General features: G+C 66.7%; 101 protein-coding genes and 1 pseudogene (2 of these 102 cut by a window edge). 66 read left to right on the plus strand and 36 right to left on the minus strand.

Annotated elements, in window-relative coordinates:
• A protein-coding gene (locus AC5RT8_RS00260) for a LysM peptidoglycan-binding domain-containing protein (protein ID WP_494093706.1) crosses the window boundary here: on the minus strand, window positions 1-568 show its 5' end (the start). 773 nt of this gene lie to the left of the window's left edge; 568 of the gene's 1341 nt are visible here — the first part of the coding sequence; the start codon lies at window positions 566-568; its stop codon lies off the left edge, out of view.
• A 255-nt stretch (window positions 569-823) separates the two neighbouring features.
• Between AC5RT8_RS00260 and AC5RT8_RS00265 the strand changes: the two genes are divergently transcribed.
• A complete protein-coding gene (locus tag AC5RT8_RS00265; RefSeq protein WP_494093707.1) occupies window positions 824-1177 on the plus strand; it encodes an Rv2175c family DNA-binding protein in 354 nt (117 codons plus the stop codon).
• A gap of 84 nt (window positions 1178-1261) precedes the next feature.
• Here the strand turns inward: AC5RT8_RS00265 and AC5RT8_RS00270 are convergent, their stop codons facing one another.
• Entirely contained in the window at window positions 1262-2362 is a 1101-nt protein-coding gene (locus AC5RT8_RS00270) for a polyprenyl synthetase family protein (RefSeq protein ID WP_494093708.1), read from the minus strand.
• A gap of 2 nt (window positions 2363-2364) precedes the next feature.
• Window positions 2365-2859: a hypothetical protein gene (locus tag AC5RT8_RS00275; protein ID WP_494093709.1), complete on the minus strand. Its 495-nt coding sequence runs from the start codon at window positions 2857-2859 to the stop codon at window positions 2365-2367.
• Window positions 2860-3004: 145 nt separating this feature from the next.
• On the opposite strand from AC5RT8_RS00275, the gene dinB reads away from it, so the two are divergent.
• The 23 genes from dinB to dnaE all read left to right on the plus strand — a co-directional run bounded on the left by dinB (window position 3005) and on the right by dnaE (window position 30237).
• Window positions 3005-4261 carry a DNA polymerase IV gene (gene dinB, locus AC5RT8_RS00280; protein ID WP_494093710.1) on the plus strand — a complete coding sequence of 419 codons (1257 nt, stop codon included), beginning with the start codon at window positions 3005-3007 and terminating at the stop codon, window positions 4259-4261.
• A 181-nt stretch (window positions 4262-4442) separates the two neighbouring features.
• Window positions 4443-4817 (plus strand): SCO2097 family morphological protein, encoded by a 375-nt coding sequence (locus AC5RT8_RS00285; RefSeq protein WP_494093711.1) that lies wholly within the window; start codon window positions 4443-4445, stop codon window positions 4815-4817.
• A gap of 347 nt (window positions 4818-5164) precedes the next feature.
• A complete protein-coding gene (gene mraZ / locus AC5RT8_RS00290; RefSeq protein WP_494093712.1) occupies window positions 5165-5596 on the plus strand; it encodes a division/cell wall cluster transcriptional repressor MraZ in 432 nt (143 codons plus the stop codon).
• Window positions 5597-5762: 166 nt separating this feature from the next.
• Window positions 5763-6761 (plus strand): 16S rRNA (cytosine(1402)-N(4))-methyltransferase RsmH, encoded by a 999-nt coding sequence (gene rsmH, locus AC5RT8_RS00295; protein WP_494093713.1) that lies wholly within the window; start codon window positions 5763-5765, stop codon window positions 6759-6761.
• Complete coding sequence (gene ftsL / locus AC5RT8_RS00300; protein WP_494093714.1) at window positions 6761-7474, plus strand: cell division protein FtsL; 714 nt, start codon at window positions 6761-6763, stop codon at window positions 7472-7474. Before rsmH ends, ftsL begins: the two co-directional genes overlap by 1 nt.
• A gap of 46 nt (window positions 7475-7520) precedes the next feature.
• Window positions 7521-9302: a peptidoglycan D,D-transpeptidase FtsI family protein gene (locus AC5RT8_RS00305; RefSeq protein WP_494093715.1), complete on the plus strand. Its 1782-nt coding sequence runs from the start codon at window positions 7521-7523 to the stop codon at window positions 9300-9302.
• A complete protein-coding gene (locus AC5RT8_RS00310) occupies window positions 9292-10950 on the plus strand; it encodes a UDP-N-acetylmuramoyl-L-alanyl-D-glutamate--2,6-diaminopimelate ligase (RefSeq protein ID WP_494093716.1) in 1659 nt (552 codons plus the stop codon). The genes AC5RT8_RS00305 and AC5RT8_RS00310 overlap by 11 nt, the downstream gene beginning before the upstream one ends.
• Before the next feature lie 6 nt (window positions 10951-10956).
• The gene (locus tag AC5RT8_RS00315) at window positions 10957-12462 is read left to right on the plus strand and encodes a UDP-N-acetylmuramoyl-tripeptide--D-alanyl-D-alanine ligase (protein WP_494093717.1); all 1506 of its coding nucleotides are present in this window, start codon (window positions 10957-10959) and stop codon (window positions 12460-12462) included.
• Window positions 12459-13562: a phospho-N-acetylmuramoyl-pentapeptide-transferase gene (mraY, locus tag AC5RT8_RS00320; protein WP_494093718.1), complete on the plus strand. Its 1104-nt coding sequence runs from the start codon at window positions 12459-12461 to the stop codon at window positions 13560-13562. The genes AC5RT8_RS00315 and mraY overlap by 4 nt, the downstream gene beginning before the upstream one ends.
• Window positions 13544-15109 (plus strand): UDP-N-acetylmuramoyl-L-alanine--D-glutamate ligase, encoded by a 1566-nt coding sequence (murD, locus tag AC5RT8_RS00325; RefSeq protein WP_494093719.1) that lies wholly within the window; start codon window positions 13544-13546, stop codon window positions 15107-15109. Before mraY ends, murD begins: the two co-directional genes overlap by 19 nt.
• A gap of 1 nt (window position 15110) precedes the next feature.
• The gene (locus AC5RT8_RS00330) at window positions 15111-16451 is read left to right on the plus strand and encodes an FtsW/RodA/SpoVE family cell cycle protein (RefSeq protein WP_494093720.1); all 1341 of its coding nucleotides are present in this window, start codon (window positions 15111-15113) and stop codon (window positions 16449-16451) included.
• Window positions 16448-17557 (plus strand): undecaprenyldiphospho-muramoylpentapeptide beta-N-acetylglucosaminyltransferase, encoded by a 1110-nt coding sequence (gene murG, locus AC5RT8_RS00335; protein ID WP_494093721.1) that lies wholly within the window; start codon window positions 16448-16450, stop codon window positions 17555-17557. Before AC5RT8_RS00330 ends, murG begins: the two co-directional genes overlap by 4 nt.
• Window positions 17554-18987 (plus strand): UDP-N-acetylmuramate--L-alanine ligase, encoded by a 1434-nt coding sequence (gene murC, locus AC5RT8_RS00340; protein WP_494093722.1) that lies wholly within the window; start codon window positions 17554-17556, stop codon window positions 18985-18987. The genes murG and murC overlap by 4 nt, the downstream gene beginning before the upstream one ends.
• Window positions 18977-19924: a cell division protein FtsQ/DivIB gene (locus AC5RT8_RS00345; RefSeq protein WP_494093723.1), complete on the plus strand. Its 948-nt coding sequence runs from the start codon at window positions 18977-18979 to the stop codon at window positions 19922-19924. Before murC ends, AC5RT8_RS00345 begins: the two co-directional genes overlap by 11 nt.
• 371 nt (window positions 19925-20295) lie before the next feature.
• Window positions 20296-21495 (plus strand): cell division protein FtsZ, encoded by a 1200-nt coding sequence (ftsZ, locus tag AC5RT8_RS00350; protein ID WP_494093724.1) that lies wholly within the window; start codon window positions 20296-20298, stop codon window positions 21493-21495.
• A 77-nt stretch (window positions 21496-21572) separates the two neighbouring features.
• On the plus strand, window positions 21573-22274 hold the full coding sequence (pgeF, locus tag AC5RT8_RS00355) for a peptidoglycan editing factor PgeF (RefSeq protein ID WP_494093725.1): 702 nt from the start codon (window positions 21573-21575) through the stop codon (window positions 22272-22274).
• A gap of 43 nt (window positions 22275-22317) precedes the next feature.
• Window positions 22318-23076 (plus strand): YggS family pyridoxal phosphate-dependent enzyme, encoded by a 759-nt coding sequence (locus AC5RT8_RS00360; protein ID WP_494093726.1) that lies wholly within the window; start codon window positions 22318-22320, stop codon window positions 23074-23076.
• Window positions 23077-23172: 96 nt separating this feature from the next.
• Window positions 23173-23703: a cell division protein SepF gene (locus AC5RT8_RS00365; RefSeq protein WP_494093727.1), complete on the plus strand. Its 531-nt coding sequence runs from the start codon at window positions 23173-23175 to the stop codon at window positions 23701-23703.
• A 63-nt stretch (window positions 23704-23766) separates the two neighbouring features.
• Complete coding sequence (locus AC5RT8_RS00370) at window positions 23767-24057, plus strand: YggT family protein (protein WP_494093728.1); 291 nt, start codon at window positions 23767-23769, stop codon at window positions 24055-24057.
• A 158-nt stretch (window positions 24058-24215) separates the two neighbouring features.
• Window positions 24216-24872: a DivIVA domain-containing protein gene (locus AC5RT8_RS00375; protein WP_494093729.1), complete on the plus strand. Its 657-nt coding sequence runs from the start codon at window positions 24216-24218 to the stop codon at window positions 24870-24872.
• Between the two features lie 228 nt (window positions 24873-25100).
• On the plus strand, window positions 25101-25694 hold the full coding sequence (lspA, locus tag AC5RT8_RS00380) for a signal peptidase II (RefSeq protein WP_494093730.1): 594 nt from the start codon (window positions 25101-25103) through the stop codon (window positions 25692-25694).
• Entirely contained in the window at window positions 25691-26626 is a 936-nt protein-coding gene (locus tag AC5RT8_RS00385) for an RluA family pseudouridine synthase (RefSeq protein ID WP_494093731.1), read from the plus strand. The genes lspA and AC5RT8_RS00385 overlap by 4 nt, the downstream gene beginning before the upstream one ends.
• A 71-nt stretch (window positions 26627-26697) precedes the next feature.
• Window positions 26698-30237: a DNA polymerase III subunit alpha gene (gene dnaE, locus AC5RT8_RS00390; protein WP_494093732.1), complete on the plus strand. Its 3540-nt coding sequence runs from the start codon at window positions 26698-26700 to the stop codon at window positions 30235-30237.
• 12 nt (window positions 30238-30249) lie between these two features.
• Here the strand turns inward: dnaE and AC5RT8_RS00395 are convergent, their stop codons facing one another.
• Window positions 30250-31755 carry a YhgE/Pip domain-containing protein gene (locus tag AC5RT8_RS00395; protein ID WP_494093733.1) on the minus strand — a complete coding sequence of 502 codons (1506 nt, stop codon included), beginning with the start codon at window positions 31753-31755 and terminating at the stop codon, window positions 30250-30252.
• 104 nt (window positions 31756-31859) lie between these two features.
• Between AC5RT8_RS00395 and AC5RT8_RS00400 the strand changes: the two genes are divergently transcribed.
• From AC5RT8_RS00400 to nrdR, 3 genes are all read left to right on the plus strand, one after another.
• The gene (locus AC5RT8_RS00400) at window positions 31860-32498 is read left to right on the plus strand and encodes a TetR/AcrR family transcriptional regulator (RefSeq protein WP_494093734.1); all 639 of its coding nucleotides are present in this window, start codon (window positions 31860-31862) and stop codon (window positions 32496-32498) included.
• Window positions 32499-32549: 51 nt separating this feature from the next.
• Window positions 32550-33899: a histidinol dehydrogenase gene (gene hisD, locus AC5RT8_RS00405; protein ID WP_494093735.1), complete on the plus strand. Its 1350-nt coding sequence runs from the start codon at window positions 32550-32552 to the stop codon at window positions 33897-33899.
• A gap of 134 nt (window positions 33900-34033) precedes the next feature.
• Window positions 34034-34534, plus strand: coding sequence for a transcriptional regulator NrdR (gene nrdR / locus AC5RT8_RS00410; RefSeq protein WP_494093736.1), 501 nt, complete (start codon window positions 34034-34036; stop codon window positions 34532-34534).
• A 93-nt stretch (window positions 34535-34627) separates the two neighbouring features.
• On the opposite strand, the gene ppgK is transcribed toward nrdR, so the two are convergent.
• Both ppgK and map read right to left on the minus strand, forming a co-directional pair.
• Window positions 34628-35431: a polyphosphate--glucose phosphotransferase gene (gene ppgK, locus AC5RT8_RS00415; RefSeq protein WP_494093737.1), complete on the minus strand. Its 804-nt coding sequence runs from the start codon at window positions 35429-35431 to the stop codon at window positions 34628-34630.
• Between the two features lie 37 nt (window positions 35432-35468).
• A complete protein-coding gene (map, locus tag AC5RT8_RS00420) occupies window positions 35469-36347 on the minus strand; it encodes a type I methionyl aminopeptidase (protein WP_494093738.1) in 879 nt (292 codons plus the stop codon).
• 87 nt (window positions 36348-36434) lie between these two features.
• Here map and AC5RT8_RS00425 point away from each other — a divergent pair, with 87 nt between their 5' ends.
• Window positions 36435-36599, plus strand: a complete 165-nt coding sequence (locus tag AC5RT8_RS00425) for an SPOR domain-containing protein (protein WP_494093739.1) — start codon at window positions 36435-36437, stop codon at window positions 36597-36599.
• 45 nt (window positions 36600-36644) lie between these two features.
• Here the strand turns inward: AC5RT8_RS00425 and panB are convergent, their stop codons facing one another.
• Entirely contained in the window at window positions 36645-37511 is an 867-nt protein-coding gene (gene panB / locus AC5RT8_RS00430) for a 3-methyl-2-oxobutanoate hydroxymethyltransferase (RefSeq protein WP_494093740.1), read from the minus strand.
• Window positions 37512-37646: 135 nt separating this feature from the next.
• Between panB and AC5RT8_RS00435 the strand changes: the two genes are divergently transcribed.
• The 5 genes from AC5RT8_RS00435 to AC5RT8_RS00455 all read left to right on the plus strand — a co-directional run bounded on the left by AC5RT8_RS00435 (window position 37647) and on the right by AC5RT8_RS00455 (window position 45037).
• Window positions 37647-38987, plus strand: coding sequence for a glutamine synthetase family protein (locus AC5RT8_RS00435; protein WP_494093741.1), 1341 nt, complete (start codon window positions 37647-37649; stop codon window positions 38985-38987).
• Window positions 38988-38997: 10 nt separating this feature from the next.
• Window positions 38998-42012 (plus strand): bifunctional [glutamine synthetase] adenylyltransferase/[glutamine synthetase]-adenylyl-L-tyrosine phosphorylase, encoded by a 3015-nt coding sequence (locus AC5RT8_RS00440; RefSeq protein ID WP_494093742.1) that lies wholly within the window; start codon window positions 38998-39000, stop codon window positions 42010-42012.
• A gap of 192 nt (window positions 42013-42204) precedes the next feature.
• Window positions 42205-43584: an amino acid ABC transporter substrate-binding protein/permease gene (locus AC5RT8_RS00445; RefSeq protein WP_494093743.1), complete on the plus strand. Its 1380-nt coding sequence runs from the start codon at window positions 42205-42207 to the stop codon at window positions 43582-43584.
• Entirely contained in the window at window positions 43581-44309 is a 729-nt protein-coding gene (locus AC5RT8_RS00450; protein WP_494093744.1) for an amino acid ABC transporter ATP-binding protein, read from the plus strand. Before AC5RT8_RS00445 ends, AC5RT8_RS00450 begins: the two co-directional genes overlap by 4 nt.
• 53 nt (window positions 44310-44362) lie before the next feature.
• Window positions 44363-45037: an NUDIX hydrolase gene (locus AC5RT8_RS00455; RefSeq protein ID WP_494093745.1), complete on the plus strand. Its 675-nt coding sequence runs from the start codon at window positions 44363-44365 to the stop codon at window positions 45035-45037.
• Between the two features lie 120 nt (window positions 45038-45157).
• On the opposite strand, the gene AC5RT8_RS00460 is transcribed toward AC5RT8_RS00455, so the two are convergent.
• A complete protein-coding gene (locus AC5RT8_RS00460; protein WP_494093746.1) occupies window positions 45158-45829 on the minus strand; it encodes an alpha/beta hydrolase family protein in 672 nt (223 codons plus the stop codon).
• 260 nt (window positions 45830-46089) lie between these two features.
• Between AC5RT8_RS00460 and AC5RT8_RS00465 the strand changes: the two genes are divergently transcribed.
• Both AC5RT8_RS00465 and AC5RT8_RS00470 read left to right on the plus strand, forming a co-directional pair.
• Window positions 46090-46266: a hypothetical protein gene (locus tag AC5RT8_RS00465; RefSeq protein ID WP_494093747.1), complete on the plus strand. Its 177-nt coding sequence runs from the start codon at window positions 46090-46092 to the stop codon at window positions 46264-46266.
• A gap of 119 nt (window positions 46267-46385) precedes the next feature.
• The gene (locus AC5RT8_RS00470; protein WP_494093748.1) at window positions 46386-47039 is read left to right on the plus strand and encodes a hypothetical protein; all 654 of its coding nucleotides are present in this window, start codon (window positions 46386-46388) and stop codon (window positions 47037-47039) included.
• A 24-nt stretch (window positions 47040-47063) separates the two neighbouring features.
• Here the strand turns inward: AC5RT8_RS00470 and AC5RT8_RS00475 are convergent, their stop codons facing one another.
• Together AC5RT8_RS00475 and glnA are read right to left on the minus strand one after the other, a co-directional pair.
• The gene (locus AC5RT8_RS00475; protein WP_494093749.1) at window positions 47064-48080 is read right to left on the minus strand and encodes a zinc-dependent alcohol dehydrogenase; all 1017 of its coding nucleotides are present in this window, start codon (window positions 48078-48080) and stop codon (window positions 47064-47066) included.
• 129 nt (window positions 48081-48209) lie between these two features.
• On the minus strand, window positions 48210-49634 hold the full coding sequence (gene glnA, locus AC5RT8_RS00480; RefSeq protein WP_494093750.1) for a type I glutamate--ammonia ligase: 1425 nt from the start codon (window positions 49632-49634) through the stop codon (window positions 48210-48212).
• A gap of 248 nt (window positions 49635-49882) precedes the next feature.
• On the opposite strand from glnA, the gene AC5RT8_RS00485 reads away from it, so the two are divergent.
• Together AC5RT8_RS00485 and AC5RT8_RS00490 are read left to right on the plus strand one after the other, a co-directional pair.
• A complete protein-coding gene (locus AC5RT8_RS00485) occupies window positions 49883-50323 on the plus strand; it encodes an RDD family protein (protein ID WP_494093751.1) in 441 nt (146 codons plus the stop codon).
• 38 nt (window positions 50324-50361) lie between these two features.
• Complete coding sequence (locus tag AC5RT8_RS00490) at window positions 50362-51432, plus strand: NAD-dependent epimerase/dehydratase family protein (protein ID WP_494093752.1); 1071 nt, start codon at window positions 50362-50364, stop codon at window positions 51430-51432.
• A 47-nt stretch (window positions 51433-51479) separates the two neighbouring features.
• Here the strand turns inward: AC5RT8_RS00490 and AC5RT8_RS00495 are convergent, their stop codons facing one another.
• The 3 genes from AC5RT8_RS00495 to lipB all read right to left on the minus strand — a co-directional run bounded on the left by AC5RT8_RS00495 (window position 51480) and on the right by lipB (window position 54069).
• On the minus strand, window positions 51480-52232 hold the full coding sequence (locus AC5RT8_RS00495; RefSeq protein WP_494093753.1) for a DUF4191 domain-containing protein: 753 nt from the start codon (window positions 52230-52232) through the stop codon (window positions 51480-51482).
• A gap of 107 nt (window positions 52233-52339) precedes the next feature.
• Window positions 52340-53344 carry a lipoyl synthase gene (lipA, locus tag AC5RT8_RS00500; RefSeq protein ID WP_494093754.1) on the minus strand — a complete coding sequence of 335 codons (1005 nt, stop codon included), beginning with the start codon at window positions 53342-53344 and terminating at the stop codon, window positions 52340-52342.
• Window positions 53341-54069, minus strand: a complete 729-nt coding sequence (gene lipB / locus AC5RT8_RS00505) for a lipoyl(octanoyl) transferase LipB (protein ID WP_494093755.1) — start codon at window positions 54067-54069, stop codon at window positions 53341-53343. Before lipB ends, lipA begins: the two co-directional genes overlap by 4 nt.
• Window positions 54070-54310: 241 nt before the next feature.
• Here lipB and AC5RT8_RS00510 point away from each other — a divergent pair, with 241 nt between their 5' ends.
• The 4 genes from AC5RT8_RS00510 to crcB all read left to right on the plus strand — a co-directional run bounded on the left by AC5RT8_RS00510 (window position 54311) and on the right by crcB (window position 60766).
• Window positions 54311-56041, plus strand: coding sequence for a serine/threonine-protein kinase (locus AC5RT8_RS00510; protein WP_494093756.1), 1731 nt, complete (start codon window positions 54311-54313; stop codon window positions 56039-56041).
• A gap of 48 nt (window positions 56042-56089) precedes the next feature.
• Complete coding sequence (locus AC5RT8_RS00515; protein ID WP_494093757.1) at window positions 56090-59644, plus strand: S41 family peptidase; 3555 nt, start codon at window positions 56090-56092, stop codon at window positions 59642-59644.
• Between the two features lie 304 nt (window positions 59645-59948).
• Window positions 59949-60392: a fluoride efflux transporter FluC gene (locus tag AC5RT8_RS00520; RefSeq protein ID WP_494093758.1), complete on the plus strand. Its 444-nt coding sequence runs from the start codon at window positions 59949-59951 to the stop codon at window positions 60390-60392.
• On the plus strand, window positions 60389-60766 hold the full coding sequence (gene crcB, locus AC5RT8_RS00525) for a fluoride efflux transporter CrcB (RefSeq protein ID WP_494093759.1): 378 nt from the start codon (window positions 60389-60391) through the stop codon (window positions 60764-60766). Before AC5RT8_RS00520 ends, crcB begins: the two co-directional genes overlap by 4 nt.
• Before the next feature lie 24 nt (window positions 60767-60790).
• On the opposite strand, the gene AC5RT8_RS00530 is transcribed toward crcB, so the two are convergent.
• The 14 genes from AC5RT8_RS00530 to AC5RT8_RS00595 form a co-directional block, all read right to left on the minus strand.
• Window positions 60791-61720: an urea transporter gene (locus AC5RT8_RS00530; protein WP_494093760.1), complete on the minus strand. Its 930-nt coding sequence runs from the start codon at window positions 61718-61720 to the stop codon at window positions 60791-60793.
• Window positions 61717-62904 (minus strand): HoxN/HupN/NixA family nickel/cobalt transporter, encoded by a 1188-nt coding sequence (locus tag AC5RT8_RS00535; protein WP_494093761.1) that lies wholly within the window; start codon window positions 62902-62904, stop codon window positions 61717-61719. Before AC5RT8_RS00535 ends, AC5RT8_RS00530 begins: the two co-directional genes overlap by 4 nt.
• Before the next feature lie 14 nt (window positions 62905-62918).
• Complete coding sequence (locus AC5RT8_RS00540; RefSeq protein WP_494093762.1) at window positions 62919-63920, minus strand: urease accessory protein UreD; 1002 nt, start codon at window positions 63918-63920, stop codon at window positions 62919-62921.
• Window positions 63921-63961: 41 nt separating this feature from the next.
• Window positions 63962-64597 (minus strand): urease accessory protein UreG, encoded by a 636-nt coding sequence (gene ureG, locus AC5RT8_RS00545; RefSeq protein ID WP_494093763.1) that lies wholly within the window; start codon window positions 64595-64597, stop codon window positions 63962-63964.
• A gap of 87 nt (window positions 64598-64684) precedes the next feature.
• A complete protein-coding gene (locus tag AC5RT8_RS00550) occupies window positions 64685-65374 on the minus strand; it encodes an urease accessory protein UreF (protein WP_494093764.1) in 690 nt (229 codons plus the stop codon).
• Window positions 65375-65386: 12 nt separating this feature from the next.
• Window positions 65387-67111: an urease subunit alpha gene (gene ureC / locus AC5RT8_RS00555; protein ID WP_494093765.1), complete on the minus strand. Its 1725-nt coding sequence runs from the start codon at window positions 67109-67111 to the stop codon at window positions 65387-65389.
• A complete protein-coding gene (locus AC5RT8_RS00560) occupies window positions 67111-67548 on the minus strand; it encodes an urease subunit beta (protein ID WP_494093766.1) in 438 nt (145 codons plus the stop codon). Before AC5RT8_RS00560 ends, ureC begins: the two co-directional genes overlap by 1 nt.
• Before the next feature lie 61 nt (window positions 67549-67609).
• Window positions 67610-68467 carry a sirohydrochlorin chelatase family protein gene (locus AC5RT8_RS00565; RefSeq protein WP_494093767.1) on the minus strand — a complete coding sequence of 286 codons (858 nt, stop codon included), beginning with the start codon at window positions 68465-68467 and terminating at the stop codon, window positions 67610-67612.
• A 31-nt stretch (window positions 68468-68498) separates the two neighbouring features.
• A complete protein-coding gene (locus AC5RT8_RS00570) occupies window positions 68499-68804 on the minus strand; it encodes an urease subunit gamma (protein ID WP_255798053.1) in 306 nt (101 codons plus the stop codon).
• Window positions 68805-69036: 232 nt separating this feature from the next.
• A complete protein-coding gene (locus AC5RT8_RS00575) occupies window positions 69037-69465 on the minus strand; it encodes an OsmC family protein (RefSeq protein WP_494093768.1) in 429 nt (142 codons plus the stop codon).
• 80 nt (window positions 69466-69545) lie between these two features.
• On the minus strand, window positions 69546-69893 hold the full coding sequence (locus AC5RT8_RS00580; RefSeq protein ID WP_494093769.1) for a hypothetical protein: 348 nt from the start codon (window positions 69891-69893) through the stop codon (window positions 69546-69548).
• 158 nt (window positions 69894-70051) lie between these two features.
• Window positions 70052-71830, minus strand: coding sequence for a 2-oxoglutarate dehydrogenase, E2 component, dihydrolipoamide succinyltransferase (gene sucB / locus AC5RT8_RS00585; protein WP_494093770.1), 1779 nt, complete (start codon window positions 71828-71830; stop codon window positions 70052-70054).
• A 124-nt stretch (window positions 71831-71954) separates the two neighbouring features.
• Window positions 71955-73337 (minus strand): dihydrolipoyl dehydrogenase, encoded by a 1383-nt coding sequence (gene lpdA / locus AC5RT8_RS00590; protein ID WP_494093771.1) that lies wholly within the window; start codon window positions 73335-73337, stop codon window positions 71955-71957.
• Between the two features lie 190 nt (window positions 73338-73527).
• Window positions 73528-75057 carry a leucyl aminopeptidase gene (locus AC5RT8_RS00595; RefSeq protein WP_494093772.1) on the minus strand — a complete coding sequence of 510 codons (1530 nt, stop codon included), beginning with the start codon at window positions 75055-75057 and terminating at the stop codon, window positions 73528-73530.
• A 257-nt stretch (window positions 75058-75314) separates the two neighbouring features.
• Between AC5RT8_RS00595 and AC5RT8_RS00600 the strand changes: the two are divergent.
• The 6 genes and pseudogenes from AC5RT8_RS00600 to AC5RT8_RS00625 all read left to right on the plus strand — a co-directional run.
• Window positions 75315-76208, plus strand: a pseudogene (locus tag AC5RT8_RS00600) (proteasome assembly chaperone family protein); the annotation flags it as partial.
• 202 nt (window positions 76209-76410) lie between these two features.
• Window positions 76411-77748, plus strand: coding sequence for an MFS transporter (locus AC5RT8_RS00605; RefSeq protein WP_494094506.1), 1338 nt, complete (start codon window positions 76411-76413; stop codon window positions 77746-77748).
• A 73-nt stretch (window positions 77749-77821) separates the two neighbouring features.
• Window positions 77822-78577: an ABC transporter ATP-binding protein gene (locus AC5RT8_RS00610; protein WP_494093773.1), complete on the plus strand. Its 756-nt coding sequence runs from the start codon at window positions 77822-77824 to the stop codon at window positions 78575-78577.
• A gap of 13 nt (window positions 78578-78590) precedes the next feature.
• Window positions 78591-79346, plus strand: coding sequence for an ABC transporter permease (locus tag AC5RT8_RS00615; RefSeq protein ID WP_494093774.1), 756 nt, complete (start codon window positions 78591-78593; stop codon window positions 79344-79346).
• Between the two features lie 154 nt (window positions 79347-79500).
• On the plus strand, window positions 79501-80859 hold the full coding sequence (locus tag AC5RT8_RS00620) for a DUF4192 domain-containing protein (RefSeq protein ID WP_494093775.1): 1359 nt from the start codon (window positions 79501-79503) through the stop codon (window positions 80857-80859).
• Window positions 80860-81128: 269 nt separating this feature from the next.
• Entirely contained in the window at window positions 81129-82436 is a 1308-nt protein-coding gene (locus AC5RT8_RS00625; RefSeq protein ID WP_494093776.1) for an RNA polymerase sigma factor, read from the plus strand.
• A gap of 232 nt (window positions 82437-82668) precedes the next feature.
• On the opposite strand, the gene AC5RT8_RS00630 is transcribed toward AC5RT8_RS00625, so the two are convergent.
• The gene (locus AC5RT8_RS00630) at window positions 82669-82890 is read right to left on the minus strand and encodes a DUF7455 domain-containing protein (RefSeq protein WP_146362357.1); all 222 of its coding nucleotides are present in this window, start codon (window positions 82888-82890) and stop codon (window positions 82669-82671) included.
• Between the two features lie 239 nt (window positions 82891-83129).
• On the opposite strand from AC5RT8_RS00630, the gene AC5RT8_RS00635 reads away from it, so the two are divergent.
• The gene (locus AC5RT8_RS00635; RefSeq protein WP_494093777.1) at window positions 83130-85241 is read left to right on the plus strand and encodes a DNA gyrase/topoisomerase IV subunit B; all 2112 of its coding nucleotides are present in this window, start codon (window positions 83130-83132) and stop codon (window positions 85239-85241) included.
• A 60-nt stretch (window positions 85242-85301) separates the two neighbouring features.
• Here AC5RT8_RS00635 and AC5RT8_RS00640 read toward each other — a convergent pair whose 3' ends face one another.
• Window positions 85302-86285, minus strand: a complete 984-nt coding sequence (locus tag AC5RT8_RS00640) for a M56 family metallopeptidase (protein WP_494093778.1) — start codon at window positions 86283-86285, stop codon at window positions 85302-85304.
• 8 nt (window positions 86286-86293) lie between these two features.
• Window positions 86294-86659 (minus strand): BlaI/MecI/CopY family transcriptional regulator, encoded by a 366-nt coding sequence (locus AC5RT8_RS00645; RefSeq protein ID WP_494093779.1) that lies wholly within the window; start codon window positions 86657-86659, stop codon window positions 86294-86296.
• A gap of 183 nt (window positions 86660-86842) precedes the next feature.
• On the opposite strand from AC5RT8_RS00645, the gene AC5RT8_RS00650 reads away from it, so the two are divergent.
• The 4 genes from AC5RT8_RS00650 to AC5RT8_RS00665 all read left to right on the plus strand — a co-directional run bounded on the left by AC5RT8_RS00650 (window position 86843) and on the right by AC5RT8_RS00665 (window position 94038).
• Complete coding sequence (locus tag AC5RT8_RS00650; protein WP_494093780.1) at window positions 86843-88444, plus strand: cytochrome ubiquinol oxidase subunit I; 1602 nt, start codon at window positions 86843-86845, stop codon at window positions 88442-88444.
• A 96-nt stretch (window positions 88445-88540) separates the two neighbouring features.
• Entirely contained in the window at window positions 88541-89557 is a 1017-nt protein-coding gene (cydB, locus tag AC5RT8_RS00655) for a cytochrome d ubiquinol oxidase subunit II (RefSeq protein ID WP_494093781.1), read from the plus strand.
• Window positions 89554-93036 carry a thiol reductant ABC exporter subunit CydD gene (gene cydD, locus AC5RT8_RS00660; protein ID WP_494093782.1) on the plus strand — a complete coding sequence of 1161 codons (3483 nt, stop codon included), beginning with the start codon at window positions 89554-89556 and terminating at the stop codon, window positions 93034-93036. Before cydB ends, cydD begins: the two co-directional genes overlap by 4 nt.
• Window positions 93037-93045: 9 nt before the next feature.
• Entirely contained in the window at window positions 93046-94038 is a 993-nt protein-coding gene (locus AC5RT8_RS00665; RefSeq protein ID WP_494093783.1) for a GNAT family N-acetyltransferase, read from the plus strand.
• A gap of 31 nt (window positions 94039-94069) precedes the next feature.
• Here AC5RT8_RS00665 and AC5RT8_RS00670 read toward each other — a convergent pair whose 3' ends face one another.
• A complete protein-coding gene (locus AC5RT8_RS00670) occupies window positions 94070-94750 on the minus strand; it encodes a metal-dependent transcriptional regulator (protein WP_494093784.1) in 681 nt (226 codons plus the stop codon).
• A gap of 114 nt (window positions 94751-94864) precedes the next feature.
• Here AC5RT8_RS00670 and AC5RT8_RS00675 point away from each other — a divergent pair, with 114 nt between their 5' ends.
• From AC5RT8_RS00675 to AC5RT8_RS00685, 3 genes are read left to right on the plus strand one after another with little or no spacing between them, the layout of a single operon-like run.
• On the plus strand, window positions 94865-95209 hold the full coding sequence (locus AC5RT8_RS00675; protein ID WP_494093785.1) for a metal-sensitive transcriptional regulator: 345 nt from the start codon (window positions 94865-94867) through the stop codon (window positions 95207-95209).
• A gap of 44 nt (window positions 95210-95253) precedes the next feature.
• Window positions 95254-95478, plus strand: a complete 225-nt coding sequence (locus AC5RT8_RS00680) for a heavy-metal-associated domain-containing protein (protein ID WP_494093786.1) — start codon at window positions 95254-95256, stop codon at window positions 95476-95478.
• Between the two features lie 52 nt (window positions 95479-95530).
• Window positions 95531-97861 (plus strand): heavy metal translocating P-type ATPase, encoded by a 2331-nt coding sequence (locus AC5RT8_RS00685; RefSeq protein WP_494093787.1) that lies wholly within the window; start codon window positions 95531-95533, stop codon window positions 97859-97861.
• An 83-nt stretch (window positions 97862-97944) separates the two neighbouring features.
• On the opposite strand, the gene AC5RT8_RS00690 is transcribed toward AC5RT8_RS00685, so the two are convergent.
• Window positions 97945-100443, minus strand: a complete 2499-nt coding sequence (locus AC5RT8_RS00690) for a DNA gyrase/topoisomerase IV subunit A (protein WP_494093788.1) — start codon at window positions 100441-100443, stop codon at window positions 97945-97947.
• Window positions 100444-100568: 125 nt separating this feature from the next.
• On the opposite strand from AC5RT8_RS00690, the gene AC5RT8_RS00695 reads away from it, so the two are divergent.
• From AC5RT8_RS00695 to AC5RT8_RS00710, 4 genes are all read left to right on the plus strand, one after another.
• Window positions 100569-103256, plus strand: a complete 2688-nt coding sequence (locus AC5RT8_RS00695) for a bifunctional acetate--CoA ligase family protein/GNAT family N-acetyltransferase (RefSeq protein ID WP_494093789.1) — start codon at window positions 100569-100571, stop codon at window positions 103254-103256.
• 61 nt (window positions 103257-103317) lie between these two features.
• On the plus strand, window positions 103318-103992 hold the full coding sequence (locus tag AC5RT8_RS00700) for a DUF5998 family protein (protein ID WP_494093790.1): 675 nt from the start codon (window positions 103318-103320) through the stop codon (window positions 103990-103992).
• Between the two features lie 4 nt (window positions 103993-103996).
• Window positions 103997-105205 (plus strand): alkaline phosphatase family protein, encoded by a 1209-nt coding sequence (locus AC5RT8_RS00705; RefSeq protein WP_494093791.1) that lies wholly within the window; start codon window positions 103997-103999, stop codon window positions 105203-105205.
• A gap of 2 nt (window positions 105206-105207) precedes the next feature.
• Complete coding sequence (locus AC5RT8_RS00710) at window positions 105208-106038, plus strand: thymidine kinase (protein ID WP_494093792.1); 831 nt, start codon at window positions 105208-105210, stop codon at window positions 106036-106038.
• 36 nt (window positions 106039-106074) lie between these two features.
• Here the strand turns inward: AC5RT8_RS00710 and sepH are convergent, their stop codons facing one another.
• Window positions 106075-107394 (minus strand): septation protein SepH, encoded by a 1320-nt coding sequence (gene sepH, locus AC5RT8_RS00715; protein WP_494093793.1) that lies wholly within the window; start codon window positions 107392-107394, stop codon window positions 106075-106077.
• Between the two features lie 310 nt (window positions 107395-107704).
• Between sepH and AC5RT8_RS00720 the strand changes: the two genes are divergently transcribed.
• The gene (locus tag AC5RT8_RS00720; protein ID WP_494093794.1) at window positions 107705-108004 is read left to right on the plus strand and encodes a DUF4193 domain-containing protein; all 300 of its coding nucleotides are present in this window, start codon (window positions 107705-107707) and stop codon (window positions 108002-108004) included.
• A 1-nt stretch (window position 108005) separates the two neighbouring features.
• Here AC5RT8_RS00720 and AC5RT8_RS00725 read toward each other — a convergent pair whose 3' ends face one another.
• Entirely contained in the window at window positions 108006-108476 is a 471-nt protein-coding gene (locus AC5RT8_RS00725; protein WP_494093795.1) for a DUF3093 domain-containing protein, read from the minus strand.
• Between the two features lie 202 nt (window positions 108477-108678).
• Between AC5RT8_RS00725 and dut the strand changes: the two genes are divergently transcribed.
• The 4 genes from dut to AC5RT8_RS00745 all read left to right on the plus strand — a co-directional run bounded on the left by dut (window position 108679) and on the right by AC5RT8_RS00745 (window position 111008).
• Window positions 108679-109149, plus strand: coding sequence for a dUTP diphosphatase (gene dut / locus AC5RT8_RS00730; RefSeq protein WP_494093796.1), 471 nt, complete (start codon window positions 108679-108681; stop codon window positions 109147-109149).
• Between the two features lie 90 nt (window positions 109150-109239).
• Complete coding sequence (locus AC5RT8_RS00735) at window positions 109240-109956, plus strand: DUF3710 domain-containing protein (protein ID WP_494093797.1); 717 nt, start codon at window positions 109240-109242, stop codon at window positions 109954-109956.
• Between the two features lie 33 nt (window positions 109957-109989).
• Window positions 109990-110301, plus strand: a complete 312-nt coding sequence (locus tag AC5RT8_RS00740; RefSeq protein ID WP_494093798.1) for a single stranded DNA-binding domain-containing protein — start codon at window positions 109990-109992, stop codon at window positions 110299-110301.
• The gene (locus tag AC5RT8_RS00745; RefSeq protein ID WP_494093799.1) at window positions 110298-111008 is read left to right on the plus strand and encodes a DUF3159 domain-containing protein; all 711 of its coding nucleotides are present in this window, start codon (window positions 110298-110300) and stop codon (window positions 111006-111008) included. The genes AC5RT8_RS00740 and AC5RT8_RS00745 overlap by 4 nt, the downstream gene beginning before the upstream one ends.
• On the opposite strand, the gene AC5RT8_RS00750 is transcribed toward AC5RT8_RS00745, so the two are convergent.
• On the minus strand, window positions 110924-111697 hold the full coding sequence (locus AC5RT8_RS00750; protein ID WP_494093800.1) for a potassium channel family protein: 774 nt from the start codon (window positions 111695-111697) through the stop codon (window positions 110924-110926). The genes AC5RT8_RS00745 and AC5RT8_RS00750 overlap by 85 nt on opposite strands.
• Window positions 111694-112368, minus strand: a complete 675-nt coding sequence (locus tag AC5RT8_RS00755) for a potassium channel family protein (RefSeq protein ID WP_494093801.1) — start codon at window positions 112366-112368, stop codon at window positions 111694-111696. The genes AC5RT8_RS00750 and AC5RT8_RS00755 overlap by 4 nt, the downstream gene beginning before the upstream one ends.
• Before the next feature lie 206 nt (window positions 112369-112574).
• Here AC5RT8_RS00755 and AC5RT8_RS00760 point away from each other — a divergent pair, with 206 nt between their 5' ends.
• Window positions 112575-113864 (plus strand): class I SAM-dependent RNA methyltransferase, encoded by a 1290-nt coding sequence (locus AC5RT8_RS00760; protein WP_494093802.1) that lies wholly within the window; start codon window positions 112575-112577, stop codon window positions 113862-113864.
• A gap of 308 nt (window positions 113865-114172) precedes the next feature.
• Window positions 114173-115343 carry the beginning of an aconitate hydratase gene (locus AC5RT8_RS00765; RefSeq protein WP_494093803.1) on the plus strand. It continues 1658 nt past the right edge of the window, so 1171 of the gene's 2829 nt are visible here — the first part of the coding sequence; its start codon is at window positions 114173-114175; its stop codon lies off the right edge, out of view.

Below are 115343 nucleotides of genomic sequence, written 5' to 3' on the forward strand. Positions count from 1 at the left end.
GCGTCAGGTTGTTGGCAGCGAGGATGCTGGAGAGGCTCACACCGTGTTTCGCGGCGATGGCACTCAATGTGTCGCCGGAGACCACTGTGTAGGTGCCGGTGGCGGCGGCTGAAGGTGCAGCGGGTGCGGCTGCCCCTCCGCCCAGGCGCAGGTCGTCACCGGCGAAGATCAGCGAGGTCGGCTGCAGGTTGTTCACGCGCAGGAGTTCGGTCACGGAAAGACCGTACTGGGCGGCGATGGAGCTGACCGTGTCACCGGAAACAATCCGGTGTGTTTCGGGAACCGACGACTCGGCCGGGAGGGTCGCGGGAATCTGCGTCGCCAGCTGTGCGGCGCTGACGCCGGTGGCCGCACCCGTGTTCAGGTTCTTGATGGCCTGCAGGGGAAGCTGGGGGAACAGGGTGTTCTGCGGAGTAACAGGGGCTGCGGCAGCCGGCTCAGCGAGGGCCAGGGCGGACATCATCACTGCGGGTATGGCGGCGGTCGTCACGGCAACACTCAGTTTGCGCGGCATTCCGGTGGCACCGGGACGCACTGCCTGCGATCCCGTCGTCGACTGAGTGTTCATATAGTGATGTTTCCTCATCTGTGTGGCCGGTCCCTTACTGCAAATCCCGGGATTTATAACAAGTAATGGAACGGGTATTACTACTGTTGTTGTAGTGACGGATGTTGTGTTAGTTACTCATGTGATTACAGGTACTCATGTGAATTTACACTAACCAAGGGCGGGCACAATACCCGGGACGGACTTTTGACGCTGCCGTTCCGCTCCAGCCGGGCGAAGTGGCCTGCCCTGCCCCGGACGTGGCACCCTTGAAGGGTGAATGAACTCGAGGAACTCGTTTCCGACTGGCTGACCCTGCCCGATGTGGCTGAACAACTTGATCTCCCTATAAACAAGGTGCATAGCCTGCTGGAGGAGCGCGCCCTTGTGGCCGTGCGCCTCGGCGAGCGGAAGATCCGCAGTATCCCCGCTGCCTTCATCTCCGACGGCTCCGTGCTGGACAGCCTGAAGGGCACCATTTCCGTGCTCCACGATGCAGGCTTCCAGGACGACGAGATGATCCGGTGGCTGTTTACCGCCGACGACACCCTGCCCGGGCGCCCCGTGGACGCCCTCCGCGAGGGACGCAAGACGGAAATCCGCCGCCGGGCCCAGGCGCTGGGCTGGTAATAACTGCCGTGACATCCGAATAAGGAGCTGTCCGTCAATGACGGACAGCTCCTTATTTTTATATGCACACTTATTAATGTGGAGTTAAGCGCTGCGCCTTACTGCCGAGTGTGCCAGGGCGTCGAGGGCAGCCCGGGAAACATCATCAAGGGGGAGCGCGGCAAGGGCGGAAAAAGCTGTTTCCGTGTGCCGGGAAATCAGTTCCTCCGTTGCCTCCAGTGCCCCCGTCTTCAGCAGGATTCCGCGCAGGCGGGCCACGCCGTCGTCGTCGAGGTCCGGATCGCCCAGCCGAGCCGTGATCTCCTTCCGGGCGCTCTCGCTGCCGCGGGAAAGGGCATAGGCAATCAGGACCGTGCGCTTGCCCTCGCGAAGATCATCCCCGGCCGGCTTGCCCGTGGTCTGCGGGTCGCCGAACACGCCGAGGACGTCGTCGCGAAGCTGGAAGGCCTCGCCCAGCGGCAGGGAGAAGCGCGAATACCCGGCCAGAAGGTCGGGTTCCGCGCCGGCCAGGGCGCCGCCAAGTGTCAGGGGATGTTCCGTGGTGTATTTCGCGGCCTTGTAACGGAGGATGTTCAGGGCCCGTACCACGGCATGCTCGGGATCGTGTCCGGGGCCGACGACCTCTTCCAGGATGTCGAGATACTGCCCCGCCATGACCTCGGTGCGCATCCGGTTGAAGATCCGCCGTGCTTCGGTTCCGTGCGAAGCGCGCGGGCCCACGGCGGAGAACATTTCCTCGCTGAGGGAAAGGCAGAGGTCGCCGGCAAGGATGCCGGCCGACGAACCGAAATGGGATCCGTCCAGATACCAGTCGGAGTCCGCGTGCGCCATGGAGAAGGTGCGGTGGACACTCGGCCCGCCCCGGCGGGTGTCGGACCGGTCAATGATGTCATCGTGGATCAGCGCGGCGCTCTGGAACAGTTCCAGTGCCACGCCGGCCCGGACGGCTTCCGGATGCAGGGCGGCCCCTCCGGCGCCGCGCCAGCCCCAGTAGGCCAGCAGGGCACGCAGCCGCTTTCCTCCGCGGGCAAGATTGTGCACGGCATCCAGCAGGGGCAGCGCCTCGGCCGAGATTTCGGCGAGGACGGCGTGCTGGAGCGCGAGGAATTCGTCGAGCTCGGTGCCAAGCCGGCTCCGGTACGCATTCTGTTCTTCCGCTGCGGACTCAGCGGGGGTAACAGGCATGGCTAGCCCGCCGTTTCTGCGAGCAGCGTCGCGCCGACAGTTACCGTTGCCGGTCCGTTGTCCTCGGCTGCGATAACGGTGATGTTGACGGTTTCGGGATCACCGTCACCGGTCCGGACATAGTCGCGTGAGGAGGGGGAGCCGGGCGCCGCCTCCGCGGCGGAGAATCCCCGCGCCGTGAGCTTGGCGTCGTAGAAGGCAAGGATTTCCGCGGCCGGGGCGTCCGAGGATTCCACCAGGACGGCGGTGAGGGTTCCGTTTGCCTGGTCCACCGTGTTGGAAAGGATTTCTGCGCCATCCATGACGGGGATAAGGGTGGACGGGAAGTCCTCCGCCAGGGCGACCGGCGAAGCGGACGGCGAAGCAGCGGTGGCCGAAGGCGAGGACGAAGCCGCAGGGGCGGAAGGGGAGGCGCCGCCCTCCCCGGAGCCGGTGGAGCAGCCCGCGGACGCCAGGGTCAGGGCCGCGGCGGCGAGCATCGTGAAAATCTTTTTCATGGGGTTCCGCTTCGGTGGGGGTCAGGGTCCTGCCACCCAGTCTAGGCGAACGGAAATCGGCAGCGGCGGGGTGGTTGGGGCGCCGAAGGAGGCGCCTTCGGCGGGCAGCTCCGAAAAAGGGGGCGGGGCTGGCTACGATGAGGAAGTGAGTAATGGTTCCGACGTCGCCGCCCAGAACCGCGACTGCACCATCATGCACGTGGATATGGATGCCTTTTATGTTTCGGTCGAGCTCCTTAAGCGGCCGGACCTGATCGGCAAGCCTGTCATCGTCGGTGGACTGGGTGGCCGGTCGGTAGTCCTGTCGGCGTCCTATGAGGCACGCCGTTACGGAGTCCGCTCCGCCATGCCCATGGCAGTTGCCCGCAGGCAGTGCCCGCAGGCGGTGGTCCTGGAGCCGCATCAGGACGTGTACCGGAGCTTCTCCGGACGATTGATGCAGATCTTCGAGTCCATCACCCCGCTCGTGGAGCAACTGAGCGTGGACGAGGCCTTCCTTGACATTGCCGGTTCCATGCGCAGGCTGGGACCCCCGCAGGCGATCGGCGAACTCATCCGTAAGCGCGTTGCCGCTGAGCTGGGCATGACCGCCAGCGTCGGCATTGCTGCCACCAAGTTCGTCGCCAAAATCGCCTCCACCCGTTGCAAGCCCAACGGGTTGCTCCTGGTGCCCAAGGAGCAGACGGTGGAATTCCTGCATACCCTCGATGTGTCCGCACTCTGGGGCGTCGGCGCCAAGACGCGTGAAGCGTTGGCCCGGGTCGGGATCTCCACGGTCGCCGATGTCGCCAATACTCCGCCGACCGTGCTTCGCCGGCTGCTCGGGACCGTGGGCGACCATGTGTACGAGCTGTCCTGGGGGCGTGACCGGCGGGCAGTAACCCCGGTGAGGAAGGAAAAAAGCATCGGCGCGGAGGAAACCTTCGCTTCCGATGTCAGCGACGACCAGGTCCTGCACACCGAGCTGCTCCGGCTCGCGCACCGCAGTGCCGTGCGGCTGCGGACCGCCGGACTCCAATGCCGCTCTGTCTCCTTGAAGCTGCGCTATGCCGACTTCACCACGCTGACGCGGACCCGCACGCTTCCCGAACCGGTGGACAGCGCCCAGATGATCTACGAGACGGCCAAAGCGCTGCTGGCGGCCCTCGGGCCCCGGCCGCAAAGCGTCCGGCTGATCGGACTGCGGGCGGAACAGCTCGAGTCCGCCGAAGGGGCTGCCATGCAGCTCACCCTGGACGGGCGGGAGGACAACTGGCGCTCAGCTGAGGACGCCCTGGATAAGATCAATCGGCGGTTCGGCGAGCTGGGCGTTGTTCCGGCCCGGCTGATCGCCCCGTCCCCGCGGAAGCCCGGGGCGGAACCGGACCGGTTCCCGGGCGGCACTTCCGGGGGCGGTCCGTAGGCTGTGAGGCGGTCAGCCTGCCCGGCCCGCCGAATACGTAGAACCGCCGCTTTCGTGCGGACCCGATGCCACCTATCCTTGGACTAAGTGCAAAGCAGCAGCGGGCCTGCGCGGGAACATCCGGCGCCACACGTTCGTTGGTTGGTTTACAGGGGCAGAACCGGACGGCAAGGAGGCAGTAATGGCACTGTCGGAACACGAGCAGCGCTTGCTGGATCAGCTGGAGCAGCAATTACACGCCGAAGATCCGAAATTCGCGAACTCAATGGCGACGTCCGCAGGCCGCGGGATCTCGACCAGGCGCATAGTGCTGGGTGCGTTGCTGGCTGTTGTCGGGCTGGGAGTACTGCTTCTGGGAATTACGGAAGCCGGCATTCCGGTCGGCGTCCTGGGATTCCTCATCATGGGTGCAGGCGTCTACTACGCAACCACCCGCGGACGGAAGGCTCCGCCCAGGCCGGCGGACGGGCGCAAGGAGCGTGAGTCCAGCAGTCAGCGCGGATTCATGAACAATCTGGAAAACAAGTGGGACGAACGCAAGCGCGACCAGCCGTAGGTTGCTTCGACCCTCCCGCAGGCCTATGGCCGGCGGTGCCTGACCGCTGATGCAGGCCGTCCGGCAGGCAATATGCAGGCTTCAAAAACGGATCCGTTTCGACGGGTCCTTTTTTGTGCCCGCTGTGAGCCGGCAACGCGCTGCCGCCTTCCCGGCGGACGCACTTTTCCCTCCACCATGCTCCACCAGCCTGTGACCGCCGAAATACGCGGAAGAGGCGTCCGACGCGCCGGGAAAACAACCCCGATGAACGTTGACTGTGGAGGGAAGTGGAGTAAAGTGGGGGACATAAGAGGGTAGGGGCGGTACTCGAGGGGTTTTACCCCGATCAGACAGGGCGGTGTGTGATGTTCCTAGGAACACATTCACCGCGTTTGGATGAGAAGGGCAGGCTGATCCTGCCGGCCAAATTCCGTGAGGAACTCGCCGGCGGACTGGTCCTGACCAGGGGCCAGGAGCGCTGCATCTACGTCTTCAGCCAGAAGGAATTCGAACGGGTCCACGACCAAATGCGGGAAGCTCCACTTTCCTCCCGCCAGGCGCGTGACTACATTCGGGTCTTTCTGTCCGGGGCCTCTGACGAAGTGCCGGACAAACAGGGCCGGGTCACCATCCCTCCGGCACTGAGGCTGTACGCAGGACTCGGACGCGAACTGGTCGTCATCGGCGCAGGAACGCGGGCCGAGATCTGGGACGCAGCCGCCTGGCAAACCTATCTGGCAGAACAGGAAACCGCGTTTTCGGAAACGGATGAAGACGCGATTCCCGGGATTTTCTAGCAGTACCGGCCGGGTCTGTCGTGAGATCTCCCGCCGCCCCACCGCAAGGCCACCTGGCTTCCCTTCCCCGGAGCCAGGCGGTGCACAGCGGTGAGGCGCGGATGGGGGTCTGACTGCAGAGCCGGCCGCACCGCACCATAACCACGCAACGCAAAGGAAGCCCTAGATGAGCGAAGAGCGCCCCACCGAGGAACGGCATGTTCCGGTGCTGCGCGACCGCTGCATCAATCTCCTGGCTCCTTCCATTGAGGCTGCCGTTGCCGAGCACGGCCGCGCGGTGGTTGTCGATGCCACCCTGGGCATGGGCGGACACACCGAAGCCATGCTGCGGCGCTTCCCCCAACTCCACGTGATCGGCATTGACCGGGACCGGCAGGCACTGGCACTGGCGGGGGAGCGGCTGGAGCCCTTCGCGGACCGCATCGACCTGGTCCATGCGGTGTATGACGAAATCGCCGATGTGGTGACGGACCTTGGATTCGACGGAATCGACGGTGCCCTGTTCGACCTGGGCGTTTCCTCACTGCAGCTCGATGAACGGGACCGCGGCTTCGCCTACTCCTACGACGCGCCCCTGGACATGCGGATGGACACCACCCGCGGACGCACGGCCGCCGACATCGTCAACACATACAGCGAAGCCGAACTCGTGGGCATCATCCGGAAGTGGGGCGAAGAAAAGTTCGCCGGACGGATTGCCTCGGCCATCGTCGCCGCGCGTGCAGCAAAACCCTTTACCACCACCGGTGAGCTGGTCGAGGCGATCCGCGGGGTTGTTCCCGCAGGCGCCGCACGGACGGGCGGCCACCCGGCCAAGCGGACCTTCCAGGCACTGCGGATCGAGGTCAACGAGGAACTGCACGTCCTGGAACGCGCCATTCCCGCGTCGTTGTCCGTGCTGAATACGGGTGGACGCGTCGTGGTGATGTCCTATCACTCCCTCGAGGACAAGATCGTCAAGGGCATCTTCGCGGCCGGTGCACGGTCTTCCGCCCCCAAGGGCTTCCCCGTTGAACTTGAACAGCACAAGGCGCAGCTCAAGAGACTCACGAAGGGCACCGAAGTGCCTACCGATGAGGAAATCGCAGAAAATCCCCGTGCAGCTTCCGCAAAGCTCCGCGCAGTAGAACGAATCCGCAAACCCATGGATGGGGCCTGGAAATAATGAGCGAACGTAGGCCATCGGCCCGATCCAACACAGCGGCGGCGAACGCCGTCGTAGGCAATACGGCCCGTGCCCTCGACTGGGACGCAGCGGTGCCCGCCCCTGCCGCCAAGCGGCGTACGCCGCTGTCCCTGGTGCCTGCCGCCTCCCGCCGCCGGCGAGCCCCCTTCGTGGTGTTCTGCTTCGCAGCACTCGTGCTCGGGCTGGCCTCCGTACTGCTGCTCAACATCTCGGTTTCCAGCGGACAGTATGAACTGGTCCAGCTGCAGGGCCAGAAAGCCGAACTGGAGCAGCGCAACGAAGCCCTGACCCAGAAAATCGAGAACCACCAGGCACCCCAGGTGCTGGCTGCCGCGGCCGCGGACCTCGGCATGGTCTCCTCGCCCAGCTTCGGCACCATCGATCTCCAGACGCTCTCCGTCACCGGAACCCCCGAGGCCGCCAAGGAAGGCGAGCCTGCGGAACTGCTGATCGGTGCGCCGAGCGTGCTCAACCAGCCGGTCACGCCGGTCCAGGCCGCGGCTCCCGAAGAACCGCGGGATACGGTGAGGGCACTGGAGGAAGAGGCAGCGGCAAGGGAAGCAGCCGAAGCAGCCGCCCAGGTTCCGGTGGAAGCACCGGTGGAAGTGCCGGCCGCATCCCCGGACGCCGTTCCTGACGCGGAACTGAACGGCGGAACCATCCCCGCACCCGTGCAGGTAAGCGGAAACTGATCCAGGCCAAGCAGCCATCAAGATTTAGGCAAAACGAGGACACGTTGTGGCACAAACATCCGCCCCGGACAACCACAGGGTGGCCATCGTTACCGGACGGCTGCGCACGGGACTGATCCTTGCGCTGGTGCTGCTGGTGGCCCTCGGCGTCCGGCTTTTCCACGTCCAGGCCCTTGACCCGGACGGCATGGCCCAGAGCGCGGTGGACAACCGCCTCGTGACCGTGACCGTCCCCGCGCTGCGCGGCAGCATCCTTGACGCCAACGGCAATTATCTGGCCCGCAGTGTGGAGCGCTTCGACATCGTGGTGGATCAGCGCCTCTCACAGGACATCGGGGAGGAATTCAAGCGCCGCGATGCCGACGGCAAGCTCCAGACCGTTACTTTCGAGCAGGCCTTCGGGGAACTTTCGGCCATCCTCGGGCAGGATCCGGAAACCCTGCGCTCTGCGCTGCTGGGGGAGAAGGGCTTCAACTTCGTTGCCAAGACCGTCACCCCCGAAATCAAGGAAAAGGTCCTCGCGGTCAAGTTCCCCGGAGTGTACGCGGACCGGACCACCCTGCGGACCTATCCCTCCGGTGCCGTGGCCGGTTCCATTGTCGGTTTCCTCGGCACCGAAGGTGCACAGGAAGGCCTGGAGCTGACTCAGGACGGGATCCTCGCCGGCGAGGCAGGGAGTAAGACCTATGAGATCGGCGGAGACGGCATCCGCATCCCGTATGCAACCAACGAGGATGTTCCCGTCCATGACGGGCAGTCGATCAAGCTGAGCATCGACCAGGACCTGCAGTGGTTCGCCCAGCAGACCATTGCAGCCCAGGTGGATGAATACGACGCCGAGTGGGGCAACATCGTGGTCATGGAGGCCGACACGGCCAGGGTGATCGCGCTGGCCGAATCCACCACGGTTGATCCCAACGACCCCGGAGCAACCCCCGCCGATTCCCGCAAGGCCCGGTCCGTGACCGACTCCTTCGAACCGGGGTCCACCACCAAGGTGATCACCATGGCAGCTGCCATCGAAGAAGGACTGATCACCCCCGAATCGCAGTTCGAGCTGGATTCCACGTACACCGTGGACGGGCAGACCTTCAAGGACGCCTTCGAGCACGGGACCGTCAAGATGACGGCATCCGGGATCCTGGCCAAGTCCATGAACACGGGAACGGTGAAGATCGGACAGCAGCTGACGCCGCAGCAACGGTATGACTGGCTGCAGAAGTTCGGTGTCGGCAAGCCGCTGAACGTCGGGCTGAACGGCGAGACGCCCGGGCTGCTTCCCGCACCCGAGAACTGGGACGGCCGCCAGCAGTACACCGTGCTGTTCGGCCAGGGCCTGACCCAGACGGCCCTGCACACGGCAAGCGTCTACCAGACCATCGCCAATGACGGCGTGCGCATCCAGCCGAGCATCATCGATTCCGTCATCAGCGAAGACGGCACCGAGCAGCCCCTCGAGAAGGAACCGGGAACGCGGGTGGTGTCGGAGGAAACGGCCGATCAGGTCCAGAACATGCTGGAAACGGTCACCAAGGACGGGTCCGGCAAGACCGGCGCGCTGAAGCAGTACCGGGTCGGGTCGAAGACGGGTACGGCGGAAGCTCCGGGACCCAACGGCGGCTATTCGGGCTCCACCCTCTCCTATGCTGGTATTGCACCCATGGAAGATCCGAAGTACGTGGTCGTGGTGACCCTCCAGCGGCCCCAGGGCGACCTCTACTACATCATTCCGGGCCAGTCCTTCCAGAAGGTCATGGAACAGGCGCTCGTCAGCAACAACATTCCGCCCTCCACGGGTGAGCCTGAGACCTACCCCATTGAGTACTAATTCGGAGAGCATCGACGTGCCAATAAGTGAAAATCCCCCCGCCGGCTCCGGTCTCCGTCCCGAGGCCGTGGAGCCTGTCAGCGTGCGTGCCGCCGTGCAGGCACTGCCCGCGGAACTGCAGGACGTGTCGCCGGCTCCGGACACGGCGGAAACAGCCTGGGAGACCCGGCTTTCGGGCCTGACCATCAACTCCCGGGAAGTGCTCCCCGGCGACCTGTACGTCGGCGTGGCAGGTGCCCGCCACCACGGCGCCCGCTTTGCGGCTGCAGCGGAGGCTTCCGGAGCCGCCGCCGTCCTGACGGATGAGGCCGGCCTGGCGTACCTGTCCGGCCTGCGGATCCCCGTCTTAGTGGCTGGGGACGTACGTCGGCTGGTGGGGCCGCTGGCTGCCGCCGTCTTCAACAGCGTTCCGGACCAGGGCCCGCGGCCCACCCTGTTCGGCATCACCGGCACCAACGGCAAGACGACCACCTCCTATTTTGTGAACTCGCTGCTGCAGGCACTGGGGCGCACCACGGGGCTGATCGGCACCATCGAGATCCTCGCCGGCGGCGAGGCGATTCCGAGTGTCCTGACCACGCCGGAATCACCGCAGGTGCACGGGCTGCTGGCGCTGATGCGCGAGCGGAACCTGGACGCTGCCACCATGGAGGTCTCCTCGCACGCCATCACCTACCGCCGGGTGGACGGTGTCCGTTTCGACGTTGCCGGGTTCACCAACCTCACCCAGGACCACCTGGACCTGCACGGGTCGATGGAAGAGTATTTCGCAGCCAAGGCCGCACTCTTCCAGCCCGACCGTGCCCGCCGTGCGGTCATCACTGTCGATGATGCCTGGGGGGAGAAGATGGCAGCCCGTGCAGGGGTGCCTGTCCTGACCCTTGCCACCGGCGGCACCGCGCGGGACGCCGACTGGACCGTCACCGACGTCGAGCCCCGCGGCCTGGGACACTCCTTCATCCTGCGGGGCCCGGACGGGGAAGCGCTGCGCGTCTCCACGGCGCTGCCGGGGACCTTCAACATTTCCAATGCCGCGCTGGCCACGGTCATGGTCCTGGCCTCCGGTGTCCCGGCGGCTGGCGTCCAGCAGGCACTGGACGCAGGCGACCCGTTCACCGTCGAGGTGCCCGGCCGCATGCAGCTGATCGGCGAAGAGCCGGCGGCCATTGTTGATTTTGCCCACAACCCGGATGCTCTGACCCGTACCCTTGCCTCCGTTCGCCGGACTGAGGGGGATTCCCGCGTGATCATCGTGTTCGGTGCCACCGGGGAGCGTGACCAGACCAAGCGTCCGCTGATGGGAGCGATCGCAGCCCGCGGGGCCGACGTCGTCGTCGTCACCGATGACGACCCGCACGGCGAGGACGCGGCCGCTATCCGCGCCGCCGTGCTGCGCGGCGCCGAGGCAGCACGGGCGGACGAGGATCTTCCGTGCGTCATTGAGGAAGTCGCGCCCCGGGCTGTTGCCATTGACCGTGCCGTCGAACTGGCCCGCCCGCAGGACACCGTGCTGGTGGCCGGCCGCGGACACGAAGTGTGGCAGGAGGTCATGGGCGAAAACCTGGCCCTGGATGACCGGGTGGAGCTGCGCCGGGCTTTGACAAGATACGGATTCAGTGCCCTTTCGAGCGACGGGGTAGAGTCCTAAATCGTCATGATTGAACTTAATGCAGCCGAAATAGCGGCAATTACAGGCGGCGAGCTGATCGGCCCGGCCGCACAGACTCCGGGTCTCGTCGTGACCTCGGCCACCACGGATTCACGCGAAGCGGTACAGGGTTCGCTCTTCATCGCCAAGCCCGGCGAGAACTCGGACGGCCACCTGTTCGTGGGTGCCGCTTTTGCCCGCGGCGCCATGCTGGCGCTCGTCGAGCGGCCTGTGTCCGACGACGCCGGAGCCACCTACCCGGCCGTCATGGTTCCGGACGTTGTCCTTGCCATGGGTGCCCTTGCCGCGGAGATCGTCCGCCGGCTGCGGGCACACGGCGAACTGACCGTCATCGGGATCACCGGGTCCGCCGGCAAGACCACCACCAAGGACCTCCTGGCCGGCGTGCTGGCCGAGGCAGGCCCCACCGTGGCACCGGTAGGTTCCTACAACGGCGAAGTGGGCCTCCCGCTGACCGTCTTCACCGCCGGCTACGGCACCCGCTACCTCGTGATGGAAATGGGCGCCACCCGCATCGGCAACATCCGCTACCTTGCCGAGATGGTGAAGCCGGATATCGGCGTGGTCCTCTTCGTCGGTTCCGCGCATGCGGGGGAGTTCGGCGGCGTGGAGAACATCGCCGTCGCCAAGGGCGAACTGGTGGAGGCGCTGCCTGAAGGCGGCACCGCCATTCTGAACGCCGACGACGTCCGGGTGGCCGCCATGGCCGACCGCACCCAGGCGAACGTCCTCTACTTCACCTCCTCGCCGGAAGAGGCCCACGGCGCGAAAAACGCCGTCCGCGCCCTGGACGCACGGACCGACGCCGAAGGCCGCCCCGTCTTCACGCTGCTGCTGCCGGACGGCAGCCGGCATGAGATCCGTTCCGGACTCATCGGCGCCCACCACACCGCAAACCTGCTGGCGGCAGCCGCCGCGGCCTACGCCGCCGGCATCCCGGGCGAATCCATTGCCGCGGGGCTTTCCGGTCGTGCCGCAGCAAGCCGCTGGCGCATGGAGCGCACCGACCGCGCGGACGGCGTCACCGTCATCAACGACGCCTACAACGCGAACCCGGAGTCCATGCGGGCGGCCCTGCGCACCCTGGCCGAACTTGGCCGGGAGCGCCGCACCTGGGCCGTGCTGGGCGAAATGCTGGAGCTCGGCGACGATGCCGTTACTGAGCACGACGCCATTGGCCGCTATGCGGTCCGGCTGAATATTTCCAAACTCATCGTCGTGGGCACGGGTGCCCGCGCGATGCACACCGGCGCCGTCATGGAGGGCTCCTGGGGAGAGGAATCCACCTTCGTGGAGACCGCAGAGGATGCCGAGCGCATCCTCGCCGAATCCCTGGCTCCCGGCGATCTTGTCCTGTTCAAATCCTCCAACGGGGCGGCCCTGCGCTTCCTCGGCGATCGGATAGCCTTGGCTCCTGTACCACCGTCCGCAGCAACCGATCCGGCGTCCGCGCCGGTGCGCACCGAAAGGACCGGAGGAGAGAACCTGTGATCTCCCTGCTTGTAGGGTCTTCGCTGGCTCTGGTCTTCGCCTTTGCCGGAACACCCCTGTTCATCCGTTTCCTGGTGCGCAAAGGCTACGGCCAGTTCGTCCGGGACGACGGACCCACCTCGCACCACACAAAGCGCGGCACGCCCACCATGGGCGGCGCGGTCATCGTCGCCTCCGTGGTTGCCGCCTACTTCATCACCCACCTCATCAGCGGCATGCTGGGCTCGGGGTCCTTCAGCCCGACGGCGTCGGGCCTGCTGGTCCTGCTGCTCACGGTGGGCATGGGCATGGTCGGCTTCATCGACGACTACACGAAGATTTCCAAGCAGCGCAGCCTGGGCCTGAACGCCAAAGCGAAGATCATCCTGCAGACGGTGGTCGGCATTACCTTTGCCGTCCTGGCCCTGCAGTTCCCGAATGAACAGGGCAGGACCCCGGCGTCCACCGCCATCTCCTTTATCCGGGACACCAACTTCGACCTTGCCTTCGCCGGAACCGTCGTCGGCGCGATCCTGTTCGTGATCTGGTCGCTGGTCATCATCACCGGCACCACCAACGGCGTGAACCTGGCCGACGGGCTGGACGGCCTGGCCGCCGGCGCCGCCGTGCTGGTCTTTGGCGCCTACCTCCTGATCGGCATGTGGCAGTACAACCAGAGCTGCGCTCCGGGCGTGGCCGACGGCGTCTGCTACGAGGTCCGCGACCCGATGGACCTGGCCCTGCTGGCCGGCGCCATGGCCGGTGCCCTCATCGGCTTCCTCTGGTGGAACACCGCGCCGGCGAAAATCTTCATGGGCGACACCGGATCCCTGGCCATCGGCGGCGCCATCGCCGCGTTCGCGATCCTTTCCCACACCGAGCTGCTGCTGGTCATCCTCGCCGGACTGTTCGTCATCATTACCCTCTCGGTCATTATCCAGGTGGGCTACTTCAAGCTCAGCGGCGGCAAGCGGGTCTTCAAGATGGCGCCGCTGCAGCACCACTTCGAGCTCAAGGGCTGGGCTGAAGTCACCGTGGTGGTACGGTTCTGGATCATCGCCGGCCTCTGCGTCGCCGTGGCGCTGGGACTCTTCTACGCCGAATGGGTGGTGGGACAGTGAGTGCACCCCTGAGTGAACTGACCACCTGGGACGCCGACTGGTCCGGACTGCGCGTTGTGGTCACCGGCATCGGCCTCTCCGGCTTCTCCGCCGCCGACACCCTGGTGGAACTCGGCGCCCGGGTAGTGGTGGTGGACGCACGGGAGACCGAGGAGAACAAGGCCAAGGCCGACACCCTCCGCATTGTCGGCGCCGCCGACATCCTGCTCGGCTCCGACGCCGTAGCCGGGCTCCCGCAGGTCGACGGTGAAGCTCCGGACCTGGTCGTGACGTCCCCGGGGTTCCGGCCCACCCACCCGGTGCTGGCGGCTGCCGCAGCGGCCGGCATTCCCATCTGGGGCGACGTCGAGCTGGCTTGGCGGGTGCGCATCCGCGAGGGCCGCAGGACTGCCCAGTGGCTGGCCATCACCGGCACCAACGGCAAGACCACCACCGTGTCCATGACCGAAAGCATGCTCCGCGCGGCAGGGCTGCGCGCCATTGCGGCCGGCAATGTCGGCACCCCGATCCTGGATGCCATCCGCGATCCCGAGGGGTATGACGCCATTGCCGTGGAGCTGTCCAGCTTCCAGCTGCATTGGACGCACTCCATCTCCCCGCTGGCCAGCGTGTGCCTGAACATCGCCGAAGACCACGTCGACTGGCACGGCTCCTACGACGCGTATGTAGCCGACAAGGCGAAGATCTACGAAAACACTCAGGTCGCCTGCATCTACAACGCCGAGCAGTACGAGACCGAGCACATGGTCGAGGAAGCGGACGTGGTGGAAGGCTGCCGCGCAGTCGGCTTCACCACCGGCGTGCCGGCCGTCAGCATGCTCGGAGTGGTCGAAGGACTGCTGGTGGACCGCGCCTTCATTGAACAGCGCAAGGATTCAGCTGCCGAGCTTGCCGCCATGTCGGACCTGGGGGAGTACGCCCCGCGGCACATGGTGGCCAACGCCCTCGCTGCGGCCGCGCTGGTGCGTGCCCTCGGCGTCGAGCCCGCGGCGGTGCGCGATGGCCTGCGCGCCTATTCACCGGGGGACCACCGGATCCAGCCGGTCGCCCACCTCAACGACATTCTCTGGGTCAATGACTCCAAGGCGACCAACCCGCACGCCGCATCGGCATCCCTGGCGGCCTTCACCAGCGTGGTCTGGATTGCCGGCGGCCTGTCCAAAGGCGTCAGCTACGACGAGCTGGTCGCAGAACACCGCGGCCGGATCAAGGCAGTAGTGCTGATCGGCGCCGACAGCGCAGAGCTGCAGGCGGCACTGGCACAACACGCACCCGATGTGCCGGTGATCCACGCGCTCGGGGAGCAGACTGGGGAACAGCAGTCTTCGGCGCCGGTCACCAGCGCCGAAGAGATCATGGTCAGGGCAGTGGCTGCGGCGGCTGCCGCGGCCGACGCGGGAGACACCGTGCTGATGGCTCCGGCAGCAGCTTCCATGGACCAGTTCACTTCCTATGCCCACCGCGGCGAGGCTTTCATCGAAGCCGTTGCAGGGTATATCGGCGAACAGCAGGCACCGGGACAGGCACAGACTCCAAAGGAGCCCTAGATTGGTCACCACGCCCACCGGCAGCAAACGCAAACCGGTCCTGCGCCGGAACCCCGCGGCCACCGCCGGTAGCGGCACGGCAGGGGCGGGCACGGAGGCCGGACCGGCCGCCGGGAAACCTGCTCCATCCGCCGTCCTGCCGCGCCCGGTGAAACGCCGCGGCAAGGTAGGCTCGCTCGTTGAACGCTTCGTCGTCTTCCTCGAGGGGAGCGGACGCAGCGCCACCGGCTCAAGCTATTACATGATCCTCGGTGCCACGCTGGCCCTGACCGCCATCGGCCTGATGATGGTGCTGTCGGCCTCCTCGGTCGAGTCCATCGCCGCTGCTGCCGGTTCCGACGCCGGAGCAGCCACCACCTTCGATCTGTTCCTGAAGCAGTCGATGTTCGCTGCAGCGGGCGTCGTGGCCATGCTCGGGCTCTCACGGCTGGGCCCGTCGCAGTACCGCTGGCTTGCCTGGCCGCTCTACGGCCTGGCCTTCGTGCTGCTCGTGGCGGTGCTGCTGGTCGGCAAGGAAGTCAACGGCAACAAGAACTGGATCGAGATCGGCCCGATCACGGGACAGCCCTCGGAAGCGGCAAAGCTGGCCATGGCCATCTGGTTCGCGGCGGTCCTGTCCATGAAGGGCCGGCTGATCACCGAGTGGAAGCATGCGCTTATTCCGGTGGTTCCCGGCGGCGGAATCCTGATCCTCCTGGTCATGCTCGGAAGCGACCTCGGAACCGTGATCGTGATGGGCATGATCATGCTTGCGTCCCTGTTCTTCGCAGGCGCACCCCTGCGTTTCCTGGGTGTCCTGGCCGCCGGCGCAATAGCCGGCGGAGCCCTGATGTCCCTGGTCAGCAGCAACCGCTCGAGCCGTATCAGTGCCTGGCTCCAGCTGGACTGCAGCACGGGCCTGTGCGACCAGGCCAATGCGGGCATGTATGCGCTGGCCTCGGGCGGCTGGATGGGAGTCGGCATCGGACAGAGCCGGCAGAAATGGAACTGGATTCCGGAAGCACACAATGACTTCATCTTCGCCATCATCGGCGAAGAATTCGGCCTCCTGGGCACCCTCGTGGTGGTCAGCCTCTTCGCGGTCCTCGCCGTCGCCACTGTCCGCGTCACGATGCGCCACACCGATCCGTTCATCCGCATTGTCTGCGGTGCCATCCTTGTCTGGATCATCGGCCAGGCTTCGGTGAACATCGCCATGGTGACCGGACTGCTGCCGGTCATCGGCGTACCGCTGCCGTTCATTTCCTACGGCGGATCCTCCCTGACCTTCACGCTTGCCGCCGTCGGCGTCCTGCTTTCCTTTGCCCGCAAAATCCCCGAAAGTGAACCAACAGCTTCATGACGCAGCATTCCCTCTCCGTAGTCCTGGCCGGAGGCGGCACCGCAGGGCACATCAGCCCGCTCCTGGCCATTGCAGATGCCGTGACGAACCGCGTCCCCGATGCCCGCATCACCGTGGTGGGGACGGCCTCGGGAATGGAAACGCGGCTGGTGCCGGCAGCCGGCTACGAGCTGGCCACCATTGACCGGGTTCCCATGCCCCGCCGGCCCTCCCCGGACCTGGCGAAGCTGCCGGCCCGCCTCGTGCGCGCCGTGCGGCAGGCCGGGGCGATCCTGGACGCGGCGTCCGCCGACGTCGTCGTCGGCGTGGGCGGCTACGTTTCCACTCCGGTGTACCTGGCTGCCCGGCGCCGCTCCCTGCCGGTGATCGTCCACGAGGCCAACGCCCGCCCGGGGCTGGCCAACCGCGTGGGTGCGCGCTTTGCCGCCGTTACCGGGGTGGCCTTCGAGCAGACGAACCTGCCGCGGGCAACGTGGGTGGGCATGCCGATGCGCCGGGAGATCTCCGGGCTGGAGCGTATTGCGGCGCGGGACTCCGCGAGGGCGGCACTGGGCCTGGAACGGGACCGTCCCACCCTGGTGGTGACCGGGGGCTCCTCCGGGGCAGCGAGCATCAACCGCGCAGTGGAGCAGGCCCTGCCGGCCCTGGCCGCCGCAGGTATCCAGACGCTCCACATCACCGGCCGCGGCAAGTCCCTGGTGGATGCCGACGGAAAGCAGGTTGCCGCCCGCGGCTACACGCAGGTGGAGTACGTCGACGGCATGGAACAGGCCTACGCGGCCGCGGACCTGCTGCTGGCACGGTCCGGGGCCGGGACGGTCTGCGAAATCAGTGCAGTGGGCCTTCCTGCCGTCCTGGTCCCGCTGCCGCACGGCAACGGCGAGCAAGCACTCAACGCGGAAGCCCTCGTGAAAGCGGGCGGAGCACTGACGGTTGCCGATTCCCTCTTCACAGCCGAATGGATTTCCGAGAGGCTGATACCTTTGCTGGCTGATTCTTCGGCCCTTGAGGCCATGTCGAGGGCATCGGCGGCGTTGGGCATCCGCGACGCGGACACCCGGATGGCGGAATTCATCCTCGAAGCAAGCGATAGGTCAAAGGCATGAACCGGCTGGATCCGAAGGACCTGGGACAGGTCCACTTCATCGGCCTGGGCGGTGCCGGAATGTCGGCCGTGGCCCGGGTACTCCTCGCTCAGGGCATTCCGGTGTCCGGGTCCGATGCCAAGGACTCGCCGGGGCTGCGGGCCCTTGAAGCGCTGGGCGCGGCCGTTTTCGTGGGGCACGACGCCCGCCACGTCGCGGATGCAGACACGGTAGTGGTTTCGACTGCCATTCGCGGAACAAACCCCGAGCTGGCCCATGCCCGCTCCCTCGGGCTGCGGATCATCCACCGCTCCGTGGCGCTCTCGGCCGCCATGGGCACACAGGACCTGGTGGCAGTGGCCGGCACCCACGGCAAGACCACCACCACGGCCATGGTCACCGTGATGCTGCGCGAGGCCGGGCTGGATCCCTCCTTCGCCATCGGCGGGGATGTCGCCGCGCTCGGCGTCAACGCCGCGCACGGCTCCGGCCCCGTCTTTGTTGCCGAAGCCGACGAGTCCGACGGTTCGTTCCTGAACTACGCCCCGCGCATCAGCGTGGTCACCAACGTCGAGGCCGACCACCTGGATCACTACGGGACCGAGGAAGCGGTCTTTGCTTCCTTTGATGCGTTCGCTGCACTGCTCCCGCCGGAGGGACTCCTGGTGGCGTGCGCGGACGACGCCGGAGCGGCCAGCCTGGTCCACAGGTGCCCGGACGTGCGTACCGTGACCTACGGCTACACCGAGGGGGCGGACATCCGGGTTTCGGATACCCGCCCGGACGGGGCCGGCTCCGCCAGCACGCTGCACTACCGGATGGACGGACAAGCGGCCGAGGTGCGGCTTGTCCTGCAGGTTCCCGGCGCCCACAACATCCTCAATGCGGCAGCGGCCTTCGCCGTCGCCCTGGAACTGGGGGTGGACCCCGAGGTTGCCGCGGCAGGCCTGGGCACCTTCTCGGGCGCGGCCCGGCGCTTTGAGTCCCGCGGCGCCGCCCGCGGCGTGCGGGTCTTTGACGACTACGCCCACCATCCCACCGAAGTCAATGCCGCATTGAAGGCGGCCCGCACGGTTGCCGGCGGGCACCGGGTGCATGTCCTGTTCCAGCCGCACCTGTTCAGCCGGACCCGCAGTTTCGCGGCGGAGTTCGCGGCCGCGCTGGACCTGGCCGACACCGCTACCGTGCTGGATATTTATCCGGCCCGGGAGGATCCGATCGAAGGTGTCACCAGCGAGCTGATCACGGCGCGCCTGCGCGTCCCGGGCGGTTATGCCGGCACCGCGGAGCAGGCGGTGGCACAGGTGGCCGACGGCGCCCGGACGGGGGACATCATCCTGACGGTAGGTGCCGGTGACGTCACAGCGCTGGGTTCCGCACTGGTAACCCGCCTGGAAACAGTCCCTGCCCGCTCTTCCGCCTCCGCGGGGAACGCCGCCGATGGCCGGTAGGAAGCGCGCGGGCGGCGACGACGAAACCATCACGGCTACCCGGGCCCTCGACGACACTGCCGCCGGGGCGGGGAAACCAGGCAAGTCCGCGCGGAAGCCTGCCGGAAGCTCCGCAGCCCGGCCCGCCGGTGCCGGGACAGCGGGCAGGCCCGGACGGCCGGACGGAGCAGCTTCGGCCGCGGCCGGCAGCGCCCGGGGCAGCGGGGGAGGTACGGCAGGGACGGTCCTGGCCTTCCCTGAACCGCCCGGCCGGCGAAGGCGCAGGGTTGCCTGGATCACCATCGGCTCCGCCCTGTCCGCCACGGCGCTGTTTTTTGCCCTGCTGTATTTCTCCCCGATGCTGGCACTGAAGACGGTGGTGGTTGAGGGAACGTCCCTGTTGCCGCGGGAGCAGGCTGAAGCAGCACTGGAACCGCTGCAGGGGCAGACACTTCCGACCATCTCCGATGCGGATGTGGAGGGCCTGCTGAAAGACCGCCCGGAAATTGACAAGGTCGAGGTGGCGGCCCGCCCGCCGTCCACCCTGGTGGTGACGGTGACTGAACGGATCCCCGTGGCAGTGCTGCAGGAGGGAGCAGGGCATGTCCTCATCGATGAGGAGGGGCGCAAGCTCTCCGCCGTGGCGGACCGGGCGGCGGTGCAGCTGCCGCTGATAGCCGGCGGCACGGAGGCTGTGAATGCGAAGGTTTTCCCCAGCATTACGGCCGTCCTGGCGGCCCTGCCGCCCGAGGTGCTGGCACGGCTGGAGAACGCGTCCGCTCAGACGGTGGATTCGGTCGAGCTGAAGCTCAACAGCGGACAGACAGTATTCTGGGGGAGTGCCGATGCCAACGAGGCCAAGGCCCGGGTGCTTGAAGCGCTCCTGAAGATGGAACCGACCGATCCGCCGGTGCAGGTCTACGATGTCAGCACCCCCGAGCGGCCGGTGACACGCTGAACGCGCGGGGTTCGGGGAGACTGACTCGCCTGCAGCCGCAGGGGAGTGAGGAAAGATTCCTCCGACACGCGGGGCCGGTAATTGCGGAAGCGCCGCTGGCCCCATAGCGTTCCAAGTAATGGATTACTTGACATAACTATAACCCTCAAGTTGAGGGTTAGGGTTGTGCCGGTTCAAGGTTTTCGGCCGGGCGTCCAGTGGAAATCCCAGGAATTCCGCTGGGAACCACGGGGGCGTCGGCGGCCGGGAACCGGTCCGAAGGCAGGGCCGGTTCGCAGGACATACGCAGTTGCCGAACGCAGGCAGTTGTGCACAAACATGCAGTTGCAGAAAACATAAAGTTGCAGAGATTCGAACAAGGGACACAGGACGTGGCAGCACCGCAGAATTACTTGGCCGTCATCAAGGTCGTCGGCATCGGCGGCGGTGGCGTGAACGCCGTAAACCGGATGATCGATGTAGGCCTCCGCGGCGTGGAGTTCATCGCCATCAACACCGATGCACAGGCGCTGCTGATGAGTGACGCCGACGTCAAGCTCGACGTCGGACGCGAGCTCACCCGCGGCCTGGGCGCCGGCGCTGATCCCGAGGTGGGCCGCAAGGCAGCCGAGGACCACGCCGAGGAGATCGAGGAAGTCCTCCGCGGAGCGGACATGGTCTTCGTCACCGCCGGTGAAGGCGGCGGAACGGGTACCGGCGGCGCTCCCGTCGTTGCCCGGATCGCCCGCTCGCTCGGTGCGCTGACCATTGGCGTTGTGACCCGCCCCTTCACCTTCGAAGGCCGGCGCCGCTCCAACCAGGCCGAATCCGGTATCGATACGCTGCGCGACGAAGTCGACACGCTGATCGTTATCCCGAATGACCGGCTGCTCTCCATCAGCGACCGCAACGTCTCCATGCTGGACGCGTTCCGCTCCGCTGACCAGGTCCTGCTCTCCGGTGTCCAGGGCATTACCGACCTCATCACCACCCCGGGCCTGATCAACCTCGACTTCGCGGACGTCAAGTCCGTGATGCAGGGTGCCGGTTCGGCCCTGATGGGTATCGGTTCGGCCCGCGGCGAGGACCGTGCGGTCAAGGCTGCCGAGCTCGCGATCGCTTCCCCTCTGCTGGAAGCCTCGATCGACGGCGCCCACGGCGTGCTGCTGTCCATCCAGGGCGGCTCCGATCTCGGTCTGTTCGAGATCAACGAGGCCGCTCGCCTGGTCCAGGAAGTGGCCCACCCCGAAGCCAACATCATCTTCGGCGCCGTCATTGACGACGCCCTCGGCGACGAAGCACGGGTCACCGTCATTGCCGCAGGCTTCGACCAGGTGGATGTCACCTCCCAGCCCGCCCAGCACAACAAGCCGGCCGAGCCCGCCGCACCGCCTGCCTCCGCAGCAGCCGCTGGCGGCTTCGGGGCTGCTGCTCCCGCCTCCGCAGGCCTCTCGGCCTGGTCCCAGCGGTCGCACCAGCACAGCGACGTCCCGGCAGACGCAGGCTTCGACATCGATCTCCCGGCGGTCGTGGAATCCGACCTCTCCACCGGGCGTCCCGATGACCTGGATGTGCCGGACTTCCTGAAGTAGGAACTGCGGTAGGCACAACAGCAGAGCAAGAAACAGCAGAGCAAGAGCGGCTGGATATGACGGCGGGGTTGTCCCGGATGTTTTGGTGGCACCAACAGGTTGGCGACAACCTGTTCGTGGGATTCACCAATACGTCCGCGGGCAACCTCGCTTTGCATGTCGGCGACAATCCCGCGGCGGTCCTGCGCAGGCGGGCCGCACTCGAGGCGGAAATGGGTGTAGCGGACGGCTCGCTGCGCTTCATGAACCAGATCCACTCGGCTGTGGTGGCAGAGGCCGCAGATCCGGGGAGTGAAGCCCCCACCGCGGACGGCTTGATCAGCGACGACGGCGCTGCCCCCCTTGCGGTCATGGTCGCCGACTGCGTGCCCGTCCTACTGGCCGGCATGCGCGCCGACGGTGTGCCCGTCACCGCGGCCGTGCACGCCGGCCGCCGCGGCCTGCTCGACAGCATCCTTCCCGCGGCCGTGCTGCGGATGCGGGCCGCCGGCGGAACCGATCTGCGGGCGTGGATCGGCCCCTGCGTCTGCGGGGAGTGCTACGAAGTGCCTGCGGCAATGCAGGCCGAATCCATTGCCGTGCTGCCGGCAACGGAGGCCACCACCCGCAGCGGAACACCAGCCCTTGACCTGCCGGGCGGGGCCGATGCCCAGCTTGCCGGCCTGGGCGTAGCAGTGGAGCGCATTGGCGGCTGCACCTTGGAGAACCATGACCTGTTCTCGCATCGGCGCGATCCGGCCACCGGCCGCTTTGCCGGCGTCATCTGGCGCCGGCCCTGACCCTGCAGAATGCACTGCCGCGGGCTGGGAGAATAGAGGAACCATGACTTCACTTCCCGACTCTCCCTCCCGGTCCGATGAACTCCGGAACAGCCTGCAGCGTGTCCGGAAACGCATCCAAGCTGCCGCCCGCCCCGCGGGTGCGGCAGAACCGCACCTGATTGTGGTCACCAAATATTTCCCTGCGTCCGATGTCCGGATTCTTGCCGGGCTCGGGGTGCAGGATGTCGGCGAAAACAAGGACCAGGAAGCCGCAGCCAAGGCCGCAGAGCTGGCCGACCTGTCCCTGGACTGGCACTTTATCGGCCAGCTGCAGTCCAATAAGGCCAAGTCCGTGGTCCGTTACGCTGCCTCCGTCCATTCGGTGGACCGCCTGTCCCTGGTGGCTGCCCTCGGGAAGGCCATGGCGGCGGAGCAGCGGCGCCGCGGGAGTGAAGGGCTGGCCGCACGCCCGGACCTGAGCTGTTTCCTGCAGGTGGACCTGCGTACGGACCCTGAACGGTCGGGAGGACCCGGGCGCGGGGGAGCGGTGCCGGCGGATATCCCGCGCCTTGCCGAGACCGTCGCCGCGACTCCGGGGCTGGCACTGGCGGGCCTGATGGCCGTGGCACCGCTGGATGCAGACGCGGGGGAAGCCTTCTCCCGGCTGAAGAAACTCTCGGAGCAGCTGCAGGCGGACCATCCGGCAGCCCGCAGCATTTCCGCCGGAATGAGTTCCGACCTCGAGGCGGCCGTCGCCCACGGGGCGACACACCTGCGGATCGGGTCCGATGTTCTGGGCGCGCGACCGCAGGTACGGTAGCGTCAAAGTACGAACACCAGACAGCCGCCGCGCAGCACCATGCAGTATACGTACAGTAACGGGCAGCTAGGCGTTGAAGGATTATGAGGAGCAACCATGGCTGGCGCAATGCGCAGGACAATGATTTACCTTGGGCTCGCCGACGGTGACGAGCACTACGAGTCCGAACAGCGGCATCTGCGGGAAGCACCTGCCCGGGAGGAAGACCAGACTCCCGTCCATGAGCCCGATGAGGAGGCGGCGGAGGCTGTTCCCGCTCCCGTCGTCCGCAATGCAGTTGAGGAGTACCGCGCACCCGTGACACCCATCAAGCGCGCACCGTCGTCCCGTGAGGACGTGTCGGGCCTGCGCCAGATCACGACCGTCCACCCCCGGTCCTACAACGATGCCAAGATCATCGGTGAGAGCTTCCGTGACGGCATCCCCGTCATCATGAACGTCACCGATATGGGCGAAGCAGACGCAAAGCGGCTTGTGGACTTCTCCGCCGGCCTCGTTTTCGGCCTGCGCGGTAGCATTGAACGTGTCACCAACAAGGTTTTCCTGCTCTCGCCTTCGTATGTCGAGGTTCTGGGTGACGACAAGAAGATCAGTGAATCCCAGTCCACTTTCTTCAACCAGAGCTAACGTGGGCCCGTACCAACGGGCCGCGGGGGCTGCCGACCGACTTCCGGAAATGAAAGCCTGCGCGTGAATATCATTCTTCCCCTGGTGTACCTGGTCCTGGTGCTATTCCAGCTCGCCCTTATCCTGCGGATCGTCTACGACGCGGTGCAGATGTTTGCGCGGCAATGGCGCCCCAAGGGGCCCGCTCTCGTGCTCGCCACGGGTGTTTACGGCGTCACGGACCCGCCTGTCCGGCTGTTTCGGCGGATCATCCCGCCGCTCCGTCTCGGCGGAGTGGCGCTGGACCTCGCATTTCTCGTCCTGTTTATCGTTGTATCCATCCTCACGCAGATTGTCGTAGGCATCGCGCGCTAGCGTCACCCGCGCCGCAGGGGTCCGGTTAGTTTTCGGAAACCAAACGATATAGTGTGAAACCGAATACAAACCTGCATTTTTGTATGTCCGTAATTCTCTACGTAGAACCGCCTGCTTGACTCGCAGGCGAATCTTATAATCCAGTATGAGGTGACCAGATGGCTCTGACGCCAGAAGATGTTGTCAACAAGCGGTTCCAGCCGACCAAGTTCCGGGAAGGCTATGACCAGGACGAAGTCGATGACTTCCTCGACGAGATCGTGGTGGAACTGCGCCGGCTGAACTCTGAAAACGAAGATCTCCGGAGCCAGCTGGCTGCAGCCGGCGGATCCGCTCCCTCTGCGGACTCGGTTCCGGCTCCCGTGGCGGCTGCCCCGAAGGTGGAGAAGGTTCCGGAAGAGCCCAAGCCCGAGCCCAAGGTCGAAGCCCCCGTCGTTGAAGAGCGTCCGGCACCCGTGGAAACCAAGACGGAGCCGGCTCCGGCACCCGCCGCCAGCAACACGGAGACCGCAGCAGGCATCCTGGCCATGGCACAGAAGATGCACGACGACTACGTCGGTGCCGGTGTGGAGCAGCGCGACAAGATCATTGCAGAAGCACAGATCGAAGCCAGCGGCCTCGTCACCGACGCACAGGAGAAGAGCCGCAAGATCCTCAGCACCCTGGAACAGCAGAAAGCTGTCCTGGAGCGCAAGGTCGAGCAGCTGCGCGGCTTCGAACGCGATTACCGTTCACGCCTGAAGGCATACATCGAAGGCCAGCTGCGTGACCTGGATGCGCGCGGTTCCGTAGCCTCGGAAACCGCCGACGCGTAACGGTCCCCGGTATGGCCGCCTGAACGATCGGTTAAACTGATGTACAGGCAGCGATGTAGAAGTTGAATGCAGAAAACAGGCAGCGTAGAAGCTGACCGACATCATCTAAGGGCCGGCGGCCGGGTCACCCCGGCCACCGGCCCTTTGGTTTTCCGCATGGCTTCTGCCTCCATGCGCACTTTCCGCCTGCACCCTGATTCCCGCCGGAATTCCACTGATGAGAGCACCATGACCACTTCCTCACCGCAGACCCCGGACAGCACCGGCGCAGGACGCGGCAGCGCCCGCAGGGGCGCGCCCGCTTTCACCATGCTTGTCCTGGCGGCCGTCGCCGTCGTCCTTGACCAGCTCACCAAGCTGTGGGTGGTCCGCACCATGACCGAGGGCCAGGTCACCGATGTCCTGCCACCGGTCCTGCGCTGGCATTTCATCCGCAATCCCGGAGCGGCGTTTTCCATCGGCACCGATTACACGTGGGTCTTCACGATCATCATGGTGCTTGTCTCGGGCTTCCTGGTCTACCTCATGTTCCGGGTCCGCTCCATGGCCTGGGCAACCGCGCTGGGCCTGGTGCTCGGCGGTGCCCTGGGCAACCTGACGGACCGGCTCTTCCGTGAGCCGTCCTTCGGCCAGGGCCACGTGGTGGACTTTATCGCCCTGCCGAATTTCGCGATTTTCAATATTGCCGATTCCTGCGTCGTCTCCGGCGTGGTTCTTGTCTGCCTGCTGACCCTGCGCGGAATCGGTATGGACGGGGTGCGGACCCCCTCCGGCAAGACAGTTCCACCCCAGCAGCACAATGATGACGAGGCAACACGATGAACGAACTCCACGCAGTTTTCGCCGTCCCCGAGCAGGCCGACGGCAAGCGCGCCGACGCGGTCCTGGCCGGGCTGCTTGACGTCTCCCGTTCCACTGCGGCCACCTGGTGCGCCGACGGCTACTTCAGTTCCGCCGGGCGGGTGCTGGCAAAGTCGGACAAGCTCCGTGCCGGACAGGAAATCACCGCAGACGTTCCCGAACAGCGGGACCCGCTGGCCGTCGTCGTCGAGCCGGTGGATGACCTGCTGATCCTGGGCGACGACGAGCACTTTGTTGTCATTGACAAGCCCGTAGGCGTGGCCGCGCATCCCTCGCCCGGCTGGGTGGGCCCGACGGTGGTCGGCGCGCTGGCCGCCGCCGGCTACCGGATCTCCACGTCCGGCGCCCCCGAGCGGCAGGGGATCGTGCACCGGCTCGACGTCGGCACCTCCGGGGTCATGGTGGTCGCCAAGACCGAGCACGCCTACACGCTGCTGAAGCAGGCCTTCAAGGAACGCACGGTGGACAAGATGTACCACGCAGTGGTGCAGGGGCTGCCCGATCCGCTCAAGGGCACCATCGACGCTCCGATCGGCCGGCACCCCGGTTATGACTGGCGCTTCGCCGTGGTGGACGGCGGCCGGCCGTCGGTGACGCACTACGAGGTGCTGGAGGCCTTCGGCAAGGCCTCACTGGTGGAGGTGCACCTGGAGACCGGGCGTACCCACCAGATCCGGGTCCACTTCTCGGCCCTGCGCCACCCCTGTGCCGGGGACCTGACCTACGGTGCGGACGCCAAGCTGGCCGCCGAACTCGGCCTCACCCGGCAGTGGCTGCACGCCCGGAAACTGGGCTTCACGCACCCGGGGACGGGGGAGTACGTGGAGTTCACCAGCCAGTATCCGCAGGACCTGCAGTACGCCGTCGACGCCCTGCGCAGCGGCGAGGTGTAGCGCCACCGGTGTGATCCCGGCCCGGCGCGGCGGCGTCCGACGCGCCGTGCGCCGGGGCCTAGAATGTACAGGTGGCATCAGCAACTAGTACGTCGAAATCGTTTGTCCATCTTCACAACCACACCGAATATTCGATGCTCGACGGGGCTGCCCGGCTGACGGATCTGTTCAGCCACGCCGACGAGCTGGGCATGAATGCCCTGGCAACCACCGACCACGGCTTTGTGTTCGGTGCCTTTGACTTCTGGAACAAGGCCCGCAACTCCGGGATCAAGCCGATCATCGGCGTCGAGGCCTACCTCACCCCCGGCACGGCACGCAGGGACAAGACCCGCGTCAAGTGGGGTGACGGCGGTCGGAACGACGTTTCCGGTGCCGGTGCCTACACCCACATGACCATGTGGGCGGAGAACACCGAAGGCATGCACAACCTCTTCCGCATGTCCTCGCTGGCCTCCCTCGAGGGCTACCTCTACAAGCCGCGCATGGACCGGGACCTGCTGCAGACCTACGGCAAGGGCTTGATTGCCACCACCGGTTGCCCCTCCGGCGAAGTCCAGACCAAGCTGCGCCTCGGCCTCTACAATGAGGCCGTGCAGGCGGCCTCGGACTTCCGCGACATTTTCGGGGCGGAAAACTTCTTCTGCGAACTGATGGACCACGGCCTGGACATTGAGCGCAACGTCCAGGCGGACCTCATCAAGCTGGCCCGTGAACTGAAGCTGCCCCTGGTCGCCACCAACGACCTGCACTACACCCACGCCGAGGATGCCTCCGCGCACGCGGCACTGCTGTGCGTGCAGTCCGGATCCTCGCTGGCGGACCCCAAGCGCTTCAAGTTCGACGCCGACGAGTTCTACCTCAAGTCCCCGGACGAGATGCGCGCCATCTTCCGTGACCACCCGGACGCCTGCGACAACACCCTGCTCATTGCCGAGCGGTGCGACGTCGAATTCAACACCAAAGCCAGCTACATGCCCCGCTTCCCCTGCCCGCCCGGGGAAAACGAGGAATCCTGGTTCATCAAGGAAGTGGAGACCGGACTGCACTACCGGTTCCCCGGCGGCATCCCCGACGATGTCCGCAAGCAGGCCGAGTACGAGATCGGCATCATCACCCAGATGGGCTTCCCGGGTTACTTCCTGGTGGTTGCCGACTTCATCAACTGGGCCAAGAACAACGGCATCCGGGTGGGTCCGGGCCGTGGTTCCGGTGCCGGGTCCATGGTGGCCTACGCCATGCGCATCACCGACCTGAACCCGCTCAAGCACGGGCTGATCTTCGAACGCTTCCTGAACCCGGACCGCGTCTCCATGCCTGACTTCGACGTCGACTTCGATGATCGGCGCCGCTCCGAGGTGATCCACTACGTCACCGAAAAGTACGGCGCAGACCGTGTGTCCATGATCGTCACCTACGGCACCATCAAGGCCAAGCAGGCGCTGAAGGACTCCTCCCGCGTGATGGGCTACCCGTTCTCCGTGGGCGAGCGGCTGACCAAGGCCATGCCGCCGGACGTCATGGGCAAGGGCCTGTCCCTGCAGGACGTGCACAACAAGGACGCCAAGCGCTACGGCGAAGCCGACGAGCTGCGCGAACTGCTCAAGAGCGACCCCGATTCGCAGCGGGTCTTCGACACCGCGCTGGGCCTGGAGGGGCTGAAGCGCCAGTGGGGCGTCCACGCCGCCGGCGTCATCATGTCCTCGGATCCGCTGATCGACATCATCCCGATCATGAAGCGCGAGCAGGACGGCCAGGTGATCACCCAGTTCGATTACCCGACCTGTGAAGGCCTCGGCCTGATCAAGATGGACTTCCTCGGGCTTCGAAACCTGACGATCATTTCCGACGCCATTGAGAACATCAAGCTCAACCAGGACATAGACCTCGACCTGGAGAAGCTGGAGCTGGACGACAAGGGCTCCTACGACCTGCTGGCCAGCGGCGACACCCTCGGCGTGTTCCAGCTCGACGGCGGGCCCATGCGGTCCCTGCTGAAGCTGATGCGCCCGGATAACTTCGAAGACATTTCCGCCGTCATCGCGCTTTACCGTCCGGGCCCCATGGGTGCGAACTCGCACACCAACTACGCCCTGCGTAAGACCGGCGTGCAGGAAATCACGCCCATCCATCCGGAGCTGGAAGAACCGCTGCGGGAAATCCTGGATACCACCTACGGCCTGATCGTGTATCAGGAGCAGGTTATGGCCATTGCCCAGAAGGTAGCAGGCTTCTCGCTCGGCCAGGCAGACATCCTCCGCCGAGCCATGGGTAAGAAGAAGAAGTCCGAGCTGGACAAGCAGTACGCCGGCTTCCACCAGGGCATGGTGGACCGCGGCTACTCCGAGGCCGCCATCAAGGCCCTCTGGGACATCCTGCTCCCGTTCTCCGACTACGCCTTCAACAAAGCCCACTCCGCCGCGTACGGGCTGGTGTCCTACTGGACCGCGTACCTCAAGGCGCATTACCCGTCCGAATACATGGCGGCCCTGCTCACGTCCGTGGGCGACGACAAGGACAAGCTGGCTCTGTACCTGAACGAGTGCCGCAAGATGGGCATTACGGTGCTGCCGCCGGACGTGAACGAATCCTCGGTGAACTTCACCCCTGTGGGCAAGGACATCCGGTTCGGGATGGGCGCCATCCGCAACGTCGGCGCCAACGTGGTCCAGGCCATGGTGGCGGCCCGTGAGGAGAAGGGCGCCTACACCAACTTCAAGGACTTCCTGATGAAGGTCCCGGCGGTGGTCTGCAACAAGCGCACCATCGAGTCCCTGATCAAGGCCGGCGCCTTCGACTCGATGGGCCATGCCCGGCGGCCGCTGGCGATGATCCACGAAGAAGCCATCGACTCCGTGGTGGTGCTCAAACGCAACGAGGCCGTGGGGCAGTTCGACCTCTTTGCCGCCATCTCGGACCAGGAACCGGAGGATTCGATCAGCATCGACATCCCGGACCTCCCGGAATGGGAAAAGAAGGACAAGCTGTCCTTCGAACGCGACATGCTCGGCCTCTACGTTTCGGACCACCCGCTGCAGGGCCTGGAAGGCATCCTCAGCCAGCACGCTGATTCCAGCATTACCAACATCGTGGGGGAGGAGGGCCCGCCCGACGGCGCGATCGTCACCATCGCGGGCATGATCACCTCGCTGCAGCGCCGGATCGCGAAGAACAGCGGCAATGCCTATGCCCGCTGTGAGATCGAGGACCTCGCCGGGTCCATGGAAGTGATGTTCTTCGGGCAGGTCTACGGCCCCATCGCCGCCGTGCTCGCCGAGGACCTGATCGTGGTGGTCCGCGGCCGGCTGCAGCGGCGCGACGACGGCGCCGTCACCCTGAACGCGCAGGAACTCACCGTGCCGGACCTCAGCGAGGGCCACTCCGGCCCGGTGGTGATTTCCATGGCCACGTACAAGGCCACGGAAACGGTGGTCTCCCAGCTGGGCGATGTGCTCCGCACCCACCCGGGTACCTCCGAGGTGCAGATCCGGTTGAACGGATCCCGCACCGTGGAAGTCATGAAGCTGGGCGTGGACATGCGGGTGAACCCCACGCCGTCGCTGTTCGGCGACCTGAAGGTGCTGCTCGGCCCGGCCTGCCTCGACGCCTAGGGCGGGGCCGGGTCAGGCCGGTGCCTCGCCGGGTGCCCCGGCCCCGCGCCGGCCGAAGAACCGGTCATAGGCTGCACCCGTCAGGATGCCGGCAAGCAGCGAGACCGCCAGGATGATGGCCAGGGCGAGGACATCGGCGCCCACCCCGGTAGTGTTCCCCGACCCGAAGTACAGGATGCCGCGGACCGCTGTGGCAATGTGGTGCAGGGGCTCCCAGGGGGCGATGGTCCGGAAGAATCCCGGCAGTGCCTCCACCGGTACCACTGCTCCGGACGAGGGAAGGCCCATCAGCACCAGGTAGATCATGGATACCAGCAGACCCGCATTGCCAAAGAGGGTCAGCAGGGCGAACACGGCTGCCGATACCGCAGCCATGGCGAGCCAGCTGACCAGGAACAGGGTGCCCCCGTTGGGCAGGGGAACATCGGCTGCGGAGGCCACCCACATCACCACCGCTGCCGCAGGTGCGGCTGCAGTAACAAAGATTCCCCACTTGACCAGCAGGGTCATCCAGCGGGAGGGTGTGGTCCGCCGTGCCCGAAGGAACCGCGGCCCTATTTCCAGGGGGATGATTCCCAGCCGTCCGTCAACCAGGAGATTGACGCCAATGGAACCGGTCAGCCCCAGGACCAGGAGCAGGATGGCGTAGTAGAACGAACCCATTCCCAGGGCCGTTCCTTCCTCCACCTCGTGATAGGCGGCTGGGGTGATGTGCACCGGATCCTGCAGCAGCAGGGCGGAGGAAGCGCTGACTGCGGGTGCCAGCGTCTCCGCCAGCCGGGCCGGCGTTCCGGCCTGCTGCCTGGTGAGGTCCCGTGCAAAGGCTTCGGTGGCCGGGCCTGCCTGAGTGGCTGCTTCCAGTGTCCGGCGGGCCTGGTCAGCCTGGCTTGCCGCCAGTTGCTGTTCCACGAGGGCCCGCGCCTGGACTTCGGCATCCTTCGCGGCGCTGCTGAGCTGTTCCCCCATGGAAGTGCTGGCTTCCTTCAACCCGGGTTCGATGATGCCGGTCGCCAGGCGGGCAGCCAGGGCGCCGGCCTTGGGGTCCGTGTAAACGGTGACGTCGGGGCGGGCTGCGGGCTCGCCGGTCAGTGCTCCGGAGACCAGTGACGCGGCATCCGCGGAGAACGTCTCGGGGATGACCACTGCAGCGTAGACCTCCCCGTTGTCGAGCTGCTTACGGGCGTCCACCCAGGAGAGGACCCGCAGGTCCAGTCTGCCTCCTTCCGCAGCCCGGTCCGCAAAACCGTCCACGATCTCCTGGCCCAGATTCCGCGGAGCTGCTCCATCGGTAGCCGCGTCCGTGCCGGCATCCTCGTTAACCACCGCAACCGGGAAGTCCTTCAGATATGCCGTCGGATTGGCGAGCCCGCCCATATAGAGGCCGGTGCCGACGCCCGCGAGGAGGACAACGACCAGCATGGGAAGCAGCCAGAACACGGGGGACCGGTACGGGGAGACCGGGGGTCTGCCCTCCGGACGTGCGGCATGGCGGGAACGCGCTGGTGTGGACGTGGACATGCGGGCAATCCTTTAGCGGACGATTTGGATACACTAGTGTATTGACTCCCACGACGATACACCCATGTATCGTGAAGGTGTGCACTGCAGGAAAGAGGACCACCATGGAGCCCGTTGACGCCGAACCCGCCAAGAGGTCGAGGTCGGCAACGAGGAGCCGGCTGCTGGCCACCTCCGCTGCGGTCTTTGCGGAGCGGGGCCTCGAGGGTGCCAGCGTCGAGGAGCTGTGCACCGCGGCGGGCTTCACCCGGGGCGCCTTTTACAGCAACTTCGCCTCAAAGACCGACCTGGCGCTGGCCATGTACGAAGACCATGCCCGGCAATTGGCTGAACGGCTCACCCGGCAGCTGGACCAATGGCTTCGTCCCGGCGAACTGGAACCCACATCCGTCATCGAGAACATCCTCGAAGGCATGGCGGATTTCACGTCCGACACCGTGTGGCATGCAGTGCGGCTGGAGCTGCTGCTGGCCGCCAGAAGATCCGAGCGCGTGCGCACCGTTGTCGCCGAGCAGCGGGCTGTTCTCTCGGAGGCCGTGACCGGCGCCCTGCTCCGGGTGGCCGATGCGCAGGACGCGGAATTCACGGTCGACGCCGCGGAGCTGGCCCGGTTGCTGCTGGCGGTATACGACGGGCGGTTGAATGAGCAGATTGCCGGAGGAGACGGCCGCCCGGCCCAGTTGAACCTCGCAGCCATTACGTGGCAGAACTTCACCCGGCCCAGGCCCCGTCAGCGGCCGTAACGTACCTACGCCACGTGAACGCCCGAAGGGTGCGTGGGTAGACTGGGGGACGTGAGTTCACCCAGCCCCGAAGCAGCCTTTGAATCCTTCCGCACCATCGACCTGCGCGGGCAGCATCTCAGTCCCGCCGGGCTGAAAGGTGCCATGCCGCGTGCGGAGACCACATTCGACGCCGCCTCCGACGCCGTCTCGGCCATCATCACGGACGTGCGTACCCGCGGGTTCACGGCCCTCACGGATCTGGCGCAGCGGTTCGACGGCGTCGAGCAGCAGCAGGTGAAAGTGCCGCAGGAAGCCCTGGACTCGGCCCTCGAACAGCTGGATCCTGCGGTGCGGGCAGCGCTGGAAACCGCCATTGAACGGACCCGCGTTTTCGCCGCGGCCCAGCGTCCCGCCGACACCGAGGTGGAGATCCGTCCCGGTGCCGTCCTGACGCACAAATGGATGCCCGTCGCCCGCGTAGGACTGTATGTCCCGGGCGGCCTGGCTGTGTATCCGTCCTCGGTGGTCATGAACGTGGTGCCGGCCCAGGCTGCCGGCGTCGGATCCCTGGCCCTGGCCTCGCCGCCCCAGAAGGAATTCGGGGGCCTGCCCCACCCCACCATCCTGGCCGCCGCGAAGCTGCTGGGCATCGACGAGGTGTACGCCGTGGGCGGGGCCCAGGCCATTGCGGCGTTTGCCTACGGTGTGCAGGCGGACGGCAGCAACTCCGCCATCCTGCCGGTGGACGTGGTAACCGGTCCCGGCAACGTGTTCGTGGCGACCGCAAAGCGGCTGGTCAAGGGCGTGGTGGGCATCGACTCCGAAGCCGGTCCCACCGAGATCATGGTCCTGGCCGATGACACCGCCGATGCGCGCCTGGTGGCGGCGGACCTGGTGAGCCAGGCCGAGCACGATCCGAATGCCGGCTCCGTCCTGGTTACTGCGTCGGAACAGCTGGCGGCCGGGGTCCGGGAGGAACTGGAGCGCCAGGTCCGGGAGACCAAGCACAGCGAACGTGTGCGCACCGCACTCTCCGGCCCCCAGTCCGGCGTAATCCTCGTGGACGGGCTGGAACAGGGCATTGCCGTCTGCGACGCCTACGCCGCCGAGCACCTGGAAATCCAGACGGCGGATGCCGAGGCCGTGGCGGCACGGATACGCAGTGCGGGCGCCATTTTCGTGGGAAACTACAGTCCCGTCAGCCTGGGCGACTACTGCGCAGGCTCCAACCACGTGCTGCCCACCGGCGGAACAGCGGCTTTCTCCTCCGGCCTGAACACGACCACCTTTATGCGGGCCATCCAGGTGGTCAACTACAACCGGGACGCACTGCAGGAGGTCAGCGCCGATATTGTGGCGCTTTCCCGGGCGGAGGATCTGCCCGCCCACGGGGACGCCGTCAGCATCCGTTTCGAGTAAGCGGGCGGCCGGTGCCCGACATCGCCCACATGTAGTTCGGCAGCTACTACATGTAGTGGTTACCCGCTTGGTGATGCGGCCGCGCGGGCCCTATAGTGAGAGCACCATAAGGCCCCTTCGCGAAAGGACGGGATATGTACTGTCCGTTTTGCCGCAACGCTGATTCCCGCGTCGTGGACAGCCGCCTGGCCGACGACGGTTCGGCCATCCGCCGGCGCAGGCAGTGCCCGCAGTGCGGCCGCCGCTTCTCGACCGTGGAAACCACCAGCCTGAGTGTGATCAAGCGTTCCGGGGTGGGCGAACCGTTCAGCCGCAGCAAGGTGATCAACGGCGTACGTAAAGCCTGCCAGGGACGGCCCGTAAGCGAGGACGACCTCGCCATGCTGGCCCAGGAAGTGGAGGAGTCCATCAGGGCCAGCGGAGTGGCGGAGATCGACGCCCACGAGGTGGGGCTGGCCATCCTCACGCCGTTGCAGAAGCTGGACCAGGTGGCGTACCTGCGTTTTGCCAGCGTCTATCAGTCCTTTGACTCACTCGAGGACTTCGAGACCGCCATTGAGAAGCTGAGGACCGAGGCCCGGGAAACCTCCGGACGGGTACCCTCCGGTGCCCAGCGCCCGCTCACCGCGCAGTAGCTGATCCGGGCACTAGGTGACCAGGCACTAGATGGACCAGGCACTGAAAAAGCGGCGGAAGGAACACCCTTCCGCCGCTTTTTCTGTGTCGCCCTACTTGATGTACTTGAAGTGCAGGGCCGCCTGGAGGGCAGCGCCGACAATTCCGGCGTTGTTCTTCAGGTTGGCGGTGACCATCGGGGTCCGCAGGTCAAGCATCGGCAGGAAGTCCTCGCTGCGCTTGGAGATGCCGCCGCCGATCACGAACAGATCGGGGGAGAAGAGGAACTCCACGTGCGAGAAGTAGCGCTGCAGCCGCTGGGAGTACTCTTCCCAGCTGATTCCGTCGCGTTCCCGGGCGGAAGCTGAGGCCTTGGTCTCGGCGTCGTGCCCGTCGATCTCCAGGTGGCCGAGTTCGGCGTTGGGAATCAGCATGCCCTTGTAGATCAGGGCCGAGCCGATGCCGGTGCCCAGGGTGATCACCAGGACGGTGCCGTCCACCTCGCGGCCGGCGCCGTAGCGTGCCTCCGCCAGGCCGGCGGCGTCGGCGTCGTTCATGACCTGGACGTCGCGGCCCAGGGCCTTGGTGAGCAACGTATCGACGTCGGTATCGATCCAGCTCTTGTCCACGTTGGCAGCGGAGCGGGCAATGCCGTGGGAGATGATGGCCGGGAAGGTGACGCCGACGGGAACCTCGGGTCCGGGGCCGTTCGGGCGGGAGGACAGTTCGGCCACGATCTGGCCCACCACGCCTGCTACGGCTTCGGGGGTGGCCGGCTGCGGCGTGGGGATGCGGAAACGGTCGCCAATCAGCTTGCCCTTGGCCAGGTCGACAATGCCGCCCTTGATGCCAGTGCCTCCGATATCAATTCCGATGACGGCGTCGACGTGCTTGTCGGACTTATGCTTCTTGGCCATGGTTCTCCAGTAGTTGTTCTGAGCTCGGGTCGGCGGATCAGGGAAGAGTCAGAACTTCCGCACCGTCATCAGTGACGAGCAGTGTGTGCTCGAACTGCGCGGTCCGTTTGCGGTCCTTGGTGAGGACTGTCCAGTTGTCATCCCACATGTCCCACTCAATGGTGCCGAGAGTGAGCATGGGTTCAATCGTAAACACCATTCCCGGTTCAATCAGCCTGCTGTACGCGGGCGCGGCGTCGTAATGCGGAATGATCAGGCCGGTATGGAAGGCTTCACCGACACCGTGGCCGGTGAAGTCGCGGACAACACCGTAACCGAAACGCTTCGCGTAGGACTCGATGGTGCGGCCGATGACGTTGATCTCGCGGCCCGGCGCCACGGCTTTGATGGCCCGGCGCAGGGATTCCTGCGTCCGTTCCACCAGCAGCCGGGACTCCTCGTCCACGTCGCCAACCAGGAATGTCCAGTTGGTATCGCCGTGGACGCCGTTCATGTAGGCGGTGATGTCGATATTGACGATGTCCCCGTCCTGGAGCACGGTGGTGTCCGGGATCCCGTGGCAGATGACCTCGTTGACCGAGGAGCACAGGGACTTGGGGAAACCGCGGTAGCCCAGGGTGGAGGGGTAGGCGTGGTGGTCCAGGAGGAACTCGTGCCCTATCCGGTCCAGCTCATCCGTGGTGACGCCGGGGACAATGTGGCGGCCGACCTCAACGATCGCCTGTGCTGCCACCTTGCTGGCGACGCGGATCTTCTCGATGGTTTCCGGGGACTTGACCTCGGACCCGGTGAAGGGCGCAGGCGCTTCCCGATCCACATACTCGGGCCGGGGAATCGACGCCGGCACCGGCAGCCGGGGGCTGATGCTTCCCGGTGTCAGGTTGCCGGCAGGTGCAGTGTCAAGTTTCTGGGGCATACCATCGATCTTATCGCCAGCGCACCCGGTGGCGGGACGCGCCGGCAGGCACGGCGCCGGCATACCCGATATCAACAGGAGGGCCCCATGGCCGATTACTGGTTCAACGTAGTGACCCACGAGGTCGAGGAGGGTCCGCAGTCCGACTGGACCAAGCTGCTCGGGCCGTACCCCACGCGCGAGGAGGCCGAACTCGCCCTACAGAAAGTGCAGGCACGGAACAAGGCCTGGGACGCCGAAGAGGACGACTAGCGGCTGCCTGCCGCGGTGCGCGGCAGGCCAGTGTCCGCCGCGGCGCTAGAAGCTGTGTTCCGGGCCGGGGAAGGAACCGCTGCGGACCTCGTCCGCGTACTCCTTGGCTGCGCGGGAGAGCTCGGTGCGCAGGTCCGCGAAGGCCTTGACAAAACGGGGCTGCTTCCCGCCGCGCAGCCCGGCCATGTCCTGCCAGACCAGCACCTGTCCGGTGGTGGCGTTGCCGGCGCCGATGCCGATGGTGGGCACGCGCACGGCGGCGTCGACCTCCGCGGCGACATCGGCCGGCACCATTTCCATGAGGACGCAGAACGCGCCCGCGTCTGCGAGGGCGACGGCGTCCCGCACCACGGCCGCGCCCGCCTCGCCGCGGCCCTGGACCTTGTAGCCGCCGAGGGCATGCTCGGCCTGCGGCGTGAAGCCCACATGGGCCATCACCGGAATGCCCGCGGCGGTCATGGCACGGACGTGCTCCACGTAGTGCCGGCCGCCCTCCATCTTCACCGCGTGCACCAGGCCTTCCTTCATGAGCCGTACCGAGGATTCGATGGCCTGGGCCGGCGAGACTTCGTAGGAGCCGAAGGGAAGGTCGCACACCACGAGCGAGTGGCTGGCGCCGGCGGTGACGGAGCGGGCAAAGACGATCATTTCGTCCATGGTGATCGGCAGCGTGGTGGCATGGCCCATCACATTGTTCGCTGCTGAGTCGCCGACCAGGAGGACCTCGATGCCGGCTTCGTCGAAGATGCCGGCGGCGTACTGGTCATATGCGGTGAGCATGGCGAACCTGCCGCCGCTGTCCTTGAGCTGCTGCAAATGGGAGATGCGGATTTTCTTCAGCACCGGTGCGCCGGAAACGGAGGGGTCCGCGGGGGCGGCGGCGTACGGGGAAGGCTGTTCGGCACTGGTCATGCTTCGAGCCTACTAAAGAACGTCCCGCCGGGGTGTTACGGGATCCAACCCCGCTGCCGACCAAACCCGGCGCACCTAGGTAGAGTGAAGAAGGTTTTACATGTCTGCGTGCCGTGTACAGGAAAGAAGGTAAGGATGAACCGCCAGCAGGAATTCGTTCTGCGCACCATCGAGGAGCGCGATGTCCGGTTTGTGCGGTTGTGGTTTACCGACGTCGTCGGCCAGTTGAAATCCGTGGCGCTGGCACCGGCGGAAGTCGAAGGCGCCTTCGAGGAAGGGCTGGGCTTCGACGGTTCCTCGGTGGAGGGCCTGGCCCGGATCTTCGAATCCGACCTGCTCGCCCAGCCGGATCCCTCCACGTTCCAGATCCTGCCGTGGCGGGGTGACGAGGAGCAGACCTCGCGGATGTTCTGCGACATCCTTACCCCGGACGGCCAGCCCTCCGCTGCCGATCCCCGCAACGTCCTCAAGCGCCAGCTGGCCAAAGCCGCGGACATGGGCTTCACCTGCTACACCCATCCCGAGATCGAGTTCTACCTGCTGAAATCGGACGAACTCGGGGAAGACGGCCAGCCCGTTCCCGTGGACCAGGCCGGCTACTTCGACCACGTTCCCGGCGGCGTGGCCCAGGACTTCCGCCGCACGGCCGTCTCCATGCTTGAGGCCGTGGGCATCTCCGTGGAGTTCAGCCACCACGAGGCCGGTCCCGGGCAGAACGAAATCGACCTGCGGTATGCCGATGCCCTGCAGACCGCGGACAACATCATGACCTTCCGCACCGTGGTCAAGGAAGTCGCGCTGATGACCAACAGCTACGCGAGCTTCATGCCCAAGCCGTTCTCGCACCATCCCGGGTCCGGCATGCACACCCACTTCTCCCTCTTCGAAGGTGACAGCAACGCCTTTTTCCAGGCCGGTGCCGAGTTCCAGCTCTCCACCACGGCACGCCAGTTCATGGCGGGCATCCTGCGGCACGCCCCGGAATTCACCGCCGTCACCAACCAGTTCGTGAACTCCTACAAGCGGCTGTGGGGCGGCGGGGAAGCCCCCAGCTACCTGTCTTGGGGCCACAACAACCGGTCTGCGCTGCTGCGGGTCCCGCTGTACAAGCCGAACAAGGGACAGTCCGCCCGGATCGAATACCGCGGCATCGACTCCGCCGCCAACCCCTACCTGTCCTACGCGGTGCTGCTGGGCGCCGGGCTGAAGGGCATCGAGGAGGGATACGAGCTGCCGCCGGGTGCCGAAGACGACATTGAAAGCCTCAGCGCAGCCGAACGCCGCGCCATGGGCCACGACCCGCTGCCGGCGTCGCTGCATGACGCGGTGCGCGTTATGGAGGAATCCGAACTGGTCGCCGACATCCTGGGGGAGCAGGTGTTCGAGAACTTCCTGCGCAACAAGCGCGCGGACTGGAACGAATACCGCCAGCAGGTGACCCGGTTCGAGCTGCAGAAGAACCTGGGCATTCTCTAGAGGAGCACCGATGAGTCGAACCCGGCGGCTGATCGCCGCAGGTTTCCGCGACCTGGAAAAAAGCACCAGGTTCCTCGCGGCCGGCGAACTCGAGGGCGTGGACGAAGACGCCCTGTTCGCCGGGTTCACCTGCTCGGCGGACCCGGACCTGGCCCTCCAGTCGCTGGTACGGCTGATCGGCCGTGCCCCGGAGCTGGTGGACCTGGTCAATTCGGGACCTGAGCACAGCGAAGGCCTGTTCCGGCTGCTGGGGGCATCCGATGCCCTGGCCGAGTTCCTGATGCGCCATCCCGGGGATGTGGGCGTGCTCCGCCGTCCGCTGCGCGCCGAACCCTCCAGCACGGACGAAGCCGCCCTGCGCGCCTCCCTGCTGGATGCGGTCCACGCCGGCAGCGGCACCGTGCCGGTGGCAGGCCTCACCGGCACCGAGGCGTATGTGGCGCTGCGCTCCCGGTACCGCCGGCACCTGCTGGACCTCGCCGTGCGGGACCTTGGGGCCGCCTCGCCCACCGACTTCCTGCCCGCGGCCGGACGGGAACTCGCGGACCTGGCCGGGGCGGCCCTGGAAGCGGCGCTCGCGGTCTCCCGTGCGGAGCTGGCGGCCAGTTATCCGGTCGAAGAGATTTCCGCCGTCCGCCTTGCCGTCATCGGGATGGGCAAGGCCGGTGCACGGGAGCTGAACTACATCTCCGACGTGGATGTCATCTACGTGATCGAGGCCTCCGGGCTGCCGGAGGAGCGGGCCTCCGCCATCGGCACGGCCCTGGCCGCCGGAATTTCCCGGGCCATCAATGCATCGGCGCAGGAACCCCCGCTCTGGGAGGTGGACACCAACCTGCGTCCCGAGGGCAAGGACGGCCCGCTGGTGCGCACCCTTGACTCCCACCTGAACTATTACCGGCGCTGGGCGCACAGCTGGGAGTTCCAGGCGCTGCTGAAAGCCCGCGCAATGGCGGGGGACCGGAACCTGGGCCGGCGCTATGAGGAAGCCGTTGCGCCGTTAATCTGGTCCAGTTCCGAGCGGGACGGATTCGTCGAATCCGTCCAGGCCATGCGCCGCAGGGTCACCAACAACATTCCGGCCCACGAGGAAGCCCGCCAGCTGAAACTGGGCAGCGGCGGACTGCGCGACGTCGAATTCACGGTCCAACTGCTGCAGCTGGTGCACGGGCGGATCGATGAGTCCCTGCGGGTGCAGGCCACAACCGCCGCGATCGCCGCCCTCAGCGACGCCGGATACATCGGACGCACCGACGCGCGGGAACTGGACGAGTCCTACCGCTACCTGCGCGTGCTCGAACACCGGATCCAAATGGTGCACATGCGCCGGACCCATCTCATGCCCGAGGACGAGGCAGCACTGCGGGCCCTCGCGAAGTCCAGCGCCGGCTCCCTCTCGCCGGAGCGTCCCAGTGCCGACCGGCTGCGGGAGCAGTGGCAGCGCACCAAGCGGCTGGTGCGCCGGCTGCACGAGAGCATCTTCTACCGGCCGCTGCTCAGCACCGCCGCGCACCTCAGCGCGGACGAGGTCCGGCTGACGCCCGAGGCCGCCCAGGCCCGGCTGGCGGCCCTCGGGTACGTCGATCCCCGCGGGGCGATGCGCCACATCGAGGCGCTCACCGTGGGCGTGAGCCGGCGTGCCGCGCTGCAGCGGCAGCTGCTCCCGGTGCTGCTGGCATGGCTGGCCGACGGCGTGGACCCCGACGCCGGGCTGCTGGGTTTCCGGCGGCTGAGCGAGAACCTGGGGGATACCCACTGGTATTTGGGCATGCTGCGTGATTCTTCCGCAGCGGGGGAGCGGCTGTGCTCCATCCTGTCCTCCAGCCGCTTCATCACCGACCTGCTGGAGGTCTCGCCTGAATCCACTGCCTGGCTCGGCTCCGACAAGGACCTAGTGCCGGTGACCTTCGACACGCAGTGGCAGGAAATCCAGTCCAAGATGTCCCGCCACCCCCGGCCCGAGGAAGCCATGCGGCTGATCCGGCTGATCCGGCGCCGTGAGATGCTGCGCATTGCCATCGCCGACAGTGCGGGCCTGCTCAGCCAGCAGGACGTCGGCCGGGCGCTGGCGGACGCAGACCGCGCCGCGGTGCTGGGCGCCCTGCACGTCGCCGAAACCGAGGTGTTTGGCAGCAGCGACAAGCTCACCGATCTGCTGGTGGTCGCGATGGGCCGCCAGGGTGGACGGGAAATCGGCTACGGTTCCGACGCGGACGTCATGTATGTGCACCGGCCGCTTCCGGGCACCGACCCCGCCGCTGCCCAGGCGCAGGCGGAGAAGGTTGTCTCCTCCATCTCCACCTACCTGCAGCAGCCGTGCACACCGGCCGTCCGCGCCGAGCGGCCCCTGGTGCTCGACGCCGGCCTGCGCCCCGAAGGCAGGCAGGGACCGCTGGTGCGCAGCCTGGAGTCCTACCGCGGCTACTACGAACGCTGGTCCGTGATCTGGGAGTCGCAGGCCCTGCTGCGGGCGCGGCCAATGGCTGGCAGCGACGCGCTCGCGGAGGATTTCATGGCCCTGATCGATCCGGTGCGCTACCCGGAGGAAGTCACGGCCAAGGACGTCCGGGAGATCCGCCGGATCAAGGCACGCGTGGAAGCCGAACGGCTGCCCCGCGGCGCGGATCCCTCCCGCCAGCTCAAGCTCGGGCGCGGGAGCCTAAGCGACGTCGAATGGCTGGTCCAGCTGCTGCAGCTGCAGCACGCGCACCGGGTGCCGGAACTGCGGACCACGGCGACCCTTCCCGCCCTGGACGCCGTGGAGACAGCAGGGCTGCTTCCCGCCGTCGACGTCGAAACCCTCCGCCACGCCTGGCTGCTCGCCAGCCGGGTCCGCAGCGCAAACGTCATCCGCGGCGGCCGGAACCCCGATGTGCTGCCCTCCTCGCGCCGGGAACTGGACGCCGTGGCCCGCTGGTGCGGTTACGGCGGAGGCGAAGGCGGGCAGCTGGAGGAGGACTACCTCAAGGCCACCCGGCACGCCCGGGCCGTTTTCGAACGGTATTTCTACGGTTACGGGACCTAGCTCACGCTGCCGGAGGGCCCAATCGGTTCGTTGCATTGCCACTGCTCTAGGTACGCTCTATGAGGGCATTTGCGGCGTGGGCCGCAGTGAAAGAGCTAGGAGACGTTTACTTTGCTTAGTGGCAAACGGGCCTTAAAGGGCCCGGCTAAACTGGCCGTACCGCTGACCACCTTCCTCGCAACCTTGGCTTTGTTGCTGGGGATACCTGCGGCCGGAGCGTTCGCAGCGGACGGCGTCGAGGGCGAAACCTTCGTCATCGGCACCGACACCACGTTCGCACCGTTCGAGTTCCGCGAAGACGGCGAGCTGGTCGGCATCGACATGGACCTCATCAACGCCATTGCCGAGGAGGAGGGTTTCACCGTCGAAATCCAGTCCCTCGGTTTTGACGCGGCGCTGCAGTCGCTGCAGTCCAACCAGGTGGACGGCGTCATCGCCGGTATGTCCATCACGGATGAGCGGCAGCAGGTCTTCGACTTCTCCGACCCGTACTTCGAGTCCGGCATCCAGATGGCCGTGGCCGAGAACAACGACGACGTCGCCGGGTACGAGGATCTGCGAGGCAAGCGCGTAGCGGTCAAGACCGGTACCGAAGGGCAGACCTTCGCTGAGTCCATCAAGGACGACTACGGCTTCGAAGTGGTTGCCTTCGCGCAGTCCGCCCAGATGTACGACGACGTCAAGGCCGGCGGCTCCGTGGCCGTGTTCGATGACTATCCCGTGCTTGCCTACGGCGTGGCCTCCGGCAACGGCCTGAAGACCGTGACCGAGAAGGAAGCCGGCAGTTCATACGGGTTCGCCGTCAACAAGGGAACCAATGCCGAGCTCCTCACCGCGTTCAACGCCGGCCTTGCGGACCTGCAGGAAAGCGGCGAATACGACGAAATCCTGGACACGTACCTGGAATCCGGTGCCAAGGACTCCAGCTTCTGGTCCCTGATCACGGACAACGGTCCCGCCTTCGCCAAGGGCATGGGCCTGACCCTGCTGGCGACGGCCCTGTCGCTGCTCTTTGCCCTCATTCTGGGCGTGTTCTTCGGCTTCCTGAAGGTCGGCTCGTCAAAGATCCTGCGCGGCATCGCCACCGTTTACGTGAGCATCTTCCGCGGTACTCCGGTGCTGGTGCAGGCCTTCTTCTTCTACTTCGGTCTGCCGCAGATCATCGGCCAGCCGGTGGACGTCCTGACTGCCGGTGTGCTGACGCTGAGCCTGAACGCCGGCGCCTACATGACCGAGATTGTCCGCGGCGGCATCCAGTCCGTGGATCCGGGCCAGATGGAAGCGGCCCGCAGCCTCGGACTGGGCTACGGGAAGACCATGCAGAAGGTCATCATTCCCCAGGCCATCAAGATCATGACGCCTTCCTTCATCAACCAGTTCGTCATCACCTTGAAGGACACCTCCCTGCTTGCCGTCATCGGCTTCGCGGAGCTGACGTACCAGGGCCAGCAGATCTACGCGGTGAACTTCCGTACCGCAGAGGTCCTGATCATCGTGGCGGCGCTGTACTTCATCGTCATTACGCTGCTGACCAAGCTGGCGGACGTCCTGGATAAGAGGTTTAACAAGTGAGCAAGATCCAAACCATCGGACTGCGGAAGTCCTACGGATCCAACGAGGTCCTCAAGGGCCTGGACGTCAGCGTGGCCGAGGGCGAAGTGGTCTGCGTGATCGGGCCGTCGGGCTCCGGCAAGTCCACGTTCCTGCGCTGCCTGAACAAGCTGGAAGACATCACCGGCGGCACGGTGAAGGTTGACGGTTTTGACCTCACCGATCCCAAGGTGAACCTGAACGAGGTGCGCCAGCACATCGGTATGGTGTTCCAGCACTTCAACCTGTTCCCGCACATGAGCGTGCTGGACAACATCATGCTTGCACCGGTGCAGCTGAAGAAGGCGGACAAGGAGGCGGTCCGCAAGACCGCCCTGGCACTGCTGGACCGGGTTGGACTGGCGGACAAGGCCGACGCGCGTCCCGCACAGCTTTCCGGCGGCCAGAAGCAGCGTGTGGCCATTGCCCGGGCGCTGGCCATGCAGCCCGACATCATGCTCTTCGACGAGGCCACCTCTGCCCTCGACCCGGAAATGGTCGGCGAAGTGCTGCAGGTGATCCGCGACCTGGCCAGGGAAGGCATGACCATGGTGGTTGTCACCCACGAGATGGGCTTCGCCCGCGAAGTGGCCGACCGGGTGATCTTCATGGCCGACGGCCACATCGTCGAGGAAAACACGCCGGAACTGCTCTTCGGCAGCCCGCAGGCTCCGCGGCTGCAGGACTTCCTGGCCAAGGTGCTCTAGCGCTTCGACACCTTTGACGGTGGCCGCCCCCGGTATTCGCTATGCTCTGTCGAATGAGCGAACTCACCGGTACGGCGGCCACTGTTGTCCTGCTGCGGGATTCCGCAGCCGGCCCCGAGGTGCTGCTGCTGGAACGCCCGACGGCGGGCTCCTTCGGCGGGGCCTGGGTATTTCCCGGCGGCCGGGTAGACCCCGGAGACCGCGTCGGGGGCGAGCCTGAAGCGGCCGCCGCCCGCCGCGCAGGCGTCCGGGAAACCGCTGAAGAGACGGGGTTGGAGCTGCACCCCCGGGACCCGGTGCCCCTTTCCTGCTGGATCCCTCCGGAAAACATCCCGCGGCGCTACCAGACTTGGTTCTTTGCGGCGAAGGCACCGGCCGGCGAAATCCGCCTCAACCCGGGAGAGCTGCTCAACCACTTGTGGCTGCCGCCCGCGGAGGCCCTGGACCGGCACCGCAACGGGCTGATGCAGCTGTTCCCGCCGACCTGGGTCACCCTGCACTCGCTGACCTCCGATACCTCCGCCGATGCGGCCCTGGCCCGGATCGCGGGAACTCCGCTGGAAACATTCCGGAGCCGCCCGCTCACCGGTTACGAACCCGCCTCAGTGCTCGCGTGGGAGGGTGACGAGGAGTACGACGGCGGGGGAGGGGCTCCCGGTTCCGGCCGGGGACGGCACCGGCTGGTCATGGAGAAAACCGTCTGGCGCTACGAGCGGTCTGCTGGCTAAGGACACCTCGCCGCCTCGGGTTGTGCGGCAGGTCGCATGCGGCCATGCCGGCCCCGAAACCGATAAGGGTGCCTGCACGGCGGTTGCTGTCAGCCGGGGCGTGGTGAAGCGGCCCGTCCTTCAGCCCGCAGCGCGGGCGCGGATGAAGTCCAGCACCGGCCCGGCCAGCGACGCGCCGATCACTTCCGGTGGCCGCTTCTGCCCGCGGACTTCAAAGGAGTGGTTGCCGCCCTCAATGCGCTGGACGTGTGCGTTGGCGCCGATCCGCTCTGCCACCGGTTCCAGCTCGCCGGGCAGGGCAAAGGTGTCCCGCGTTCCCTGCAGGAAGAGCATCGGCAGGGTCAGGCCGTACAAGTGTTCGTCGCGCAGCTTCTCCGGCTTGCCCGGCGGATGCAGCGGATAGCCCAGGTACACCAGTCCCGCCGCAGGCATGCCTTCGGCAACGGCCATCGACGCCATCCGGCCGCCGAAAGACTTCCCGCACGCCCAGACCGGCCCGCCGACGTCGCGCGCCGTCACGCTATCCATAACCGCCTTCCACGTCTCAACGGCCACCGGTGCCTTATCCGGAAACTTCTTCCCGGCCTCCCGGTAGGGGAAGTTGAATCGTACCGTGGCCGCACCGCCTCCGTTTAGGGCATCGGTAAACCCGGTGAGGAAGGGATGCTCCATTCCGGTGCCGGCGCCGTGGGCGACAACAACGGTCACCTCGGGGTTCTCCGGGCGGGAGAAAACGGCGGAGACGTTCCCCTCGCCGACGGGAAGGGAAAGGTCCTGGTGTTCAACGTGCATGTGCTTAAACCTACTGCCATCCCTGCCCGCCGGCCTTGAGAGCAGAAGGTAATACCAGTAGACTTGAAGACGGACAGGATCCGAAGGCCCCATAAGCGCAGCATGTATGCAGCTCGCGCAGCCTCTCCTGAAATCCGCGGTCCGCCTTGGGCGACGAACCGCACACCCACCACTCCGGCGCAGACGCCACCGCTTTTCGGCACATCGATTCCGTGTGTCCGGAGTGCACCACCATGCCTCTTGAAGGGAGCATCAGCCATATGTTGAAGCACGTCGCTGTGACGCGCACCAGGACCGCCACCTCACGATTCACTGCACAGGTCACGGCCATCGCCGCCGGATGCGCACTGATCGCCGGGGGAGTATCCGCAGCCGAAATCGCCATGCTGAACGCAGAACCGGTTTCGAGCCCGGTTACCGCTGAGGCCGCCGCCTAGCGCAGAAGAAGTCTCCGCCGTCGTTCCCGCCCGGGAATGGCGGCGTTTTTGCGTTTCCGGGCACCGCACGTTGCTCTCCTAGAATGGAACAACACCATTCCGCTATCCGCAGGAGCACCGTGCCCAGAGGCAAACACCATCCGCCGCGTCCCAAACCGGCAAACAGCGAGGGCATGCTCATCGCGAACGACCTGAAGAAGGAGCGGGGCTGGACCGACGGACAGATCAAGGCATTCCTGCCCGAGCCGGACAAGACCGCCCGGAACCCGTTTTCCCGCAAGGCCGCTCCCATGAAGCTGTATGCCCTGGAACGGGTGGAAGCCATCGAAGCCACGCCGGAATACCGGAAGGCCCGGGAAGCTTCCCGCAACCGCCAGCTCGCTGCGCGCGAACGGGCCCTGGCGAAGAAGAAGGCCGCCGTCGCCGTCGCTGAGGCGCTGGACCTGCGTATTGTTCCCGAGCCGTGGGAGACCATGCAGCGCAAGGCCATCGAGCATTTCAACGGCCGGCTCCGCGGCAAGCAGTCCCCGGCCAGCCTGTCCACGGCGCCGTCGTGGCTGAACCGGCTGACCGTGAACTATCTGCGGCACCAGCAGACCTCGTACGAGGAAGAGCTGAAAGAATTCCGGGGAGTGGTAGGTGTCGGCGAGGCCTACCTGGTGGTGCGCAACCGCATCCTTGACCTCATTGCCGACACCTACCCGCAGCTGAAGGCCGAGTGCGAACGGCAGAAGTTCGATGCGCCGGAGCTTCCCGACGGCGTCACGCTGTAGCCGCCGGGAAGACCGGGAACGCCGCTAGTCGAAGGTGACGACCACCTTGTCGGCGGCGCCCGGGGTCTGTGCCAGGGTGAGGGCGTCCAGCGCCTTCTCGAAGGGAAGCGTGTCGCTGATGATCAGCGCGTACTTCTGCCAGTTTTCGATAATGTCCTCGGTCACTTCGAAGATCTCCGTCGGATAGCCCATGGCAAACACGATCGTGAGTTCGGTGGTCAGGATGGTGCCGAAGTCGAGTTCGACGGGCTTCTTGTGGACGGCGACGACGCCGAGCACCGCGCCCTGCCTGGCGACGTCGGCCACGGTGGCGGGGATGACCGGCGCACCGGCCGCGTCCAGGAAGATATCGGTGCCTGACCGGACGCCGCGGACCATCATGGTCGCTCCGTCGCCGTGCAGTTCCACGAGCCGTGCGGGAAGGTCCTCTTCGGCGGAGTTGATCACCGCGTCCGCGCCGATCTGCAGGGCCTTCTCCAACCGGGAGGCGATGACATCGACGACGACGATGTGGGAAACCCCGCGGCGGCGGTAGCCCAGGACCGCGCCGAGGCCGATCGGTCCCGCCCCGAAGATCACCACTTTGTCGCCGGGCTGGGGGTTCGTGCGGTTCACGGCGTGCAGGGCCACTGCCATCGGTTCGTTCAGGGCCGCAACCTCCCAGGGAATCTCCTTGGGAATGACCTTGAGCTGGCGTCCGACGGCGGCGTCGTGAACCACCACATACTCCGAGAGCCCGCCCTGTGCCCCGCCGCTGCCGAGCAGCCCGTCCGTGAACGCCATCGTATCGATGACGACGTGGTCGCCTACGGCGATGCCGTCCACCCCCGGGCCGACCTCCGCCACTTCGGCAGCGGGTTCGTGTCCCAGCGGAGTGGCGCCCTGGCGCGGCGGAATCCCGCCGATGTGGCTGTAGAAGGCATCCGATCCGCAGATGCCGCAGGCCTTCATCTTCAGCAGGACGTCGCCAGGCCCGGCGGCGGGCTGCTCCACCTCGACCCACTCGTTCGTATCCGGTCCGGTGACGTAGACAGCCTTCATACCAGTGTTCTCCTTTGCGGTTCGCGGGGATGCCCCCGCCCTTGATGCTACGTGAGCGGACGGATGCAAAAACCGCCCCCGCCCGGTGAGGGGCGGAGGCGGTCGGTGGGTGTTGCGCGGCGTGGGTGCTTAGACGCCGTAGTAGAGCTCGAACTCGAACGGGTTCGGGCGCAGCGCCAGCGGCAGGATCTCATATTCGCGCTTGTAGGCGATCCAGCTGTCGATCATGTCCTGGGTGAACACGCCGCCCGCCTGCAGGAACTCGTTGTCGTTCTCCAGGGCCACCAGGGCCTCTTCGAGCGATGCCGGGGCCTTCTGGATGTGCTGGGCCTCTTCGGGGGGCAGTTCGTAGAGGTCCTTGTCGATCGGATCCGCCGGTTCAATGCGGTTCTTGATGCCGTCCAGGCCTGCCATCAGCTGTGCGGAGAACGCCAGGTACGGGTTGGAGGAGGGATCCGGAGCGCGGAACTCAAGGCGCTTGGCCTTCGGGTTGGAACCGGTGATCGGGATGCGGATGGCAGCTGAGCGGTTGCCCTGCGAGTAGACCATGTTCACGGGAGCTTCGAAGCCCTTGACCAGGCGGCGGTAGGAGTTGACCGTCGGGTTGGTGAAGGCCAGCACTGCCGAAGCGTGCTTGAGCAGGCCGCCGATGTACCAGCGGGCCAGGTCCGAAAGGCCGGCGTAGCCCTTTTCGTCGTAGAACAGCGGTTCGCCGCCGTTCCACAGCGACTGGTGGCAGTGCATGCCCGAACCGTTGTCGCCGAAGATCGGCTTCGGCATGAAGGTGGCCGACTTGCCCCAGGCATCGGCGACGTTCTTGACGATGTACTTGAACTTCTGCAGGTCGTCGGCCGCGTGCGTCAGGGTGGTGAACTTGTAGTTGATCTCCGCCTGGCCGGCACCGCCGACCTCGTGGTGGGCACGTTCGACGGCGAGGCCCACATTGTCCAGCTCCACGCTGATGGCGTCACGCAGGTCCGCCTGCTTGTCCACCGGAGCCACCGGGAAGTAGCCGCCCTTGTACGGGGTCTTGTTGCCCAGGTTGCCGCCGTCTTCCTCGCGGCCGCTGTTCCACGGCGCCTCGATGGAGTCGACCTTGTAGAAGCTGCCCTTGGGGGAGGACTCGTACTGGACGTTGTCGAAGATATAGAACTCGGCCTCGGAGCCGAAGAATGCGGTGTCGGCAATGCCCGTGGAGGCCAGGTAGGCCTCGGCGCGCTCGGCCACGCCGCGCGGATCGCGGTGGTACGGCTCGCCGGTACGGGGGTTCACAATGGAGAAGTTCAGCGCCAGGGTCTTCTCGATCCGGAAGGGATCAACGAAGGCGGTGGTGACGTCAGGGATGAGCTGCATGTCGGACTCGGCAATGCCCTGGAAGCCGCGGATGGATGAGCCGTCGAACAGCTGACCGTTGACGAAGAAATCGGCATCTACGGTTTTGGCCGGCACGTTGAAGTGCTGCTGCACTCCGGGAACGTCGGTGAATCGGATGTCGACGAACTTCACTTGCTCGTCAGCGATGAACTGAAGGACTTCGTCCGCGTTCTTGAACATCGTTTCTGTGCTCCTATACAACTGTTTGGGTGGAAGACCTCGGGCTGCAAGACCAAAGCTGGCGCCCGGCCCCTTGACCGTCCGGCGCGACACCTTGACCCTAGAGGGGCCCGGTTTCCCGATGGTGACACGTGTGTTTCCGTAAGGTTACGCAGCCGCTGGTCTCCCTTCCACCCTATCCGTAACGCCCGGGCACAGTGATAACAGGGGGTTTATTAACATCACCGGGGCTTGGGTAGTCTTTAACGGTGGTCGATAGAAGCGATATAGGTTCCTGGCTGCAAGGCCCTCCCTCCGACGAGAGCACGTGGCCGGGCAAGCGCCTCGGCCGTCCGCGCACCGGACCGGGTTCCATTGCGCGCGTTGGTCCGCGCCTGGGCGCCCTGGTTATCGACTGGACCATCGCCTCGCTCATCGCCTACTGGCTGTTCGGAGGTGACGACTTCGCCATTCTGGCCATCTTCGCGGTCGAACAGATCCTGCTCGTGAGCCTGCTGGGCTACAGCATCGGGCATCGGGTGTTCAGCCTGCAGGTGCAGAAAATGGACGGCCGGGCCGCGGGGATCCCGGCAGCCGTGGTCCGCACGGTGCTGCTGTGCCTGGTGATTCCGGCGGTAGTGTTCGACGCCGATCAGCGCGGCCTGCATGACCGTGCCATGGGCACGGTGCTGGTCAAGGTCAAGCACTAAGCTTTCCATCCGCCGCGGAAGCTGGCAGATTTCCGGGTATGAAACTACTGATTCTGGGCGGAACCGCCTGGCTTGGGCATCAGACGGCAGTTGCCGCCCTGGCAGCGGGCCATGAAGTCACCTGTGCCGCGCGCGGCACATCGGGCCGGCCGCCGGCCGGAGCCGAGTTCCTGACGGTGGACCGCGACGCCGACTACGGCCTCGCAGCAGTGTCCGGGCGGCACTGGGATGCGGTGGTTGACGTATCCCGTCAGCCCGGCCAGGTCCGCCGGGCCGTCCGCGACCTTCGAACCGCCGCGCGGTTCTACATCTTCGTCTCCACCGGCAACGTCTATGCCAGCCAGAAAGAGCAGGGCCAGGACGAGGACGCTGCCCTGCTGCCGCCCCTCGCCGGCGACGTCATGGCGGACATGGAAAGCTACGGTCCCGCCAAGGTGGCCTGCGAACAGGCCGTGGCGGAAGGCTTCGACGCCGGCTCCCGTGCCATAGTCCGGGCCGGGCTGATCGGCGGCCCGGGAGATCCTTCCGGCCGTACGGGTTACTGGCCGCTGCGGCTGGCCCGGGGCGGGCCCGTCCTCGTTCCGGATACGCCGAACCAGCCTACGCAGCTTATCGATGTGCGGGACCTGGCACAGTGGCTCGTCCAGGTTGCCCAGGACCGGACTGCGGGAGTGTTCAACGCGGTGGGGGATACCGTGCCGTTCTCGGCACATCTGGCCGCCGCGGCCGGAGAAGCGGACGCTGCCGGGACACCGGGGGATTACCCGGCGCGGGACCGGGATGCTGCGGAGCCGGTCCTTCCCCGCTCTGTCGTGCCCGCTCCGCCGCAGTGGCTGCTTGAGCAGGGCGTGCAGGAGTGGTCCGGTCCCCGGTCGCTGCCGCTCTGGCTCGCCGATCCGGACTGGCACGGCATGAATGCCCGGTCCAACGCCCGCGCGCGTTCGGCAGGGCTCCGGCTCCGCCCGCTGCGGCAGACGCTGTCGGACTCCCTCGCCTGGGAGGAGGCTGCCGGCGTCGGACGCCCCCGCGGAGCCGGACTCACACCGGAGGACGAACAGATCCTCCTGGCCCGGTTCCGGGAAACGGACACCCGCCTCGAAAGGACATGAGGGCAAAACAAAAGGGCCCCCGTGGGGGCCCTTTTGTGATGAGCTGGCTAGCGTCCGCGGGTCGCCTTGCGGTCCGGACGGGCGCGGTAGGGATCGATTCCCTTGGGAATCGGCAGGCGGGTGCCGAGGGCCGAGAGCCGCTTGTTGACGGTGGCGACTTCCTGCTTGGTCAGTGCCTTGGGCAGCTTCTTGGCCGTGGTCGCCACCTTGGACAGCGGAACCTGGCCTTCACCGCGCCCGGTGTGCAGGACGGTGACCGGTACGTTGGGGACGATCCGGCTCATCCGCCGGCGTTCGCCGTCGGCCAGTGCCTTGGCACGCGACGGGGACCCCTCGGTGACCAGGATGATGCCGGGCCGGCCGATGGCGCGGAACACGGCTTCCTGCGTGCGGGGGTTCACGGCGACGGGCTGTTCCTCCAGGATCCATCCGCGGCGCAGCACGCTCAGGGCGGCACCGGAAGCTCCGGGCTGGCCTTCAATCTGCGAGAACGCTGCCCGTTCGGCACGCCGGGACAGGATGAACACTGCCGCCAGCAGGCCAAGCGGGATGGCGATGATGAGCATCGTGATCCAGTTATCGATCAGCAGACCGATCAGCAGGCCCACGGCGATGATGCCGAGGAACGCGCCGACCATCAACCACACGACGTTGGGATCATTGCGCCGGGTCATCTTGAAGACCTGGGCAATCTGCTTCATGCGCCCGTCCTTCTTGGGCTTCTTTTCCCCCTTCGGCTTGCGGGAAAAGACGCCTTTGCGGGCGCTCTGGGATGCGTCGGAATCAGTGCTTTTGGCCATAATGACTACATTCTACGTGATGCGGGCGCGGGGTCAGGAAGCTCCTGCCCCGAGGGGAAGCGGGAATACCAGGCGTCGGTTCGGGGCCCGGGGAAACCGGGCCGCCGTCACCTGCGCGCGAGGATGGAGGAGGCTTCCTGGAGCGTGCTCCCGGAGTCCTCGATGTGCGCCAGCTGCGGGGGCAGTTCGCGGCCCTTGCGGCGCATGGCTCCGGCCCAGAGGCGGCCCGCGCGGTAGGAGGAGCGCACCAGGGGTCCGCTCATCACGCCCAGGAATCCCAGTTCCTCGGCCTCGGTGCTGATGTCGACGAACTCCTGCGGCTTGACCCAGCGGTCCACCGGCAGGTGGCGTTCGCTGGGACGCAGGTACTGGGTAATCGTGATCAGGTCGCACCCGGAGTCCCGCAGGTCCTTCAGGGCCCCGGAGATTTCCTCGCGCGTCTCACCCATGCCCAGGATCAGGTTGGATTTGGTGACCATGCCCATGTTCTGCCCCTGGGTGATGACGTCCAGGGACCGTTCGTAGCGGAAGGCGGGCCGGATGCGTTTGAACAGGCGCGGCACCGTTTCCACGTTGTGGGCGAAGACTTCGGGCCGGGCCTCGCAGATGTCGATGATGTGCTCCGGTTTGCCGGAAAAGTCCGGTATCAGGATCTCGACGCCGGTGCCAGGGTTGAGCTCGTGGATCTTCCGGATGGTTTCGGCGTAGAGCCAGACGCCCTCGTCCTCAAGGTCGTCCCGCGCCACCCCGGTGACGGTGGCATAGCGCAGGTTCATCTGCCGTACCGAGCGCGCCACCTTGGTCGGTTCCATGAGGTCCAGCGGCGAAGGCTTGCCGGTATCAATCTGGCAGAAGTCGCAGCGCCGGGTGCATTCGGAGCCGCCGATGAGGAAGGTCGCCTCGCGGTCCTCCCAGCATTCGAAGATATTGGGGCAGCCGGCCTCTTCGCAGACGGTGTGCAGGCCTTCCTGCTTCACCTGTTTCTTCAGCTCCACGTACTCGGGGCCGATCTCCACCTTGGCCTTGATCCATTCGGGTTTGCGTTCCACCGGAACCGCGGCGTTGCGCTGTTCAATGCGCAGCAGGCGCCGTCCTTCAGGGGCGAGGGTCATAGCTGGACTCCTTTCGGCCGGCTGCCGGCAGGGACGGCGCCGATGCCGGGGAGGTTCTTTGCGGGAATGGTGCCGGTCAGGTCCGCCTCACGGGCGGCAAGTTCTTCTTCGACGCGGTCGACGACGTCGGCCGGGGACACCGTCTGCCCGGTTTCGGCGCTGATGGACGTGGTCCCGGCATCGGTGATCCCGCAGGCAATGATCTGGCTGTAGGGGGCCAGGTCATTGCTGCAGTTCAGGGAAAACCCGTGCATGGTGACGCCCTGGCGGACACGGATGCCGACGGCGGCGATCTTCCGGTCCGGCCGCCCGAAGGCTTGCCCGTCTCCGCGGACCCAGACGCCTGAACGCCCCTCTACGCGGACGCCGTGGATCCCGTAATGTTTCAGCACGCTGATGACGGCTGCTTCCAGCGCCTCGACGTAGGCCTTGACATGCGCGGGATCGGCAAGCTTGAGGATCGGGTAGCCCACGAGCTGTCCCGGACCGTGCCAGGTCAGCTTTCCGCCGCGGTCCACGTTGATCACTTCAGTACCGTCGAAAGGCCGCTCATGCGGCTCGGTGCGCCGTCCGGCGGTATAGACGGGGGTGTGTTCCAGCAGCAGCACCGTGTTCGGTGCCTTGTCCTCAAGTATCTGCCGGTGCAGCTGCTGCTGGAGGTCCCAGCCTGCTGAATAATCCACGTAGTGCGGAGACAGGCCTACGCGGGTGAACTCCAAAACCATGGGCCTAGCCTAAACCCCCGCGGACGTAATGTGGACCACACTGCACTGGCCGCCTGCGGGGCGGTGTGCCCGGCCCTGCCCGCAGGGCAATTACCTTGTGGATAACCGCCGTGGGGCCGCCGGGAGGCGAAGACTCTGCTTCATGGACACGACACCAGGGCCTGGTCCCGCCGATCGAGATTCCTCCGGTCCGGGAGGCATTCCGGTACCTTCCGGGCCGGATGCGAGTGATGCGCCGGCTATGCCTGACGTGCCGGGGTTCCGGGTGGACCGCCTCCTGGGCAGGGGAAGCAGTGGCGCCGTCTGGCTGGTCCGGGATCCCGCGGGTGCCGCCTTTGCCGTGAAGGTTCCGGCGGGCAGGGGAGCGGGCGCGGTCAATACCTTTGAAGCACGACGTGAGGTGAACATCCTTTCCCGCTTGGAGCATCCGCACCTGCTGCAGGTACACGCCGTGGTCGAAACGGACCAAGGTGCGGGCCTGCTCGGCGGGTATGCCGCCGGCGGAAGCGTCGCCGGGCTGGTTGCGGCCAGGGGCGCCGTCCAGCCCGGAGAAGCCGTCAGCGTGCTCGTGGGCGTTGCCGCCGCCTTGGGCTACCTCCACGCGCAGGGCACAGCCCATGGCGACGTATCGCCCGGGAACATTCTGTTCACTTCCGACGGCAGGCCGCTGCTGGCTGACTTCGGCTCGGGACGGCTGCTGGGAGAACCCGCCGCGGCGCATCCGGGGACTCCCGGGTTCTCCGCGCCGGAGCGGACAGCCGGAGCCGCCAGCGGGTTGGGGACGGCGTCGGACATCTATGCGCTCGCCGCCGTGGGCTGGTTCCTGCTGACCGGACAGGTCCCGCCGGCCGGCCGTGTGCGTCCGCCGCTCTCGATCCTGGTACCCGGAGTGGGAAGGGAGCTCCCGGCGCTGCTGGAGGCGGGTCTGGCCGAAGACGCTGCCGAGCGGCCGACGGCAGAGGAATTCGGAGCTGCGGCCTACCGCTGCGTTCCCGCCGTACCCGTGGATCTGGTGGCTGCCGTCCATCCGGAGGTCCACCCCGAGCTGGCGACCCGTCGGACGGGATCCGCCGGGGCCGGCCAGGGAGGGCGCAGGCCTTGGCGGCGTAGGCGCGGGACAGGTGCCGGAGGGTGGCAGGCAGGACGGAACCGCGGGCAGCGGCGGATCCGGGGACGGAGCCGGGCAGCCGATGGCGGGCTGGATGCCGCGGCACGGGACGGCCGGTTGCCGGCCGGACGCCGTCGCCGGCGTGTCGATCCGCCGGCCGGGCGCCGTCGTCACCGGCGAGTCGCTCCGTCGGCGGGGCAGCGGGTTTTCCCGGCTGTCGCGGCAGCGGTGGTCGCCTTGGTCCTGGCGGTTGCCGCCATAGGGCTCGCCGCTCCTGAACTCCTGCGTGCCGGCGGTGCCGCTGCCGACGCGCAGGACGGTTCCTCCGGAGCTGCCCCGGGCACGGCCGGGGGCATAGCCCGCGGCACTACGGTCCCGGACCCGGCCGGACCGGAGCCTTCCGGGGAGGCTTCCGGGGAGGGCAGGAAGACCGTGGATGCCCTGCGGTCCGAAACCGCCGTCGAGGATCCGGCACAGGCCCTGACCGCGCTCGCCGAACTGCGTACCCGGGCGTTTACCGGCGCTGACCCGGACCTGCTCGAACATGTCAATGCCGCAGGGTCTGAGGCGCAGCTCGCTGACCGGAAGCAGCTGGACAGGCTCGCCGCCCGGGAACATGCCCTGGCGGGGCTGACCATGGAGGTTGCCGTGCTGGAGGGCAGCGGCCCGGCCCCGCCGTCCGGAGCGGCGTCGCAGCCGGTGTCCGCCCAACTGCGGGTTCGGATGCAGGCCTCCGCCTACGCGGAGGTTGACCGCACGGGTGCGGTGCTCCGGCTAGAGCCGGCCCAGGAGCAGGAGGTGCTGCTGGTGCTGGTGCGGGAGGGCGGAATGTGGCGGATCAGCCGGGTGCTCGCCCCGCCGTGAGCCGGGTTTCGCCGCGGACATGTCCGCGGCGAAAGATAGGATCGATTCATGAGTCCTACTTCATACCTCCGTTACCCCGATCTGCACGGGGACTTCCTTGCCTTTGTCGCCGAAGACGATGTCTGGATGGCTCCCCTCAGCGGCGGCCGTGCCTGGCGGGTTTCCGCGATGCAGCTGCCGGCCCGCAGCCCGAAGTTCTCCCCGGACGGGACCCGGCTGGCATGGCAGGTGGTCCAGGGCGGCGCGCCGGAAGTCGTCACTGCCGACATCGACGGCGGAAACTTTCGGCAGCTGACGTTCTGGGGCAGCCAGAGCACGCGCCTGAAGGGATTCACCTCGGCAGGACAGGTCATCGCCACGTGCTCCGTGGAGCAGGAGGACAACAGGCTGAGGTGGGCGTTCGCCGTTCCCCTCGACGGCTCGGCACCGGTGAAGCTTCCGTACGGGCCGGTGGAGAGCGTGGCGGAAGGACCGGCAATCGGCGACGAACGCCCCCTCGTGATCGGCAGCCTGCTCACCCGTGAACAGGCATGGTGGAAGCGCTACCGCGGCGGAACCGCAGGAAAGCTCTGGATTGACGCCGACGGCAACGGAGAATTCCTGCGCCTGGTGCCCGAACTGGACGGCAACCTGTCGGATCCGATGTGGATCGACGGCAGGGTGGTGTTCCTTTCGGACCACGAAGGCTACGGCAACCTCTACTCCGTCACGCCCCAGGGCCAGGACCTTCGCCGGCACACGGATTTCGAGGACTTCTACGTCCGGCACGCGTCCTCCGACGGCACCCGGATAGTCTTTGAATCGGCGGGCCGCATTTGGCTTCTGCCCTCGCTGGACGCAGAAGCGCAGCTGCTGGACATCACCCTGGGCTCGGCCGGCACCGCCCGCCGCCCGCGTCCCCTCAACGTTGCCCGGCACCTGGCAGCGGCTGTTCCGGACACCCGGGGAACCGCGAGCGTGGTGGAAACCCACGGAACACTTCACTGGCTGACGCACCGCGACGGTCCCTCACGCGTGATCGAGGCGGACTCGGCCGTCCGCGCACGCCTGGGCAGGCCCCTGGACGGGTCCCGCGCCGTATTCGTCGCGGACCGGGACGGCGAAGAAGCACTCTACATCAAGGACGTCTTCGCCGATGTTGCCGCGGCGGCGGGATCCCCGGCGCCCCGGGCAGACACGCCGGAGGCGCCGGCCGCGGCTGCCGGCAAAAACAACGGCCTGGTTCTGCCCCGTCCGGTCTCCGCCACGGGTGCTGCCGTACCCGACACGCAGCAGGGCGGCGGCGGGCCGGAACTGAACGGCACCGAGAACGGACGCCCAGCCGAGGGCTCCGCTGCGTCCGCCGCCGACGTCGTGCGGATAGGTTTCGAGCGGCCCACGCGGGTCAGCCAGCTGGTCGCCAGCCCGGACGGCCGGCGCGTAGGCGTAGCCACGGAATACGGCGAGGTATTTGTGCTGGATGTGGCTGCGGCAGAGCTTTTCCCCGTGGCGTCATCGGAATTCGGCGCGGTCGACCAGCTGGCCTTTTCGCCGGACTCGCAGTGGCTGGCATGGGCGGAACCGTCCAGTGATGAAGGCCGGTCCCGGATCCGTCTGCGGTCCGTCCTGGACACGGCGGCCCCGGCCATCGACGTTACGGACGGCCGGTTCGCCGACCACGATCCTTCCTTCACCGCCGACGGGAAATACCTGGCCTTCCTCTCCGAGCGCAGCTTCGACCCGGTGTACGACACCCACCGGTTCGATCTCAGCTTCCCGTCTTCCACTAAACCGTTCCTGGTGGCCCTGGCAGCCGGGACTCCCTCACCGTTCGGTCCGTCGGTATCAGGGATGCCCGTGGCAGGAACAGCCGACCCAGCGGCCGAGACGACGGACGGCGGGGTTGCGCCCGTGCAGGTCGATGCCGAACGGATCGGCGACCGTCTGATTGCGGTCCCCGTTCCGCAGGGGCGGTATGAAAAGCTCCGGACAGCTGAGGGTGGCCTGCTGTGGAAGGCGTCCGAGATTTACGGCGTCACGGGCGACGGCCGGGCATCGGCGGCCGACCGGGATCCGTCCTCCCGGCTTGAACGCTTTGACCTGGAGAAGAAGGAAGTCTCCGTTTTCGTTCCTGCGCTTGACGATTTCGAAGTCAGCGGCGACGGCACCAAGGTAGTACTGCGCCACGAGGGCAGTGTCCGCATGGTGCCCGCGGCATCCCGCGTGGAGGAGGACTCTGCCGACAACGTCCGCGTGGACCTTGAGCGCATCCGGGTCCGGATCGATCCGGTGAAGATGTGGGGCCAGGCCTTTGACGAGGCGTGGCGGCTGCAGCGCGACTTCTTCTGGGCTCCGGACATGGGCGGGCTGGACTGGGAAGGCGTTCATGCCAGGTACCGCCCGCTGGTGCAGAACCTTGGCAGCCACGATGACCTCGTGGATCTCCTGTGGGAAATGCACGGCGAACTGGGCACCTCCCACGCCTATGTCACCCCGGCGCCGGTCACCGAACCCGGGTCGGGCGGCCAGGGGTTCCTCGGAGCTGATCTGCGCCCCGGCGCCGGCGGCTGGGAAGTGGTCCGGATCCTCGGGGCCGAATCCTCCGATCCGCAGGCCACGTCCCCGTTGAGCGCTCCGGGCGCCGACGTCCATCCCGGTGACGTTATCGCCGCCGTGGACGGACAGCCGGTTCCCGCGGCGGAAGGACCCGCCGTCCTGCTTGCCGGCGCCGCCGGACGCACCGTGGAACTGACGGTTCTCACCCCCGGCGAGGACGGTGCGCCGTCGCAGCGCCGGATCGCCGTCGTCCCGCTGCGCAGCGAAGAACGCCTGCGCTACCAGAACTGGGTTCTGGCCAACCGCCGCCTCGTCCGGGAAGCGTCCAACGGCGAGTTCGGCTACCTGCACATCCCGGACATGGTGGCCAACGGCTGGTCGCAGCTGCACCGGGACCTGGACCAGGAGGCATCGAAGGGCGCCCTGCTCGTCGACGTCCGGCGCAACCGCGGCGGACACACCTCCCAGCTGGTTGCCGAGTTGATCGGACGGAAAATCACGGCATGGAGCAACCCCCGCGCCGGCACGCCCACGCCGTACCCGTCGCACGCTCCCCGGGGGCCGGTGGTGATCCTCACAGATGAGTTCGCGGGTTCGGACGGCGACATCGTCACCCAGGTCTCCAAGCTGCGCGGGATCGGCCCCGTAGTCGGCACCCGCACCTGGGGCGGCGTCGTCGGTATTGACGGACGCTTCAGCCTGGTGGACGGCACCGCGGTGAACCAGCCGCGGTACGCGTACTGGTTTACGGGCGGTGTCGGCTGGGACGTGGAAAACCGCGGTGTGGAGCCGGACATTGAGGTGGCCTTCCCGCCGCACGCCTACGTCGCCGGGGACGACCCGCAGCTCGAACACGGCGTGGGAATCCTGCGCGAAATGCTTTCCGAGCTGCCCACGGACGAACCTCCGGCGCTCTCGGGCTACCGCAGCCTCCAGCCCGCACCTCTGCCGCCGCGGCCGCAGGCCCGCGCGGGGGAGGATCCGCAGGGGAACGGGAACCCGTCCATTCCGGCTCCGGTAGCCGCCGGCACGGGCAGCGCCGACGGAACCAAGGACAACCGGCACTAGCCGCCACGCAGGCTGCGGAAAATTCGGTTGACGGCCCGGACCGCTGCACCAGCGGTCCGGGCGGAGGGCGCCCGGCGATGAAGCGCGGCGGGCCGGTGATATAGCCGATTGTCGCCGCACAGTGGATCGAGGCCTGCCCGCCGTTGAAGACCGAAAATGGCAGGAGTAACCTCAAAAACGGGTATTTCCCCGATTCCTCCCCCCGAAACCACCCGATGTGGTCCCGGGTAACCCGTGCACGTGTCCTGCCAGGCACCCCGCGCCGAGGACGATGCCATCCTCGAAGCAAGGAATGAGTACCGGAATGCGCCCACAATACCTGCGCTGGGGCCCCATCGGGCTTGTCGCCCTCGGAGGCGGAGCCGGTGCTGCCAGCCGCGAGGGCCTGTCCCTGGTCATACCGAACCTCGGTGAAGTGCCGGTGGCGATCCCGATCATCAACGTGGTCGGTGCCTTTCTGCTCGGCTACCTCTACGAGGCTGTCACTCGCCTGGACAGGTCGGGCCCGACTGGGAAGAACCTCAAACTGCTGCTCGGCACCGGCTTCTGCGGCGGCTTTACCACCTACAGTTCGCTGGCCACCGACACCGCCGTACTCTTCCGCGACGGTTTTCCCTGGACCGCCATAATGTATGCCCTCGGCACGGTGATCGTCGGTGCCTGCGCCACTTGGGCGGGCATCGCCGCCGCAAGCGGTCTCCACACCCGCGGCCCGGACCCGCAGCATAAGCAGGAGGATGCTTCATGACCCCCGGGATTTTCCTGCTGCTGGCGCTGGCCGGCGGGATAGGTGCAACGGTGCGGTTCGTCATCGACGGAGTCATCCGCGCCCGCCTCAAGACGCGGTTTGCTTGGGCAACAACAATCATCAACGTCTCCGGTTCCGTGGTGCTCGGCCTGCTCACCGGCCTCACCATCGAGCACTTTGTGTCGACCGACCTCAGCATCGTGATCGGGACCGGCTTCCTCGGCGGCTACACCACCTTCAGCACCGCGAGCTACGAGACGGTGCAGTTGATGAAGGAAGGCCGCTACGGTGCATCCTTCCTCAGCGGCATCGTCATGCTGGTGCTCTCAGTGGCGGCCGCCGTGCTCGGCCTATGGGTGGGGGCGGCGCTGTAACGCGAATGCCGCTGTGGCTGTTTATCATGTGCGTTGGGCCGTGGGAAGGTAATGGGCGATGACCAGGAACACCCAGGTGGTGAGGATGTACGGCCACGTGTAGGTGGGGGCGTTGAGGTCATGCATCAGCACCGTCACCACGGCGGTCACCACGGTCCCGATGACGGCGAGCCCCCAGGAAACGGCATTGCTGTGCAGGAAAACGACAGCCAGGGCAATGGCTGTGAGCACGCCGGAGTAACCGGCCAGGCCGTTCGCTGTCTCGGTCAGGGCCTCTCCCATGGCCAGGGCGCACAGGCTGCCCACCACGCTGCCGAGCAGCCCGGCAAGCCCCACTTTCCAGCCCGCCACGAACAATCCGAGCAGGATGAGGGCCCCCGACCACACATTGTTGATCAGCACCACCTCCGACACATTCGTCAGGAGCGAGCGTGCGAAGGCCAGCGGCTCGGAGTCGATGGTGCCCGACGACGCCGGGCTCACATGCAGTGCCTCCGTGCTGAGCAGGATGCCCGTCGCCACGATGCAGAACGGCGCCGTCGTCGACGGCAGGTTGAAGACTTTCAACGGCGTCTTCGTGAACAGTGCAACCACCAGCCAGGTCACCGGGGCACAGAGTGCGCCGCCGATCAGGGCGATCGGATACGCCGCCCACTGGCCGCCGATGGCCGAATAGGTGGCAGCGCCGGTGAGGGCGCCGCAGAAGCCCTGCAGCCCCGCGGTCACTGACGGGGGATCCGCTCGAAGCAGGCGCCCTGCCACTGTGTTTCCCGCGCACCCGATGAGCACCAGCAGGGCCATGCGCCAGTCGGCCACGACGAACGCAGCCAGGATCAGCAGAGCCGTGTAGATATTGCTCTGGAAGAAGATCTGCGAGAGTCCCTGCCCCCAGCCTTTCAGCCAGCCGGCACTGGAGATGGACGGGTTTGGCGAGACCGCACCGGCGTGGCTCATGATTGCTCCGATTGCGGGGCGTCGCCGGGCGGCGTGCCCTTTCCGGGCCTCTGCCTCAGCTCCGGCCCGCCGGATGCGGTTACGCCGCCGGGTGTGCCCGCCCCGGCGCTTCCCAGCGCCCATCGTTCCTCCACATGGCCCAACCGCCAGTAAACGGTAGAGGTCAGCCAGACCAGTATCAGCGTGGCCACGACAATGTAGCCCACGTTCTCAAGGTCGATGTCGGCTACCCACCCGGTGAGCGGGTCCCGCAGCCCGAGCTTTTCATTCAGCAACCCGACCAGCTCAATGCCGCCGATCATGACGGCGATCATCACCGAGAGCCCGGTAATGGTGAGGTTGTAGTACAGCTTGCGAACCGCGTTGACGCTCGCCCAGCCATAGGCTTTCACCATGACAGCCGAATCGAGCGTGTCGAACAGGCTCATGCCTGCGGCAAAAACCAAGGGCAGGCAGAGGACGGCATACCAGGGAAGCCCCGTCGCCGCTCCGGTTCCGGCCAGCACCAGCAGGGCAATCTCGCTGGCGGTGTCGAAGCCGAGCCCGAACAAAAAGCCGACGGCATACATCTTCCCCGGGCGGTCGATGGTACGAAGCATCGGCCGGAGGATGCGGCTGATGATTCCGCGGCCCTGCAGGTGGCGTTCGAGCTGCACTTCGTCCAGGTCGCCGTTGCGCGACGCCCGCCACACCTTGAGGATTCCCCGGAACGCGACGGCGTTAATGAGCCCGATCAACAGCAGGAAGACTCCGGAGACCGCCGTCCCGAACACGCCGAGCCCGTTGCGGACCGCGTTCCCGTCATCGCTCAGCCCCACCGCCCAGCTCACTCCGAGGGCCAGCAGCGCCGCCATCAGGAACACGATGGTGGAGTGGCCCAGGGAGAAGAACAGTCCGACGCCGGCGGCCGGCCTGCGCAGGTCGGCCAGCTTCCGGGTGGTGTTGTCGATCGCGGCAATGTGGTCGGCGTCGAAGGCATGCCGCACGCCCAGCACATAGGCCACCACAGCAATACCTACCCCGAAGACGGAGGAACCCAGCTGCAGATGCAGCGGCTCGACGAGGATGAAGAACAGGCCGAAGCCCGCGATGTGCAGGAACACGACGGGGATGAAGGCGCGCAGCACCTGCGCCCGGTAGGAGCGACCCCGCGTCGCGGCCTCCTCTTGCGTGTTGTTTCGCACCGTCGGACCCCTTCCTAGCTCTTTCGAATCACGGGTGCGTGTTTCCCGGTCAGCAGCTCGTGCACGGCGGCGGCCGCTGCCGTGTTGGCCGCGGCCACGGCCACGGTGTTGTTGCCGACCAGGCGCATCCAGACACCGGAATCCCCGGGTAACGTGCTCACCCCGAAAACCAGGTCGCCGCCGCTTCCCGCGACCGCCCGGTGCAGGGTGTCCGCGAGGAGGGCAACGGGGGCAAGGGGCGTGAAGACATAGAGCGTCGCAAGCACGTCATGGTCGGCGAGCATGCCCAGCCCCGTGATGCCGCCGGCCGCTCCGGCCGCTCCGCGCCCGGGGCTGAGCCGCAACCGGTCGAGGGCGATAATCCGGCCGTCCGGCCGCCGGACTTCGAGGTCGGAGGCGAACACATCGTAGGCGTGCCGTTCGCCGCGGGCGAGCCTGCCTGCGTACAGGGTCTCGCCGAGCAGCACGGTTGCGGACTCGTCTACCATCACCGATGTCTGCTGGTAGAACCGTGAACCGGCAAAGGGCACCACGGGTTCGGGCAGGTACTCCGCGTAGGCGCCTTCTTCGACCGCGATGTTCATGATCGCGCAGGCGTAGTCGTGCTCCATGCGGTAGACCCGCGTCTGGGTCTGCGTTGTCACGTGCGCCGAAGTGCCCGGACCGAAGCGCAAATCCGTGCGCATCCGGTCCCCGTGCAGGATGCCGCCGCCCGCGGACATCAGGTAGGTGTAGGCCATGTCGGGGCGCAGCGCGTTGAAGTAGAGCGGATGCATGATCTGCAGCGGTGACTTCTGGTAGTGCTGCACCAGCTCGGTGCGGCCGCGGTTGCGGTCGAAGCCCAGCTGCAGGATGCCGACCTTGCCGGGGCTGCCAACGGGCAAGCCATGCCCTGGCCGGGCACGGCGCAGCACTTCTGCGGGTACCCGGTCCGGCTCATAGAACGCCGGCCCGAGCCGGTAGCCGCCCGCAGCGGCTTCCCGGCCGCCGGCCCCGGGGGCGGGCGGCAGGGGCATAGCCGGTTCCGGGGCGGTTGCGGGGTCCGTCGTCTCCAGCCTCATCCGATCAGCTCGGTCCTGGCACCGTTCCACTGCGACATGATCTGCCGGTGGAGGTCGTCGACGCCGAACCCGGTGAGCGAGTTGGTCAGGACCACGGGTCGATCTTCGCGCACCCGGTGTGCATCGGCTTCCATCACGCCAAGGTCGGTGCGCACGTACTGGGCGATGTCGATTTTGTTGATCACCAGGATGTCGCTGTCGGTGATGCCGGGGCCGCGCTTGCGCGGCATCTTCTCGCCCTCTGCAGTGTCGAGCACGAACACGAACACGTCAGCCAGCGCCGGTGAGAAGGTTAGCGTCAGGTTGTCGCCGCCTGATTCATAAATGAGCGTGTCGATGTCGGGGAACCGTTCCAGCATCTCCGCGCCCACGGCCAGGTTCATGGTCGGGTCGTCGCGCACGGCCGTATGCGGGCAGGACCCGGTTTCGACGCCCATGACGCGTTCGGGGTCGAGGATGCCGGCCAGCTCGCGCCGCACGTGGTGGGCGTCCTCCTGGGTATAGATGTCGTTCGTGATGACGCCGGGGGTGCGGCCGGCCTCGATCAGCAGCGGCACCAGCGCCTCGGTCAGTGCTGTCTTGCCGCTGCCGACCGGGCCGCCGATGCCGATCCTTAACACGTTCTCGCTCATGGCTTCCTCTGTTCCGGTCGATGCTGCTCTATTCTTTGCGGCACTGTCACGCTCAGCCGCTATGTGTTCCTTCACCGCGTACCTGTCTCAGCTGGCGAACAACCGCGCCTCTGCCCTTTCATGCCGGGCAGACATGATGTCGGCCATGGGTGCGCAGCCGCCGAGGTCCTCGAGGCCGCGGTCCAGGGCGGCATCCGTTGCCTGTTCGATCACCCCGGCCGTTGCCAGCAGGATGGCCTGCGCCTGCCGGTGGTCGGTTAGCCGCAGCCGCAGGGCGGCCCCGGTGAAGCTCGCCGAAAAGGCGAACAGATCCGCGGCCACGGCGTCGCGGGTGTCCACTCCGTTTGCCGCGTAGACAACTGCTGCCGCGATGGGCTGGCATCCCGGCGTGCTGCGTCCCCGCACCCGACCGCGGTACTCGTCGAGCAGCGGCTGCTCAATCAGCTCGGCTCCCAAATCGATCAACTGGTGCCCGCTCCGCACGGACGCGGTGCGCATTTCTGCGTTCAGCTTCGAGGCGAACAACCGCTGGTCGATCTCCTGGACAAGATCGATGTCGCCCGCGGCTGCCGCGCGGTGGGCCGCGGCGAGCCCCGTGGCATCCGAGGGCCCGACGGAGTGCAGCAGCAGTTCGGACAGCAGCTGCTGCACCCCGCCGCGTGCCACGAGCTTGGCCTGGCTGTACCCCTCCAGGCCGTGGGACATGGTGTAGAAGCCGCTGGGGAAAGCGGAATCCGCGAACTGCAGGCTGGTCAGCAATTGACGTATATCCGTCATGCCACACCGCCCCTAGGCGAGGAAGAACAACTGGGTCAGCGGCAGGGACTGGGCCGGCGGGATCGAGGCCAGCGTGCCGTTGTACGTCACGTTGTAGGTCTCGGGATCCACATCGATATCCGGCGTGGCGTTGTTGCGCACCATGTGCTGCTTGCCGATGCCGCGGCAGCGGTGCACCTGCAGCACTTGGCTCTCCAGCCCGAGCTGTTCGGGAACCCCCTTGTCGATGGCGGCCTTGGACATAAAGGTCGCCCGCGTGCTCTGCAGCGCTTTGCCCTGCGCACCGAACATGGGCCGGTAGAACACCGGCTGCGGGGTAGGCAGGGAAGCGTTCGGGTCACCCATCAGCGCCCAGTTGATCAGTCCGCCCTTGACGATCAGCCTCGGCTTGGCCCCGAAGGACTGCACGGGCCAGAGCACGATGTCGGCCATCTTGCCGGCTTCGAGCGAGCCGATGTAGTCGGACACGCCCTGGGTGATGGCCGGGTTGATCGTGATCTTGGCGAGAAAGCGCAGCACCCGGAAGTTGTCGTTGCCTTCACTGTCCTCCGGCAGCGGGCCGCGCTGGTCCTTGCAGTGGTGCGCAATCTGGAAGGCGCGCATGAACGACTCGCCGATGCGTCCCATCGCCTGGGAGTCAGAGGAGACCATCGAGATGATGCCCTCGTCGTGGAAGACGGTTTCGGCGGAGATGGTCTCGGCCCGCACCCGGGAATCGGCGAAGGCGACGTCTTCCGGGATGTCGTGGGAAAGGTGGTGGCAGACCATGACCATGTCGAGCAGCTCGTCAACCGAATTCACGGTGTAGGGGAGTGTGGGGTTTGTCGACGACGGGAGCACGTTGGGGTGGCCGGCCACCTTGATGATGTCCGGCGCGTGCCCGCCGCCGGCACCTTCGGTATGGAAGGTGTGGATGGTGCGCCCGTCAATGGCGTCCAGGGTATCTTCCACGTAACCGGCCTCGTTGAGGCTGTCGGTGTGCACCGAGATCTGCACGTCGTAGTCGTCGGCGACGGAGAGTGCGTTGCTGAGGGCGGCAGGTGTGGAACCGAAGTCTTCGTGCACCTTGAGCCCGGCGGCCCCGCCCTCTACCTGCTCGATCAGGGCGTCCGGCAGCGATCCGTTGCCCTTGCCGAGGAAACCCATGTTCACCGGCATGCCCTCGGCGGACTGCAGCATGCGGGCGAGGTTCCAGACACCGGGTGTGGTCGTGACGCCGTTGGTGCCGTCGGTGGGCCCGGTGCCGCCGCCGAAGAGGGTGGTGATGCCGTTGGAAAGGGCGGCCAGCGCCTGTTCCGGCGAGATGTAGTGCACATGCGAGTCAATACCGCCGGCAGTGGCAATAAAGTGTTCGCCGGCCAGGAATTCGGTGCCCGGTCCCACCACGAGCCGCGGATCCACTCCGTCCTGGGTGTGCGGGTTGCCGGACTTGCCGACGCCGGCAATCTTTCCGTCGCGCACACCGATGTCGCCCTTAACCACGCCGAGCACCGGGTCCAGGATGATGGCGTTGGTGATGACCAGGTCAAGCACTCCTTCCGCGGAGGTGGCCTGGGGGTCGGCGCCCATGCCGTCACGGGCCGTCTTGCCGCCGCCGTAGACAATCTCGTCGCCGTAATGGCCCTCGTTGTAGTCCTTCTCAATCTCGATCACCAGATTGGTGTCGGCCAAACGGATTTGGTCCCCGGTGGTTGGACCAAAAAGATCGGAGTACTGCTTGCGCGAAATCTTCGCCATCACTTCTTCACCTCTCCTGCGTTACCCGTTTTCGCCGTGGTACCGGCGCTGGGGTTGGCGCTCGGCTTGCCGTTGTGGAACTTGAGTTCATTCATCCGCTCAAGCGCCCGGATCTTCGTTGCCGCAGAATCCAGACCGCCGTCAACGAGATTGTTGAAGCCGATAATCCGCCGGTTGCCGGCGTACGCAGTCAATGTCACTTCGCGGGTGTCACCGGCCTCGAAGCGGATTCCCGTGCCTGCCGGAAGGTCGAGGTGCATGCCGTAGGCGAGTTCGCGTTCAAACAAGAGCGCCTTGTTGGTTTCGAAGAAGTGGAAGTGGGAACCGACCTGGACGGCACGGTCACCGGTGTTGCTGACCAGCAGGGTGACGCTCGGCCTGCCGGCGTTGATCTCGATGTCTTCTTCTTTGTGGTTATAGGCGGGGCTGCCCAGCATGGTGTTTCCTTCCGTGGCGGCGCAGCGTGGCTGCACGTGGTGTTTCGGATGGGGACTCCGATCAACTCAGGCCGATCGGGGCGGGGTGGCTATGCGTATGGCCGTTGGCCTCCCCATGGCTGTGCGTGTGGCCGTTGGCCGCGTCAAAGGCGTGTGAGTGGGCGTAGCCGTGTCCGTGGTCGGCCTGCAGGCCTGCCTCTATACCGGTGCGGCCGTGTCCGAGGGCGTGCAGTGCGTCGCGGACCCGTTCCCGGATGACGCGCAGCACCGCCCGCTCGCTCAGCAGCGCACCATAGAACCCGGTGCCGGCCAGGGCGCCTTCGCCAAAAGGGACCGCTTCGGCGTGTACCGCCGCCGTCCGCCGGAACCCGGCCGGGACAACCACGGTCTCCTCGCTTCCCAGCAGCCGCAGCCGGCGGACAGCTTCGAGGAGTGCATCCGTGTCCTCGACGGCGGCCGCCTCCACCGGGTTGCCGGCGCCGTGGATGCGCACCAGATGCGCGATCCGGTAGAGCTCGGCGTCGTCAAAGGGATTGGCGGCATCGGCAACAATCAGCACGGCTGCGCCCGGGGCCCGCCGGCGCACTTCGACTGCGGCGGTCCGCAGCCATGCCGTGAGGTGGTCAGCGGTGCCGAATCCGTCGGCCAGGGCGAGCCGCGGCGGGGAAGAACCGGTCTGTGCCTCCAGCCACTTGAGCGTCTTGGCCGTGTCGGCGACCAGGGTCGGGTTGCGCCCGAAGGTCATGGGAAGCACCACGGTTGGTGCCGGCACCGCCTCGGATCGCTTCCGCTCATGCAGTTGCTCCAGCGCGTTGTGAAGCGGGCGTCCGGCCGGGGTGACGAGGGCGCCGGGAACGGAATCCGTGACGAAGGAGAGATCCGACCCGTTGCCGCTCTCGTGGCCTCCGACCAGTACCACCGTTGCACGAGGCTCGGCGGGCCGGGTCAAGTCACACCCCGATGGGGTCGTGACAGGAGACGAGCTTGCTGCCGTCAACGAAGGTGGCCTCGATCTGCAGGAGCGGCAGCCGCTCGCGGACGCCGTCCATGCACTGGGATTCGGAGACGATGTTCTTGCCGAGCTCCATCACTTCGGCCACGGTCCGGCCGTCGCGGGCACCCTCAAGTATTGCCTCGCAGATGAGGGCGGTTGCTTCGCTGACATTGAGCTTGGTGCCCCGGTCTCGCCGCTTCCGGGCCAAATCTGCCACTTGGTACACGTAAAGCTTGTCGATTTCTTTGGGAGTAAGGTTCATTTCTTTACCTTCAGACGCCGTTGCGATCCTGTCGAAACCGCTCCCTTGGCGCGAGGGCCAAGCTTGCTTGCAGGCCACGCTACGCGGGCCCGCCGGTGACCAACACCCCCGCAGGTTCGGATGCCGTGCAGAACCCCGTTATTGGGTGCGGGCCGCAGGACGGCGGGGCGACAGACGCAAGGCCCGGACCGCAAGCTGCGGTCCGGGCCTTGCGCGCCTCCGGTGTGAGGGCCTAGGACTCCAGAGTGGCATCCAGGGTGATCTTGATGCCGGCGAGTGCCTGTGACACGGGGCAGCCGCTCTTGGCAGCCTCAGCGATGTCCGTGAACTCCTCGGAGGTGAGGCCGGGAACCACCGCAGTAACCTTCAGCCGGCTCTCGGTGATGCCGGTGCCGGGGACAAAGGTTACGTCGGCGGACGTTTCGATCCGTTCTGCGGTCTTTCCTGCCTCGGCCAAACCGTTGCTGAAGGCCATGGAGAAGCAGGCCGAGTGGGCCGCGGCAATAAGTTCCTCAGGGCTGGTCTTGCCGTTGGCTTCTTCTGCACGGGCCTTCCACGTGACGTCGTAGGTGCCGAGTCCGGAGGAGTCGAGGGTGACATCTCCCTTGCCGTCGAAGAGGTTTCCGTTCCAAACGGTATGGGCTGAACGGACTGTAGCCATGGGGTCTCCTTAAGCAGTAATGGGACGGGGCCGGCTTTAAGCCGGCGCACCATCCCATCCTATTTCCGCTGTTGTGCGGACTACCACATAGTGGCCACGGCAATGTTGACGATTGTGAGGATGCCCACGCTGTTGGCGAGTCCGGAGGAAACCGGCTCGTCCTTCTTGTAGCGGCGCTGCCCGATGAAGGCCAGGACGGCGATCACCAGCGCGATCAGCAGCTTGATGCCGACCTTCATATGGTCAACGTCGCCGTCGCCCATCTCATTGACTGCCACCAGGGCCAGGCCGGTGACCAGCTGCAGCAGCGACGCATGGAACTGGCCGGGCAGCACGGTCGGGTTCTTGATCCGGGCAAACCAGATGCCGACGATGATGGCTGCGCCGAGGATGTGCAGGAAGACAAGGAAGTTGTGAAGGAAGTCCATACGGCAAGTTTACCGACTGCGAGTCAGGAACCCTGAAGAAACCGGGGCGGGGGAATAACTTTTCTACAACATGTAGAGAAACTCACGCATAGCCGGTGAAACGCGCAGGGCGCCCTCCCCGGAAGGGGAGAGCGCCCTGTCTCGGCGGAACCGGAGACCTAGAGTCCCAGGTCTGCCTCGAAGTTTCCTTCTTCCAGGCGTGCCTTCAGCGTCTGCAGGAAGCGGCCTGCATCGGCGCCGTCCACCAGGCGGTGGTCGTACGTCAGGGAGAGGTACATCATCGAACGGATGGCGATGTTGTCATTGCCCTCGGCGTCGGTGACCACCATGGGCCGCTTGACGATGGCGCCGGTGCCCAGGATGCCGACCTGTGGCTGGTTGATGATCGGGGTGTCGAAGAGGGCTCCGACGCTGCCGATGTTCGTGATGGTGAACGTGCCGCCGGAGAGCTCGTCGGGGCCGATCTTGTTGTTGCGGGTCCGGCTGCCGACGTCGGCAATCTTCTTCGCCAGGCCGGTGATGTTCAGGTCACCGGCGTCGTTGATGACCGGAACCAGCAGGCCCTTCTCGGTGTCCACGGCAATCGCGAGGTGCTCGGCGTCGTGGTACGTGATTTCCTGCGTCTCGTTGTTGTACGAGGCGTTCAGGACGGGGTGCTGCTTCAGGCCCTCGACAACTGCCTTGGCAATGAACGGCAGGAAGGTGAGCTTCGCGCCGTTCTGCTGCTGGAAGCTGCCCTTGGCCTTCTGGCGCAGGGCTGCGATGCGGGTCATGTCGACCTCGTGCACCTGGGTCAGCTGGGCCGACTCTTCCAGGGACTCGCGCATGCGGCGTGCGATGGTCTGGCGGATGCGCGGTGCCTTCACCGTGGTGCCGCGCAGCTTGGCGCTGGCTTCGCTGATCTGCGCCGGAGCAGCCTTTTCGGACGCGGCAGGAGCGGCAGCAGGAGCCGAGGCAGCCGGCTGGGAGGACGCTGCCTTCTTGGCTTCGGCAGCCTCGAGGACGTCCTGCTTGCGGATACGGCCGGCAACGCCGGAGCCCTTGACGGTGCTGAGGTCCACGCCGTGCTGGTTGGCCAGCTTGCGCACGAGCGGGGTGACGTACGTGCTTTCGGAGGAGCCGGCGTCGGCCTTCGGAGCTTCAGCCTTGGGGGCTTCCTGCTTCGGGGCCTCCTGCTTGGGAGCCTCGGCCTTGGGGGCTTCAGCTTTCGGGGCCTCAGCCTTTTCCGGCTCGGCGGCCGGAGCTTCGCGCTCGTCCTTGGAGGCGGCTGCGACGGGCTCGGCACCCTTCGGCTCGGCCTTGGCGGGAGCGGCTGCACCGGATCCGATCACGGCCAGGACGGATCCGACCTCGGCGGTGTCGTCTTCATTGACCCGGACTTCCAGCAGCTTGCCGGCCACAGGGGAGGGGATCTCGGTGTCGACCTTATCGGTGGAGACCTCGAGCAGCGGCTCGTCCATTTCGACGTCGTCGCCCACGGCCTTGAGCCAGCGTGTGACGGTGCCTTCGGTGACGGACTCGCCCAGTGCGGGGAGGGTGACCTCGGTGCCTTCGCCGGAACCGGAGTCCGCGGCAGGCGCTTCCTCGGCAGCGGGTGCTTCTTCAGCTGCAGGGGCGGGAGCTTCTTCGGCGGCTTCCTGGGCCGGGGCTTCCTGGTTGGCGGCGCTGCCGCCGTCGTCCAGCTGTTCGCCGGAACCGGAGCCGTCACCGATGCGCACGAGCGCAGCGCCGACCTCAGCGGTTTCGTCTTCGGCCACGAGGATTTCCTCGATGACGCCGGCAACGGGGGAGGGGATTTCGGTGTCGACCTTGTCGGTGGATACCTCGAGCAGCGGCTCGTCGACCTCGACGCGGTCGCCCACGTTCTTCAGCCAGCGGGTGACGGTGCCTTCGGTAACGCTTTCGCCGAGGGCTGGTAAGTTCACGGTTTCAGACATATTGTCCCCGTTTCTCCTTGTTAGATCTTTTGTGACCAGCCGTGCCGCTGGTGCTGGTGATGATGTCCCCCTTCGGCCGCATCCACAGGCCGGATGCGGCCGAAGGGGGAGTGAATCTTAGGTGTTAACCGTGAAGGGGCTTGCCGGCCAGGGCCATGGCAGCCTCGCCCAGCGCCTCGTTCTGCGTCGGGTGTGCGTGGATCAGGCCGGCAATATCCTCAGGGTACGCCTCCCAGTTCACGATCAGCTGGGCTTCACCGATCTGCTCGCCGATACGGCCGCCGATCATGTGCACGCCCACGATGGGGCCGTCCTTCTCGCGGACCATCTTGATGAGGCCGGAGGAACCGAGGATGGAGGTCTTGCCGTTGCCTGCCAGGTTGTATTCCTGGACCTCGACGTTTTCGGCGCCCAGCTTGTCCTTTGCCTTGGCTTCGGTCAGGCCCACGGAGGCGATTTCCGGCTCGCAGTAGGTGACCTTGGGGATGTTGACGTCCTCCACCACCACGGGCTTCAGGCCGGCGATTTCCTCGGCGACGAAAATGCCCTGCTGGAAGCCGCGGTGGGCCAGCTGCAGGCCGGGAACGATGTCGCCCACGGCGTAGATGTTGCCGACGCCGGTGTGCAGGCGGTCGTTGGTGATGACGAAGCCGCGGTCCATGGTCAGGCCGGCCTCTTCGTAGCCCAGGTTGGCGGTGACAGGGCCGCGGCCCACGGCGACGAGCAGCAGGTCCGCTTCGAAGGTCTTGCCGTCGGCCAGCGTGACGACGACGCCGTCGTCGTTCTGCTGGACGTTGTCGAAGAAGATGCCGGTGCTGAACTTGATGCCGCGCTTCTTGTAGGCGCGCTCGAGCTGCTTGATGATGGCTGCGTCTTCGTTCGGGACCAGGGAGGGCAGGCCCTCCACAATGGTGACGTCCACGCCGAAGGAGTTCCAGACAGAGGCGAATTCGACGCCGATGACGCCGCCGCCGAGGATGACCGCGCTCTTGGGCACGGTGTCCATCTTCAGGGCCTGGTCGGACGTGATGACCTTGCCGCCGATTTCCAGTCCCGGCAGTGAACGGGAGTAGGAGCCGGTGGCCAGGATGATGTTCTTGCCGGTGTAGGTCTCGCCGTTGACCTCGATGGTCTTTTCGCTGGTGAGCTTGCCCTCACCTTCAATGACGGTGATGCCCTTCGACTTGATCAGGCCCTGCAGGCCGCGGAACTTGCCCGCAATGATGTTGTCCTTGTAGGAGTTCACGGCGTTCATGTCGATGGAGTCGAACGTGGCATTGATGCCGTACTTCGAGGCCGTCTTGGCGTTCTCCGCAATTTCGGCGGAGTGCAGCAGTGCCTTGGTGGGGATGCAGCCGTTGTGCAGGCAGGTCCCGCCCAGCTTCCCCTTTTCAATGAGACCTACGGAGAATCCCAGCTCCACGGAACGCAGGGCTGCAGCGTAGCCGCCGCTGCCTCCGCCGAGGATCAGGATGTCGAACTCTTGCGCAGCTGCCTTATCGGCCACTTGGACGCTCCCTCGCGTATTCGTTGACGCGCCCCATGCGCGCCGATGAGTAATTGGGCGTTTGTGATCAGTCCTCACCCTATCGCCCCCTACCACCAGCATCCACTTGAACACCGGCGGTAGGGGGCTAAGTGTAATGAGAAACACCTGCCACAAGCGTCAGTTCCGTTTCACGGAACGGTATTGGATGCTATGAGGCGCGCGCCACGACATCTTCGGCGTAGGCAACGAGCGTGCGGACGGCGACGCCGGTGCCTTCCTTGGGCGTGTACCCGTAGGGGCTGCCCTCGTTGAAGGCCGGTCCGGCAATGTCCAGGTGGGCCCACGGGATCTTGGTTCCGTTGACTTCGCCGACGAACTCCCGCAGGAACGTGGCGGCGGTCATCATGCCGCCGAAACGTTCGCCGTGGTTGGCGATGTCCGCCACCTGCGAATCCAGGCTGGCGCGCAGCTCCTCGGGGATCGGCATCGGCCAGAACAGCTCGCCGGCGCGGTCCGCGGCGGCCTTGACGGCGTCGCGGACCCCTTCTTCACCCATCACTGCCGAGACGCGGTTGCCCAGGGCGATCATCTGCGCGCCGGTGAGGGTGGCGACGTCAATGATGACATCCGGGCCTTCCTCGCTGGCGGCGACCAGGCCGTCGGCCATGACGAGCCGGCCCTCGGCGTCGGTGTTCAGGACCTCGACCGTACGGCCGCCGTACGTGGTCATGACGTCGGAGGGCCGCTGGGCCGTGCCGGAGGGCATGTTCTCGGCAATGCAGAGCCAGGAGGTCACCTTGACCGGAAGCCCCAGTTCGGCGATGGCCAGCAGGGCGTTGAGCACCACGGCGGCCCCGCCCATGTCCGACTTCATCGCCTGCATGCCGGCGGCGGGCTTGAGGGAGAGTCCGCCGGAATCGAAGGTGATGCCCTTGCCGACGAGGGCCAGCTTGGCCTTCGAGCGCAGGGGAGCGTATTCCAGCTTGACCAGGCGGGGAGGACGCGCGGAGCCCTTGCCGACGCCGAGGATGCCGCCGAAGCCGTCACGTTCCAGCTTCTTTTCATCCATGACCGTGACCTTCACGGGCAGGGACTTGGCCAGGTCCTTGGCGGCAGCGGCGAAGGTCTCCGGGTACAGGTGGCTCGGCGGCTGGTTGACCAGCGTGCGGGTGGCGTTGACGGCACGGCCGAGGATGCGGGCACGCTCGAGGGCGGGCTTCAGCGCCTTCTCGTCGGCAGCGGCGGTAATGACGGTGATCTCGGAGACCGGGGCCGGAACCTTGCCGGCAGTCGCGGCGCTGCGGTGTTCGGTGAAGCTGTAGGCACCGAGCAGGGCACCCTCGGCGACGGCGGCGGCGTCGGCCACGGTGCCGGCCGGCAGGGCCAGCGCCACTGATGCGGTCCCGGCGATCTGTCGAACGGCCGAGCCTGCGGCGCGGCGCAGTGCCTCCTCGGTCAGAGCCACGCCGGCCGACACCTTGCCCAGGCCCGTGAGGACCAGCATGTCGGCGTCTGCCTCGGGCAGGCCCGGCAGGCGGTGGACCTCGTCGGCGGCACCGGTGACGCCGAGCAGCGGCAGCGAAGCAGCCAAGGCAGCGGAAGCCTTGGGTGACAGCGGGCTTTCAACGAGGACGGGACCGTCGGGGGTCTGGCCGACGCCGATCACGAGTGCGCTGGCGGCAACCTTCCGCCCGTCCCTTGATACTGCCGACAGGCTGGGTTCACTGGCTTTGTTCACGAAGCTGCTTCCTCACGTTTCTGTGTTGCTTTGCGTTTATCCCACCGATCGTAGTCTGAAGGACGCCCGCACGCCGCAACCTTACGGACGGCCGCGGTCGGTGCGGCACCGTCCGCGGTCCCAATGGCGGAATGAAACGGACGTGTCCCGGCGTTTACCCTTGAAGAAGGGCACAGCAGCGGTTTGCCGCAGCCGGGAACACCCGGCGGTACCGTCCTGTGCCGAGAGCGCACGAGAGTTCCCGGAAGGGGTAAGACATGCTTGATCCGTTGACCCTGTTTAACCTGAATCCTGAGGTTGCGGAATCCGGGGACCTGTCCGGCCTGAAGCTCCTTGCCGGCTTCACCGGCTTCGCCGAGGCCGGCCACGTGGTCAGCCAGATCCGGGACGAGCTTTTCGATGCCCTGGAACACGACTTGGTGGCCACCTTCGACGCCGACCAGCTCATCGATTACCGGAACCGCCGCCCGCAGATCTCCTTTATCGAGGATCATCTCAGCGACTACGAACCGCCGCGGCTCGAGCTGTACCGGATGTACGACGGGCTGGGGGAGCCGTTCCTGTTCCTGACCGGCTTCGAACCGGACCTGCAGTGGGAGCGCTTTACGGCTGCTGTGCTGCACCTGGTGCAGGCCTTCGACGTGACACTGGTGTGCTGGGTGCACTCGATTCCGATGCCCGTCCCGCACACCCGTCCGATCGGTGTCACCACCCACGGAAACCGTCCCGACCTGGTGGAAGGGATCAGTTCCTGGGCCCCGATCGCCCAGATCCAGGCCGCCGTGGGGCACGTCCTGGAACTGCGCCTCGTCGAGGCCGGGATCGACGTCGTCGGGCACGTAGTGCACGTACCGCATTACCTGGCCGAGGCTGAGTTCCCGCCCGCCGCGGTCGCCGGACTGGAGTATCTCGGTGCCGCGGCGTCACTGGTGCTGCCGACCGACCGGCTCCGCGAGGCCGGCCGCGACGTGGACCGCCAGATAACCGAACAGGTGGAGGCCTCCGCGGAAGTGAAGGGTGTCGTAGCCACCCTGGAGAAGCGCTACGACCAGTACACCGAAAGCACCGTCCGCCGTTCCCTGCTGGTCAAAGGCAACGACGAGCTGGCCGACGCTGAGGAAATCGGAGCAGCGGTGGAAGCGTACCTCGCGAGCCCGCAGGCCGAAGAGGAATCAGAGGCGCTGTGGCCGGAAAACCAGCACGGCGCCGACAGCAGCGAACCGAGCGGATATCCGGATCAGGAGAATGCACCACATGCCACTGAGGGCACGGCAGACGGCCACGGCAGCGACGAAGGGAACGGACCGACCGGAAGGGCCTAAGGCCGCGCCCCTGGCCGGGGCTGCAGCGGCGATGGGTGGAACACGGGCCTGGATTGTCTGGGGCGTCGGCGTCTTTGCCTATCTGGCGGCGGTGACCCAGCGCACGTCGTTCGGAGTGGCCGGGCTGGAGGCCACTGAGCGGTTTTCCGCCACGGCGTCGGTCCTGTCCATCTTCACGGTGGTGCAGCTTCTGGTGTACGCCGGCCTGCAGATCCCCGTGGGAGTACTGGTGGACCGTTTCGGCCCCCGCCTGCTGATCGCCGGGGGAGCGGCGCTGATGCTCGCGGGCCAGCTGCAGCTGGCCACTGCCGAATCCGTCGGTGCCGGTATCCTGGGACGCTCGCTGGTGGGCGCCGGAGATGCGCTGACGTTCATCTCGGTGCTTCGGCTGCTGCCGGCCTGGTTCTCCGGCCGGCAGATTCCCGTCCTCACCCAGTACACCGGCCTCGTGGGCCAGCTGGGGCAGGTTGTGAGCGCAATTCCGTTTGCCTTCGTGCTGCACCGGTTCGGCTGGAGCCCCGCCTTCCTTTCTGCTGCCGCCCTGTCCCTGCTGGCGCTGGTGCTGACCCTGGCGTGCGTGCGGAACCGGCCCCAGGGCGGTGAGGCGCCGGTGCCGCTGCCGCTGAGGCAGACCGGCACCTCCCTGGCCGAGGCGTTCGCCCAGCCCGGAACGCGGCTGGGCATGTGGACCCACTACACCGTCCAGTTCCCCGGCACGGTGTTCGTGATGATGTGGGGCTTCCCGTACCTGGTCAGCGCCGAAGGCGTTTCCTCGGCCGTTGCCTCCGGGCTGATGACCTATTTCGTCGTCGTCGGCATCATCTGCGGCCCCTGGATCGGTTCCTGGGTGGGCCGGCACCCGCTGCGCCGGTCCACCATGGTGCTGTTGATCGCCGGAGCCATGGCGGCTGGATGGGCGGCGGTGCTGCTCTACCCCGGTCCGGCCCCGCTGTGGCTGCTGGTGGTCCTGGTGACCCTGCTCGCCGTCGGAGGCCCCGGGTCAATGATCGGCTTCGACTTCGCGCGGACGTACAACCCCAGTTCCCGGCTTGGCACTGCCACCGGAATCGTGAACATCGGTGGCTTCATTGCCTCACTGGTGAGCATGTACTTCATCGGCGTGGTGCTGGACGTGCTGAACAACAGCGGTTTTTCGGGCGGCAACCTCTACGCGCTGGACTCGTTCCGGATTGCCCTGTCGGTGCAGTTCGCCGTGATGGCGGTGGGTGTCCTGGGCATCCTGCGCACCCGCGGCAAGATCCGCGCACGGCTGGCCGACGAAGGGTCTCCGCTGCCGCCGCTGCGTGCAGCCCTGGCCAGGGAACGGCAGCGGCGCCGCGAGGAGCGCCAGGGGGCCGGCTCCCGGTAGGAGCCGCCGGGGCACGACCGCCCTGCTCCGGCACTCTTGACCCCTGCGCCGCCCCGCCGCCAGAATGATCGGCATGACCAGGGCACAGGTGCCCACCGGCACAGTGGTAAGCGTGAACGGGCTCTCCAAGGCGTTTCGGAATGTCGCAGCGCTCGAAGACGTGACCTTTTCGATCGACGCCGGCGAAGCCTTCGGCATTCTGGGCCCCAACGGTGCGGGCAAGACCACAACGGTAGATTGCGTGGCCGGCACGCTGCGGCCCGACCACGGACGCGTCACGGTACTCGGCGTCGATCCCGCAGCTGACCGGGCAGCGGTCCGCGAACACGTCGGTTATCAGCTGCAGGCGGCGGCCCTGCCTCCTGCGCTCCGCGTTGAGGAAGCGCTGCGCCTGTTTGCCGCCTTTTACCCCGCCCCGGCCAACGTATCGGAGCTGCTGCACACCGTAGGGCTGCATGAACACCGCAGGCGCCCCTTCGGCAAGCTTTCCGGCGGGCAGAAACAGCGCCTTTCGATTGCCCTCGCCCTCATCGGCAACCCCGACATTGTGGTTTTCGACGAGCTGACCACGGGGCTCGACCCGCAGGGCAGGCGGGACGTGCGGCAGCTCATTCAGCGGGTGAAGGACGGCGGCATCACGGTCATCCTCGTCACCCACTACCTTGACGACGTCGAACGTCTCTGTGACCGCCTGGCGATTATCGACGCCGGCCGGACCCGGTTTGTGGGCACCCCGGCGGAACTGCTCGCGGCCGCCGGCAGGAACACCGGCGGGTCCGGCAGCCTCGAGGACGCGTATCTGGCCTTTATCGAGCCCACGGCCACCTAATGGAGGAGATGCCATGCGGGCACTGGGAGCCCTGACGCGCACGGAAGCGACGCTGTATATGCGCAACCCGGTAAGTCTCTTTATGGCGCTGGTGCTGCCCTCGGCGATTTTGCTGCTTCAGGGATTCATCCTGCCCGGCACCAGGGCACCGCTGGGAGGCACTGATCCCCTCTACGCTGCCCTGCGCCCCATCGACCTGCTTGTGCCGCTGTCCATAGCCGTAGCGTTGTCCAGTGTTGCGGTGACCAATTACCCGTCGGCGATCAGCGGATACCGGGAGAGCGGTGTCCTGCGCCGGCTGGGCGTGACTCCCGTGGGCGCGCACCGCATCCTGTTTGCCCAGTGGATCGTCAGTGCCGTGTCGCTCGCCGTTGCGGTGACCGTCACGGTCCTGCTGGCCAGGATTGCCTTCGACAGCCGGATGCCGGGCAACGCCGGGCTGGTTGTCCTCGTGGTCCTCTTCGGCGTCGCCGCGATGATGGCCGTGGGCTCGCTTATTGCCGCCGTCGCCGGAACCGCCCAGAACGCCTACGGCATCGGATTCCTGGTCTTCATGGCATGCATGTTCACCGCCGGACTGTGGACGCCCGGACCGCTGATGCCCGAGGCGATCCGGCAGGTCGCCGCTTTCACCCCGCTTGGTGCCATGACCCAGGCACTTACGGCAGCCTGGTACGGGGGTGCCGTGACCGCCGCGCCGTTTCTCGTGATGCTCGGGTGGGCCGTCCCGTGTGCGCTGGTGGCCTGGAAGGTTTTCCGCTGGGCCTGAGCCCCGCACCGGTCCGGGTGCCTGCCGGCCTGTCGGATCCTCCAAGGAGCACTCATCCTCCACCGCCGCAGGTGTGCGTGCCGTAACAGGACACCGATGCACAGCCGCCGGCCACACTCCGGCGCGGCCGACTCGTCCCGGGCACCCTTGGGCCATGAGTACAGAACCGGCCGACGGCACCCCGCGCAATCCGTACCGGGTCAGTGCCCCGGCAGACATCCTCAGTTTGATTCCGCACACGCTGGGCTTCGAGCCGCGCGAGTCCCTGGTGCTGATGGCACTGCGCGGCGGACGGCTGGGAGCGACCCTGCGCCTTGACCTTCCACCCGGGCCGGCAGCCACGTCGGGGACGGCGGCGTACGCCGCCACCGCCCGCCGGTTCCTGGCAGCGGATGCCGACGCCGACGGGGTACTCCTGGCGATGTACTCGGACGCCTCCTGGCCCGACCCGGAACACCCGCCGTACCGGCCGCTGATCCGGCGGCTGGAGAAGGAACTGTCCGCTGCGGGCATGCCCGTGCAGGAAGGCTGGATGGTGGGTTCCGAGACCTGGCGGGACTACTTCTGCACCCGCCCGGACTGCTGCCCCTGGCCGGGTGCGCCCCGGTCACAGATAACGGACAGCATGCTCAACACGGAGCTGGTGTACCGGGGGAGTGCCTTTGCCGCCACGCTGGAACGGGCGGTCAAGGAATCCTTCCCCGCACCATGGCCGAACCGCGGCGCAGTTGCCCGGGAGCAGGTCCGCTTTACCCGTCGGCTGGCAGGGCACTGGTGTGAACGGGACCAGTTTAGGGGGACCCTGGCACTGTGGACCGAATGCTTCTCCGGCAGCGGCCCGGAGCTGAACGGGCCCGCCGGCGACCGGCTCGGCGCCGTTCGGGGTGCCGGTGCCGTCCCCTATGCCGAAGACAGGCCCGGCCCCAGTGCCGGCGGAAGAGTCCGCCCGCACCGGGATCCCGAACGGGCAGGTTTCCTCCTGGCCAGCCTCGGGGACAAGGGGATCCGCGATACCGTGCTGGTCATGGCGGCTGCGGGGGAAGACGCCGCGATCCTCGGGGCCGAAGCGAACGGCCTGGTCCGCCGGCAGCTGAACCCTCCGGTCCTTCCCGGAGCAGGCCGCGCAGGAGCTCCCGGCGGGGACCCGGGTACCCTTCCGCTGCTGCCGCGGTCCCGGCGCCGCCACGGAGCCTCCGCGGATTTCCGCAGCATACTTGTGGGCAGGGGAACCGGTGCGCCGGACTGGGTGCTGCTGGACCGGGCGCACACAGTGCTTACCGACCTTGTCCCGGTGGCAGGGGGCGAGTCCAAGGCGGCCCTGCTTTCGCTGCTGGCCTGGATGGAGTGGGCCAGGGGGCGGGGCTCCCGTGCCCACATCTATCTCCAGCAGGCGCTGCAGGCCTGCCCCGGATACCGTCTGGCCCTGCTGCTGCAGGAACTGCTGGGCACGGGCATCCTGCCGGACTGGACCCGCTCGCGGGCAGGGTCCTGGCCCGGCCTTGCGGACGGCTGACCGGCCGGTGCCATCCGTATCTGCGGCATGCGCCGTGCTGTGGCGGAGCGGAAAACGTGCGACAATGGGAACCGAGACCCGGTCGGGTTCGTGTATCAAGTGTCCTTTGAGCTGCCAGTCCCTGTGACCGGCGGAACAAAACACCGGCACAGCGTGTTCTATAAGGACATGCCAAGCCGTAACACTTGGAAGCAAACACGGACTTGACAGGGTCATAGTGGTGTTGCCCCCAATGGCGGTGCCACAACCCGCCGTATGAAAGGTTTTCTGTGTCGCCGAGAAAGACAACTGCAGTCGAAGAGACTGACACTGCAAACAAGCGCACTGCCGCAACTGAGGCCCCGTCCGCGGCGGCCCCCAAGGAGGCTGCTTCCGGCGAAAAGACCGCTGCCAAGACGGCCCGCAAGCCCGCTGCCTCCCGTAAGGCTCCGGCCAAGGCAGGCACCGCTGCAGCCGGTCGGAAGACCGCTGCGAAGACCGCCAAGGCTGCCAGCACCGAGGTTGATGAAGACGTTGAGGCCCCGGAGGTCGAGCCCGACGCCGACGCCGTTGAAGCGGGCGACGCTGCAGCCGCACCCACCGGATCCGGTTTCGTGTACTCGGATGCCGACGACGACGACGCGCCTGCGCAGCAGGTCGTCTCCGCCGGTGCAACCGCGGACCCGGTCAAGGACTACCTGAAGCAGATCGGCAAGGTTGCCCTGCTGAACGCCGAGCAGGAAGTGGACCTGGCGCTGCGGATCGAAGCCGGGCTGTACGCCGAGGAGAAGCTCGCAGCCGATGAGCTGCTGCCGGCCGACAAGCGTATGGACCCCAAGCTCAAGCGCGAGCTTCAGTGGGTTTCCCACGACGGTAAGCGTGCCAAGAACCACCTGCTCGAAGCCAACCTCCGCCTCGTGGTCTCGCTGGCCAAGCGCTACACCGGCCGCGGCATGCTTTTCCTGGACCTGATCCAGGAAGGCAACCTGGGCCTCATCCGCGCCGTGGAGAAGTTCGACTACACCAAGGGCTTCAAGTTCTCCACGTACGCCACCTGGTGGATCCGCCAGGCCATCACCCGTGCCATGGCGGACCAGGCCCGCACCATCCGCATCCCGGTGCACATGGTGGAAGTCATCAACAAGCTGGCCCGCGTGCAGCGCCAGATGCTCCAGGACCTGGGCCGCGAGCCGGCTCCCGAAGAGCTTGCCCTGGAACTGGACATGACGCCGGAAAAGGTCGTGGAGGTACAGAAGTACGGCCGCGAGCCGATCTCCCTGCACACTCCGCTGGGCGAAGACGGCGACTCCGAGTTCGGTGACCTCATCGAGGACTCCGAAGCCGTGGTTCCGGCAGACGCAGTCAGCTTCACGCTGCTGCAGGAACAGCTGCACTCCGTGCTGGACACGCTGTCCGAGCGGGAAGCGGGTGTGGTGGCAATGCGCTTCGGCCTCACCGACGGCCAGCCGAAGACGCTGGACGAAATCGGCAAGGTCTACGGCGTCACCCGCGAGCGGATCCGCCAGATCGAATCCAAGACGATGTCCAAGCTGCGCCACCCGTCCCGGTCCCAGGTCCTGCGGGACTACCTGGACTAGGCATCGGCCCCAGCTGCGTGAAAGGCACCCCGGCATCAGCCGGGGTGCCTTTTGTTTTACCCGAAGGCAGCCCGAAGGATTGGTCCTGCCCGGACGGCCGGCTATCCGTTCGGCGGCATAGGCAAAAAGAAGTCCCCTTCCGTCGCGGAAGGGGACTTCTTCAAGCTTGGTACGACGCGTCAAACGCGGACTTCAGCCCGTGGCTTCGCTGACCATGCAGGCCAAGGCACGTTTACTCTGCGGAGACGGGCGCCTTCTCGTTCAGGCGTGACGTCTCATCCTGCCATTCCGAGGTGAGCGGACGAAGGTTCGCCTCCACCGCCCGGGCGTGGTGCCCGCAGAAGAGCAGTTCCCCACCGGAGGATTCCAGTACGGCACGTACGTATGCCTGTGCGCCGCAACGGTCGCAGCGGTCCAGGCTGTTCAGCTCACGGGTTGCTACTGCTGCTGTCATGAGTTGCCTCCTCAAGGGTGTTGATACTTCATATAACCATCTTTGACACCCTCTCCTTTGCAGGTTGGCCCGCCTTTCGCTCTGCGCGTAGCTTTCCTGCGCGGGCCCTGTGGGCAGTCTCACGCAGCTGAGTCGTTGGCCGGAAGTGTCACCGCCTGGGATTAACCTTGTAGGAGTTCCTGATTGTTCCCGGATATCTCTACCGGCAAAACGGCCGGCACCAAGGAGTTTCAACGCACGTGGCGCCCCCTAGTTCGAATTACACCGCCCGGCACCTGTCCGTCCTGGAAGGACTGGAAGCCGTCCGCAAGCGTCCAGGCATGTACATCGGGTCCACCGACTCCCGCGGCCTGATGCACTGCCTCTGGGAGATCATCGACAATTCCGTCGACGAGGCCCTGGCCGGCTTCGGGCAAAGCATCAAGGTCATCCTCCACCCGGACGGTTCCGTCGAAATCCACGACGACGGTCGCGGCATCCCGGTGGACATCGAACCGAAAACCGGGCTGTCCGGCGTCGAGGTCGTCTTCACCAAGCTCCACGCCGGCGGAAAGTTCGGCGGCGGGTCCTACGCGGCCTCGGGCGGCCTGCACGGCGTGGGCGCCAGCGTGGTCAATGCGCTGTCGGCCCGCCTCGACGTGCAGGTGGACCGCGCCGGCAAGACCTACCAGATGGCGTTCCGCCGCGGCGAGCCCGGGCATTTTGACGACGCCGGCAGGAAACCCGGCCCCGAGGCGAAATTCTCTCCGTTCGTGGACAGCTCACGGCTGGAAGTGGTGGGAAAGGCCAAGCGCGGCGTCACGGGCACGCGCATCCGGTACTGGGCGGACCGGCAGATCTTCACTCCGGACGCCAAGTTCTCCTACACGGAACTGCAGGCCCGGGCCCGCCAGACCTCGTTCCTGGTGCCCGGACTGCGGATCACCCTCCGCGATGAACGGCGCCTGCCCGGCACGCCCGGGGAAAACGGTCCGGTGGAGGAGGTCTTCCACCACGACGGCGGCATCGCCGAGTTTGTCGACTACCTGGCAGCTGACGCGCCCGTCACGGATATCTGGCGGCTGCACGGCTCGGGCAAGTTCAAGGAATCCGTACCCGTGCTGGACGAGAGCGGACACAGCCGCATCACCGAGATCGAGCGCGAGGCCGAGGTGGACATTGCCCTGCGCTGGGGAATCGGCTACGAAACGACCATCCGCTCATTCGTGAACATCATCGCCACGCCGAAGGGGGGAACCCACCAGAGCGGCTTTGAACAGGGCCTGCTGAAAACCTTCCGCAAGGTCATCGAAGCTAACGCCCGCAAGCTCAAGGCAGGCAACGACAAGATCGAAAAGGACGACGTTTTCGCCGGACTCACTGCCGTGCTGACCGTCCGCCTGGCCGAACCGCAGTTCGAAGGCCAGACCAAGGAAATCCTGGGCACCTCAGCCGTCCGGGCGATCGTGAGCAAGGTCGTGGAGAAGGAAATCACGGCCCGCCTGAACTCGACGGCCCGGGCCGACAAGGCACAGTCCTCGCAGCTGCTGGAAAAGGTGGTGGCGGAGATGAAGTCCCGCATTTCCGCCCGCGTCCACAAGGAAACCCAGCGCCGTAAGAACGCCCTGGAAACCTCCACCATGCCCGCCAAGCTGGCGGACTGCCGGATCGATGACCAGGAACGCTCGGAGCTGTTCATTGTGGAAGGCGACAGTGCCCTCGGCACCGCCAAGCTCGCCCGGTCCTCGGACTACCAGGCACTGCTGCCGATCCGCGGCAAAATCCTCAACGTCCAGAAGGCGTCCGTGGCGGACATGCTGTCCAATGCGGAGTGCGCGGCCCTGATCCAGGTAGTGGGTGCAGGCTCCGGCCGCAGCTTCCAGCTGGACGCCGCCCGTTACGGCAAGGTCATTTTCATGACGGACGCCGACGTTGACGGCGCGCACATCCGGACACTGCTGCTTACGCTGTTCTTCCGCTACATGCGTCCCCTGGTGGAGGCCGGGCGGGTCTATGCAGCCGTTCCGCCGCTCCACCGCGTCGAGGTCATCAATGCCGGCTCCAAGAGCAACGAGATGGTCTACACGTACAGCGAAAAGGAACTGCACCAGGTGCTTTCCCGGCTGGAGAAGGAAGGCAAGCGGTACAAGGAACCGATCCAGCGCTACAAGGGACTGGGGGAGATGGACGCCGGCCAGCTGGCCGAAACGACCATGGACCCACGGCACCGCACCCTGCGGCGGGTACGCATTTCCGAAGCAGCAGCAGCCGAGCAGGCCTTCGAGCTGCTGATGGGCAGCGACGTGGCCCCGCGCAAGGATTTCATCATCGCCGGCGCCGCCATGCTGGACCGGGACCGCATCGACGCCTAGCGGCCGCCGCCGGCGGACCCGATGCTCCCGTCCGCCGGGATGTCCGGTCGGGGACCGGACTTAGTCCAGCAGGCCGGGGGCGATCAGCAGCGTGGTCGGCACGGCCAGCAGCAGGATCGAAAGACCCAGCACGCACCACTGCTGCCAGCGCGGCAGCGGGGGCTGAGGCGTCAGGAGGCGGCTGAGCCGGCCTGCGGTGCCCAGCGCTTCGGAACCCTCAGGGCCGCCAAGAGTCACGGGAGCGGCCGCCCGGGCCGGTTGGCGTGCCGGATCTGCTTCCGCCGCCGGTGCCGGGGTTCCCGAGCCCACAATGGCCACGGCGCGGACAAGGGTCATCCGGTCCACTTCGTGCAGCGCCTCGTCATCGGCGAGCATCTCGATGAGCTCATTGACCGAACGCTGGGCCAGCAGGGAGGTCGGCAGCCAGGGCAGGGCCGCGCGCCAGGCGGCAAAGGCCCATAGCAGGAGATGGTGGTGCTGGGCCAGGTGGGTCCGCTCGTGCGTCAGGACCGCAGCCAGTTCCTCCTCGGAGAGCATGTTCAGCAGTCCGTCGGAGAGCACGGTCACCGAGCGTGCGCCGCCGGGAAGGCAGTAGGCCACCGGCGTCGGATGCTGGATCACCAGGGTGGCAGGAGTGTCCGCAGACGGGCTGCTGAGCAGGTTGAGCATGTTCCGGTGTCGGCGCCTGCCGCGCAGGATCCGGTAATAGGTCAGCAGCAGGGTGAAGACCAGATGGGCGCCCAGCAGCGTCGCGGCGCTGAGGGCGAAAACGTGGACCAGGCCCAGGGTGCTCGCCGGAGCGCCGTTCAGCAGGATGCGCCAGAGGCCGTGCAGTCCGTCCAGCAGGTTGTTCCCAAGCGGTTCAAGCCCCCAGGTCAGCATGGCGCCGATCATGGACAGGCCGCCGGCCAGGGCTATCGCCTGCCAGAGGACCATGGCGGTGAACGGGGAACGTGCGGGCCATTGCGCCCGCGAAAGAAGTACCGGAACGGGCCACGCCAGCACGATCGCCAGCGCAGCCAGTGCGTAGGAGGCCCAGAACACCCGGAGTTCTAGGCGCCGAGCAGCCTGCGCAGCATTTGGGCCTCGGTGTCGGAGACGGACCCGACAAACCGGGCCAGCACGGCCTCCCGGTCATTCGCGCTTCCCAGGGCTTCGTGCATCAGTTCGGCGGTGTGTTCGGCGCGCGTAGTCACGGCCCGGTAGCGGTGGGGGCGGATATCGCGTTCGCGCTGAACCAGCGCCTTCTTCTCCAGCCGCGAGAGCACGGTCAGTACGGTGGTGACAGCCAGGCCCTTGCCGTCGGCAGAGTCCTCACGCTGCGCCAATTTCTCGCGGAGTTCATTGGCGGTTGCTGCCTCGTTTGCTTCCCACAACAGGTCCATCATTGCGCGTTCAAGCTCACCGAGCGTTGCCATGTGCATCCTTTTTTGATCGAGACCCCGGCGGACCCCTGTAACGGGTCCAGACTTACTAATGTACCCCGTTCCGGCCGTTTGTTCTACATCACGTAGAAATCTTGGCTAAGTTGTTCTACGCTGTGTAGAAGTTAGGAATTCTACAGCGTGTAGAAGTCATTGCTCAACTGAAGGACTACAAGCGTGGAAGCACTGGATATCGCCCGGTGGCAGTTCGGCATCACGACCGTCTACCACTTCCTCATGGTCCCGCTGACCATTGGGCTGGGGATCGTGGTGGCAGCCATGCAGACAGCCTGGGTGCGCACCGGCAAAGAACAATACCTGCGAATGACGAAGTTCTGGGGCAAGCTGTTCCTCATCAACTTCATCCTGGGACTGGCCACGGGCCTGGTCCAGGAGTTCCAGTTCGGTATGGCTTGGAGCGAGTACAGCCGTTTCGTCGGTGACGTCTTCGGCGCCCCGCTCGCGCTGGAGTCGCTGCTGGCCTTCTTCACCGAATCCGTCTTCCTGGGGCTGTGGATTTTCGGGTGGAAGAGACTGCCCCCGAAGATCCACCTGGCGTGCCTGTGGATCACCACACTCGCCTCAATGCTCTCGGCCTACTTCATCCTGGCGGCGAACTCCTGGATGCAGCACCCCGTGGGCGTGGAAATGGTCGACGGCCGTCCGGTCATGAATGACATCTGGGCCGTGCTGACCAACAACACCCTCCTCGTCGCGTTCCCGCACACCATCTTCGGCGCCTTCGCCGTGGCCGGCGGGTTCCTGCTCGGCATTGCCTGGTACCACCTCTGGAAGCGGCGCCGCGACGGTATCGACACCGTGGATGACCGGGGCTACGTGGTGGTCGGCGAAAACGCCGCCATCGGCCGCGACAAGACCGACCACACCGTCTGGCTGCGCTCCCTGCGCATCGGCGCCGTCGTCGCCATGATCTCCTTCGCCGGCGTCGCAGTCAGCGGTGACCTGCAGGGCAAGCTGATGTTTGAGCAGCAGCCCATGAAGATGGCGGCCGCGGAAGCGGCGTGCCATGACGGCACCGGCTTCTCCGTCCTGTCCATCGGTGACCCGGGCGCGGAGAACTGTGAGGACGTGGACACCCTGGTGGAAATCCCGGGCATGCTGTCCTTCCTCGCCAACGGCGACTTCGACACTGAAATCCGGGGCGTGAACACCCTGCTCGAGGAATACCGGGACGCCTACGGCACCAATCTGCCGGACAACGAAATGTACGGCGACAATTCCGGCATGGAAATCGACTACACGCCGAACTTCGCCGTCACCTACTGGGGCTTCCGCATCATGATCGGCTTCGGCGGCATTGCCGCTGTCGCCGCCGCCTACGCCCTCTGGGCCGTCCGCAAGGGCACCGTCCCGGAGTCCAAGTGGCTGATGCGCCTTGCCGTCTTCGGCATCCTGGCACCGTTCGGCGCCAACTCCGCCGGGTGGATCTTCACCGAAATGGGCCGCCAGCCGTTTGTGGTGGCACCGAACCCCACCGGCTCCGACGGCGTCTTCATGTTCACCGCGGCGGCCGTCTCGCCGGGCGTGAGCATAGGGGAGCTGCTGTTCTCCGTCTCCGCCTTCACCCTGGTCTACCTGGCCCTGCTGATCGTGGAGGTGCGCCTGCTGTTCAAGTTCGTCCGCGGCGGTGTTCCGGCGGCGATGCCGGACCTGCTCGGCGGTGACGACGGCGCCACCGGCGGGATGAATTCCCCCGGCCAGGACCCGGACGGCACTCCCGGAAAGAAGAAGGACGATGTCCTCGACTTCGCCTACTAAGGCACCCTGGAGGGTGGCCGCGCACACGGCCTCCCTCCGGATCCCCTCCGACCAAGCAATCTGCCGGACGCCGGCATTTCTGGAGCTCTGAAAGTAATGTCGCTACCCCTGTTCTGGTTTATCGTGATTGCCGTCCTGTGGGTCGGGTACCTCTTCCTGGAGGGCTTCGACCTCGGCGTGGGCATGCTGATGAAACTGATGGCCCGCAATGAGAAAGAGCGCCGGGTATTGCTGAACACCATCGGTCCGGTGTGGGACGGCAACGAAGTATGGCTGATCACCGCCGGCGCCATGACCTTTGCGGCGTTCCCCATGTGGTACGCCTCCCTGTTCTCCGCCCTGTACATTCCGCTGGTCTTCGTCTTGATGGGGCTCATCTTCCGGGCGGTCTCGATTGAATACCGCGGCAAGCATGACAGCGACAGCTGGCGTAACCGCTGGGACTGGGGCATGGCCCTGGGCTCCTTCGTCGCCGCCTTCGGTGTGGGCGCCGCCCTCGGCCTGACCACCACCGGCCTGCCGCTGAATGAGAACGGCGACCGGGTGGGCGGAGCCTTCGCCTGGCTGACCCCGTACGCGGTGCTGGGCGGCGTGGCCGTGGTGGCCTTCAGCCTGATTCATGCCTGCGTGTTCCTGATGCTCAAGACCGACGGGGAAATGCGGGAGCGCGCCAAGCGCATCGTGACGCGCTGGCTGCCCGTGGGCATCCTGCCCCTCGCCGCCTGGGCGATCATTGTGCAGTTCATGAACGCGAAGGTGGCAACCCTGCCGCTGCTGGTGATCGCCGTCGTGGGCGCCCTCCTCGCATGGATCTATGCCCGCCGCGGCCGCGACGGACTCAGCTTCATCGGCATGGGCGTCTTCCTGGTGGCCGGCGCAGCAACCATCTTTGCCTCCATGTACCCCGTGGTGCTGCCGTCGACCCTTGATGCGGCCTGGAATTTGACGGTGGAAAACGCTTCGGCCTCGCCCTACGCCCTGAAGGTCATGAGCTGGGTGGCATTGTTCGGCCTGCCGGTTGTGGTGCTGTACCAGGGCTGGACCTACTGGGTGTTCCGTAAGCGGGTCACCGCCGAGGCCATCCCCGCCCCCCACAGCTTCAAGTCGCAGTGAAGCCCGTCCTTCCGGTCAGCGCCACCAGCCGCCGCGCGCTGTACCTCCTGGGGCTGCTCGCAGCCGTCAAGGCCGCGGGGCTGGTCCTGCTTGCCGACGCCGTAGCCTCCGGCATTGCGGGCCTGGCCGCCGGCGGTCCGGACTGGAACCGGGTGGTCCTGCTCGGAATCGCCGGCGCCGTGCTGCGGTCCGTGGCCGTATGGGGCCAGGACACCGTGGCCCAGCGAGCGGCCGCCGGCGTCAAGGACGAACTGCGCAGGCAGCTCTCCGTCCGGGTACTGGCCGACGGCGGCACCGTGCCGGGGATGGGCAGCGGCGCGCTGAGTGTCCTGCTCACCCGCGGGTTGGACGGACTGGACAATTACTACTCCAAGTACCTGCCCGCACTGGTGACCTGCGCCGTCGTACCCCTTCTGGTGGGCGCGCGCATCCTTGCCGCTGACTGGATCAGCGCCGTCACCATTGTGCTGACCGTGCCGCTCATCCCGGTGTTCATGGTCCTGATCGGCTTGCACACCGAGGACAAGACCGCGGCCGCGGTGGACGCACTGAACCGGCTCTCGGACAACATGCTGGAGCTGGCCAAGGGCCTGCCCGTGCTGGTGGGCCTGGGCCGCGCCCGTGCGCAGACCCGCGCGCTGCGCGACGTCGCCGACCGCTACCGCATCACCACGCTGGCGACCCTGCGGGTGGCGTTCATGTCCTCGCTGGCACTGGAACTCATCGCCACTATCTCGGTCGCCCTGGTGGCCGTCTTCATCGGTGTGCGGCTGGTGCACGGCGGCATGTCCCTGGAACTCGGGCTGCTCGCCCTGATCCTCGCGCCCGAGTGCTATCAGCCGCTGCGTGACCTGGGCACCGCCCACCACGCCAGCGAGGACGGCCTCGAAGCGCTGAACCGCACCAACGCAGTGCTTGATGCGCCGGCGGCCGTGCCGCTGGCCGCCGCCGCATCGGACACCACTGCTGCCCCGGACACCACCGGAGCCCCCGGGACGGCCCTGCAGGTGAGGGATGTGACCATCGCCTACGAAGGCCGGCCGCATCCTGCCGTGGAGCACCTCAGCTTCACCGTGCCGGCGGGTGCCATTGCCGCCCTGACCGGTTCCAGCGGGGCCGGGAAAACCTCCGTGCTGGAAGTGCTGGCCGGGCTCCGCCGGAACGGTGGAGACACCCGCCTGGCGGGCGCGGTGCAGGGCATCAGCCGCGAAACGCAGGCATGGATACCGCAGCATCCTGTACTCGTTGAGGACACCGTCGTGGAGGAAATAGCCCTCTACGCGGGGCTCCCGGTGACTGGCGTAGACGGAGATGGAAGCCGGGGCAGCGCCGGCCGCACCGCCGCCCGCCGCGCGCTCGAGCGGATCGACGCCGGCCACCTCCTTGATGCCGGTGCCGCCGACCTGAGCCCGGGCGAACAGCGCCGGGTGGCCGTGGCACGTGCCCTGGCCCGCATAGAAGCACATCCCGAAGTCCGGGTCCTGCTGGCGGACGAGCCCACCGCACACCTCGACGCACGCAGCGCTTCGGCTGTCCGCGCAGCCCTCGCGGGACTTCGGGGGAAAGTCACAGTGCTGCTGGTGGCCCATGACGCGGCGACTGCAGCCATTGCCGACACGCTGATCCCGCTGGAAGCAGCCGCGGACAGGAGCCTGCCTCCGGCCACGGAGAACCAGGCGGCCGCCGCAGGCAGCGTCCCGGCGGCGGTTCCCGCCGGCACCGGCCTGGCAGCCGCGGCCGGCGCGGGAACCGGTGCGCGAGCCGGCAGCCCGGCAGCAGCCGGGGGAGCCCACGCGGCCGAGCCGGCCGCAGCCGGGCAGCGTGCGGCCCATCAGCCGCTGTGGAAGAACCTGCTGCTGCTGAAACCGTGGAGCAAGCAGTTCGTCCTGGCCCTGCTGCTGGGCACCGGCGCCACCATGTTCGCCGTTGCCCTGACGGCCCTGTCCGCCTGGCTGATCGTGCGTGCCGCTGAGCAGCCGCCTATCCTGTACCTGCTCATGGCGATTGTGGGCGTGCGGTTCTTCGGCATCGGCCGCGCGCTGCTGCGGTACCTGGAGCGGCTTTCCCTGCACGACGCCGTCTTCCGTGCCACCAACACGCTGCGTGTCCGGCTGTGGAACGGGTTGCTGCAGCGCCCCGAAGGCTGGCGCCGCGTGGCAAGGGGGTCGGGCGCCATCGAACGCCTGGTGGGCGATGTGGACGAGCTGCGGGACATCGCGCCCCGGGTGGTCTTCGCGCCCCTGACCGGCTTGCTGACCGCGCTGGGCGCCTGCATCGTGACCTGGCTGCTGGTTCCGGAAGGCCTGGCGGTACAGGTGGCGCTGACCGTGGTGGGGATGGTCGTCGCTCCGCTGCTGGCACTGTTCGCCGATTCCGCCGCCCGCGCCGCGACGGTGGACCTGCAGGCCCGTTCCATGTCTTCCATGGCGCGTCTGCTCACGGCTGCCCCGGACCTGGAGGCCAACTCCAGCTCGGCACCGGTCCTGGCCCGCCAGGAGCAATTCGAGGCGGCCGCAGCCAAGGCCGTCCGGCGCAGTGCCTGGGCCCAGGGCCTGGCCAATGCGCTCACCGCCCTGGCCTGCTCGCTGGCAGCCCTCTACATGATCAATGCGGCCCAGGGCGCATCGGCCACCGTGGCCGCGGTGGTGGTCCTGGTCCAGCTCGCGCTGATTGAGCCCTTTGTCGCAGTCAACGGCTCCATCCAGCAGCTGACCGCGTGGCGCACGCTGGGGGACAAGGTGCTGCCGGATCTGGGGACCGAAGATGTGGCACCCGATGACACCCTCGAGGAGACTGCTGCCCGGGAGAGCTTCGGCAAGGTGCAGGCATTGGAACTGGAGAACATCCGGTACCGCTATCCCGGTGCCGGCGCCGACGTGCTCACCGGTGTGGACCTCAGGCTGACAGCAGGGGAGTGGGTGGCCGTCACCGGTCCGTCCGGCAGCGGCAAATCCACGCTGCTAGGCGTACTGCTGGGCTTCCTGCCGCCGCAGAGCGGCAGTTACCTGATCAACGGTGTTCCCGCGCAGTCGGTCCCGCCCGCTGCCCGGCGGATGGCGTGGTGCCCGCAGGAGGCGCACCTGTTCGATTCCACCCTCCGGGGAAACCTGCTCCTGGCCCGTGACCGGGCCCTGGCACCGACGGAAGCGGAAATGATCGGCTCGCTCCGCGCCGTCGGCCTGGGACCGTTGTTCGACACACTGCCCGAGGGTCTGGATACGTCCATCGGTGCCGGCGGGCATTTCCTCTCCGGGGGCCAGCGGCAGCGGCTTGCCGTGGCCCGCGCACTGCTGGCGGCAGCCGACGTCGTTCTCCTGGATGAACCCACGGCCCACCTGGACGCGGAAGCGGGGGCGCAGCTGATGGCAGACCTGAAGTCCGCACTGCGGGAGAAAGCAGTGGTGGTCGTGACCCACAATCCGGCGTATGCCGGCTGGTGCGAGAGGGAGGTCTCACTGGGAGCGGCACTGATGTCCTAGGGTGGATGGATGCAGACTCCCTCCCCACCCCTGATCCCCGGTCCCGAAACCGGCCTGCGCTGGCGGTCCATCGGAGCCGACGACATCGACGCCTGGTACGCGCTGATCCGCAGGATGGCCGAGGCGGACAAACCCGGATGGGTGGAGGACCGCAGGGACCTGGAACAGGCGCTGGAGACCACCTCCGGCGATCCGGCACAGGACACGCTGATCGGGCTGGATAAAACCGGGGCGGCCCGGGCCTACGGCCGGGTTGCCCTGAACCCGGGGTCGACCACCGGCTCCGGCTTCGGCGGCGTGGACCCGCAGTGGCGGCGCCGGGGCATCGGAGCGAAGATCTACCGCTGGCAGGAAACACGCCTGCGCCAGCGGCTGCTCACCGAACACCGGAAGCACGGCATCCTGCGCACCTATGCGGAGGAGGCCAACGCCTCCCAGGTAGCCCTGCTGCAGTCAGAGGGTGCCGAGGTGGTCCGGTACTTCACCGAGATGAGCCGCCCGCTCACGGGGGACCTGCCCGACACCGCACTGCCCGAGGGACTGGAGTTCCGCACCTTCGACCCGGAGATTTCCGACGCCGTGCGCCGGGCACACAACGAAGCGTTTCAGGACCACTGGGGCAGTGAGCCGCGCAACAGGGAGCGCTGGGGATTCACCGTGGACCATCCCCAGTTCCGGCCGGAGTGGAGTTTCGCGGTGGTGGACACCCGCTCCGGGGACGTGGCCGCCTATCAGCTGGCGAGCTTCGATCCGGAGAGCGAGGACATCCACGGCTATAAGGAGGGCTACACCATGCTCCTTGGCGTACGCCGGGACTGGCGGGGCCGGAAACTGGCACCGGCCATGCTTGGCGAAGCCATGCGCCGCTTCCGCGCCGGAGGGATGGACAACGCCGGCCTGGGCGTGGACACCGAGAACCCGTCCGGTGCGCTCGGGCTGTACGAGAGCCTGGGCTACCGGTCCACGCACCGGGAAGTGGTCTTCGACAAGACGGTGTTGTAGGACAGGCTGCAGGTTCCGGTGGCGCCGGCCCTCAGGCGTTGTCCGGGACCTCGAGGATCCAGATGGCTTCCGCTGCCGGCAGGCCCAGGTCCAGGGTGCGGCCGCCGGTCTCAATGGTCAGCGTGCCGGCATAGGGCTGGCGCTGCACTACGGACACCACAGTGTCCAGATGCAGTCCCAGGCCGGCCAGATAGCGCAGCAGTTCGGGATCGTTATCGGAGACGCGGGCCACCGGTCCGCGTGCGCCCGGCTCGCAGCGGCTCAGCCGCCGAGCATCAAGGACGGGGAAACTTCCGTCGCGGGCCGGAATGGGATCACCGTGCGGATCGCGCACGGGATGGCCGAGACGCGCGGCCAGGGCATCCACCATTTTGTCCGATACGGCGTGTTCGAGGTGTTCGGCTTCGTCGTGCACCTCGTCCCAGCGATAGCCCAGGTAATCCACCAGGAAGGTTTCAATCAGGCGGTGCCTGCGGACCATCCCGACGGCGGCCTTCTCGCCCGCGTCCGTCAGGGCAATGGAGCCGTAGCGCGCGTGCGTCAGCAGGCCCTGGGCGGTCAGCTTCTTGACCGCTTCGGAGACCGATGACGGAGAGAACCCCATGTGGGCCGACAACGCGGACACCGTCAGGGGCTCATCCGTCCATTCCTGCGCGGTCCAGACGACCTTCAGGTAATCCTGGCTTGCTGTAGAGAGTTCACTGTGCGCCACGCTCTCCACCTTACTGGGCGGGCACCCGGCAGCGGGAATAAATACCCCCTGGGGGTACTTGAACTAATACCCCGGCAGGGTATAGCTTGAGGGTGAAAGAGAGAGGAGCCCGCAATGGACGCCGTGACGCAGAACGTTCCGGAACGCACGGAGACCCACGACGGCGCGCATGGCTACGCGTCGGATAAGGACGCCTACCTGCGCAGGCTGCGCCGGATCGAGGGGCAGGTGCGGGGCATCGCCCGCATGGTTGAGGAAGACAAATACTGCATCGACATCCTCACCCAGGTCGCGGCCATCAACAAGGCGCTGCACGCGGTGAGCCTTGGCCTGGTCCAGGACCACATGTCGCACTGCGTGGTAGACGCAGCGCAGGAAGCCGAACGAACCGGCAACCCCGAGATTGTCACCGCCAAGGTCCAGGAAGCTGCCGACGCCATCGGCCGCCTGCTGCGGTAACCGGCTCCCGACGTATCCACCCACCCAGAAGAAGGAAGATCCCCATGGAAACCACCACACTGAACATTTCCGGCATGACCTGCGGCCACTGCGTCGCCTCCGTGACCGAGGAACTGCAGGCACTCAACGGCGTCGACACGGTCTCCGTGGACCTGAACGCCGGCGGCGTCTCGACCGCAACCGTCACCTCGAGCCGGAGCCTCAGCTCCGCCGAACTGGGCGAAGCCGTTGCCGAAGCCGGCTACCTGGTGGTGGACGCGGACGCCTAACGGCCCGGGTACGGCGGAACCGACGGACAGGGACCAGGAGAAGGAAAGCATCATGGACACTCGCGAACAAGCGGCAACCAGGGCAGTCGAACTGGATATCCAAGGCATGACGTGCGCTTCCTGCGTAGCGCGGGTGGAGCGCAAGCTGGGCAAGATCGACGGCGTCGAGGCCGCCGTCAACCTTCCGCTGGAAAGCGCGCGGGTCACGGTTCCCGCGGCAGTTACCGACCAGCAGATCGTCGAGGCCGTCAATGCGGCCGGCTATACCGCCCGGTTGAAAACCCGTCCCGCCGCCCGGCCGCACTCCGGGCACGATGCAGCGGCTCCGGGGGCAGGTACCCCGGAGGAAACTCCGGCGGGCCATGGACAGGGGCACCAGCACGCCGGAGAACACCCCTCCGGCGAGGACCACCTGTCCCACGGCGGAACCGCTGCGCAGCTGCGTCCCCGGCTGATCCTGGCAGCGGTACTCAGCGTGCCGGTGCTGCTCATTTCCATGGTTCCCGCCCTGGCCTTCCCGAACTGGGGATGGGCCGTGGCCCTCCTCGCACTGCCCGTGGTGACGTGGTCCGCGTGGCCCTTCCACCGGGCCGCAGCCATCAATGCCCGCCACCTGGCCTCCACCATGGACACCCTGGTCTCCATCGGCGTTGCGGCGGCCTATCTGTTCTCGGTAGGCCAGCTGGCTGTGGATCCGGGACTCACCGCGGATCCGGGAATGGGCTCCGAACCGCACCTCTACTTCGAGGTCGCCTCGGTGGTGGTCACTTTCCTGCTGCTGGGCCGCTACCTGGAGGCCCGCGCCAAGACCAAGGCGACGGATGCGCTGAAGACGCTGCTGAACCTCGGAGCGAAGGACGCGACGGTACTGAGGGACGGCCAGGAAATCCGCGTCCCGGCGGACCGGTTGGAAGTCGGAGACGTGTTTGTTGTCCGTCCCGGGGAAAAGATTCCCGCAGACGGGGTGGTGCTTGAAGGCCGCTCCGCGGTGGATGCCTCGCTGATCACCGGGGAGTCGCTGCCGGTCGAGGTGGACGTGGACGGTCCGGTCACGGGTGCCACGATCAACACTTCCGGCCGCCTCCTGGTCCGGGCGACGCGGGTAGGCAGCGAGACGACGCTGGCACAGATGGGCCGCCTGGTCAGCGAGGCCCAGTCCTCCAAGGCACCGATTGCCCGGCTCGCGGACCGCATCAGTGCCGTCTTCGTCCCCGTGGTCCTCGGCATCGCCGTCCTGACCTTCGTGCTGTGGATGCTCCTCTCGGGGGACCTGCAGGCCGCCTTCACCGCAGCCGTCACGGTCCTGGTGATTGCCTGCCCCTGTGCCCTCGGCCTTGCCACCCCCGTGGGCCTGCTGACCGGCACCGGGCGCGGGGCGCAGCTGGGCATCCTCATCAAGAGCGCCCAGGTGCTGGAGGACACCCGCACAGTGGACACCATCGTGCTGGATAAGACCGGCACCATCACCTCGGGAAAGCTCTCCGTTGCCCGGGTGCGGCTGCTGGACACTGCACCGGCGGAGCTCACCGCTGACGGGATGCTGCGCCTGGCCGGTTCCGTCGAAGACGCCGGGGAGCACCCGATTGCCCGCGCCATTGCCGCTTCGGCGCGGTCCGGCCCGGGGACCGCCGAGGTCACCGACTTCGATTCGGCGCCGGGCGGGGGAGTCCGTGGCACCGTGGACGGGCACCTCGTGGTAGCCGGACGTCCGGCCTGGCTGGAGGAAAACGGGATCGACCTGCCGGACCCCGCCTATGCCGCCCTGCGCGAAGAGCAGGAATCCGGTTCCACGGCCGTTCTGGTCTCCGTCGACCGGCGGCCCACGGGCATCATCAGCCTGCAGGACACCCTTAAGGAAGGATCTGCGGAGGCAGTTGGACGGTTCCGCAGCCTGGGGCTGCACCCGGTACTGCTGACCGGAGACAACGCCGTGGTGGCTGCCCGTGTGGCGGAACAGGTCGGCATAGCGGCAGAAGACGTGCTGGCCGATGTCCGGCCCGAAGGGAAAGTCGACGCCGTCCGGCGGCTCCAGGCACAGGGGCGCACCGTGGCGATGGCCGGAGACGGCGTGAACGACGCCGCCGCCCTGGCACAGGCGGATCTGGGCATCGCCATGGGTTCCGGCACCGACGTCGCCATGGAAGCAGCCGACCTGACCGTGATGGGCAGCAGCCTGGGCCAGGTGGCCACCGCCGTCGAACTCTCCCGGCGGACCCTGCGGACCATCAAGACCAACCTGTTCTGGGCGTTTTTCTACAACGCAGTGGGCATCCCGGTGGCGGCTCTGGGACTGCTCAACCCCATGATCGCCGGCGCGGCCATGGCAGCCAGTTCGGTGCTGGTGGTCGGGAACTCGCTGCGGCTGCGCAGCTTCGGCAAGTAGCGCCAGGCGCAACGAATAAAAAACGGGCCGGTCCGCGGAACATACAGCTCCGCGGACCGGCCCGTTTCGTTGCGCCCGGAGGCCTAGCCCTGGCTGGGACCCACGGCGTCCACCGCGTTGGCCAGCGGTACGCCGGAACCGTCCCGGCGCCCATGCTCGGTGGGCAGCGCACGGGCCACGCCGTTGGCGGCGGAAGCCTTCGCGGGACCGTGCCCGGCCCAGGCCACGGAAAGCGAATCCTCGCCCTTCAGGAAGCGGTGGGCACGGACTCCGGCGGTAGCGCGTCCCTTGGCCGGGTACTCGGCGAAGGGCGTGACCTTGACGGACCCGCCGGGAGTTCCCGGCAGCGCCTCGGTGGTCGAGGACACCGTGACGACGACGGCGTCGTGATCCTCCGCGGTCACCACGCCGAAGTACACCACGGCGTCATCGGCGGCCAGCTTGATCCCGGCCACACCGCCCGCCGTGCGGCCCTGCGCGCGGACAGCGGAGGCAGGGAAGTGCAGCAGCTGCGCGGACCGGGTGATGAAGACCAGTTCATCCGTCTCATCAGCAGCGACCGCCGCTCCCACAACTTCGTCCTTGGGCTTGAGCGTGATGGCTTCCCAGTCGTCGCGGTTCAGCGGGTAATCGGGATTGACCCGTTTCACCACGCCGTTGCGGGTACCGATGGCCACAACGGAGTTCAGGGGGACCAGACCCACCAGCTTCTCGCCCTTGCCCAGGGTCATGAAGTCCTTCACCGGAACGCCGCCGGCCAGGTTGGGCAGTCCGGCCGTCGAAGGCAGGGCGGGCAGGTCCAGCACGGAGATCCGGATCATCCGCCCCGAGGAGGTCAGGGCGCCGATCTCGCCGCGCGCCGTGGTCTTCACCACGGAACGGAAGACGTCGTGGCGCACCCGCTGCCCGCCCTCGGCGAGCGGTTCCTGGTCCGAGGTCCGGGCCACCTGACCGGAGGTGGACAGGATCGCCCAGCACGGGTCATCCGGGATCTCCAGGGGAAGGACGGTCTTGGCGCCCTTGCCCGTGACGCCCGCGGAAGCTGCCACGGCGGCGCCCTTCAGGGGAGCGGCTGCCTCAGATTCGAGCAGGACGGTACGCCGCGGCGTCGCGTATTTCGCCGCCACTTCGCCCAGCTCGTCCGAGACCAGGGCACGCAGCCGCTGCTCGGAGTTCAGGATCGCCTCGAGCTCCTCGATCGCCCTGCGCAGCTCGTCCTGTTCCTTTTCGAGCTCGATCCTGGAGTACTTGGTCAGCTGGCGCAGGCGCAGCTCGAGGATGTGGTTCGCCTGGACTTCGGTCAGGTCGTAGACAGCCATCAGCCGTTCCCGGGCCTGCGCCGTTTCATCCGAGGACCGGATGATCTGGATGACTTCGTCAATGTCCACAATGGCAATGAGGAGGCCCTCGACCAGGTGCAGCCGGTCCTTCTTCCGGCCCAGCCGGTAGGCAGTGCGGCGGCGGACGACGCCGAGGCGGTGAGCAACGTAGACCTGCAGCAGCTCGACCAGGCCCAGGGTCCGGGGCTGGCCGTCCACGAGGGTCACATTGTTGATGCCGAAGGAATCCTCCATGGGCGTGAACTTGTACAGCTGCGCCAGAACCGCATTGGGATTGAACCCGTTCTTCAGTTCGATCACCAGCCGCAGGCCGTGGCTGCGGTCGGTCAGGTCCACAATGTCGGAGATGCCCTGCAGCTTCTTGGAGGTGACGGCGTCCTTGATTTTCTCGATGACCTTTTCCGGGCCGACCATGTAGGGCAGCTCCGTCACCACCAGGCCGGTGCGGCGCGCGGTGAGCTGCTCCACCTCGACCTTGGCCCGCGTCTTGAAGGAGCCGCGGCCGGAAGCATAGGCGTCGCGGATGCCGTCCAGGCCCACGATGCGTCCGCCCGTGGGCAGGTCCGGGCCGGGGATGAACCGCATCAGCTCTTCCAGGGACGCGTCAGGGTTGGCGATCAGGTGCTGGGTTGCCGCGATGACTTCGCCCAGGTTGTGCGGGGCCATGTTGGTGGCCATGCCCACCGCGATACCCGTGGTGCCGTTGACCAGCAGGTTGGGGAAGGCCGCCGGCAGGACTTCGGGCTGCTGGAGCTGGTTGTCGTAGTTCGGAACGAAGTCCACGACGTCTTCGTCCAGATGGTCCGTCATGGTCAGGGCCGGTGCGGCCAGCCGGGCCTCGGTGTACCGGGCCGCAGCCGGGCCGTCGTCGAGCGAGCCGAAGTTGCCGTGACCGTCGATCAGGGGCAGGCGCAGCGCCCAGTCCTGGGCCATGCGCACCATGGCGTCGTAAATGGCCGTGTCGCCGTGCGGATGCAGCTTGCCCATCACTTCGCCCACCACGCGCGCTGACTTCACGTGCCCGCGGTCCGGGCGCAGGCCCATGTCGGACATCATGTACAGGATGCGCCGCTGGACCGGCTTGAGGCCGTCGCGGGCATCCGGGAGGGCACGCGAATAAATCACCGAGTAGGCGTACTCGAGGAAGGAACCTTCCATCTCGGTGGTGACATCGATATCGATGATGTTCTCGGCGATCTTTTCGCCGGGGACTGATGGAGAGACGGGTTGGCGCCGGGCCATGCGTTGTCGAATCCTTGCAGTGTTAGGGGACAGGGGCCGATCCGTAAGCGGTCACCGCTGTGCGGATCGGTGCGGTACGGAGCGGGTGGATGACTATGGGGAAGATTGCCCACTACTCTGATTCTATGGTGGAGCAGGGACATTACCCCGAATATTGGGAAGCGGACGTCGTGTTGCGGGACGGTGGAACCGGCCATTTACGGCCCGTTTCGCCCTCGGACGCGGATGCGCTCCAGGCCTTCCACATGCGCCAGTCGCAGAGCTCCATCTACCTCCGGTTCTTCACGTACAAGGCCAAGCTCACGAATAAGGAGCTGGAACGCTTCACCAACGTGGACTACCGGGACCGGGTGGCCTTTGTCATCACCATCGGCGACGAAATCATCGGGATCGGCCGCTACGACCGCCTCGACGACCCCACCGAAGCCGAGGTGGCCTTCAACATTGCCGACGGACACCAGGGCCGCGGCCTGGGCTCCATCCTGCTCGAACACCTTGCCGCCGCTGCCCGGGAGAACGGCATCCGCCGGTTCTCCGCCGAGGTCCTGCCGGAGAACCGCAAAATGATCGGGGTGTTCGCCGACGCCGGATACGAGGTGAGCCGGCACTTCGACGACGGCGTGATCGCCCTGGACTTCAACATCGATCCGACGGAAAAATCCCTTGCCGTCATGGAGGCACGCGAGCACCGCGCAGAGGCGCGCAGCGTGGCGGACCTGCTCGCGCCGTCGTCGATTGCGGTCATCGGAGCCAGCCGGGAATGGGGCTCGGTGGGCTACCAGCTGCTGGAGCACATCATCGAGGGCGGCTTCAAGGGCTCCGTCTATGCCATCAATCCGGAAGCGTTCGAACTCGCCGGAATGATTTCCTACAGCCGGATCTCGGAAGTGCCCGAACCGGTGCAGCTGGCTGTCATCGCCGTGCCGTACGAACAGGTCCTGGCAGTGGCGGACGAGTGCGCCGCCGCGGGGGTGAAGGCCCTGCTGGTGGTCACCGCCGGTTTCGGCCCGAAGGGACCGGAGGGACTGGCACGGCAGCGCGCCCTGGTCCGCCGGGCACGTGCCCACGGCATGCGGGTGGTCGGACCGGCCTCCCTGGGCCTGATCAACACCCGGCCGGACGTCTCCCTGAATGCTTCCATGGCGCCGGCCCTGCCGCGCCGGGGCGGACTGGGACTGTTCAGCCAGTCCGCCGCCATCGGGGTGCTGCTCTACGCCACGGCCCAACGCCGCGACCTGGGCCTGTCGTCCACCATCTCCGCCGGCAACCGTGCCGACGTTTCCGGCAACGATGCCATGCAGTACTGGGAAGACGACGCCGATACGCGCGTTGTTGCCATGTACCTGGAGTCGGTGGGAAATCCGCGGAAATTCTCCCGCCTGGCACGACGGCTGGCACGGACCAAACCCGTGATCGTCGCCAAGTCGGATGTCACCGGGCTCCAGCTGCCGCCCGGCCACGCGGTCCGGACCACCCAGGCCCCGCCCGGAGCCCTGGACGCGATGCTGCGCCAGTCCGGCGTCATCCGCGTCACGACCAATGAGCAGCTGATCGACGTAGCGCAGATCGCAGTCAGCCAGCCCCTGCCGCGCGGCCGCCGCGTTGCCGTGTTCAGCAATTCGGTGGCCCTGGGCCGGGTCCTTGCCGACGCCTGCACCGGACTGGACCTGGAAATCACCCGGCTTGAGAACGAACTGGCCCTGGACACCGGGATGAGCGTCGCTTTGCCCCAGCTGCGCCGGACGGTCACCGAAGTGCTCTCCGACGACGCCGTGGACGCAGGCGTCGTCGCGCTCCTGCCGGCGGCGGGGCTGAAGACCGAGGCGATAGCGGCCGCACTGGCCGAATGCGTGCAGGCAACCGGGAAGCCCCTGGTCGCCGCCTTCACCGGCATCCTTGACCCGCGCGCGCACGTCGAAGGGCTGCTCGCGGCGGACCCGGGTGCGCCGGGCGAGGGGCTGCCGTGCTTCAGCAGCCCGGGAGCGGCGGTGGACGCCCTGGCCTCCGTGGTGCGCTACACGGAGTGGGCGAACCGGAACCACGGCAGTTTCGTGGAACCGGCAGGCGTCGACACCGAGGGCGCGGCAGCCTACATCGACTCGCTGATGGGCCAGGTGCTGGGTGACACCCTGACCCGGCTGGACCCCGGCCAGACGGCCCGGCTGCTGGAGTTCTACGGCATATCCGTGCTGCCCGCCGTCGCCTTCTCCACGCCGGACGAGGCCGTGGCCGCAGCTGAACAGCTCGGCTGGCCGGTTGCCGTCAAGACCCGCGAAGGGCACCTGCGCCACCGGCTCGACCTGGGCGGAGTGCGGCTGAACATCTCCACTCCGGACGCGCTGCGGACCACCGTCGAGCAGATGCGCCAGGCGTTGCGCCGCTACGGGGAGTTCGACATGGAGGTCCAGTCCATGGCCGCGACCGGGCAGGGCTGCCGCATCCGGGCGATCGAAGATCCGCTGCTGGGGCCGGTGATCTCCTTCGGCCTGGCCGGCGACGCCACCAGCCTGCTGGACGACTGGGCGCACGGCGTGCCTCCGCTGACGGACCGGGACATCGCCGACCTGGTGCGTGCGCCGCGTGCCGCCGCGAAACTGTTCGGCTACCAGGGCCTGCCGGAAGCGGACATCGCGGCGCTGGAGGACCTGATGGCCCGGCTGGCCGTCCTGAAGGATGAACATCCGCAGATCGCCCTGATCGAGATCAACCCTGTCCTGGTTTCCGCCGACGGCGTCACCGTACTGAGCGCCGACGTCCGGCTGGGCAACCCGCAGCGGCGCACCGACAGCGCCCGGCGGGCAATGCGGGATTGATCTGCCGGGCCGCCCGCGCGCCATTTAGGCAGTAAGGGGCGGTCTGGGGGAAACTGGAAGCATGTCGCCGTTACTTTCCGCTGAACGCCGCAGCCTTGACGCATCCATGGAACGGGCAGGGTTCTACCCGACGCTTTTGGCCGATGTGGTCCACGATGCCCTCGACGGCCGTGAGCCGCTGTCCCACTTGATCCACCTGGAAACGCACTTTGAGCGCACAGAGGTGCACCGCCACATCACGGTCCTGGTGCTGACCGAGGACATGCTGGTCATTACCCATGTGGACGATCAGCAGCTGGACGAGGCCGGGGAGCAGATGATGGCCCAGGTTTCCACCGAATCCGTACCGGTGACGCAGATCCGCTCCGTGGTGCTGGGCTATATGTACGCCCAGCCGCAGAACTACAAGCCCTCCGACCCGGTGCGGGAAATGACCCTCGCCATTGCCTGGTCCGGCGGCCAGCGGCTGGACATGGGTCCGGCCGGCTGCTCGGACCCGCAGTGCGAAGCGGACCACGGCTACACCGGCACCATTGCCCAGGAAGACATTGTGCTCCGCGTCAGCGCCGAGGCCGACGGTGCCCAGGCGGTCCAGAACGCCAAGGCCTTCGCCCGGGCGCTGCGGAAGGTCAACACCGACACTACTGCGGTTTCCCGCCCGCTGGACGGCGGCGATGCGCGCCAGCGCATGCCCGGCATCGGCGGACGCTTCAACCGCACCCACCCCCAGCGCTAGAACCGTGGCTTTGAACCCTGCTGCCCCGGATCTCCTGCCCGCAGCGCCGGCCTACGGAACCCGCTCCGTAGCCGAGGTGCTGGCCAGCGCCGCAGCCGTGCTGGGCGTCCCCGGCTGCGAGAACCGGTTGAACCTTCCTGCGGCGCGCCGAGTCGTAGTGGTCATGGTCGACGGCCTGGGCCTGTCCCTGCTGCGGAAGCGCAGCGGGCACGCCCCTTTCCTGAAGGGGTTCCTTCCCGCCGCCCGCGCCCTCAGTGCTTCCTTCCCCACCACCACGGTGGCGTCCCTGGCGTCCCTGGGCACCGGGCTTCCTCCCGGCCGGCACGGACTCGTGGGATACGACGTGCTGGACCCGGGTCAGGACAAAGTGGTCAATATGCTCGGGTCCTGGGACCCGGGCGTGGACCCGATGCGGTGGCAGCCTTACCCCACAGTCCTGGAGGCCGCCGCCGAGCACATCCCGGTGGCTACGGTCAGCCTGCCGCGCTTTGCGGATTCCGCCCTGACCCGTGCAGCGCTCCGCGGCGGCACGTTCATTCCGGCGTCCGGTGTCCATGCCCGGGTCTCCGCAGCAGTCGACGCCCTGGCCGGTGCGGACCGCATGCTGATGTACCTGTACTGGAACGAGCTGGACAAGGCAGGCCACCGGTACGGCGCAGCATCGCCGGAGTGGGGCAATGAGCTCGAAGAACTCGACAGCGCCCTGAAACGGCTGGTCGCCAGGGTGCCGGCCGGCACCCTGGTTCTCCTGACCGCCGACCACGGGATGGTGGACGTTCCCGTGTCGCAGCGCTTCGATTTCAGCACCCGGCCCGAACTGATCGACGGTGTCCGGCACACGGCGGGGGAGCCGCGCATGGTCCACCTGTATCTGGAACCGGATGCCGGTGACGCCCTGCTGCCCCGCCTCAAAGCCGCCTGGCAGGACGCCTACGGTTCCCGTGCCTGGATCTTCACGCGTGAGGAAGCAGTGCGGGCCGGTTACTTCGGTCCCGACGTCGATGACGCCGTCCTGCCGCGCATTGGGGACCTGATGGTTGCTGCCCGCGAGCCGATCGCCCTGTTCGACGGCCGCCGGGCCCCCGCCTCGGCGATGGCAGTCACCGGCCAGCACGGATCCCTCACGAAGGCGGAGTGCGAGGTCCCGCTCCTGGTCCTGGCACAGCCCGACAAGTCCAAGCGCGCGTCCTCCACGGCGCAGCGCGGAAAGTAGCCATGGCGGAACTGGTCTTTTTCTCCGGCACCATGGACTGCGGCAAGTCCACGCTGGCGCTCCAGATGGATTACAACCACAGTGCCCGCGGCCGCGGCGGCATCCTGTTCAGCCGCAATGACCGTGCGGGCGAGTCGGTGATCTCCAGCCGCCTTGGCCTGCAGACTCCGGCCGTTGAAGTGCGCGACGATACCGACTTCTGGGCAGAGGTACGGCGCTGCCGGGAGTCGGGGCGCAACGTGGACTACGTCATCTGCGACGAGGCGCAGTTCTACAGTGCGCAGCAGGTGGAGCAGCTCGCCTGCATTGTCGACGAGATGGACATTGACGTGTTCGCATTCGGCATCACCTCCGACTTCCGGACCCGGCTCTTCCCGGGATCGCAGCGGCTCGTGGAGCTCGCGGACCGAATGGAGGTCCTCCAGGTCCGGGCCCTGTGCTGGTGCGGACGGCGCGCCACGCACAATGCCCGTACCGTCGACGGCGTGATGGTGACCGAGGGGGACCAGGTGGTGGTCGGCGATGTCGAGTCCCGTACTCCGGCTGCTGCCGCGGAACCGGTGCCGGCCGTTATGGATGAGCCCTTGTTCGAGGACCGGCCCTTGTTCGACGATCAGCCGCTGTTCGACGCCGCGGACCTCCTGCCGGCGGCGGATCCGGGATCCCCGTACGGTGCCCAGGACGGGCCCGGCCCGGTCATTGGCTATGAAACGCTGTGCCGGCGCCACTACATGCGGCGGGTGACCGCACACCAGGCGGCCGCCCTGGAAGACGCCGGGCAGGCAGCGTCGCTGTGCTCGGTGGTGTCCCGGCGCGAGACCTCCGGGTCCTAGCCCCCGGCCGCTACTGCTGCAGCGGCCGGGGGGCGGCTAGTCGCCCTTGGTGCCGAAGACGATCTCGTCCCAGGAAGGGACGGAGGAGCGCTTGGGCTTGATGCGCCGTTCCGAAGCGCCGTCGTCCTTGGCGTCGGACTTTCCTGAGTCCTCGGGCTGCTGGCCCTTGCCGCCGTTGGGCAGGCGCTCCCACGGGAAGTCCCGTCCGGCGTTCTTGCGGGCTGCCGGCTCCGTGGAAGCCGGTGCCTCGTCCGCGGCGGGAGGTTCGGTCTCAGCGGGCGGGGTGACCGTGTCTTCGGCAGCGGCGTCGTCCGCTGCCGCTTCACGGGCTGCGCGCCGGCGGAAAGGACGGGCAAGAACGCTGATTTCCCGGGTCTGGGTCACGCTGCCCGGAAGGGTCACGGGATCCACCGGATCGTCCTGGTCCGCCGAATCCACGGACGGCGCCAAGGTCAGCCGGCCGGTGCGGGGACGCCGCGCGTTGGCTTCGTCGTCGTCGTCCGGTTCGGCACTGCCCTCACGGGGGTGTGCTGCGGGGACGCTGCCCTTGGCCAGCAGTGCTGCCAGCGCGTCGTCGCCGTCTTCATCGCTGCCCAGCCGCTGGCCGCGCCGCGACTTGAGGACTTCGAGGATGGTGTCGGTGTCGTCGGCGGGGGCAGCGCCTTCAGCCTCGAAATCGAAGACACGGTCCGCGACGGCGGCAAGGCGGCGGGTGGGCACGGGGGTGTCCAGCGGTTCCAGCTCACTGAGCACCTGCGCCCAGCGGTTGGCGTTGGCGACACTCTTGCGCAGCGGGCTGAAGATCCAGCGGGCCGGCGGTTCCTCACCGATGGCGACACGGGACTTCTCGGTCAGCGCGAAACGTGCCACGACTTCCCATGTGCCGTCGGGACGGCGCCAGGCATCCCACTCAACCGAATCGGGATCAACGCCGAAGGAGCGCAGCCGGTGCAGCACCATGTCACCGAGGTTGACGGGGTTCTCACCGAAGGCGCTGCGGTAGCCGTCATGGGTGGCGGACATGGGCGCGGCAACTTCCACGCCCTGGGCCTGCCGCGCAACGTACTCACGTTCGGCCAGGACGGGTCCCTCGTACCGGTGGATGTGGGCGAGGTCAAGGCCGGATAGTTCCGCAACCTCCTCGGCGCTGGCACCGGAACGGATGCGCGCCTGAATGTCCCGCGGGGTCATGGTGGTGCCGGCGGAGGGGGCGGCCTGCGGGGCGGACCGGTGCTGCCGTGATGCCGCCACCCGGAGGGCCTCATCGATCCGGAGACGGAAGGTTTCTCCGCCCTTGCCGCTTAACAGCAGATGTTCGCCACCTTCATGGACACCCACCAGCCGTAGATCCTGCATCAAAAAGTCCTCCACCCGATAGCAATTCCTTCTTGAAACAATGCCATCCCCGGGCGCGAAAACCTAAGCTTTGCCCGGGTGTGGCGCATTTGGAGCGGGCTGCACAACACGGCCCGGAGCCCCGGGCGGATGTCCCGCGGGGATGCCGGTTCGCTTTTTGGCGGCCGGTAGGTAAAAATCTCTGCGTTACGGGCACAAAACAGGTATCCGTGGCGTTGATATGTCAGACGCACGGCGCCGGACAGCCGGCGAGCTGCCGGACTTCGGCAGCAGCGAGCACCCTTCAACCGGACGGCGAGATAAAGACACTATGGCGACGGATTATGACGCCCCCCGCAAGACCGAGGAAGACACCGGCCAGGAGCCGATAGCGGAGCTGAAGACGCGGCGTACCGACGCGCAGTCTCCCGTGGTGGATGAGGATGAAGCAGAAGCCGCTGACGGATTCGAACTGCCCGGAGCGGACCTTTCCAGCGAAGAGGTGCTGGTGCGGGTCCTGCCGGCCCAGGCGGACGAGTTCACCTGCGCATCCTGCTTCCTGGTCCGGCACCGTTCACAGATAGCCCTCGAGAAGAACGGGATGTTCTACTGCGTGGACTGCGAGGGGTAGGTCAGCGGCCTTCGGTGAGGGCTTCGACGAGCTTCTCCGGACGGCGGGTGGATGTGAGCCAGTAGGGAGTGCGGTCCGCCGGATCCGTGATTTCAATGCGGACCACCGGAGAGATCCAGCCGCGGATGCACATGTAGGCCGTGGCGTTCAGTGCCGGACCCCGCTGCATGGTGGCGTCTTCGCCGCGGAAGGCCTCGACCTTGCCGATAAAGCGGCGTTCGATCTGTGCGCGGCCCACCTGCAGGGTATCGGCGGTGACGCTGATGCGGGGAGTAGACAGCAGCAGCAGGACGGTCAGGATGATGGCGGCAACCACGGCACCGGTGATGCCGGCGGCGAAGCTGATGGGGACGAACACAAGGATGCAGGCTGCGGCAAGGAGAGCGGCGACGAACCAGATGCCGAACGAGGGCGTGAGGCGTTCGGAATACAACACGGTGCTGGCGGAGCTCTTTGCGGAAGGGGATGACATACCCCCAGCTTTTCACCTTTGGCGGGGCATTTCATCCCGGCACCTACCGGGCGCCGGGTGCCCGGCGGCCGGCAACGCGCTAAAGTGTGGGGGTTGGCCCGGCGGCCGGACCCAGGCGGGTCCCGCCCGCAAGGATGCTTCCACACCCCGTGCAGCCGCCCCGGCTGCAGCCCGCGGAAATCTATGGAAACCGGAGAAACTGGTGCAAGGTGCAGCGACCACGCTGAAGGTACAGCTGAAGATGCTCGATGACGGGCTGGAACCGCCGTCGTATGCGCACCCCGGCGATGCCGGAGCCGACCTTCGCTCCCGGATCGATTTCACCCTCGCTCCAGGGGAACGGCAGCTCATTCCGACGGGTGTTTCGCTGGCGCTGCCGTTCGGCTACGCCGCCTTCGTCCATCCCCGCTCGGGCCTTGCCACCAAGCACGGCATCAGCATCGTCAACGCACCGGGGACGGTGGACGCCGGGTACCGCGGGGAAATCTCGGTCACGCTGATCAACACGGATTCCACACAGCCGGTTTCGCTGCAGCGCGGAGACCGGATCGCCCAGCTGGTGATCCAGCGGGTGGAAACAGCAGAATTCGTCCCGGTTGACGAGCTTCCCGACTCCGTGCGGGGCGCAGGCGGATTCGGTTCCACCGGAGGATTCAGCGCCGTTCCGGCCTGATCCGGTTTCCGGTCCCGTGCCGGCGCGGACATTCCCGTCAGGGCGGCCATACTAAGTACTTGCAGACACACGAGAGAAGGAACGTCGGTTATGGCATTTGGGCGCCGTAAGAAAACCAAGGCAGAGGAAACCGCCGGGGCCGCAGCAGCGCAGGAGAACGCAGCCGGGGAAACGGCCGACGCCGAAACCGTGCCGGCGGCCGGCGGTCCCTACGACCTGAGCGAGCGTCCCTCCGAGGAGGGGTACGTGGATCTCGGTGCGCTGCGCATTGCCGCTTCCCAGGGCCTTCAGCTGAGGCTGGAAGTTGAAGAGAAGACCCAGCGCGTGGTGGCCGTGACCTTGGACCTGGAGGGTTCGAGCCTGCAGCTGCAGGCCTTCGCGGCTCCCCGGTCGGAGACCCTTTGGGACGATATCCGCGGGCAGATCGGCAAATCGGTGGCATCGCAGGGCGGAACGGTGGACGAGCTCTCCGGCACGTTCGGCACCGAGCTGCTGGCCAAGGTGCCCGCGCAGGCCCAGGACGGTTCCAAGGGATTCCGTGTGGCCCGCTTCGTCGGCGTCGACGGCCCCCGCTGGTTCCTCCGCGGCGTCTTCGGCGGCCCGGCCGCAATGAATCCCGACGCAGCCGGCCCCCTCGAAGAGGTCTTCCGCAATGTCGTGGTGGTGCGGGGAGAGCAGCCCCTGCCTCCGCGGGACCTGCTGCAGCTGCGGCTGCCGCGGGACGCTTCCCCGCTTCCGCGACCCAACAAGGCGGACGCCAAACCCGCCGCGCCCGAGCGCGGCCCGGAAATCACGACGATCGGTTAACCGGTGCCAGCTGCCACCGCTTCCACGCACTGCGTGAGCATTGCCTCCCTGCCGAAGCGCGGCCGCGCGTATTGCCGCGGCTATGTATCGGCCATTACCGTCGTTCCGGCCAATGATCCGCCCCGCTTCACCGCGGTGGTGGAGGACACGATGGCCGAGTACCGGGAAAACCCTCCGGCTGCGCGGGCCAAGGTCCGCCTCGTCTGGGTGGGCCAGCGGCGGGTCCCGGGAATCGAGGCAGGAACCTGCCTCGCTTTCGAAGGCATGGTGTCGACGGTGGACGGCCGCCCCACGATCTTTAATCCGCGATACGAAATCATTGGACGCCCGGAGGCCGACGGATGAATACCCCCATGAAGCCGGAGGAGGGCCAGCCGGACCTGAACCAGCTGGCCGGCCAGTATGCCGCCCGGGCAGGCGTGGAACGCCGGGACGACGGACAGATCGACGTCCTCAAGTCCGTCGGCGGCGTCCGGGGGCTGGCCGAGGCTATCGTTCCGGGGCTGCTCTTCACACTGCTCTTCACGGTAGGGACCGGGCTCAACGTGTCCCTAGGAGCGGCCGTGGCCGCAGCCGCTGTGTTCTCCGTGGCCAACCTCATCCAGCGGCGCCCGCTGGTGCAGTCCCTCACCGGCGTGGCCGGCGTCGCCATCTGCGCCTTCGTGGCACTGCGCAGCGGTGACGGGGCCACCTACTTCGTCCCGGGGTTCTACCTGAACGGCGCCTACATCCTGGCGTTCCTGGTATCCATTGCCGTGAAATGGCCCGTGGCCGGGCTGCTCTTCGGCGTCATCCGCGGCGAGAACCTTGAGTGGCGCGCCTCGCGGGTACGGCTGAAGGCCTACACCTGGGCCAGCTGGATCATTGTGGCCGTCTTTGCCCTGCGCCTGGCAGTCCAGCTCCCGCTCTTCCTGGCCGGCAACGTTGCCGCACTGGGCACCATGCGCCTGGCCATGGGCGTACCGCTCTACGCGCTGGGGCTCTGGCTGGCGTGGGTGGTTTCCCGGCCCGCCGCGCCCGAGGCAGCAAGCGGATCTTCCTCCGAAGACTGAGTTCCGGAGGAGGACACAGCTCCCTGTACGGCGGCAGGGGACAGGACGGCCCGCAGCTCGTCTTCGGCTGCAATGGTGGTGATGAAGAACAGCTCATCCCCGGGCTCGACCACGTCGTCGTTGCTCGGAGTGATCGGGGCGTCGTCGCGCAGGATCGCCACCACGGTGGCGTCCTGCGGCCAGTCGATCGACCCCAAGGTCCGGCCCGTGAGGTGGGAATCGGTGGGGACAGTGAACTCCACCATCGAGGAGACACCGGTCTGCAGGCTCAGCAGCCGGACCAGGTCGCCGATCTCCACTGCCTCCTCCACCAGTGCGGTCATCAGCCGGGGCGTATTCACGGCCACGTCAACGCCCCACGAGTCGTCGAACATCCAGTCGTTCTTCGGGTTGTTCACGCGCCCCACCGTCCGTGCCACCCCGAATTCGCTCTTGGCCAGCAGGGAGACCACAAGGTTGACCTTGTCGTCGCCGGTGGCGGAAACGACGACGTCGGCCTCCTCCAGGCGGGCATCCTTCAGGGTGGTGAGCTCGCAGGCATCGCCGATCAGCCACCGCGCTCCGCGCAGTCCGCTTCGTCCCACGCACTCGGGCTTTTCGTCAACCAGCAGCACGTCATGGCCGTGGGACAACAGCTCCTTGGCGATGGATGAACCCACGCTGCCGGCACCGGCAATCACAACTTTCACAGGGACTCCTTGGCTGGTTCCTTGGACAGGATCTTGCTGATTTCGGCGGTCCGGTCCACGGACATCATGGCGTGCAGGACATCGCCTTCCTGGTAGCTCGTGCCCGGGCGGGGCAGGATCCCTTCCCCGAAGCGGGTCACGTAGGCAATGCGGACGCCGGCGGCGGCCTCGATACTGCCCAGCGACCGTCCCAGCCAGCTCTCGTGCAGGGACAGTTCGCCCAGGATCAGCCGGCCCGAAGATTCCCGGAAGTCGCCGTTGATGCTCTGTTCCGGCAGGATCCGCCGCAGCACCTGGTCCGCGCTCCACCGGACCGCGGCAACCGTGGGAATGCCGAGGCGCTGATAGATCTCCGCGCGTCCGGGGTCATAGATGCGGGCGACGACGTGGCCCACGTGGAAGGTCTCGCGCGCCACGCGGGTGGCCAGGATGTTGGAATTATCACCGCTGGAAACGGCAGCGAAGGCATAGGCCTCTTCAATGCCGGCGGCCTTCAGCGTCTCCCGGTCAAAGCCGACGCCGGTCACTTTGCGTCCGGTGAAGGTCTGCCGCAGCCGCCGGAACGCCCGCTCGTCCTGGTCAATGATCGCGACTGAATGCCCGGCATTGTCCAGGGTGTGGGCGAGGCTGACGCCCACGCGCCCGCACCCCATGATCACGTAATGGGCCAACTGCCCTACCTCGGTTTCGACTCATAGTTGACTGCCCGCCGCAGAAGACGGCTGCGCAGCTGTGCCAAGCAGCCAACTCCGCTGTACGAACATTCATTAAAAACAATCAACGCCAGCTTAGTCCCGTCAGCTGCCCAAATAGCACCGCGCCGGGCTCCCGTGGTGAGATGGACTTTTAGGCCTCTTGAAAGAAGCACAACCACCCCATGTCACTTGAACTCACCATCGGCGCCCCGGCCCACGGCGGCCACTTCGTTGCCCGGCATGAAGGGCGCGTCATTTTTGTCCGGCACGGCCTGCCGGGGGAGCGGGTCCGGGTCCGGCTCACCGAATCCGGCGAGGACGCCAAGTTCTGGCGCGCCGACGTCGTCGAGGTCCTGGAGCCGGCCGAAGGGCGCCGGGAACATTTCTGGAAGGAAGCCGATGCCCTGCGCGCCGCGGCGCGCGGAAAGCTTCCGGTGGGCGGCGCCGAGTTCGGCCACATCGACCTTGACCTCCAGCGGCGGCTGAAGGCGGACATCTTTGCCGAGCAGCTGCGCCGGCTCGGCGGCACCGACCTGGTCCCCGAGGTGGAAGCCGCCCTGGAGGAAAGCAGCGACGGACTGGGCTGGCGGACCCGGGTCAGCTTCTCGGTGGCTCCCAGCGGACGGCTCGCCATGCACGCGCACCGCTCGGATGAGCTGATTCCGGTCGAGGCAATGCCCCTGGCCACCGCAGCCATCAATGCCCTCCGGCTGTGGGAGGCGGACTTCACGGGTATGGACCGCGTGGAGGTTGCCGCGCCGGCGGCAGGCGGCCAGCCCCTGGTGCTCCTGATTCCTGCACCGGGCACCCATCCCCGTATCCCGGCCCGGATCGCCCAGAACCTTCCGGACGGTGTGTCCGTGGCGGCGTGGGATCCGGACACCCACGAACTGACCCGGCTGAAGGGACGGACCTGGGTGCAGGAGACCGTGCTGGGTCAGGACTACCGGGTCACCGGCGCGGGCTTCTGGCAGATCCACCGCTCCGCGCCGCAGACGCTGGCGACGGCGGTTCTCGAGGGGCTGGACGTGCAGTCCGGGGAGTCCGTGGCGGACCTGTACGCCGGCGCCGGGCTGTTCACGGCCCCGCTGGCCGCTGCGGCAGGGGAGTCCGGCCGGGTGCTTTCCGTGGAAGGCTCTCCGGGCGCAAGCCGCGACGCACGCAAGAACCTCTTCGCCGCACCCCAGGTGCAGATCGCCCAGGGCCGGGTGGACAAGATGCTTCGGGACGCAGGGGGCCTCGACGTCGTCCTCCTGGATCCGCCGCGGGCCGGAGCCGGAAAAACGGTGGTGCAGCAGATCAACGCCGCCGCGCCCCGCGTGGTCGGCTACGTGTCCTGCGACCCGGCGTCGTTCTCCCGCGACCTGGGCTATTTCCGCAGCGCCGGCTGGGAAATGGACAGCCTGCGGGTGTTCGACCTCTACCCCCATACCCACCACATGGAGTCCTTCGCCGTCCTGCGCAAGCGCTAGAGGCACACGCCGCGGTCGCCGGATGCGGGCGGAGGCCCCCGTCACGACGCGTCGTGTCCCATATCTCCTCCGGGCGCCCCTGTAAAGGCTAGGATGGGAGGCAGTTGTCCAGTCCTGCGCCTTTATGGGGGTTCCCCGGGGGAGTTTCCCGCTTTCGAGCGGTTATTGCCCAGGCAGGGGGCACGTGTCGGCGGGGAAATGAACCACCGGTTTTCCCGCCGCCCCCTTTGTCCGACTATTAGGGAAACCTAACTGGCGGGCAGTTGTGACCTGGACAAAGATAACAAGGTGGCGAGAGGAGTCCTGTTATGACTAATGTGGACAGCTTTGGATCCAAGGGCGTCTTAGACGTCAACGGTTCCGAGTATGAAATTTTCCGGCTGAATTCCGTCGAAGGCGCCCAGAGCCTTCCGTTCAGCCTCAAGGTCCTGCTGGAGAACCTGCTCCGCACCGAAGACGGTGCAAACATCACTGCGGACCACGTACGTGCCCTGGCACAGTGGGACGCGGACGCAGAGCCCAGCACCGAGATCCAGTTCACCCCGGCCCGGGTGATCATGCAGGACTTCACCGGCGTACCCTGCATCGTTGACCTGGCCACCATGCGCGAGGCCGTGGCAGACCTCGGCGGCGATCCCAAGCGCGTGAACCCGCTGGCACCCGCCGAAATGGTCATTGACCACTCCGTGCAGATCGATGCCTTCGGCAACTCCGGCGCGCTCGAGCGCAACATGGAAATCGAGTACCAGCGCAACGGCGAGCGGTACCAGTTCCTCCGCTGGGGCCAGACGGCGTTCGATGACTTCAAGGTCGTTCCCCCGGGAATGGGCATTGTGCACCAGGTCAACATCGAATACCTGGCGCGCACGGTCATGACCCGTGAAGTCGACGGCGTCCTGCGCGCCTACCCCGACACCTGCGTCGGCACCGACTCCCACACCACCATGGTCAACGGCCTGGGTGTGCTCGGCTGGGGCGTCGGCGGCATCGAAGCCGAAGCCGCAATGCTCGGCCAGCCCGTCTCCATGCTGATCCCGCGCGTGGTCGGCTTCAAGCTCACCGGCGAGATCCCCGCCGGAGCCACGGCCACCGACGTCGTCCTGACCATCACCGAAATGCTGCGCAAGCACGGCGTGGTCGGCAAGTTCGTCGAATTCTACGGTGAAGGCGTTGGCGCTGTTCCGCTGGCCAACCGTGCCACCATCGGCAACATGAGCCCCGAGTTCGGCTCCACCGCGGCGATCTTCCCGATCGACGACGTGACCCTGGACTACCTGCGCCTGACCGGCCGCTCCGAGGAGAACGTAGCCCTCGTTGAGGCCTACGCCAAGGAGCAGGGCCTGTGGCACGACCCGTCCAACGAGGTCAAGTACTCCGAGTACCTTGAGCTGGACCTGTCCACAGTGGTTTCCTCCATCGCCGGACCGAAGCGTCCGCAGGACCGCGTGGAGCTGACCAACGCCAAGGCGCAGTTCCGCG

Source organism: Arthrobacter sp. Ms25, from assembly GCF_059090365.1.

Excerpts from the sequence above, each read along its gene's own strand:
- AC5RT8_RS00270 (WP_494093708.1), bottom strand. The coding sequence starts at position 2,362 with ATGCCTGTTACCCCCGCTGAGTCCGCAGCGGAAGAACAGAATGCGTAC.
- AC5RT8_RS00275 (WP_494093709.1), bottom strand. The coding sequence starts at position 2,859 with ATGAAAAAGATTTTCACGATGCTCGCCGCCGCGGCCCTGACCCTGGCG.
- AC5RT8_RS00285 (WP_494093711.1), top strand. The coding sequence starts at position 4,443 with ATGGCACTGTCGGAACACGAGCAGCGCTTGCTGGATCAGCTGGAGCAG.
- mraZ (WP_494093712.1), top strand. The coding sequence starts at position 5,165 with ATGTTCCTAGGAACACATTCACCGCGTTTGGATGAGAAGGGCAGGCTG.
- rsmH (WP_494093713.1), top strand. The coding sequence starts at position 5,763 with ATGAGCGAAGAGCGCCCCACCGAGGAACGGCATGTTCCGGTGCTGCGC.
- ftsL (WP_494093714.1), top strand. The coding sequence starts at position 6,761 with ATGAGCGAACGTAGGCCATCGGCCCGATCCAACACAGCGGCGGCGAAC.
- AC5RT8_RS00315 (WP_494093717.1), top strand. The coding sequence starts at position 10,957 with ATGATTGAACTTAATGCAGCCGAAATAGCGGCAATTACAGGCGGCGAG.
- murD (WP_494093719.1), top strand. The coding sequence starts at position 13,544 with ATGGGTGGTGGGACAGTGAGTGCACCCCTGAGTGAACTGACCACCTGG.
- murG (WP_494093721.1), top strand. The coding sequence starts at position 16,448 with ATGACGCAGCATTCCCTCTCCGTAGTCCTGGCCGGAGGCGGCACCGCA.
- murC (WP_494093722.1), top strand. The coding sequence starts at position 17,554 with ATGAACCGGCTGGATCCGAAGGACCTGGGACAGGTCCACTTCATCGGC.
- AC5RT8_RS00345 (WP_494093723.1), top strand. The coding sequence starts at position 18,977 with ATGGCCGGTAGGAAGCGCGCGGGCGGCGACGACGAAACCATCACGGCT.
- pgeF (WP_494093725.1), top strand. The coding sequence starts at position 21,573 with ATGTTTTGGTGGCACCAACAGGTTGGCGACAACCTGTTCGTGGGATTC.
- AC5RT8_RS00360 (WP_494093726.1), top strand. The coding sequence starts at position 22,318 with ATGACTTCACTTCCCGACTCTCCCTCCCGGTCCGATGAACTCCGGAAC.
- AC5RT8_RS00365 (WP_494093727.1), top strand. The coding sequence starts at position 23,173 with ATGGCTGGCGCAATGCGCAGGACAATGATTTACCTTGGGCTCGCCGAC.
- AC5RT8_RS00375 (WP_494093729.1), top strand. The coding sequence starts at position 24,216 with ATGGCTCTGACGCCAGAAGATGTTGTCAACAAGCGGTTCCAGCCGACC.
- lspA (WP_494093730.1), top strand. The coding sequence starts at position 25,101 with ATGACCACTTCCTCACCGCAGACCCCGGACAGCACCGGCGCAGGACGC.
- AC5RT8_RS00385 (WP_494093731.1), top strand. The coding sequence starts at position 25,691 with ATGAACGAACTCCACGCAGTTTTCGCCGTCCCCGAGCAGGCCGACGGC.
- AC5RT8_RS00395 (WP_494093733.1), bottom strand. The coding sequence starts at position 31,755 with ATGTCCACGTCCACACCAGCGCGTTCCCGCCATGCCGCACGTCCGGAG.
- AC5RT8_RS00400 (WP_494093734.1), top strand. The coding sequence starts at position 31,860 with ATGGAGCCCGTTGACGCCGAACCCGCCAAGAGGTCGAGGTCGGCAACG.
- nrdR (WP_494093736.1), top strand. The coding sequence starts at position 34,034 with ATGTACTGTCCGTTTTGCCGCAACGCTGATTCCCGCGTCGTGGACAGC.
- ppgK (WP_494093737.1), bottom strand. The coding sequence starts at position 35,431 with ATGGCCAAGAAGCATAAGTCCGACAAGCACGTCGACGCCGTCATCGGA.
- map (WP_494093738.1), bottom strand. The coding sequence starts at position 36,347 with ATGCCCCAGAAACTTGACACTGCACCTGCCGGCAACCTGACACCGGGA.
- AC5RT8_RS00425 (WP_494093739.1), top strand. The coding sequence starts at position 36,435 with ATGGCCGATTACTGGTTCAACGTAGTGACCCACGAGGTCGAGGAGGGT.
- panB (WP_494093740.1), bottom strand. The coding sequence starts at position 37,511 with ATGACCAGTGCCGAACAGCCTTCCCCGTACGCCGCCGCCCCCGCGGAC.
- AC5RT8_RS00435 (WP_494093741.1), top strand. The coding sequence starts at position 37,647 with ATGAACCGCCAGCAGGAATTCGTTCTGCGCACCATCGAGGAGCGCGAT.
- AC5RT8_RS00440 (WP_494093742.1), top strand. The coding sequence starts at position 38,998 with ATGAGTCGAACCCGGCGGCTGATCGCCGCAGGTTTCCGCGACCTGGAA.
- AC5RT8_RS00455 (WP_494093745.1), top strand. The coding sequence starts at position 44,363 with ATGAGCGAACTCACCGGTACGGCGGCCACTGTTGTCCTGCTGCGGGAT.
- AC5RT8_RS00460 (WP_494093746.1), bottom strand. The coding sequence starts at position 45,829 with ATGCACGTTGAACACCAGGACCTTTCCCTTCCCGTCGGCGAGGGGAAC.
- AC5RT8_RS00465 (WP_494093747.1), top strand. The coding sequence starts at position 46,090 with ATGTTGAAGCACGTCGCTGTGACGCGCACCAGGACCGCCACCTCACGA.
- AC5RT8_RS00475 (WP_494093749.1), bottom strand. The coding sequence starts at position 48,080 with ATGAAGGCTGTCTACGTCACCGGACCGGATACGAACGAGTGGGTCGAG.
- glnA (WP_494093750.1), bottom strand. The coding sequence starts at position 49,634 with ATGTTCAAGAACGCGGACGAAGTCCTTCAGTTCATCGCTGACGAGCAA.
- AC5RT8_RS00490 (WP_494093752.1), top strand. The coding sequence starts at position 50,362 with ATGAAACTACTGATTCTGGGCGGAACCGCCTGGCTTGGGCATCAGACG.
- AC5RT8_RS00495 (WP_494093753.1), bottom strand. The coding sequence starts at position 52,232 with ATGGCCAAAAGCACTGATTCCGACGCATCCCAGAGCGCCCGCAAAGGC.
- lipA (WP_494093754.1), bottom strand. The coding sequence starts at position 53,344 with ATGACCCTCGCCCCTGAAGGACGGCGCCTGCTGCGCATTGAACAGCGC.
- lipB (WP_494093755.1), bottom strand. The coding sequence starts at position 54,069 with ATGGTTTTGGAGTTCACCCGCGTAGGCCTGTCTCCGCACTACGTGGAT.
- AC5RT8_RS00510 (WP_494093756.1), top strand. The coding sequence starts at position 54,311 with ATGCCTGACGTGCCGGGGTTCCGGGTGGACCGCCTCCTGGGCAGGGGA.
- AC5RT8_RS00515 (WP_494093757.1), top strand. The coding sequence starts at position 56,090 with ATGAGTCCTACTTCATACCTCCGTTACCCCGATCTGCACGGGGACTTC.
- AC5RT8_RS00520 (WP_494093758.1), top strand. The coding sequence starts at position 59,949 with ATGCGCCCACAATACCTGCGCTGGGGCCCCATCGGGCTTGTCGCCCTC.
- crcB (WP_494093759.1), top strand. The coding sequence starts at position 60,389 with ATGACCCCCGGGATTTTCCTGCTGCTGGCGCTGGCCGGCGGGATAGGT.
- AC5RT8_RS00530 (WP_494093760.1), bottom strand. The coding sequence starts at position 61,720 with ATGAGCCACGCCGGTGCGGTCTCGCCAAACCCGTCCATCTCCAGTGCC.
- AC5RT8_RS00540 (WP_494093762.1), bottom strand. The coding sequence starts at position 63,920 with ATGCCCCTGCCGCCCGCCCCCGGGGCCGGCGGCCGGGAAGCCGCTGCG.
- ureG (WP_494093763.1), bottom strand. The coding sequence starts at position 64,597 with ATGAGCGAGAACGTGTTAAGGATCGGCATCGGCGGCCCGGTCGGCAGC.
- AC5RT8_RS00550 (WP_494093764.1), bottom strand. The coding sequence starts at position 65,374 with ATGACGGATATACGTCAATTGCTGACCAGCCTGCAGTTCGCGGATTCC.
- ureC (WP_494093765.1), bottom strand. The coding sequence starts at position 67,111 with ATGGCGAAGATTTCGCGCAAGCAGTACTCCGATCTTTTTGGTCCAACC.
- AC5RT8_RS00560 (WP_494093766.1), bottom strand. The coding sequence starts at position 67,548 with ATGCTGGGCAGCCCCGCCTATAACCACAAAGAAGAAGACATCGAGATC.
- AC5RT8_RS00570 (WP_255798053.1), bottom strand. The coding sequence starts at position 68,804 with ATGAACCTTACTCCCAAAGAAATCGACAAGCTTTACGTGTACCAAGTG.
- AC5RT8_RS00575 (WP_494093768.1), bottom strand. The coding sequence starts at position 69,465 with ATGGCTACAGTCCGTTCAGCCCATACCGTTTGGAACGGAAACCTCTTC.
- AC5RT8_RS00580 (WP_494093769.1), bottom strand. The coding sequence starts at position 69,893 with ATGGACTTCCTTCACAACTTCCTTGTCTTCCTGCACATCCTCGGCGCA.
- sucB (WP_494093770.1), bottom strand. The coding sequence starts at position 71,830 with ATGTCTGAAACCGTGAACTTACCAGCCCTCGGCGAAAGCGTTACCGAA.
- AC5RT8_RS00605 (WP_494094506.1), top strand. The coding sequence starts at position 76,411 with ATGGGTGGAACACGGGCCTGGATTGTCTGGGGCGTCGGCGTCTTTGCC.
- AC5RT8_RS00610 (WP_494093773.1), top strand. The coding sequence starts at position 77,822 with ATGACCAGGGCACAGGTGCCCACCGGCACAGTGGTAAGCGTGAACGGG.
- AC5RT8_RS00615 (WP_494093774.1), top strand. The coding sequence starts at position 78,591 with ATGCGGGCACTGGGAGCCCTGACGCGCACGGAAGCGACGCTGTATATG.
- AC5RT8_RS00620 (WP_494093775.1), top strand. The coding sequence starts at position 79,501 with ATGAGTACAGAACCGGCCGACGGCACCCCGCGCAATCCGTACCGGGTC.
- AC5RT8_RS00630 (WP_146362357.1), bottom strand. The coding sequence starts at position 82,890 with ATGACAGCAGCAGTAGCAACCCGTGAGCTGAACAGCCTGGACCGCTGC.
- AC5RT8_RS00645 (WP_494093779.1), bottom strand. The coding sequence starts at position 86,659 with ATGGCAACGCTCGGTGAGCTTGAACGCGCAATGATGGACCTGTTGTGG.
- cydB (WP_494093781.1), top strand. The coding sequence starts at position 88,541 with ATGTCGCTACCCCTGTTCTGGTTTATCGTGATTGCCGTCCTGTGGGTC.
- AC5RT8_RS00665 (WP_494093783.1), top strand. The coding sequence starts at position 93,046 with ATGCAGACTCCCTCCCCACCCCTGATCCCCGGTCCCGAAACCGGCCTG.
- AC5RT8_RS00675 (WP_494093785.1), top strand. The coding sequence starts at position 94,865 with ATGGACGCCGTGACGCAGAACGTTCCGGAACGCACGGAGACCCACGAC.
- AC5RT8_RS00680 (WP_494093786.1), top strand. The coding sequence starts at position 95,254 with ATGGAAACCACCACACTGAACATTTCCGGCATGACCTGCGGCCACTGC.
- AC5RT8_RS00685 (WP_494093787.1), top strand. The coding sequence starts at position 95,531 with ATGGACACTCGCGAACAAGCGGCAACCAGGGCAGTCGAACTGGATATC.
- AC5RT8_RS00690 (WP_494093788.1), bottom strand. The coding sequence starts at position 100,443 with ATGGCCCGGCGCCAACCCGTCTCTCCATCAGTCCCCGGCGAAAAGATC.
- AC5RT8_RS00695 (WP_494093789.1), top strand. The coding sequence starts at position 100,569 with ATGGTGGAGCAGGGACATTACCCCGAATATTGGGAAGCGGACGTCGTG.
- AC5RT8_RS00700 (WP_494093790.1), top strand. The coding sequence starts at position 103,318 with ATGTCGCCGTTACTTTCCGCTGAACGCCGCAGCCTTGACGCATCCATG.
- AC5RT8_RS00710 (WP_494093792.1), top strand. The coding sequence starts at position 105,208 with ATGGCGGAACTGGTCTTTTTCTCCGGCACCATGGACTGCGGCAAGTCC.
- sepH (WP_494093793.1), bottom strand. The coding sequence starts at position 107,394 with ATGCAGGATCTACGGCTGGTGGGTGTCCATGAAGGTGGCGAACATCTG.
- AC5RT8_RS00720 (WP_494093794.1), top strand. The coding sequence starts at position 107,705 with ATGGCGACGGATTATGACGCCCCCCGCAAGACCGAGGAAGACACCGGC.
- AC5RT8_RS00725 (WP_494093795.1), bottom strand. The coding sequence starts at position 108,476 with ATGTCATCCCCTTCCGCAAAGAGCTCCGCCAGCACCGTGTTGTATTCC.
- AC5RT8_RS00735 (WP_494093797.1), top strand. The coding sequence starts at position 109,240 with ATGGCATTTGGGCGCCGTAAGAAAACCAAGGCAGAGGAAACCGCCGGG.
- AC5RT8_RS00745 (WP_494093799.1), top strand. The coding sequence starts at position 110,298 with ATGAATACCCCCATGAAGCCGGAGGAGGGCCAGCCGGACCTGAACCAG.
- AC5RT8_RS00760 (WP_494093802.1), top strand. The coding sequence starts at position 112,575 with ATGTCACTTGAACTCACCATCGGCGCCCCGGCCCACGGCGGCCACTTC.